General features: G+C 54.1%; 133 protein-coding genes, 2 tRNA genes and 4 pseudogenes. 64 read left to right on the forward strand and 75 right to left on the reverse strand.

Going from position 1 to position 103,605, the window contains the following annotated elements; genetic code table 11:
* Positions 1–240: 240 nt before the first annotated feature.
* Both ACNQ0W_RS09520 and ACNQ0W_RS09525 read left to right on the forward strand, forming a co-directional pair.
* The gene (locus tag ACNQ0W_RS09520) at positions 241–1,461 is read left to right on the forward strand and encodes a diguanylate phosphodiesterase (protein WP_062932579.1); all 1,221 of its coding nucleotides are present in this window, start codon (positions 241–243) and stop codon (positions 1,459–1,461) included.
* 188 nt (positions 1,462–1,649) lie between these two features.
* Positions 1,650–2,378, forward strand: coding sequence for a MerR family transcriptional regulator (locus ACNQ0W_RS09525; RefSeq protein ID WP_047051440.1), 729 nt, complete (start codon positions 1,650–1,652; stop codon positions 2,376–2,378).
* Positions 2,379–2,475: 97 nt separating this feature from the next.
* Here ACNQ0W_RS09525 and ACNQ0W_RS09530 read toward each other — a convergent pair whose 3' ends face one another.
* The 3 genes from ACNQ0W_RS09530 to ACNQ0W_RS09540 form a co-directional block, all read right to left on the reverse strand.
* Positions 2,476–2,946 (reverse strand): DUF3828 domain-containing protein, encoded by a 471-nt coding sequence (locus tag ACNQ0W_RS09530; RefSeq protein WP_062932717.1) that lies wholly within the window; start codon positions 2,944–2,946, stop codon positions 2,476–2,478.
* Positions 2,900–3,307 carry a CHAP domain-containing protein gene (locus tag ACNQ0W_RS09535; RefSeq protein WP_306464259.1) on the reverse strand — a complete coding sequence of 136 codons (408 nt, stop codon included), beginning with the start codon at positions 3,305–3,307 and terminating at the stop codon, positions 2,900–2,902. The genes ACNQ0W_RS09530 and ACNQ0W_RS09535 overlap by 47 nt, the downstream gene beginning before the upstream one ends.
* A gap of 238 nt (positions 3,308–3,545) precedes the next feature.
* On the reverse strand, positions 3,546–3,761 hold the full coding sequence (locus ACNQ0W_RS09540; protein WP_251841676.1) for a hypothetical protein: 216 nt from the start codon (positions 3,759–3,761) through the stop codon (positions 3,546–3,548).
* A gap of 39 nt (positions 3,762–3,800) precedes the next feature.
* Here ACNQ0W_RS09540 and sufA point away from each other — a divergent pair, with 39 nt between their 5' ends.
* The 7 genes from sufA to ldtE all read left to right on the forward strand — a co-directional run bounded on the left by sufA (position 3,801) and on the right by ldtE (position 10,429).
* Positions 3,801–4,169, forward strand: coding sequence for a Fe-S cluster assembly scaffold SufA (sufA, locus tag ACNQ0W_RS09545; RefSeq protein WP_003857741.1), 369 nt, complete (start codon positions 3,801–3,803; stop codon positions 4,167–4,169).
* Between the two features lie 8 nt (positions 4,170–4,177).
* Positions 4,178–5,668: a Fe-S cluster assembly protein SufB gene (gene sufB / locus ACNQ0W_RS09550; RefSeq protein ID WP_003857739.1), complete on the forward strand. Its 1,491-nt coding sequence runs from the start codon at positions 4,178–4,180 to the stop codon at positions 5,666–5,668.
* Positions 5,669–5,677: 9 nt separating this feature from the next.
* Positions 5,678–6,424, forward strand: a complete 747-nt coding sequence (gene sufC, locus ACNQ0W_RS09555) for a Fe-S cluster assembly ATPase SufC (RefSeq protein ID WP_116329892.1) — start codon at positions 5,678–5,680, stop codon at positions 6,422–6,424.
* A complete protein-coding gene (gene sufD, locus ACNQ0W_RS09560) occupies positions 6,399–7,670 on the forward strand; it encodes a Fe-S cluster assembly protein SufD (RefSeq protein ID WP_062932580.1) in 1,272 nt (423 codons plus the stop codon). Before sufC ends, sufD begins: the two co-directional genes overlap by 26 nt.
* Positions 7,667–8,887, forward strand: a complete 1,221-nt coding sequence (sufS, locus tag ACNQ0W_RS09565) for a cysteine desulfurase SufS (RefSeq protein ID WP_062932581.1) — start codon at positions 7,667–7,669, stop codon at positions 8,885–8,887. The genes sufD and sufS overlap by 4 nt, the downstream gene beginning before the upstream one ends.
* A 14-nt stretch (positions 8,888–8,901) precedes the next feature.
* Entirely contained in the window at positions 8,902–9,318 is a 417-nt protein-coding gene (gene sufE, locus ACNQ0W_RS09570; protein WP_032103710.1) for a cysteine desulfuration protein SufE, read from the forward strand.
* Positions 9,319–9,415: 97 nt separating this feature from the next.
* On the forward strand, positions 9,416–10,429 hold the full coding sequence (gene ldtE, locus ACNQ0W_RS09575) for a L,D-transpeptidase LdtE (RefSeq protein ID WP_017693565.1): 1,014 nt from the start codon (positions 9,416–9,418) through the stop codon (positions 10,427–10,429).
* A gap of 60 nt (positions 10,430–10,489) precedes the next feature.
* On the opposite strand, the gene lpp is transcribed toward ldtE, so the two are convergent.
* From lpp to ACNQ0W_RS09595, 4 genes are all read right to left on the reverse strand, one after another.
* Entirely contained in the window at positions 10,490–10,726 is a 237-nt protein-coding gene (gene lpp / locus ACNQ0W_RS09580; protein WP_001082307.1) for a murein lipoprotein Lpp, read from the reverse strand.
* Between the two features lie 312 nt (positions 10,727–11,038).
* The gene (pykF, locus tag ACNQ0W_RS09585) at positions 11,039–12,460 is read right to left on the reverse strand and encodes a pyruvate kinase PykF (protein ID WP_003857687.1); all 1,422 of its coding nucleotides are present in this window, start codon (positions 12,458–12,460) and stop codon (positions 11,039–11,041) included.
* Between the two features lie 377 nt (positions 12,461–12,837).
* Positions 12,838–13,983, reverse strand: a complete 1,146-nt coding sequence (locus ACNQ0W_RS09590; protein WP_062932582.1) for a trans-sulfuration enzyme family protein — start codon at positions 13,981–13,983, stop codon at positions 12,838–12,840.
* A 13-nt stretch (positions 13,984–13,996) separates the two neighbouring features.
* Entirely contained in the window at positions 13,997–15,367 is a 1,371-nt protein-coding gene (locus ACNQ0W_RS09595) for a pyridoxal-phosphate dependent enzyme (RefSeq protein ID WP_062932583.1), read from the reverse strand.
* 399 nt (positions 15,368–15,766) lie between these two features.
* Here ACNQ0W_RS09595 and ACNQ0W_RS09600 point away from each other — a divergent pair, with 399 nt between their 5' ends.
* The 4 genes from ACNQ0W_RS09600 (at position 15,767) to fumD (ending at position 18,616) form a co-directional block, all read left to right on the forward strand.
* Positions 15,767–16,789 carry a methionine ABC transporter ATP-binding protein gene (locus ACNQ0W_RS09600; protein WP_062932584.1) on the forward strand — a complete coding sequence of 341 codons (1,023 nt, stop codon included), beginning with the start codon at positions 15,767–15,769 and terminating at the stop codon, positions 16,787–16,789.
* Positions 16,782–17,450, forward strand: coding sequence for a methionine ABC transporter permease (locus tag ACNQ0W_RS09605; protein WP_045334087.1), 669 nt, complete (start codon positions 16,782–16,784; stop codon positions 17,448–17,450). The genes ACNQ0W_RS09600 and ACNQ0W_RS09605 overlap by 8 nt, the downstream gene beginning before the upstream one ends.
* Positions 17,451–17,485: 35 nt before the next feature.
* A complete protein-coding gene (locus ACNQ0W_RS09610; RefSeq protein WP_148369161.1) occupies positions 17,486–18,298 on the forward strand; it encodes a MetQ/NlpA family ABC transporter substrate-binding protein in 813 nt (270 codons plus the stop codon).
* Between the two features lie 108 nt (positions 18,299–18,406).
* Positions 18,407–18,616 (forward strand): fumarate hydratase FumD, encoded by a 210-nt coding sequence (gene fumD / locus ACNQ0W_RS09615; protein WP_003857676.1) that lies wholly within the window; start codon positions 18,407–18,409, stop codon positions 18,614–18,616.
* On the opposite strand, the gene ACNQ0W_RS09620 is transcribed toward fumD, so the two are convergent.
* The 4 genes from ACNQ0W_RS09620 to ACNQ0W_RS09635 are packed head-to-tail and all read right to left on the reverse strand — an operon-like array spanning position 18,597 to position 21,660.
* Positions 18,597–19,283: an amino acid ABC transporter permease gene (locus ACNQ0W_RS09620; protein WP_062932585.1), complete on the reverse strand. Its 687-nt coding sequence runs from the start codon at positions 19,281–19,283 to the stop codon at positions 18,597–18,599. The two genes, fumD and ACNQ0W_RS09620, sit on opposite strands and share 20 nt — an antisense overlap.
* Entirely contained in the window at positions 19,267–20,013 is a 747-nt protein-coding gene (locus ACNQ0W_RS09625) for an amino acid ABC transporter permease (protein WP_062932586.1), read from the reverse strand. The genes ACNQ0W_RS09620 and ACNQ0W_RS09625 overlap by 17 nt, the downstream gene beginning before the upstream one ends.
* Positions 20,013–20,828, reverse strand: coding sequence for an amino acid ABC transporter ATP-binding protein (locus ACNQ0W_RS09630; protein ID WP_116329891.1), 816 nt, complete (start codon positions 20,826–20,828; stop codon positions 20,013–20,015). Before ACNQ0W_RS09630 ends, ACNQ0W_RS09625 begins: the two co-directional genes overlap by 1 nt.
* Position 20,829: 1 nt before the next feature.
* Entirely contained in the window at positions 20,830–21,660 is an 831-nt protein-coding gene (locus tag ACNQ0W_RS09635; RefSeq protein ID WP_045324865.1) for an ABC transporter substrate-binding protein, read from the reverse strand.
* A gap of 245 nt (positions 21,661–21,905) precedes the next feature.
* On the opposite strand from ACNQ0W_RS09635, the gene ACNQ0W_RS09640 reads away from it, so the two are divergent.
* Together ACNQ0W_RS09640 and ACNQ0W_RS09645 are read left to right on the forward strand one after the other, a co-directional pair.
* Positions 21,906–22,073, forward strand: coding sequence for a hypothetical protein (locus ACNQ0W_RS09640; RefSeq protein WP_062932588.1), 168 nt, complete (start codon positions 21,906–21,908; stop codon positions 22,071–22,073).
* A 144-nt stretch (positions 22,074–22,217) separates the two neighbouring features.
* On the forward strand, positions 22,218–23,624 hold the full coding sequence (locus tag ACNQ0W_RS09645; protein WP_062932589.1) for a DUF1996 domain-containing protein: 1,407 nt from the start codon (positions 22,218–22,220) through the stop codon (positions 23,622–23,624).
* Positions 23,625–23,681: 57 nt separating this feature from the next.
* On the opposite strand, the gene ACNQ0W_RS09650 is transcribed toward ACNQ0W_RS09645, so the two are convergent.
* The gene (locus ACNQ0W_RS09650) at positions 23,682–23,822 is read right to left on the reverse strand and encodes a hypothetical protein (RefSeq protein ID WP_062932590.1); all 141 of its coding nucleotides are present in this window, start codon (positions 23,820–23,822) and stop codon (positions 23,682–23,684) included.
* A 125-nt stretch (positions 23,823–23,947) separates the two neighbouring features.
* On the opposite strand from ACNQ0W_RS09650, the gene ACNQ0W_RS09655 reads away from it, so the two are divergent.
* Together ACNQ0W_RS09655 and ACNQ0W_RS09660 are read left to right on the forward strand one after the other, a co-directional pair.
* Positions 23,948–24,730, forward strand: coding sequence for an MBL fold metallo-hydrolase (locus tag ACNQ0W_RS09655; protein WP_045329727.1), 783 nt, complete (start codon positions 23,948–23,950; stop codon positions 24,728–24,730).
* A 72-nt stretch (positions 24,731–24,802) separates the two neighbouring features.
* Entirely contained in the window at positions 24,803–25,438 is a 636-nt protein-coding gene (locus tag ACNQ0W_RS09660; RefSeq protein ID WP_015570694.1) for a carbonic anhydrase, read from the forward strand.
* A gap of 28 nt (positions 25,439–25,466) precedes the next feature.
* On the opposite strand, the gene ACNQ0W_RS09665 is transcribed toward ACNQ0W_RS09660, so the two are convergent.
* Positions 25,467–27,062, reverse strand: coding sequence for an FAD-NAD(P)-binding protein (locus ACNQ0W_RS09665; protein WP_116329890.1), 1,596 nt, complete (start codon positions 27,060–27,062; stop codon positions 25,467–25,469).
* A gap of 343 nt (positions 27,063–27,405) precedes the next feature.
* Here ACNQ0W_RS09665 and ACNQ0W_RS09670 point away from each other — a divergent pair.
* From ACNQ0W_RS09670 to ACNQ0W_RS09680, 3 genes and pseudogenes are all read left to right on the forward strand, one after another.
* Positions 27,406–27,534, forward strand: a pseudogene (locus ACNQ0W_RS09670) (hypothetical protein); the annotation flags it as partial.
* Between the two features lie 399 nt (positions 27,535–27,933).
* On the forward strand, positions 27,934–28,134 hold the full coding sequence (gene glgS / locus ACNQ0W_RS09675) for a cell surface composition regulator GlgS (RefSeq protein ID WP_049019332.1): 201 nt from the start codon (positions 27,934–27,936) through the stop codon (positions 28,132–28,134).
* A 172-nt stretch (positions 28,135–28,306) separates the two neighbouring features.
* Positions 28,307–28,777: an Hsp20 family protein gene (locus tag ACNQ0W_RS09680; protein WP_026080712.1), complete on the forward strand. Its 471-nt coding sequence runs from the start codon at positions 28,307–28,309 to the stop codon at positions 28,775–28,777.
* Between the two features lie 178 nt (positions 28,778–28,955).
* On the opposite strand, the gene ACNQ0W_RS09685 is transcribed toward ACNQ0W_RS09680, so the two are convergent.
* From ACNQ0W_RS09685 to mdtK, 3 genes are all read right to left on the reverse strand, one after another.
* Positions 28,956–29,032, reverse strand: a tRNA-Val gene (locus ACNQ0W_RS09685).
* 4 nt (positions 29,033–29,036) lie between these two features.
* Positions 29,037–29,113, reverse strand: a tRNA-Val gene (locus ACNQ0W_RS09690).
* Positions 29,114–29,266: 153 nt separating this feature from the next.
* Positions 29,267–30,640, reverse strand: coding sequence for an MdtK family multidrug efflux MATE transporter (gene mdtK / locus ACNQ0W_RS09695; protein WP_017384611.1), 1,374 nt, complete (start codon positions 30,638–30,640; stop codon positions 29,267–29,269).
* 225 nt (positions 30,641–30,865) lie between these two features.
* Between mdtK and ACNQ0W_RS09700 the strand changes: the two genes are divergently transcribed.
* Positions 30,866–31,507 carry a riboflavin synthase gene (locus tag ACNQ0W_RS09700; RefSeq protein WP_017384610.1) on the forward strand — a complete coding sequence of 214 codons (642 nt, stop codon included), beginning with the start codon at positions 30,866–30,868 and terminating at the stop codon, positions 31,505–31,507.
* Positions 31,508–31,537: 30 nt separating this feature from the next.
* Here the strand turns inward: ACNQ0W_RS09700 and cfa are convergent, their stop codons facing one another.
* Both cfa and punC read right to left on the reverse strand, forming a co-directional pair.
* Positions 31,538–32,686, reverse strand: coding sequence for a cyclopropane fatty acyl phospholipid synthase (cfa, locus tag ACNQ0W_RS09705; protein ID WP_047051416.1), 1,149 nt, complete (start codon positions 32,684–32,686; stop codon positions 31,538–31,540).
* 298 nt (positions 32,687–32,984) lie between these two features.
* On the reverse strand, positions 32,985–34,184 hold the full coding sequence (punC, locus tag ACNQ0W_RS09710; RefSeq protein ID WP_017384608.1) for a purine nucleoside transporter PunC: 1,200 nt from the start codon (positions 34,182–34,184) through the stop codon (positions 32,985–32,987).
* Between the two features lie 113 nt (positions 34,185–34,297).
* Between punC and punR the strand changes: the two genes are divergently transcribed.
* The gene (punR, locus tag ACNQ0W_RS09715) at positions 34,298–35,209 is read left to right on the forward strand and encodes a DNA-binding transcriptional activator PunR (protein WP_003857638.1); all 912 of its coding nucleotides are present in this window, start codon (positions 34,298–34,300) and stop codon (positions 35,207–35,209) included.
* Positions 35,210–35,226: 17 nt separating this feature from the next.
* Here the strand turns inward: punR and purR are convergent, their stop codons facing one another.
* Positions 35,227–36,252: an HTH-type transcriptional repressor PurR gene (gene purR / locus ACNQ0W_RS09720; protein WP_003857634.1), complete on the reverse strand. Its 1,026-nt coding sequence runs from the start codon at positions 36,250–36,252 to the stop codon at positions 35,227–35,229.
* A gap of 297 nt (positions 36,253–36,549) precedes the next feature.
* Between purR and ACNQ0W_RS09725 the strand changes: the two genes are divergently transcribed.
* Both ACNQ0W_RS09725 and ACNQ0W_RS09730 read left to right on the forward strand, forming a co-directional pair.
* Positions 36,550–36,639 carry a YnhF family membrane protein gene (locus ACNQ0W_RS09725; protein ID WP_003857632.1) on the forward strand — a complete coding sequence of 30 codons (90 nt, stop codon included), beginning with the start codon at positions 36,550–36,552 and terminating at the stop codon, positions 36,637–36,639.
* 161 nt (positions 36,640–36,800) lie between these two features.
* Positions 36,801–37,967, forward strand: a complete 1,167-nt coding sequence (locus tag ACNQ0W_RS09730) for an MFS transporter (RefSeq protein ID WP_017384607.1) — start codon at positions 36,801–36,803, stop codon at positions 37,965–37,967.
* Between the two features lie 37 nt (positions 37,968–38,004).
* On the opposite strand, the gene sodB is transcribed toward ACNQ0W_RS09730, so the two are convergent.
* Together sodB and ACNQ0W_RS09740 are read right to left on the reverse strand one after the other, a co-directional pair.
* On the reverse strand, positions 38,005–38,586 hold the full coding sequence (gene sodB, locus ACNQ0W_RS09735; RefSeq protein ID WP_017384606.1) for a superoxide dismutase [Fe]: 582 nt from the start codon (positions 38,584–38,586) through the stop codon (positions 38,005–38,007).
* Between the two features lie 122 nt (positions 38,587–38,708).
* Positions 38,709–39,467: a C40 family peptidase gene (locus ACNQ0W_RS09740; protein ID WP_045338780.1), complete on the reverse strand. Its 759-nt coding sequence runs from the start codon at positions 39,465–39,467 to the stop codon at positions 38,709–38,711.
* A 338-nt stretch (positions 39,468–39,805) separates the two neighbouring features.
* Between ACNQ0W_RS09740 and grxD the strand changes: the two genes are divergently transcribed.
* A complete protein-coding gene (grxD, locus tag ACNQ0W_RS09745) occupies positions 39,806–40,153 on the forward strand; it encodes a monothiol glutaredoxin 4 (RefSeq protein ID WP_003832760.1) in 348 nt (115 codons plus the stop codon).
* Between the two features lie 78 nt (positions 40,154–40,231).
* Here grxD and rnt read toward each other — a convergent pair whose 3' ends face one another.
* The 5 genes from rnt to eptA form a co-directional block, all read right to left on the reverse strand.
* Entirely contained in the window at positions 40,232–40,891 is a 660-nt protein-coding gene (rnt, locus tag ACNQ0W_RS09750; protein WP_047051409.1) for a ribonuclease T, read from the reverse strand.
* A 96-nt stretch (positions 40,892–40,987) separates the two neighbouring features.
* Positions 40,988–41,395 (reverse strand): lactoylglutathione lyase, encoded by a 408-nt coding sequence (gene gloA, locus ACNQ0W_RS09755; RefSeq protein ID WP_003857623.1) that lies wholly within the window; start codon positions 41,393–41,395, stop codon positions 40,988–40,990.
* Between the two features lie 99 nt (positions 41,396–41,494).
* Positions 41,495–42,592 carry an alkene reductase gene (locus tag ACNQ0W_RS09760; protein WP_015570682.1) on the reverse strand — a complete coding sequence of 366 codons (1,098 nt, stop codon included), beginning with the start codon at positions 42,590–42,592 and terminating at the stop codon, positions 41,495–41,497.
* A gap of 53 nt (positions 42,593–42,645) precedes the next feature.
* A complete protein-coding gene (locus ACNQ0W_RS09765) occupies positions 42,646–43,245 on the reverse strand; it encodes a TetR/AcrR family transcriptional regulator (RefSeq protein ID WP_003857618.1) in 600 nt (199 codons plus the stop codon).
* A 41-nt stretch (positions 43,246–43,286) separates the two neighbouring features.
* Positions 43,287–44,912 carry a phosphoethanolamine transferase EptA gene (gene eptA, locus ACNQ0W_RS09770; RefSeq protein ID WP_062932718.1) on the reverse strand — a complete coding sequence of 542 codons (1,626 nt, stop codon included), beginning with the start codon at positions 44,910–44,912 and terminating at the stop codon, positions 43,287–43,289.
* Positions 44,913–45,059: 147 nt separating this feature from the next.
* Between eptA and ACNQ0W_RS09775 the strand changes: the two genes are divergently transcribed.
* From ACNQ0W_RS09775 to sodC, 3 genes are all read left to right on the forward strand, one after another.
* A complete protein-coding gene (locus ACNQ0W_RS09775; protein ID WP_003857614.1) occupies positions 45,060–45,299 on the forward strand; it encodes a DUF1289 domain-containing protein in 240 nt (79 codons plus the stop codon).
* Positions 45,300–45,347: 48 nt separating this feature from the next.
* A complete protein-coding gene (locus tag ACNQ0W_RS09780; RefSeq protein WP_015570678.1) occupies positions 45,348–46,244 on the forward strand; it encodes an aldo/keto reductase in 897 nt (298 codons plus the stop codon).
* A gap of 81 nt (positions 46,245–46,325) precedes the next feature.
* Complete coding sequence (sodC, locus tag ACNQ0W_RS09785; RefSeq protein ID WP_015570677.1) at positions 46,326–46,844, forward strand: superoxide dismutase [Cu-Zn] SodC; 519 nt, start codon at positions 46,326–46,328, stop codon at positions 46,842–46,844.
* On the opposite strand, the gene ACNQ0W_RS09790 is transcribed toward sodC, so the two are convergent.
* The 3 genes from ACNQ0W_RS09790 to ACNQ0W_RS09800 are packed head-to-tail and all read right to left on the reverse strand — an operon-like array spanning position 46,823 to position 49,955.
* Entirely contained in the window at positions 46,823–48,856 is a 2,034-nt protein-coding gene (locus tag ACNQ0W_RS09790; RefSeq protein WP_026080711.1) for an FUSC family protein, read from the reverse strand. The two genes, sodC and ACNQ0W_RS09790, sit on opposite strands and share 22 nt — an antisense overlap.
* Entirely contained in the window at positions 48,856–49,716 is an 861-nt protein-coding gene (locus ACNQ0W_RS09795) for an HlyD family secretion protein (protein ID WP_047728633.1), read from the reverse strand. The genes ACNQ0W_RS09790 and ACNQ0W_RS09795 overlap by 1 nt, the downstream gene beginning before the upstream one ends.
* A 2-nt stretch (positions 49,717–49,718) precedes the next feature.
* Positions 49,719–49,955: a DUF1656 domain-containing protein gene (locus tag ACNQ0W_RS09800; RefSeq protein ID WP_003857607.1), complete on the reverse strand. Its 237-nt coding sequence runs from the start codon at positions 49,953–49,955 to the stop codon at positions 49,719–49,721.
* A 187-nt stretch (positions 49,956–50,142) separates the two neighbouring features.
* On the opposite strand from ACNQ0W_RS09800, the gene slyA reads away from it, so the two are divergent.
* The gene (gene slyA, locus ACNQ0W_RS09805; RefSeq protein WP_006808997.1) at positions 50,143–50,583 is read left to right on the forward strand and encodes a transcriptional regulator SlyA; all 441 of its coding nucleotides are present in this window, start codon (positions 50,143–50,145) and stop codon (positions 50,581–50,583) included.
* Positions 50,584–50,618: 35 nt separating this feature from the next.
* Here the strand turns inward: slyA and ACNQ0W_RS09810 are convergent, their stop codons facing one another.
* Entirely contained in the window at positions 50,619–51,983 is a 1,365-nt protein-coding gene (locus ACNQ0W_RS09810) for a GGDEF domain-containing protein (RefSeq protein WP_062932592.1), read from the reverse strand.
* Positions 51,984–52,176: 193 nt separating this feature from the next.
* Positions 52,177–52,644, reverse strand: coding sequence for an outer membrane lipoprotein SlyB (gene slyB / locus ACNQ0W_RS09815; protein WP_003857604.1), 468 nt, complete (start codon positions 52,642–52,644; stop codon positions 52,177–52,179).
* Between the two features lie 255 nt (positions 52,645–52,899).
* Here slyB and anmK point away from each other — a divergent pair, with 255 nt between their 5' ends.
* The 5 genes from anmK (at position 52,900) to pdxY (ending at position 57,482) form a co-directional block, all read left to right on the forward strand.
* A complete protein-coding gene (anmK, locus tag ACNQ0W_RS09820) occupies positions 52,900–54,024 on the forward strand; it encodes an anhydro-N-acetylmuramic acid kinase (protein ID WP_062932593.1) in 1,125 nt (374 codons plus the stop codon).
* A gap of 93 nt (positions 54,025–54,117) precedes the next feature.
* The gene (mliC, locus tag ACNQ0W_RS09825) at positions 54,118–54,441 is read left to right on the forward strand and encodes a C-type lysozyme inhibitor (RefSeq protein ID WP_062932594.1); all 324 of its coding nucleotides are present in this window, start codon (positions 54,118–54,120) and stop codon (positions 54,439–54,441) included.
* A 57-nt stretch (positions 54,442–54,498) separates the two neighbouring features.
* A complete protein-coding gene (pdxH, locus tag ACNQ0W_RS09830; protein WP_116329888.1) occupies positions 54,499–55,155 on the forward strand; it encodes a pyridoxamine 5'-phosphate oxidase in 657 nt (218 codons plus the stop codon).
* Between the two features lie 125 nt (positions 55,156–55,280).
* Positions 55,281–56,555, forward strand: a complete 1,275-nt coding sequence (tyrS, locus tag ACNQ0W_RS09835; RefSeq protein ID WP_017384594.1) for a tyrosine--tRNA ligase — start codon at positions 55,281–55,283, stop codon at positions 56,553–56,555.
* Between the two features lie 66 nt (positions 56,556–56,621).
* Complete coding sequence (gene pdxY, locus ACNQ0W_RS09840) at positions 56,622–57,482, forward strand: pyridoxal kinase PdxY (protein WP_023313972.1); 861 nt, start codon at positions 56,622–56,624, stop codon at positions 57,480–57,482.
* 89 nt (positions 57,483–57,571) lie between these two features.
* On the opposite strand, the gene gstA is transcribed toward pdxY, so the two are convergent.
* The 12 genes from gstA to blr form a co-directional block, all read right to left on the reverse strand.
* Positions 57,572–58,177: a glutathione transferase GstA gene (gene gstA, locus ACNQ0W_RS09845; RefSeq protein WP_003857598.1), complete on the reverse strand. Its 606-nt coding sequence runs from the start codon at positions 58,175–58,177 to the stop codon at positions 57,572–57,574.
* A 105-nt stretch (positions 58,178–58,282) separates the two neighbouring features.
* Positions 58,283–59,791 (reverse strand): dipeptide/tripeptide permease DtpA, encoded by a 1,509-nt coding sequence (gene dtpA / locus ACNQ0W_RS09850; protein ID WP_062932595.1) that lies wholly within the window; start codon positions 59,789–59,791, stop codon positions 58,283–58,285.
* 613 nt (positions 59,792–60,404) lie between these two features.
* Positions 60,405–61,040: an endonuclease III gene (gene nth / locus ACNQ0W_RS09855; protein ID WP_015570668.1), complete on the reverse strand. Its 636-nt coding sequence runs from the start codon at positions 61,038–61,040 to the stop codon at positions 60,405–60,407.
* A complete protein-coding gene (locus tag ACNQ0W_RS09860; RefSeq protein ID WP_062932596.1) occupies positions 61,037–61,723 on the reverse strand; it encodes an electron transport complex subunit E in 687 nt (228 codons plus the stop codon). Before ACNQ0W_RS09860 ends, nth begins: the two co-directional genes overlap by 4 nt.
* Before the next feature lie 2 nt (positions 61,724–61,725).
* Positions 61,726–62,346, reverse strand: a complete 621-nt coding sequence (gene rsxG, locus ACNQ0W_RS09865; protein ID WP_003857590.1) for an electron transport complex subunit RsxG — start codon at positions 62,344–62,346, stop codon at positions 61,726–61,728.
* A 10-nt stretch (positions 62,347–62,356) separates the two neighbouring features.
* Positions 62,357–63,409, reverse strand: a complete 1,053-nt coding sequence (gene rsxD, locus ACNQ0W_RS09870; RefSeq protein ID WP_015570666.1) for an electron transport complex subunit RsxD — start codon at positions 63,407–63,409, stop codon at positions 62,357–62,359.
* Entirely contained in the window at positions 63,410–65,431 is a 2,022-nt protein-coding gene (gene rsxC, locus ACNQ0W_RS09875) for an electron transport complex subunit RsxC (protein ID WP_062932597.1), read from the reverse strand. It abuts the gene before it with no gap.
* Positions 65,424–66,002 carry an electron transport complex subunit RsxB gene (gene rsxB / locus ACNQ0W_RS09880; RefSeq protein WP_047051387.1) on the reverse strand — a complete coding sequence of 193 codons (579 nt, stop codon included), beginning with the start codon at positions 66,000–66,002 and terminating at the stop codon, positions 65,424–65,426. The genes rsxC and rsxB overlap by 8 nt, the downstream gene beginning before the upstream one ends.
* Complete coding sequence (gene rsxA, locus ACNQ0W_RS09885) at positions 66,002–66,583, reverse strand: electron transport complex subunit RsxA (RefSeq protein ID WP_003857582.1); 582 nt, start codon at positions 66,581–66,583, stop codon at positions 66,002–66,004. The genes rsxB and rsxA overlap by 1 nt, the downstream gene beginning before the upstream one ends.
* Before the next feature lie 76 nt (positions 66,584–66,659).
* Entirely contained in the window at positions 66,660–67,100 is a 441-nt protein-coding gene (locus ACNQ0W_RS09890; protein WP_015570663.1) for a DUF2569 domain-containing protein, read from the reverse strand.
* 85 nt (positions 67,101–67,185) lie between these two features.
* A complete protein-coding gene (gene ydgT, locus ACNQ0W_RS09895; protein WP_000217941.1) occupies positions 67,186–67,401 on the reverse strand; it encodes a transcription modulator YdgT in 216 nt (71 codons plus the stop codon).
* Between the two features lie 229 nt (positions 67,402–67,630).
* Positions 67,631–67,756 carry a division septum protein Blr gene (gene blr / locus ACNQ0W_RS09900; protein ID WP_151884424.1) on the reverse strand — a complete coding sequence of 42 codons (126 nt, stop codon included), beginning with the start codon at positions 67,754–67,756 and terminating at the stop codon, positions 67,631–67,633.
* Between the two features lie 238 nt (positions 67,757–67,994).
* Here blr and ACNQ0W_RS09905 point away from each other — a divergent pair, with 238 nt between their 5' ends.
* Positions 67,995–69,035 (forward strand): oxidoreductase, encoded by a 1,041-nt coding sequence (locus ACNQ0W_RS09905; protein WP_062932598.1) that lies wholly within the window; start codon positions 67,995–67,997, stop codon positions 69,033–69,035.
* 56 nt (positions 69,036–69,091) lie between these two features.
* On the opposite strand, the gene add is transcribed toward ACNQ0W_RS09905, so the two are convergent.
* The 25 genes and pseudogenes from add to ACNQ0W_RS10030 form a co-directional block, all read right to left on the reverse strand.
* On the reverse strand, positions 69,092–70,090 hold the full coding sequence (add, locus tag ACNQ0W_RS09910) for an adenosine deaminase (protein ID WP_062932599.1): 999 nt from the start codon (positions 70,088–70,090) through the stop codon (positions 69,092–69,094).
* Between the two features lie 96 nt (positions 70,091–70,186).
* Positions 70,187–71,359: a MalY/PatB family protein gene (locus tag ACNQ0W_RS09915; protein WP_062932600.1), complete on the reverse strand. Its 1,173-nt coding sequence runs from the start codon at positions 71,357–71,359 to the stop codon at positions 70,187–70,189.
* Between the two features lie 50 nt (positions 71,360–71,409).
* Positions 71,410–72,815 (reverse strand): annotated as a pseudogene (gene malX / locus ACNQ0W_RS09920) (maltose/glucose-specific PTS transporter subunit IIBC); the annotation flags it as partial.
* Positions 72,816–72,859: 44 nt separating this feature from the next.
* The gene (locus tag ACNQ0W_RS09925) at positions 72,860–74,140 is read right to left on the reverse strand and encodes a site-specific integrase (protein WP_063613842.1); all 1,281 of its coding nucleotides are present in this window, start codon (positions 74,138–74,140) and stop codon (positions 72,860–72,862) included.
* A 32-nt stretch (positions 74,141–74,172) separates the two neighbouring features.
* The gene (locus tag ACNQ0W_RS09930; RefSeq protein ID WP_054830143.1) at positions 74,173–74,421 is read right to left on the reverse strand and encodes an excisionase family protein; all 249 of its coding nucleotides are present in this window, start codon (positions 74,419–74,421) and stop codon (positions 74,173–74,175) included.
* A 109-nt stretch (positions 74,422–74,530) separates the two neighbouring features.
* A complete protein-coding gene (locus tag ACNQ0W_RS09935; protein ID WP_063613843.1) occupies positions 74,531–75,148 on the reverse strand; it encodes a hypothetical protein in 618 nt (205 codons plus the stop codon).
* Positions 75,149–75,188: 40 nt separating this feature from the next.
* Entirely contained in the window at positions 75,189–75,458 is a 270-nt protein-coding gene (locus ACNQ0W_RS09940; RefSeq protein ID WP_234636313.1) for a DUF7694 domain-containing protein, read from the reverse strand.
* A gap of 70 nt (positions 75,459–75,528) precedes the next feature.
* Positions 75,529–75,762 (reverse strand): annotated as a pseudogene (locus ACNQ0W_RS09945) (DUF4222 domain-containing protein); the annotation flags it as partial.
* Complete coding sequence (locus ACNQ0W_RS09950) at positions 75,725–76,417, reverse strand: AP2 domain-containing protein (RefSeq protein WP_080470089.1); 693 nt, start codon at positions 76,415–76,417, stop codon at positions 75,725–75,727. The gene ACNQ0W_RS09950 and the pseudogene ACNQ0W_RS09945, both read right to left, overlap by 38 nt.
* Position 76,418: 1 nt before the next feature.
* A complete protein-coding gene (locus tag ACNQ0W_RS09955; RefSeq protein ID WP_063613845.1) occupies positions 76,419–76,634 on the reverse strand; it encodes a TraR/DksA family transcriptional regulator in 216 nt (71 codons plus the stop codon).
* 2 nt (positions 76,635–76,636) lie between these two features.
* Positions 76,637–76,909, reverse strand: coding sequence for a hypothetical protein (locus ACNQ0W_RS09960; RefSeq protein WP_063613846.1), 273 nt, complete (start codon positions 76,907–76,909; stop codon positions 76,637–76,639).
* Between the two features lie 91 nt (positions 76,910–77,000).
* Entirely contained in the window at positions 77,001–77,192 is a 192-nt protein-coding gene (locus ACNQ0W_RS09965; RefSeq protein WP_063613847.1) for a DUF1382 family protein, read from the reverse strand.
* Positions 77,189–77,485 (reverse strand): DUF4406 domain-containing protein, encoded by a 297-nt coding sequence (locus tag ACNQ0W_RS09970; RefSeq protein WP_001514150.1) that lies wholly within the window; start codon positions 77,483–77,485, stop codon positions 77,189–77,191. The genes ACNQ0W_RS09965 and ACNQ0W_RS09970 overlap by 4 nt, the downstream gene beginning before the upstream one ends.
* Positions 77,482–77,700 (reverse strand): hypothetical protein, encoded by a 219-nt coding sequence (locus tag ACNQ0W_RS09975; RefSeq protein ID WP_180261540.1) that lies wholly within the window; start codon positions 77,698–77,700, stop codon positions 77,482–77,484. Before ACNQ0W_RS09975 ends, ACNQ0W_RS09970 begins: the two co-directional genes overlap by 4 nt.
* Positions 77,697–78,191, reverse strand: a complete 495-nt coding sequence (locus ACNQ0W_RS09980; RefSeq protein ID WP_047359559.1) for an HNH endonuclease — start codon at positions 78,189–78,191, stop codon at positions 77,697–77,699. The genes ACNQ0W_RS09975 and ACNQ0W_RS09980 overlap by 4 nt, the downstream gene beginning before the upstream one ends.
* Positions 78,188–78,739 (reverse strand): phage N-6-adenine-methyltransferase, encoded by a 552-nt coding sequence (locus ACNQ0W_RS09985; RefSeq protein ID WP_180261539.1) that lies wholly within the window; start codon positions 78,737–78,739, stop codon positions 78,188–78,190. The genes ACNQ0W_RS09980 and ACNQ0W_RS09985 overlap by 4 nt, the downstream gene beginning before the upstream one ends.
* The gene (locus ACNQ0W_RS09990) at positions 78,736–78,903 is read right to left on the reverse strand and encodes a hypothetical protein (protein ID WP_165729879.1); all 168 of its coding nucleotides are present in this window, start codon (positions 78,901–78,903) and stop codon (positions 78,736–78,738) included. Before ACNQ0W_RS09990 ends, ACNQ0W_RS09985 begins: the two co-directional genes overlap by 4 nt.
* Positions 78,900–79,328, reverse strand: coding sequence for a regulator (locus tag ACNQ0W_RS09995; protein ID WP_180261538.1), 429 nt, complete (start codon positions 79,326–79,328; stop codon positions 78,900–78,902). Before ACNQ0W_RS09995 ends, ACNQ0W_RS09990 begins: the two co-directional genes overlap by 4 nt.
* Complete coding sequence (locus ACNQ0W_RS10000) at positions 79,325–80,005, reverse strand: lambda exonuclease family protein (RefSeq protein WP_180261537.1); 681 nt, start codon at positions 80,003–80,005, stop codon at positions 79,325–79,327. The genes ACNQ0W_RS09995 and ACNQ0W_RS10000 overlap by 4 nt, the downstream gene beginning before the upstream one ends.
* The gene (locus ACNQ0W_RS10005; RefSeq protein WP_024189106.1) at positions 80,002–80,208 is read right to left on the reverse strand and encodes a winged helix-turn-helix transcriptional regulator; all 207 of its coding nucleotides are present in this window, start codon (positions 80,206–80,208) and stop codon (positions 80,002–80,004) included. The genes ACNQ0W_RS10000 and ACNQ0W_RS10005 overlap by 4 nt, the downstream gene beginning before the upstream one ends.
* The gene (locus ACNQ0W_RS10010) at positions 80,205–81,122 is read right to left on the reverse strand and encodes a recombinase RecT (RefSeq protein WP_180261536.1); all 918 of its coding nucleotides are present in this window, start codon (positions 81,120–81,122) and stop codon (positions 80,205–80,207) included. The genes ACNQ0W_RS10005 and ACNQ0W_RS10010 overlap by 4 nt, the downstream gene beginning before the upstream one ends.
* Positions 81,123–81,131: 9 nt before the next feature.
* Positions 81,132–81,413: pseudogene (gamL, locus tag ACNQ0W_RS10015) on the reverse strand (host nuclease inhibitor GamL).
* Positions 81,414–81,485: 72 nt separating this feature from the next.
* Complete coding sequence (locus ACNQ0W_RS10020) at positions 81,486–81,695, reverse strand: cell division protein FtsZ (RefSeq protein ID WP_180261535.1); 210 nt, start codon at positions 81,693–81,695, stop codon at positions 81,486–81,488.
* Positions 81,692–81,850: a hypothetical protein gene (locus ACNQ0W_RS10025; RefSeq protein ID WP_045622368.1), complete on the reverse strand. Its 159-nt coding sequence runs from the start codon at positions 81,848–81,850 to the stop codon at positions 81,692–81,694. The genes ACNQ0W_RS10020 and ACNQ0W_RS10025 overlap by 4 nt, the downstream gene beginning before the upstream one ends.
* Positions 81,851–82,005: 155 nt before the next feature.
* Positions 82,006–82,302: a regulator gene (locus ACNQ0W_RS10030; RefSeq protein WP_180261534.1), complete on the reverse strand. Its 297-nt coding sequence runs from the start codon at positions 82,300–82,302 to the stop codon at positions 82,006–82,008.
* 253 nt (positions 82,303–82,555) lie between these two features.
* Here ACNQ0W_RS10030 and ACNQ0W_RS10035 point away from each other — a divergent pair, with 253 nt between their 5' ends.
* Positions 82,556–82,765: a hypothetical protein gene (locus ACNQ0W_RS10035; protein WP_023303584.1), complete on the forward strand. Its 210-nt coding sequence runs from the start codon at positions 82,556–82,558 to the stop codon at positions 82,763–82,765.
* On the opposite strand, the gene ACNQ0W_RS10040 is transcribed toward ACNQ0W_RS10035, so the two are convergent.
* Both ACNQ0W_RS10040 and ACNQ0W_RS10045 read right to left on the reverse strand, forming a co-directional pair.
* Positions 82,752–82,934 carry a hypothetical protein gene (locus tag ACNQ0W_RS10040; RefSeq protein ID WP_063945715.1) on the reverse strand — a complete coding sequence of 61 codons (183 nt, stop codon included), beginning with the start codon at positions 82,932–82,934 and terminating at the stop codon, positions 82,752–82,754. The two genes, ACNQ0W_RS10035 and ACNQ0W_RS10040, sit on opposite strands and share 14 nt — an antisense overlap.
* A gap of 90 nt (positions 82,935–83,024) precedes the next feature.
* Complete coding sequence (locus ACNQ0W_RS10045; RefSeq protein ID WP_200517957.1) at positions 83,025–83,417, reverse strand: hypothetical protein; 393 nt, start codon at positions 83,415–83,417, stop codon at positions 83,025–83,027.
* Between the two features lie 437 nt (positions 83,418–83,854).
* Between ACNQ0W_RS10045 and ACNQ0W_RS10050 the strand changes: the two genes are divergently transcribed.
* Positions 83,855–84,052: a hypothetical protein gene (locus tag ACNQ0W_RS10050; protein ID WP_063840716.1), complete on the forward strand. Its 198-nt coding sequence runs from the start codon at positions 83,855–83,857 to the stop codon at positions 84,050–84,052.
* A gap of 141 nt (positions 84,053–84,193) precedes the next feature.
* On the opposite strand, the gene ACNQ0W_RS10055 is transcribed toward ACNQ0W_RS10050, so the two are convergent.
* From ACNQ0W_RS10055 to ACNQ0W_RS10065, 3 genes are all read right to left on the reverse strand, one after another.
* Positions 84,194–84,568, reverse strand: coding sequence for a hypothetical protein (locus ACNQ0W_RS10055; RefSeq protein ID WP_047345146.1), 375 nt, complete (start codon positions 84,566–84,568; stop codon positions 84,194–84,196).
* Positions 84,565–85,191, reverse strand: a complete 627-nt coding sequence (locus ACNQ0W_RS10060) for a Panacea domain-containing protein (protein ID WP_063851988.1) — start codon at positions 85,189–85,191, stop codon at positions 84,565–84,567. Before ACNQ0W_RS10060 ends, ACNQ0W_RS10055 begins: the two co-directional genes overlap by 4 nt.
* Before the next feature lie 265 nt (positions 85,192–85,456).
* Positions 85,457–86,116 carry a LexA family protein gene (locus ACNQ0W_RS10065; protein WP_047058701.1) on the reverse strand — a complete coding sequence of 220 codons (660 nt, stop codon included), beginning with the start codon at positions 86,114–86,116 and terminating at the stop codon, positions 85,457–85,459.
* A gap of 108 nt (positions 86,117–86,224) precedes the next feature.
* Here ACNQ0W_RS10065 and ACNQ0W_RS10070 point away from each other — a divergent pair, with 108 nt between their 5' ends.
* From ACNQ0W_RS10070 to ACNQ0W_RS10165, 20 genes are all read left to right on the forward strand, one after another.
* Positions 86,225–86,443 carry a helix-turn-helix transcriptional regulator gene (locus ACNQ0W_RS10070; RefSeq protein WP_022650973.1) on the forward strand — a complete coding sequence of 73 codons (219 nt, stop codon included), beginning with the start codon at positions 86,225–86,227 and terminating at the stop codon, positions 86,441–86,443.
* Between the two features lie 30 nt (positions 86,444–86,473).
* A complete protein-coding gene (locus ACNQ0W_RS10075) occupies positions 86,474–87,040 on the forward strand; it encodes a toxin YdaT family protein (protein WP_180261533.1) in 567 nt (188 codons plus the stop codon).
* A gap of 88 nt (positions 87,041–87,128) precedes the next feature.
* On the forward strand, positions 87,129–87,296 hold the full coding sequence (locus ACNQ0W_RS10080; protein WP_013095956.1) for a hypothetical protein: 168 nt from the start codon (positions 87,129–87,131) through the stop codon (positions 87,294–87,296).
* Positions 87,283–88,368, forward strand: a complete 1,086-nt coding sequence (locus tag ACNQ0W_RS10085; RefSeq protein WP_180261532.1) for a replication protein — start codon at positions 87,283–87,285, stop codon at positions 88,366–88,368. Before ACNQ0W_RS10080 ends, ACNQ0W_RS10085 begins: the two co-directional genes overlap by 14 nt.
* Positions 88,365–89,738 (forward strand): replicative DNA helicase, encoded by a 1,374-nt coding sequence (locus ACNQ0W_RS10090; protein ID WP_180261531.1) that lies wholly within the window; start codon positions 88,365–88,367, stop codon positions 89,736–89,738. The genes ACNQ0W_RS10085 and ACNQ0W_RS10090 overlap by 4 nt, the downstream gene beginning before the upstream one ends.
* Positions 89,722–90,072, forward strand: a complete 351-nt coding sequence (locus tag ACNQ0W_RS10095; RefSeq protein ID WP_058663668.1) for a hypothetical protein — start codon at positions 89,722–89,724, stop codon at positions 90,070–90,072. Before ACNQ0W_RS10090 ends, ACNQ0W_RS10095 begins: the two co-directional genes overlap by 17 nt.
* 82 nt (positions 90,073–90,154) lie before the next feature.
* A complete protein-coding gene (locus tag ACNQ0W_RS10100; protein WP_234783200.1) occupies positions 90,155–90,700 on the forward strand; it encodes a hypothetical protein in 546 nt (181 codons plus the stop codon).
* Complete coding sequence (locus tag ACNQ0W_RS10105; protein WP_251841662.1) at positions 90,697–91,425, forward strand: hypothetical protein; 729 nt, start codon at positions 90,697–90,699, stop codon at positions 91,423–91,425. Before ACNQ0W_RS10100 ends, ACNQ0W_RS10105 begins: the two co-directional genes overlap by 4 nt.
* Before the next feature lie 112 nt (positions 91,426–91,537).
* Positions 91,538–92,038 (forward strand): hypothetical protein, encoded by a 501-nt coding sequence (locus tag ACNQ0W_RS10110; RefSeq protein WP_063858769.1) that lies wholly within the window; start codon positions 91,538–91,540, stop codon positions 92,036–92,038.
* A gap of 191 nt (positions 92,039–92,229) precedes the next feature.
* Positions 92,230–92,685 carry a YbcN family protein gene (locus ACNQ0W_RS10115; protein WP_180261530.1) on the forward strand — a complete coding sequence of 152 codons (456 nt, stop codon included), beginning with the start codon at positions 92,230–92,232 and terminating at the stop codon, positions 92,683–92,685.
* A complete protein-coding gene (locus tag ACNQ0W_RS10120) occupies positions 92,685–92,855 on the forward strand; it encodes a NinE family protein (RefSeq protein WP_180261529.1) in 171 nt (56 codons plus the stop codon). Before ACNQ0W_RS10115 ends, ACNQ0W_RS10120 begins: the two co-directional genes overlap by 1 nt.
* The gene (locus ACNQ0W_RS10125) at positions 92,852–93,520 is read left to right on the forward strand and encodes a metallophosphoesterase (RefSeq protein WP_180261528.1); all 669 of its coding nucleotides are present in this window, start codon (positions 92,852–92,854) and stop codon (positions 93,518–93,520) included. The genes ACNQ0W_RS10120 and ACNQ0W_RS10125 overlap by 4 nt, the downstream gene beginning before the upstream one ends.
* Positions 93,513–94,124 (forward strand): recombination protein NinG, encoded by a 612-nt coding sequence (locus ACNQ0W_RS10130; RefSeq protein WP_180261527.1) that lies wholly within the window; start codon positions 93,513–93,515, stop codon positions 94,122–94,124. Before ACNQ0W_RS10125 ends, ACNQ0W_RS10130 begins: the two co-directional genes overlap by 8 nt.
* Positions 94,121–94,321, forward strand: a complete 201-nt coding sequence (locus ACNQ0W_RS10135) for a hypothetical protein (RefSeq protein ID WP_148369395.1) — start codon at positions 94,121–94,123, stop codon at positions 94,319–94,321. The genes ACNQ0W_RS10130 and ACNQ0W_RS10135 overlap by 4 nt, the downstream gene beginning before the upstream one ends.
* Positions 94,308–94,424 (forward strand): hypothetical protein, encoded by a 117-nt coding sequence (locus ACNQ0W_RS10140; protein ID WP_023330677.1) that lies wholly within the window; start codon positions 94,308–94,310, stop codon positions 94,422–94,424. The genes ACNQ0W_RS10135 and ACNQ0W_RS10140 overlap by 14 nt, the downstream gene beginning before the upstream one ends.
* Positions 94,421–95,110 carry a bacteriophage antitermination protein Q gene (locus tag ACNQ0W_RS10145; protein ID WP_148369393.1) on the forward strand — a complete coding sequence of 230 codons (690 nt, stop codon included), beginning with the start codon at positions 94,421–94,423 and terminating at the stop codon, positions 95,108–95,110. Before ACNQ0W_RS10140 ends, ACNQ0W_RS10145 begins: the two co-directional genes overlap by 4 nt.
* A 279-nt stretch (positions 95,111–95,389) precedes the next feature.
* Positions 95,390–95,791 (forward strand): putative holin, encoded by a 402-nt coding sequence (locus ACNQ0W_RS10150; RefSeq protein WP_001514183.1) that lies wholly within the window; start codon positions 95,390–95,392, stop codon positions 95,789–95,791.
* Positions 95,788–96,063: a phage holin family protein gene (locus tag ACNQ0W_RS10155; protein ID WP_001514184.1), complete on the forward strand. Its 276-nt coding sequence runs from the start codon at positions 95,788–95,790 to the stop codon at positions 96,061–96,063. Before ACNQ0W_RS10150 ends, ACNQ0W_RS10155 begins: the two co-directional genes overlap by 4 nt.
* A 2-nt stretch (positions 96,064–96,065) precedes the next feature.
* Complete coding sequence (locus ACNQ0W_RS10160) at positions 96,066–96,542, forward strand: glycoside hydrolase family 104 protein (protein WP_180261525.1); 477 nt, start codon at positions 96,066–96,068, stop codon at positions 96,540–96,542.
* Positions 96,539–97,012 carry a lysis protein gene (locus ACNQ0W_RS10165; protein ID WP_180261524.1) on the forward strand — a complete coding sequence of 158 codons (474 nt, stop codon included), beginning with the start codon at positions 96,539–96,541 and terminating at the stop codon, positions 97,010–97,012. The genes ACNQ0W_RS10160 and ACNQ0W_RS10165 overlap by 4 nt, the downstream gene beginning before the upstream one ends.
* A 27-nt stretch (positions 97,013–97,039) precedes the next feature.
* Here ACNQ0W_RS10165 and ACNQ0W_RS10170 read toward each other — a convergent pair whose 3' ends face one another.
* Positions 97,040–97,222, reverse strand: a complete 183-nt coding sequence (locus ACNQ0W_RS10170; RefSeq protein ID WP_058687458.1) for a hypothetical protein — start codon at positions 97,220–97,222, stop codon at positions 97,040–97,042.
* Between the two features lie 142 nt (positions 97,223–97,364).
* On the opposite strand from ACNQ0W_RS10170, the gene ACNQ0W_RS10175 reads away from it, so the two are divergent.
* Complete coding sequence (locus tag ACNQ0W_RS10175; protein WP_045408413.1) at positions 97,365–97,583, forward strand: hypothetical protein; 219 nt, start codon at positions 97,365–97,367, stop codon at positions 97,581–97,583.
* Positions 97,584–97,650: 67 nt separating this feature from the next.
* On the opposite strand, the gene ACNQ0W_RS10180 is transcribed toward ACNQ0W_RS10175, so the two are convergent.
* Entirely contained in the window at positions 97,651–97,839 is a 189-nt protein-coding gene (locus ACNQ0W_RS10180; RefSeq protein WP_154816748.1) for a hypothetical protein, read from the reverse strand.
* A gap of 30 nt (positions 97,840–97,869) precedes the next feature.
* On the opposite strand from ACNQ0W_RS10180, the gene ACNQ0W_RS10185 reads away from it, so the two are divergent.
* The 6 genes from ACNQ0W_RS10185 to ACNQ0W_RS10210 all read left to right on the forward strand — a co-directional run bounded on the left by ACNQ0W_RS10185 (position 97,870) and on the right by ACNQ0W_RS10210 (position 103,599).
* A complete protein-coding gene (locus ACNQ0W_RS10185; protein WP_059294217.1) occupies positions 97,870–98,442 on the forward strand; it encodes a terminase small subunit in 573 nt (190 codons plus the stop codon).
* Positions 98,439–100,010, forward strand: coding sequence for a terminase (locus ACNQ0W_RS10190; RefSeq protein ID WP_048218138.1), 1,572 nt, complete (start codon positions 98,439–98,441; stop codon positions 100,008–100,010). The genes ACNQ0W_RS10185 and ACNQ0W_RS10190 overlap by 4 nt, the downstream gene beginning before the upstream one ends.
* Positions 100,011–100,014: 4 nt before the next feature.
* Positions 100,015–101,418: a DUF4055 domain-containing protein gene (locus ACNQ0W_RS10195; RefSeq protein ID WP_063613867.1), complete on the forward strand. Its 1,404-nt coding sequence runs from the start codon at positions 100,015–100,017 to the stop codon at positions 101,416–101,418.
* Position 101,419: 1 nt separating this feature from the next.
* A complete protein-coding gene (locus ACNQ0W_RS10200) occupies positions 101,420–102,526 on the forward strand; it encodes a hypothetical protein (protein ID WP_023295195.1) in 1,107 nt (368 codons plus the stop codon).
* Positions 102,527–102,529: 3 nt separating this feature from the next.
* The gene (locus tag ACNQ0W_RS10205) at positions 102,530–102,739 is read left to right on the forward strand and encodes a hypothetical protein (protein WP_022651635.1); all 210 of its coding nucleotides are present in this window, start codon (positions 102,530–102,532) and stop codon (positions 102,737–102,739) included.
* 107 nt (positions 102,740–102,846) lie between these two features.
* On the forward strand, positions 102,847–103,599 hold the full coding sequence (locus ACNQ0W_RS10210) for a DUF6651 domain-containing protein (RefSeq protein ID WP_023295194.1): 753 nt from the start codon (positions 102,847–102,849) through the stop codon (positions 103,597–103,599).
* Positions 103,600–103,605 lie beyond the last annotated feature (6 nt).

The raw sequence follows: 103,605 nt of genomic DNA on the forward strand, positions 1-103,605 counted from the left end.
TAGTCGTCGGCAGCGTCAGATGTGTATAAGAGACAGGTTATATGTATGCAGTTTACTGCGGGATTCACAAGATATATTGTACAATTCGAAATGGCGTCGCAGAGTTGTACATGCCAGGAAAAGGCGCAAAGAAGCCGTGTAAATCGTTGAGTTGTAAATTATTTGTTGGGCAATTAATGTGCTATAACAGAGTTCTCCCCACGTGTTTTCGTGGTCACCCCCTCAATCTTCAGGATTAGCATGCTCACAACCATTATTTACCGCAGTCATATCTGCGAGGACGTTCCAGTGAAAGCGCTGGAAGACATGGTCGCTGCTGCAAATTGTAGAAATCGCCAGTTCGATGTGACGGGGATTTTGCTGTTTAACGGCACACACTTTTTTCAGTTACTTGAAGGGCCCGCTGATAACGTTAAGGAGATCTATGAGCTCATCTGCCGTGACCCTCGGCATCACAACGTGGTCGAGTTGTTAAGCGATCACGGGCCTTCAAGACGTTTTGGCAACGTGGGTATGGAGCTCTTTGACCTTCGTCAGTACGACACCGACGAAGTGCTGCAACAGGTACTCGATAAAGGCACAACCCGCTATCAGCTGACCTATAACGATCGCGCCCTGCAATTTTTCCGCACCTTCGTTGAGGCCACTGAAAAAGCCAACTACTTTGAGCTGCCTCCGGCTGACGCCTGGGAATTTGTCACCGAAAATACGCCGTTATCCTCCCAGCCAACGGTTGTGGCAAAGGGTGCGGACTGTAGTTTCGCATTTCAACCTATCGTCGATCCGTTTATGCAGCAGGTGGTTTCCTGGGAAGCCCTGATCCGCACGCCGTCCGGTGACTCCCCGGAAAGCTACTTTTCCAACCTGTCGCGTGAGGCGCTGTACGAATCGGATCTGAAGAGTAAGCAGGTGGCTTTGTCGATGGCCAGCGCGCTGGGCCTACAGACTCAAACGTTGTCCATTAATCTGCTGCCGATGACGCTGGTCAATGTTCCTGGCGCCGTCGATTTTTTACTGACGGCAATTGAGGCGAACGGTTTTGTGCCGGAGCAAATTGTGGTCGAGTTCACCGAGAGCGAGGCGATCTCGCGCTTTGAAGAGTTCACCAGCGCGGTCAGACAGCTTAAAAGCGCCGGGATCAGCGTGGCTATCGATCACTTTGGCGCGGGATTTGCCGGTCTGCAACTGCTGGCTCAGTTCCAGCCGGACAGAATCAAGATCAACCGTGACTTGATTGCCAACGTGCACAAGAGCGGCCCGCGTCAGGCGATCATTCAGTCAATTATTAAATGCTGCGCCTCCCTGGAAATTCTGTTCTGTGCGGTAGGCGTAGAGCTGGCTGAAGAGTGGATGTGGCTGGAATCTGCCGGGATTTCTCAGTTCCAGGGACACCTTTTCGCCAGCCCGCGTCTGGGGGGCATTCCGGCGATTGCCTGGCCCGAGAAAAAGTACGATTTATAAAAACCTGTACGTAACTCTTCAAAGTGACCTGTACGTACGGCTAAATTTATACAACAATACATTAACGAGTGAGTGGTTCTTTGAGCCATTCACTTGTCTCAGAATGAGGAGTTAGTTATACAAATGATTTGTACAATCTGATAAGGTTGGTTTGGTTAGGTATGGAAGTATTGTGCGTGAGGGAGTTAATGGCCTATTACAGTATCGGCGAAGTGGCCGAACGATGCGGTATCAACCCCGTTACGCTGCGTGCCTGGCAGCGCCGTTATGGATTGTTGAAGCCGCAGCGAAGCGAAGGGGGTCATCGTCAGTTTGACGATGAAGATATCCTGCGTATCGAAGAGATCAAACGCCTGATGAAAACGGGTGTTTCGGTCGGTAAAGTAAAAGCGCTTCTTGAAAATACAGAAGTGATGACTCAGGGGAACTGGGCATCGTTTCAGGAAGAGATGTTAACCGTTCTGCGCTATGCCAATCCGGCAAAACTGCGCGCTAAAATCGGCGAGTTCCGCCGTGACCATGCGATGGATGTTCTGATAGACAACATCATCACCCCTGTGCGGCAGCGAATGAACCAGGACCAGAATACGGTGCGTCACATGGCGAGCCTGCTTGATGGTGTCCTGATTGAGTTTGCCGTTGCAAGCCTGGGTGAGTCGCGAAAAAAAGCAGGTAAAGATGCGCTGCTGGTCGGGTGGGAGTGCGACGACCGTACGCATTTGTGGCTGGAAGCGGCCCGTCTTGCCTACAAGGGCTGGCATATCGACGTGCTGGCTGAGCCGATTGATTCTCCGCGTCCGGAACTCTTTCCCGGGCAAAAAATTTTCGTCTGGACCGGTAAAGCGCCTACGCCTCGTCAACAGGAGCAGCTCGACCACTGGCGTGAACAGGGTTTCGCCGTTTCGTTCCATCACTGATGTTAAGGGGTCCGACGGTAAACCGCCAGCGCGGGATTTTTGCTTTCTGGCGATACGACAGGGGTATTCGCAAAGATGCATTGCATCAGTACCCCTGTCATATCGTCGATCTTTTGTCGCCAGCAACATTTCGCGTGTACTGTGCAGCTGTAACTGATTGCACTTTCCACGCCCCGTTTTCTTTGACCATGCAGTCAACGACAACATGCTCCTGTTTCTTGCCGAACGCGATGTAAACGTTCACGCAAACTGGATCGGAATCTACAGCGATGGCGGCGACATTCGCTGACCAGTCATCACGAATATCCTGGGCCTTTAAAAACAAATCAGCGTCGTAAAATACGTCACTTTCTTCTCCGTATCCTGGATCCTGCGTATGCCGCAGTTTTTTCATCGTTGACGCTGTGACGAATTTATCGATCTCGTTCCCGTCCAATATTGGGTAAATGTCCTTTGCTATCTGACTGACATACCATTTATTGAACTTCACGGCCTGCTCAGCAGGGCCGAGTGGTTTCGCATTAGCTACAGCAGACACCATGCAGAGTAAAAGTAATATTTTCTTCATTACGGATGCCTGTAAATTGTGATTTTTGGCTGAATTTTTCGGTACGTCGGGCAGGGTAGAGTGTTCTTTGTTTGAAATCGGAATACCAGGTTCCGGATCCGTCATAAATGCATGCGTGCCCGTGCTGATTCTCACCGGGTAGCGCATCAATAACAGCAACATCACCTTCCAGAAGGGTTCCGTATGCTTTTTTGAAGCCCGCCTTTTCGAGAGAACGCCAAAAGTCTTTGGCGTCAGCACCTTCAATTTTCAACCCGCCTGCACGTATCGCGGCAGCTACCGCGCGGGCGCAATAACCACTACTTTCATGATGGGCATGGCTGCGAGCATATGAAACAGCCTCATGTTTATTCCATGACATAAATTTCCTTATCAGCTGAATGGTTAACAAGGGAAACATTACGCCGAAAAGTGAAGAGTTTATGTAATTAATCATGATCGGAATTTAACCACTATCAGACTGATAAATAATGGTTAACTCATCCATCAAACGTCTTTATGCGCGCCCAGATAAGGCAAAAAAAGGATGAACAAGAACCTGGCTTAAGGGGAGGCATACGTAAAAAATGTATAGGGTGCCTGGTCGTACTTTGACTATCTTAAAAATAGGTATTTCCAATACAATTTTTATCATTGCCCGCCGCCTTACCGCCTTTCTCATGAAATGCATTATTTATCAATGCATTGAACAAATCTAACCATCCCATCCGCATCCCGTCACAGGGTCTATGCTTAATGAAAGTAGCCAAAAAGGGCGGTTTAGCCCAAAGCCCCTGCTCGCAGGGGGTTGAAGTGATAATCGTTATCACTAACATGGTGTTATGCCCTGGTGGCTTATCAGATGAGGTGGACCTATGGAACTGCATTCAGAAACCTTCAATCCGGCCGACTTTGCCTGGCGTGGCTTAACGCTGACGCCAGCGGCGGCGGCGCATATTCATGAGCTGGTGGCAAAAAATCCCGACATCCTCGGCGTACGCTTAGGCGTTAAGCAGACTGGCTGCGCGGGATTTGGCTACGTGCTGGACACCGTAACCGAACCTGAAAAGGACGATCTGGTCTTTGAAACCGACGGTGCAAAGTTATACGTCGCGCTACAGGCGATGCCGTTTATCGATGGAACCGAAGTCGACTACGTTCGGGAAGGTTTAAACCAGTTATTCAAATTTCATAACCCGAAAGCCCAGAACGAATGTGGCTGCGGCGAAAGCTTTGGGGTATAGGCGGTACTATGTCTCGTAATACTGAAGCAACGAGTGATGTAAACACCTGGAGCGGCGGACACCTCAATTATAAAGAGGGTTTCTTCACGCAGCTGCAAACCGATGAGCTGGCGAAAGGCATCAACGAAGAGGTCGTGCGCGCCATTTCGGCGAAACGTAACGAGCCGGAGTGGATGCTGGAGTTTCGCCTGAGCGCATTCCGCGCGTGGCTGGAGATGGAAGAACCCCACTGGCTGAAAGCGCATTACGATAAGCTGAACTATCAGGATTACAGCTACTATTCCGCGCCCTCCTGCGGCAGCTGTGATGACACCTGTGCCTCGCAACCCGGCGCGGTACAGCAAACCGGTGCCGAGAACAGCTTCCTGAGTAAAGAGGTGGAAGAGGCGTTCAATCAGCTCGGCGTGCCCGTGCGCGAAGGCAAAGAGGTGGCGGTAGACGCCATTTTTGACTCCGTCTCGGTGGCAACCACCTACCGTGAAAAACTGGCGGAGCAGGGGATTATTTTCTGCTCCTTCGGGGAAGCCATTCACGATCACCCGGAGCTGGTGAAAAAGTACATCGGTACCGTGGTGCCGAGTAACGATAACTTCTTCGCGGCACTGAATGCGGCGGTAGCGTCAGACGGGACCTTTATCTACGTGCCGAAAGGCGTGCGCTGCCCGATGGAGCTCTCGACCTATTTCCGCATCAACGCGGAAAAAACCGGTCAGTTTGAACGCACCATCCTGGTGGCCGATGAAGGCAGCTACGTCAGCTATATCGAAGGCTGTTCGGCGCCGGTGCGCGACAGCTACCAGCTGCACGCGGCGGTGGTAGAGGTCATCATCCATAAAGACGCGGAAGTGAAATACTCTACGGTACAGAACTGGTTCCCGGGCGACGGCAACACCGGTGGTATTCTGAACTTCGTCACCAAGCGTGCGCTGTGCGAAGGCGAAAACAGCAAGATGTCCTGGACGCAGTCAGAAACCGGCTCCGCCATTACCTGGAAATACCCGAGCTGTATTCTGCGCGGCGACAACTCCATCGGTGAGTTTTACTCCGTGGCGCTGACCAGCGGTCATCAGCAGGCCGATACCGGCACCAAGATGATCCACATCGGTAAAAACACCAAATCGACCATCATCTCCAAAGGGATCTCTGCCGGTCACAGCCAGAACAGCTATCGCGGACTGGTGAAAATCATGCCGACGGCAACCAACGCGCGTAACTTCACCCAGTGTGACTCCATGCTGATTGGCGCGGACTGCGGGGCGCACACCTTCCCGTATGTCGAATGCCGCAATAACAGCGCCCAGCTTGAGCATGAGGCTACTACTTCACGTATTGGTGAAGATCAGCTTTTCTACTGCCTGCAACGCGGGATCAGTGAAGAAGATGCGATTTCAATGATCGTTAACGGCTTCTGTAAGGACGTGTTCTCTGAACTGCCGCTGGAATTTGCCGTTGAAGCCCAGAAACTCCTCGCCATTAGTCTTGAACACAGCGTCGGTTAAGGAAAGCACATGTTAAGCATTAAAGATTTACAGGTTAGCGTGGAAGAGAAAGAGATCCTGCGTGGCCTCAATTTTGACGTCAAACCGGGTGAAGTTCACGCCATCATGGGGCCAAACGGCTCCGGAAAAAGTACGCTTTCAGCGACGCTGGCAGGACGCGAAGATTATGAAGTCACCAGCGGCTCCGTTGAGTTTAACGGCAAAGATCTGCTGGAGATGTCGCCGGAAGAGCGTGCCGGCGAGGGCATCTTTATGGCCTTCCAGTATCCGGTGGAAATTCCGGGCGTCAGCAACCAGTTCTTCCTGCAAACCGCGCTGAACGCGGTGCGCAAGTATCGCGGCCTTGAGGCGCTGGATCGCTTTGACTTCCAGGATCTGATGGAAGAGAAGATTAAGCTGCTGAAAATGCCGGAAGATCTGCTGACCCGCTCGGTAAACGTGGGTTTCTCCGGCGGTGAGAAGAAACGTAACGATATTCTGCAAATGGTGGTTCTGGAGCCAGCGCTGTGCATTCTCGATGAGACCGATTCAGGGCTGGATATCGACGCCCTGAAGATCGTTGCCGACGGGGTGAACTCCCTGCGTGACGGCAACCGCTCATTTATCATCGTCACTCACTACCAGCGAATTCTGGACTACATCAAACCGGACTATGTCCACGTGCTTTACCAGGGACGCATTGTGAAATCCGGTGACTTTACGCTGGTTAAACAACTGGAGGAGCAGGGTTATGGCTGGCTTACCGAACAGCAGTAATGCACTCCAGCAGTGGCACCGGCTGTTTGAAGCGCAGGGTGGAGCGCGCTCTGAACAGGCCCAGCACCATCTTCAGCAGATGCTGCGTCTCGGTTTACCGACGCGTAAACATGAGAACTGGAAATATACCCCGCTGGATGGCCTGCTGAACGGCGAGTTTGTCACCCGTCTGGCGCAGGTCAGCCCCGATCAGCGCGACAGGCTGGCGCTGAGGGTGGATGCCGTGCGTCTGGTGTTTGTCGACGGTCAGTTCCGTGCGGAGCTGAGCGACAGCGTGCAGGAGAGCGGGTTCGATATCGCCACTAACGATGAGCGCCAGTCGTTGACTGCTCCCGTTCAGCCTGAAGTCTTCCTGCACCTGACAGAGAGCCTGTCGCAGTCTGTCACCCATATTCGCGTTAAGCGTAACCAGCGTCCGGCTAAGCCGCTGCTGCTGATGCATATCACCCAGGGCGTTGAGGGTGATGAGATTAACACCGCCCACTATCGCCACCATTTTGAGCTGGCAGAAGGGGCAGAGGCGACGGTGATCGAGCATTACGTCAGTCTTAACGACACCCGTCATTTCACCGGTTCGCGTCTGACGATGAACGTGGCGGCCAATGCCCAGCTGCACCACATCAAGCTGGCATTTGAAAATCCGCTCAGTCACCACTTCGCCCACAACGATATTCTGCTGGGCCAGGATGCCGCGGCGTACAGCCACAGCTTCCTGCTTGGCGGCGCGGTGCTACGCCACAATACCAGCACCCAGCTGAACGGTGAGAACACTACGCTGCGTATCAACAGCCTGGCGATGCCGGTGAAGTCAGAAGTGTGCGACACGCGCACCTGGCTTGAGCATAACAAAGGCTACTGCAACAGCCGTCAGCTGCACAAAACCATCGTCAGCGACAAAGGTCGTGCAGTGTTTAACGGCCTGATAAACGTGGCGCAGCACGCCATCAAAACTGACGGGCAGATGACCAACAACAACCTCTTGCTGGGACGTCTGGCAGAGGTGGACACCAAACCACAGCTGGAAATCTATGCGGACGATGTGAAATGCAGCCACGGCGCGACGGTCGGGCGTATTGACGATGAGCAGATGTTCTACCTGCGCTCGCGCGGGATAGACCAGCAGGCCGCGCAAAAGATGATTATTTACGCCTTTGCGGCTGAGCTGACGGAAGCGCTGCCCGATGGCGGACTTAAACAGCAGGTGCTGGCCCGTATCGGTCAGCGGCTGCCTGGAGGCGAAGCATGACATTTCCCGTAGAGAAAGTCCGGGCAGATTTTCCGGTACTGACCCGTGAAGTGAACGGTCTGCCGCTGGCCTATCTCGACAGTGCGGCCAGCGCGCAAAAACCAAATCAGGTGGTGGATGCGGAAGCCGAGTTTTACCGCCACGGTTATGCGGCGGTACATCGCGGGATCCACACCCTGAGCGCCGAAGCGACCCAGCGCATGGAAAACGTGCGCACGCAGGTTGCGGCCTTCCTCAACGCGCGTTCGCCGGAAGAGCTGGTATTCGTGCGTGGCACCACCGAAGGGATCAACCTGGTGGCTAACAGCTGGGGCAATGCGCAGGTGCACGCGGGGGATAACATCATCATCACCCAGATGGAGCACCACGCCAACATCGTGCCCTGGCAGATGCTCTGTGAGCGTGTGGGGGCGCAACTGCGGGTGATCCCCCTGAATGAAGACGGCACGCTCCAGCTGGAAAAACTGGACGCTCTGCTGGACGACAAAACGCGGCTGGTGGCGGTGACTCACGTTTCAAACGTACTGGGGACGGAAAATCCGGTGGCGCTGATCGTCGACAAAGCCCATCAGGTTGGTGCGAAAGTGTTGATTGATGGCGCCCAGGCGGTGATGCACCATGCGGTTGACGTTCAGGCCCTGGACTGCGATTTCTACGTCTTCTCCGGGCACAAGCTCTATGGCCCGACGGGCATCGGCGTGTTGTATGTGAAAGAGGACATTCTCCAGGCCATGCCGCCGTGGGAAGGGGGCGGGTCAATGATCGCCACCGTCAGCCTGACGGACGGCACAACCTACGCCCGTGCGCCCTGGCGCTTCGAGGCGGGTACGCCCAACACGGGCGGGATCATCGGGCTGGGCGCGGCCATTAGCTACGTCTCTGAAACGGGGCTGGCGGCGATTCAGGAGTACGAACAGCTGCTGATGCATTATGCCTTGCAGGAGCTTGCCAGCGTCCCGGATCTGACCTTATATGGTCCTGCTGACCGTCTGGGTGTGATAGCCTTCAACCTCGGCAAGCATCACGCCTATGATGTGGGCAGTTTCCTTGATAATTACGGCGTCGCTGTGCGTACCGGGCATCACTGCGCGATGCCGCTGATGGCGTATTATCAGGTACCGGCCATGTGCCGCGCATCGCTGGTGATGTACAACACAACGGAAGAGGTCGACAGACTGGTGGCGGGACTAAAACGTATTCACCAGCTGCTTGGCTAACGGAGAGGCGAGAGATGGCAGATTTGCCGGACAGAGATAAATTGCTGCGCAACTTTGGGCGTTGCGCAAACTGGGAAGAGAAATACCTTTATATCATCGAGCTGGGTCAGCGCCTGCCGCCGCTCAGCGAAGAGGCGCATAACCCGGACAACATCATTCAGGGCTGCCAGAGCCAGGTCTGGATCCTGATGCAGCAGACGGACGAAGGCGTAATCGAATTACAGGGTGACAGCGATGCCGCCATTGTGAAGGGGCTTATTGCCGTCGTATTTATTCTTTATCACCAGATGTCGGCGCAGGATATTGTCGCCTTTGACGTTCGCCCGTGGTTTGAACAAATGGCCTTAACTCAACACCTCACCCCGTCCCGCTCACAGGGGCTGGAAGCGATGATCCGCGCCATCCGCGCCAAAGCCGCAATCCTTAGCTAAACTGACAGAACAGCATTCATTCTGTTTCGCGGGGTGGTTTCCACCTCGCTGGTTTTTCAGCTTTCTGACGTTTGGTCAGTGAATAAGGAATCTCAGCATGAAGCGCGCGTCTCTAATAACTCTATTACTCCTTGGTTCGCTCAGTGCTGTTAATTCAGCCAGGGCGGTTGATTATCCTTTACCGCCCGCAGGCAGCCGCCTGATTGGGCAAAACCAGACATACACCATTCAGGAAGGGGACAATAAACTTCAGTCTATCGCTCGTCGGTTTAATACCGCCGCACAGCTGATCCTTGAAACCAATAATACCATTGCACCGGTGAACCCTGCGCCAGGAACGGTCATTACGATCCCTTCCCAGATGCTACTGCCGGACACCGAGCGCGAGGGCATTGTGGTGAATCTGGCGGAGCTGCGTCTCTACTTCTATCCGCCTGGCGAAAATATCGTGCAGGTCTATCCGCTGGGTATTGGTCAGCTTGGGCTGGAAACACCGGTCAGCACCACCCGTGTGAGTCAGAAAATCCCTAACCCTACATGGACCCCTACAGCGGGCATCAGAGCGCGCTCACTGGCCCAGGGCATTAAACTGCCGCCTGTGGTACCCGCAGGGCCAAATAACCCGCTGGGGCGCTTTGCGCTGCGTCTGGGCATAGGGAATGGGGAATATCTTATTCACGGCACCAGTGCGCCGGACAGCGTAGGGCTGCGGGTCAGCTCGGGCTGTATGCGAATGAACGCGCCGGATATCAAAGCGCTGTTTGAGCAAGTGCGCGTCGGCACGCGGGTGCAGATCATCAATGAGCCGGTGAAGTTCTCCGTCGAGCCGGACGGCAAACGTTATATCGAAGTGCACAGGCCGCTGGCGCAGGCTGAAGGTGAAAACCCACAGACGGTGCCGTTCACGCACTCGGCGGCGTTTACCGCTTTTGCTGCGGAATCAGGTAGCGATAAAACGCTTATCGATAAAGCCCTTGCGCGCAGAGCGGGGATCCCGGTTGCCGTTTCAGCAGGCAATGGTTCGTCAGCCAGCAATTCTGTCCTGTCGGTTCAGAACAGTCGTGTCTCAGCGGCGGTGGCGGAAGGCGAGGGCGAGAAGGCGCTTCAGTAGAGGTTTGACGAAGGCAAAAAAAATGGCGCACAATGTGCGCCATTTTATTAACAGGTACTATTACTTACGGTATTTAGTAGCCTGGTTGTCCAGACGCTGGTTAGCGCGAGCTGCGTCGTCTTTAGCAGCCTGAACGTCGGAACGCATTGCGTTCACGTCGTTGCTCAGCTGGTCAACTTTAGCGTTCAGAGTCTGAACGTCAGAAGACAGCTGATCGATTTTAGCGTTGCTGGAGCAACCTGCCAGCAGAGTAGAACCCAGGATTACCGCGCCCAGTACCAGTTTAGTACGATTCATTATTAATACCCTCTAGATTGAGTTAATCTCCATGTAGCGTTACAAGTATTACACAAAGTTTTTTGGGTTGAGAATATTTTTTTGATGGGATTACGCCTATTTTTGATCGTTCGCTCAAAGAAGCAACGAAATCGGCAATTTTGACGAAAAAGCTATGTTAAAAAAGGCATTTTTCATCGGATTCATCTTAGATAAATCGCGATTAAATAGAAAAACCCGATTTGCTTTTTGAATAGTTCTGGTTAAAGGCGGGAATAAAAAAAGCGCCCCGAAGGACGCTTTTTAACAAAACAATAATTTGTTCGTGAAATATTACAGCACGTGGACAGATGCCGTGTTGGTGGTGCCGCTTGGAACCAGCGCGCCAGAAACCATAACCACCACGTCGCCTTTCTGAGCCAGGCCACAATCAACCAGTTCCAGCGCCACTTCTTTACCCAGACGATAGAAATCATCGGTAGAGGCAATCTCTTTCACCAGGTGTGGGATCACGCCTTTGCTCAGCACCAGCTGACGCGCGGTGGTTTCGTTGGTGGTCAGCGCCAGAATGGTCGCATCCGGGAAGTATTTACGCACGGCACGCGCAGATTTACCGCCCTGGGTCGCCACGACAATCAGTGGGGCTTCCAGTTTTTCGGCGGTTTCTACCGCACCACGGCACACGGCTTCGGTGATGCGCAGTTTACGGCTGTCGTTGTTGTAATCCAGACGGCTTTTCATCACGCGGTCGGTACGCTCACAGATGGTCGCCATGATGCTGACCGCTTCCAGAGGGTATTTCCCTTTTGCAGATTCGCCAGACAGCATAACGGCATCGGTACCGTCGAGGATGGCGTTCGCCACGTCGCCTGCTTCAGCGCGGGTAGGGCGTGGGTTTTTGATCATGGAGTCCAGCATCTGCGTTGCGGTGATAACCACTTTACGCGCGCGAACACATTTCTCGATCATCATCTTCTGCGCGAAGATCACTTCTTCAACCGGGATTTCAACGCCCAGGTCGCCACGCGCAACCATAATACCGTCAGACGCTTCGAGGATTTCGTCGAAGTTGTTCAGGCCTTCCTGGTTTTCGATCTTGGAGATGATCTGGATGTTCTCGCCGCCGTGCGCTTTCAGGTGCTCACGGATCTCAACCACGTCAGAACGTTTACGGATAAAGGAGGCAGCAACGAAGTCCACGCCTTGTTCGCAGCCGAAGATCAGGTCTTGTTTGTCTTTTTCAGCCAGCGCTGGCAGCGCAATGGACACACCCGGCAGGTTAACGCCTTTGTTTTCGCCCAGATCGCCGTTGTTCAGCACTTTACAGATAACCTTGTTGCCTTCGATCGCGGTCACTTCCATGCCGATCAGGCCGTCATCCACCAGCACGGTGTTGCCAACGGACAGGTCGCTGGTGAAGCCTTCATAGGTCACGGCAACGATTTCGTTGTTACCTACAACGGATTTGTCGGTGGTGAAGGTGAAGGTCTGGCCCGCTTTCAGGGAAACGTCGTTACCGCCTTCCAGTTTGATGGTGCGGATTTCAGGACCTTTGGTGTCGAGCAGGATCGCCGCTTTTTTCCCGGTCTTGCTCATCACGTTGCGCAAGTTCTGGATACGCTGACCGTGTTCAGCATAGTCGCCGTGGGAGAAGTTCAGACGCATCACGTTCATGCCGGCATCCAGCATTTTGCTCAGCATCTCTTCGGATTCGGTTTTCGGGCCGATAGTACAAACAATTTTCGTCTTTTTCATGACAGTCTTAGTCTTTAAGTTGGGAAGGATATGGAAATCTCGCTCCGGGGGCGCACCGCCGCGGAGTCAAACCTGTGTTGCGAAAGAGTATATGACACGCACTAAGAATAGGTGACATCAAATGAGCGTGCAGAAGAAAGTGTGCCTGAGTGCCAGCCCAACGAAGGAGAGGAGAAGTTGTACGTTGTTTTTTGTATTCCAAGCGCTGAAACCATTCACCAGGGATTTGGCGCGCATTATACGCTGATTTACAGTAAAAAGGAAAATGGAAACAGCGTTTCAAAAACAATCTGTGCAGATTCACATAAGTTTGTTATCAAGGCGTTAAGGCCTAATGTCATCTTATGACGGCAGGCGCAACGCCCGCCGTTTTTTGCTCACTTTTCCAGCGCCTGTTGAAGGTCGGCGATCAGATCCTTCGCATCCTCAATCCCCACCGACAGGCGGATAAGCTGCGGCACAATGCCGTTTGCAAGACGCTGTGCCAGTGGAATGGAGGCATGGGTCATGCTGTAGGGCTGGCTCACCAGACTCTCCACGCCGCCCAGGCTTTCCGCCAGGGTAAAGAGCGTAAGATGGCGGATCACCTCTGTCGCGCGTTGCGCATCGCCTTTAATCACAACGGAGATCATGCCGCCCGGCAGCGCCATTTGTCTGCGGGCCAGCGCATGCTGGGGATGTGACGCCAGCCCGGGATAGAACACGCTGTCTACCTGCGGATGCTGCTCCAGCCATTGCGCAATCGCCAGCGCGTTGGCGCTGTGCTTCTCAACGCGCAGTGAGAGGGTGCGAATCCCCCGCAGCGTCAGGAAGCTGCTGAACGGATCCAGAACGCCGCCAACCGCGTTTTGCAGATAGCCCAGACGCTCCGCGAGATCCTTATTCGCCCCGACAACAGCCAGCCCGGCAACCACGTCTGAATGACCATTGAGATATTTAGTGGCGGAGTGGACCACTATGTCGAACCCCGCCTCCAGCGGCCGGTGAATGACCGGGGAGGCGAAGGTATTATCCGCCACGCTGATCGCATTATGGCGCCGGGCAATGTCCGCGATGGCCTCCAGGTCGGCCAGTTTCAGCAGCGGGTTCGTCGGCGTTTCCACCCAGATCATGCGGGTGTCCGGGCGAATGGCGGCCTCAAGTCCGGCTACATCGTCCGGCTTAACCCAGCTCACCTGTAACCCGGTGCTGCGTTTGCGCACGTTTTCGATCAGGCGATACGTACCGCCATACACGTCGTCAATGGCGACGATATGGCTGTTTTTATCCAGCAGTTCGAGCACGGTGGAAATGGCCGCCAGCCCTGACGCGAAGGCGTACCCGCGCGTGCCGCCTTCCAGTTCGGTGATGGCGGTCTCCAGCGCGTGGCGGGTGGGGTTGCCGCTCCGGGAGTATTCGTAGCCGGTATGTTCACCCGGTGCCGGTTGCGCAAACGTCGACGTGGCGTAAATCGGCGGCATCACGGCGCCGTGCGGGTCGTGATACTCACCGCTGTGAACGCTGAGGGTGGCCAGGTTTTTCATCTTTTGCTCCTTTTTATTTCGTCAGGCGGTTACGCCAGGCGGTGAGTACGTCACTGCGTGTGATAAGACCCAGAAAGCGATCTGCGTCATAAATAATCGCCACCAGGCCACGGTCAAAGATGGCGTACAGGGCGCTCTCCGGGGCCTGCTTATCCAGATATTCGACCTGACGCGTCATGGCTGCCGTCACGGGGAGTGAGAAGCGATCGGCATCTCCCCCGATGTGTCGCAGCAGGTCCCACTCGTCGATGATGCCGACGACCTTGTCGTTATCGAGCACCGGCAGCTGGGAGATGTCGTACAGGCGCATGCGGGCCAGTACGGTGGAAAGCGTGTCGTCCGGGGCGGCAGTCACCGTCGCGCCTTCATCGTGACGCAGGGCAATATAGTCCGAGAGATCGCCTGCCTGCGGACGCGAAATCAGCCCCTGCTGGCGCATCCAGTCGTCATTGAACATCTTCGAGAGGTATTTATTGCCGCTGTCGCAGGCGAAGGTGACCACACGTTTTGGCGTAGTCTGCGCCTGGCAATATTTCAGCGCCGCCGCCAGCAGCGTGCCGGTGGAGGAGCCTGCCAGGATCCCTTCCGTTTTTAGCAGAGCGCGGGCGGTGGTGAACGCCTCGCGATCGGTAATGCGCCAGGCGCGGTTAACCCCTTCGATGTGCGCCAGCGGAGGGATAAAGTCTTCGCCAATCCCCTCAACCAGCCACGATCCGGCATCATGATGGCGTCCGGTCTCAACCTGGTCCGCCAGCACCGACCCGGCCGGGTCGGCAAGCACAAATTCCGTCTGCGGCGAATGTTCTGCAAACCACGCCTGTAAGCCGCCCAGCGTACCGCCGGACCCCACGCCGACGACGATGGCATCGATCTGGCCGTCAAGCTGTTCAAACAGTTCCGGTGCGGTAGTGGTGCGGTGCGCCAGCGGATTGGCCGCGTTATTGAACTGGTCGATATAAAACGCGCCTGGCAGTTCGTTCGCCAGCCGCCGGGCATAATCCTGATAGTAGGCCGGATGCCCTTTATTCACGTCCGAGCGGGTCAGCACGACCTGCGCCCCTAACGCCCGCAGGTGGAAAATCTTCTCGCGGCTCATTTTGTCCGGCACCACCAGGATCAGCGAGTAGCCCTTCTGCGCCGCAATCAACGCCAGCCCCAGGCCGGTGTTCCCCGCCGTGGCTTCAATAATGGTGCCGCCGGGCCGTAGCTGGCCCGTACGCTCGGCTTCGTTAATCATCGACAGCGCGACGCGGTCTTTAATCGAGCCGCCGGGATTCTGGTTTTCCAGCTTCAGAAACAGCGAGCAGGGGCCGGTGTCCAGCTTGTGCAGTTGGATGAGCGGCGTGCGGCCAATCAGTTCGGTGACGGAGTGGTAAAGCGTCATGGTCATGTCCTGTGAAGAGGTGATGACCGGATGATAGAACCATGAAATTTTCTCAATAAAGAACGTTTCACTGGGTTTTAGAACGGAAATGAATAATCCTTGTGTTTTCAGATGGAAAGACAGCAAGACGTAAAGTTGTCCGGATGTGAGGATGGCTATATCCGCATAAAGTGCTGCAAAATTAGCCGATTTCGTCGGGTGAGTGAGACCTGATATGCAAATGGCAGATAATTATTGCTGATATTCATCTAAATGCTTTTCACCCGCCAGTTCGCTGCTTATTCCGCAGAATTATAAGAAATTCTTTTTTGGTCATTTAAAAGCTGATAACGGCTGTTTACTATCTTTTGGACATCCATACTGCTAAACCGCTATATGCGAAACGGATAACGAATAAGAATGATTGTACTCAGCAATATTTCGAAGGTTTTTGACAACGGGAAACAGGCGCTGACAGCCGTTGATAACGTCAACCTGACGATAGAGCAGGGACAGATTTACGGGATCATCGGTTACAGCGGGGCCGGGAAAAGTACGCTGATCCGTCTGCTGAACGGTCTGGAAAAGCCCAGCGTCGGCAGCGTCACCATTAACGGTCAGGATATCTCCGCCGCGAAAGGAGAAGCGCTGCGTCAGGCACGCCTGAAAATCAGCATGGTGTTCCAGCACTTTAATTTGCTCTGGTCGCGCACGGTGAAGGAAAATATCGCCTTTTCAATGCAAATTGCCGGTGTGCCAAAAGCGCAAATTCAGGCTCGCGTTGCCGAACTGGTGGAGCTGGTCGGCCTGAAGGGGCGCGAGAATGCCTACCCGTCGCAGCTGAGCGGCGGGCAAAAACAGCGTGTGGGCATTGCCCGCGCGCTGGCCAATCATCCGGACGTACTGCTGTGTGACGAAGCCACCTCGGCGCTGGATCCACAAACCACCGATCAGATCCTCGATCTGCTCCTGGACATTAACCGTCGTTTTAACCTGACCATCGTACTCATTACGCATGAGATGCATGTGGTGCGCAAAATCTGCGACCGCGTGGCGGTAATGGAGAACGGCAAGGTAGTGGAAGAGGGGGACGTGCTGAGCGTGTTTACGCATCCGCAGCAGCCGATCACCCGGCAGTTTGTCCGCCAGGTGAGCCAGTACGCGGAGGACGAGACCTTCAATACCGAACTGGCAAACGATCTGGAAGGCACGGTGATCAGGCTGACCTTCACCGGGCACAGCACGCACAGGCCGATCGTCGGTGAACTGACCCTGCGCTACGGCCTGCCGTTTAACATCCTGCACGGCAAAATGACGCAAACCGCCCACGGTGTTTTCGGGCAGCTCTGGGTGCACGTGGTGGCATCGGATGAACAACTGAACAATATCCTCGCCGACCTGAAGCAAAGCGATATTGAAGGCGAGGTAATCAAGCATGGCTGAAGAACTCTTTCCGCACCTGAAGTGGGATCAGCTTTGGGCTGCAACTCAGGAGACGCTTTACATGACCGCGCTTTCCGGCGTGGCGACGTTTGTCCTGGGGATCGCGCTCGGTCTGGCGCTGTTTTTAACTGCCCGCGGCGGGTTATTCCACAACCGCACGGTCTACAGCGTGATGTCGATTGTGGTGAACGTGTTCCGCTCGATTCCGTTCATCATTCTCATCGTCCTGCTGATCCCGTTCACCAAGACCGTTGTGGGGACCATTCTTGGCGCTAACGCTGCGCTGCCCGCCCTGATTGTGGGTGCGGCGCCGTTCTACGCCCGTCTGGTCGAGATTGCCCTGCGAGAAGTGGACAAAGGAGTCATTGAGGCCACGCGTTCGATGGGCGCGCGGCTGAGTACGTTAGTGTTTCGGGTTTTATTGCCGGAATCTTCACCCGCACTGGTTTCAGGTATGACGGTGACGCTGATTGCGCTGGTGAGCTACAGCGCAATGGCAGGGGTGATAGGTGCTGGCGGTTTGGGAAATCTGGCTTATCTGGAAGGTTTCCAGCGCAACCATGGTGACGTCACGCTGGTGGCAACGGTGACCATTCTGATCATCGTGTTCATTATCCAGTTCGTCGGCGATGCCATTACTTCACTGTTAGATAAACGCTAATAAATACACACAGGAACCACATCATGAAAAAGACACTGACACTGACACTGACACTGATCGCCGCCGCAACCCTGAGCGCCCTGAGCTTTGCCTCCTGGGCGGACACGCTCACCGTGGGGGCGTCCAACACCCCGCACGCGGAAATTCTGGAGCAGGCTAAGCCGATTCTGGCGAAACAGGGGATCGACCTGGAGATTAAACCGTTCCAGGACTACATTCTGCCAAACACGGCGCTGGCGGGGCATGACATTGACGCCAACTATTTCCAGCACATCCCTTACCTGAACAGCGTGCTGAAAGATCACGCGGGCGATAAGGATTATGATTTTGTCAGTGCGGGCGCAATCCACATTGAGCCGATCGGGATCTATTCGAAAAAATACAAATCGCTGAAGGATCTGCCGGAAGGCGGCAAAATCATCATGCGTGATGCGGTTTCCGAGGAAGGGCGTATTCTCTCCATCTTCGAAAAAGAGGGCGTGATCAAGCTGAAGCCAGGCATCGATAAAGTGACCGCGCGCATCAGCGATATCGTGGAGAACCCGAAAAAGCTGCAATTTACCCCTAACGTGGAAGCGTCTCTGCTGCCGCAAATGTACAACAACGACGAAGGTGCTGCGGTGGTGATCAACGCCAACTACGCAATTGATGCCGGTCTGGATCCGGTCCACGATCCCATTGCGGTAGAAAGCGGTGAGAATAACCCGTACGCCAACATCATTACCGTTCATCGCGGTGATGAGAAGAAGAAGGATATCGTCGCGCTGGTGAACGTGCTGCACTCCAAAGAGATTCAGGACTGGATCCGCACCAAATACAAAGGCGCAGTCATCCCGGTAAACAACTAATCTCCTGATTTTCCAGACGAAGCCCGGCGAACAACACGCCGGGCTTCTTTTTTGTATCCAGCCGACGAATGATTTAAGCTGACGGTTTAGGGCTACGGAGTGATGGCAATGGGCAATGTGACCAAAGACGAAGCGCTGTACCAGGAGATGTGTCGGGTGGTAGGCAAGGTCGTTCTCGAAATGCGTGATTTAGGGCAGGAGCCGAAACATATTGTCATTGCGGGCGTTCTGCGTACCGCGCTGGCGAACCAGCGCGTTAAGCGCAGTGAGTTGACCACCAAAGCGATGGAAACGGTGGTTAAAGCGCTGGCCGGTTAACGCGCCAGCGCTTCGCGAGCAGCTCAAGCGAGCAGCAGAGCAGGTAATAGATCACACCCGTAAAGATAAAAATGGCCGCCGGGTAAATTTGCACCCGGTTGTTAATCTGTCCCGCCACCGTGGTCAGTTCAGGAACGTTCACGATAAACGCCAGCGACGTATCCTTCAGCAGGCTGATAAAAATCCCCACCAGCGACGGCAGAATATTTCTCAGCGCCTGCGGCAGCAGCACGCGCCACAGCGTTTGCTGCGTACTGAACCCTTGAGAAAGCGCGGCCTCATTCTGGCCCGACGGTAGCGCTCTCAGTCCGGCTAACACCGAATGCATCACCGCAGCCGCGGTAAACCAGGCCAGCGCCAGCGTGACGGTCGTCGCGCCCGGGAGATCTCTGCCGGTTATCAGCGGCAGCAGATACCACATCCAGAATATTACGAAGATCAGGGGGATCCCGCGAATCAACTCTGCCCATGCAAACAGCGCACTGCGCACCACGCCGGGATAGCGCCAGGCGAGGCATGCCAGCACAATCCCGCCGGGCAGGGCAAGCGCGGCGGCGCCCGCGGCCATCAGCAGCGAGAGCAGTACGCCGCCGGGTTCTCCCGCAGCCGCACGTCCCCAAAGCAGATAGTCCAGGTTTTCGACAATAACGTTAAATCCGGGGATCATGGTTTTTCCTCCCTGAATGGGGGCCGAGGCGCACCAGCACGCTTCCCGTCACCATCCCGGTAAGCAAGTAGAGCACCGTACCGACGGTAAAGGCTTCCAGTGCATGGGCGTTGTAACTTTCTATCTGGCGAACCTGGTAGGTCAGTTCGGCGAAGCCAATCCCGCTCGCGAGCGAGGAGAGCTTCATCAGGTTAAGGTACTGGCCAACGACGGGCTGCCAGGCGTTAGCGAGTCCCTGGGGCAGAAGAATGTAGCGAAACAGACGCCATGAGGAAAATCCCTGAGCGAGCGCCGCCTCCCGTTGCCCGGCAGGTACGGAACGCAGTCCCGATTCCACTTCTTCGATTAAAAACGCCGAGGTAAAGACGCCTAACCCCCAGGCGGAGCATAAAAACTCGGGCGTAAACCACCAGACGTCACCGGGTAAAATGGACCAGCTGTGGTCTGCGTTCACCACGTCACGCAGCCCCTGCGGCAACCCGTTCCAGGCGGCGAAATACCAGAACAGCAGCTGTACCAGCAGCGGCGTATTGCGAAACAGCGATACCCAGCCGCTGACGATCAATGTCCCGAAACGTCCCCCGGAAAGCCGAAAAAGCATAAAGAACAAGGTGAGCAGGCTGGCCAGCATGATCCCCGCCAGCGTCACCCACAGAGTGGTGAGAAATCCGGAGAGGAGCCAGTGCAGGGGCTGTCCGGCCAGCACCCCCTGCCAGTCCAGAGCGGGCATTACGGTTGCTCCTGATACAGCGGATCCAGCACTTTTTGCAGGAACTGCCTCGCACGCGGATGCGACGGTTGATTGAAAAATTGCGCCGGGGGCGCGGTTTCCAGAATGTGTCCACCGTCGATAAAAACGATTCGATCGGCAATTTCCCGGGCGAACTGCATCTCATGGGTGACGACAATCATGGTGATCCCGCTGTGGGCAAGGGCTTTCATCACCAACAGCACTTCGCCAATCATCTCCGGGTCGAGTGCCGACGTCGGCTCGTCAAAGAGAATGATTTGTGGCGACGAGGCCAGAGCGCGGGCAATCGCCACGCGCTGCTGCTGTCCGCCGGAAAGTTCAGCAGGATAGCGGTGCGCCTTCTCCAGCATGCCGACCTTCTCCAGCAGCGCCAGCGCGCGCTCCTGGGCGGGCAGGGGTTTCCAGCCGTGAACGTGCTCCAGTGCGAGGGTGATGTTCTGGCTGGCGGTAAGGTGGGCATAGAGATTGAACTGCTGGAACACAAACCCGACGCGGCTGCGTAACTGGCGTAACCTGCTGCCGGAAAGCTGTCCGGTCGGCTTGTGGTCGACCAGGATCTCCCCGCCGCTCAGGCTCTCAAGCTGGTTAATAAGCCTAATCAGGGTCGATTTTCCGGAACCCGAAGGGCCGAGAATGGCAACCACTTCACCCGGCATGATGGTGAGGTTAATGTCGGTTAAAACCGGATGGTCGCCGTAGCGTTTGTCCACATGGCGAAACTCAACGCTGGCCTGTTCCAGACGTGAAAAATCCGCGGCATTGGCCGCGGAGTGTGAAAATAAACCTGAGAGCATATTACCGGGCTTCTATTTTAAAGTTACGAGGCTGTGGAGCAGGGGTGCCTGGACCAAACCAGACGTCATAGATTTTTGCCGCCTGGCCGTTTTTCTCCAGGTTTACCAGCTCATCGTTAACGGCTTTCAGCAGCGCCGTCTCACCCTTTTTCACCCCCACGCCAATCTCTTCTTTACTGAGCAGGTCGGGCAGGATTTTGAAGTCGGCTTTATCCGGCGCCTGCGCCAGCAGACCGGCCAGAATGGTGCTGTCCTGGGTAATGGCCTGCACGTTGCCATTGCGCAGTGCCGTCAGCGCCAGCGGGATATCATCGTAAGAGAGGACGCGGGACTGCGGAAAACGCTGGTGCAGCGCCTGTTCACCCGTCGTACCTTTTACGGCGCCAATGCGTGCCCGGCTATAGTCATCAAGCTTGTCCGGTGATTTTGCCGGAACCAGGAACTGCTGGCCGGTGACAAAGTAAGGCGTCGAGAAATCAATGACCTGTGCGCGTTCCGGGGTGATAGTGATATCCGCCACGATGAGATCCGCTTTTCCGGACTGTAGCAGCGGAATACGGTTAGCCGGATTAGTGGCGACCAGTTCAAGCTTGACGCCGAGCGATTTCGCCAGCGCTTTGGCGAAGTCCACGTCGTAACCCACGATCTCATGCGTTTTGGCATCAATCGAGCCAAAGGGTGGATTGGCATCAAACGTGGCCACTTTCACCACGCCTGCTGCCTTGATATCCGCCAGCCGATCGGCCTGCGCCTGTGCTGAAACCAGGCCCCAGGCTGCCACTAATCCCAGAACCTGCGCCCGTTTTTTAAACCCTTTCATTTTTGCAGCCATAGTCATACGCCATCCCGTTGTTTTTGTTTTACCCCGTTACGCTCCCATAAGGGAAAGCTATCGCCAAATAAGAAATCGTTCTTTGCTATGAGAAAAAAAGCATGAGTGAACAAGGTGTTAAAGAAGAGAGCAGACGGCGGGGCGCTATTTGCAGATCCTGCACATCGACAGTGGATTTTGGTATTTCCCCCGGGCGCAATTTGGGTGTTTAACTGAGGACAGGTTAAGCGAGAAGGGTAATGACGATGAAAAAATGGATAAGCACGTTACGGCGGTTTTTTGCGCCCCGACCAGTGAAAGCGGAGAACAGCGCGCAACGTGTTCTTGAGTCAATACTGCCTGTCGCCAGCCTGTATGGCGTGGACGTAGCCAACATCGACCCGGAGTGGTTCCATGATAAAACGTCACGCTGAACTGCGCCGGACGCGCGAAATGTACTGGAATGAGCTGTGCGTGGTGTCTGTAAAGGGAGGATGAGGGGAAAAATACCCAGGCTAATCCTCGGTAAATGATGGCCGTTTTGTTACCACTATCTCCTTTCACAGATGGAGATGATAATGAAACGGACAGTATTAACCCCCGCGCTTTCTGCCACCGCACTTCTGCTTGCCATGCAGGCGGCACACGCTGGTCCACAGGCGCATGTTGTATGCAGTTATTCCCACACCCTCGGCGATGATGCCATTATGATGTTCGGCATGCCCAACGAGGCTATGCTGCACGATTTTTTTGGTAACGTGCACACGGATGCTTACTCCAGCCGTGAATCGCTGCGTGCCCAGGAAAAGACCACCTGCGATAACAAAGCAGACAGCTCGGCCTACTGGGCTCCGTCGCTAAAATTGCCGGACGGAACGGTGGTCAAACCCGCCTATCAAAAAACCTATTATCAGGCATCGAACGTTGACGCCTGGCCGCTGCACCCGTTCCCGGCGGGGCTGTCGCTGCTGGCGGGCGATCACCACGGCACTGCGCCAAATCCGCATATCACCTTTTTATGCGCCAACGGCAAGGGCTACACCACCAGAACGGGTGAAGTCTGCGGCCTACGCAAGGCGAAGGATGCCGTGCAGTTTAATATCGGCATTCAGTTCCCGAACTGCTGGGACGGGGTCAACCTGAAGCCCGCCCACGGCCTGGCTAACGCCACCTACGATACGAAAGGACAGTGTCCGTCCGCCTTCCCGGTGAAGATCCCGACGGTGAACATGAATATTGCATACGTGCTTCCGACAATTAGCTCTCTGGATACCAGCAAAGTCCAGCTTTCCCTCGACCCCATCATGCATGGCAGTGAGCGTGAAGAGCGGTGGGGGAGCCTGTATACGGCGCATGCTGACTTCATGAACGGCTGGACGGAAGATGCCGCGCGCTTTATGACCGACCTGTGCATGAACCGGGGAATGGATTGCGGCACCACCGTACCGTATGGTTATTCAAAAGCGAAGGCTAACGTCTGGCTCAGCAGCATGGAACCCGCACTTTCACAGCCCGATCCCCAGGTCTTACTGGTGCAGGATAACTGGAAGAACGGTGGACGCACGAAAAACAGCGAAACATTGTCCCTGGTGAAGTTCAACATTCCTCCGCTGCCTGCCGGACAGGATCCTGCCCAGTTTAAATACCGCGTCAGAATTTATGGCGGGAAAGTGGAAACCAACGGCGCGGATCAAATCTTCTTCTATCCGGCGAGTAACGACTGGGATCCGGCCACCGTGAACTGGCATTCACGACCATCCTGCAACTATCGCTCGGATGCGGTGCTTTACCTGAACCACTCCCGCGAATACCGGATGGTGGACGTGGATAAAGCGGTGCGTAAGGCGCTGGCAGAAGGGAAAACCGAAATTTCATGGTATATCGGCGGCGATCGTCAGGGAAATCATTATCAGTTTGAGACGGGGTCATCTCCACAAAGCCTGATCCTGATGCTGACCGGGTTTAGCAAAACGCCGGAGATCTGATAGCCGGTAGCAAAAGGCATTCATAAAAAAAGCACCGGGGAGCCCGGTGCTTATTCTTCAGATCTTGCAGGCATCGCCGCAGTCGTCATCGGCGATAATCGCCTGGGCTTTTTTATCCGCATCGTCGAGACGTTCCGCGTTGCGCTCTTCTGCTTCATCCAGCCCGTTAAAGACTAAGTTATCGAGATTAATTTCCATGTGCCACCTGCGTTATTCAGTTTTTGATACTGGCACAGTATAAGTCAAAAAAAGCGGGCCAGGCACCCCTCAGCACATATGGATAATCCCTGCCATACTCAGTGCTTTATTGCTGAGGAAAGCCGATGATTACACTCTGTAAAACCTGCGGTACCGCTTACGATGAACAGCCCAAAAACTGCCCGATTTGCGACGATGAGCGCCAGTATGTCCCGGTGACGGGCCAGACATGGACGGACTTCGACAGCCTTACGACCACGCACACCAACAAATGGCAACAGCTGGAACCGCAGCTGTTCAGCATCAAAACCGTTCCCGCTTTTGCCATCAACCAGCGGGCGCTTCTGCTGCGTACGCCACAGGGCAATGTTCTGTGGGACTGCATCGCCAATCTTGATCCGGCGACCAGAGCGTTAGTGGACGCGCTCGGGGGCATCAGCGCGATCGCGATTTCGCACCCGCATTACTACACCACCATGCAGGAGTGGGCCGCCGCGTTTAACGCGCCGATCTACCTGCACGCCAGCGATCGGCAGTGGGTGATGCGTGACAGCCCGGCGATACGCTTCTGGGAGGAGGACGCCCTGGAGATTATGCCTTTGGTGACTCTGCTGCGGCTGGGCGGGCATTTTGCAGGCGGCACGGTGCTGCACTGGCAGTCAGGCGACGGCGTGCTGCTGGCCGGTGATATTTTGCAGGTTACACCCGGTAAGGACGCCGTGTCGTTTATGTGGAGTTATCCGAATATGCTGCCGCTGCCTGCCCGCACCGTTGAGTCGGTGATTGGCCGACTGACCGGGAAAACGTACCAGCGCCTGTACGGGGCCTTTGAAGGGCAGAACATCCCGGCGAACGCGGATGAGATCGTGCAGCGGTCGGGCCAGAAATATATTGCTTGTCTCGGCTAGGGCGCGGTGGTTAAATTTTACGAGTGTGATCGCGATCATACCTAAACTAAAACAGATAAAAGAGAAATGGCTATGCAACATATCATTGAAGGTTTTCTCAGCTTTCAAAAAGAGATTTTCCCGCAACGTAAAGAGCTTTTTCGTAGTTTAGCGTCCAGTCAGAATCCCAAAGCGCTGTTCATCTCCTGCTCCGACAGCCGTCTGGTTCCGGAACTGGTTACGCAACAGGAGCCAGGACAGCTCTTTGTCATTCGAAACGCGGGCAACATTGTGCCACCGTTCGGGCCGGAGCCTGGCGGCGTCTCTGCGACCATCGAATATGCTGTTGTTGCCCTGGGCGTGACCGATATCGTTATTTGCGGCCACTCCAACTGCGGCGCGATGAAGGCGATTGCTGACAACGCCGATCTGGAGCCGATGCCAGCCGTTTCCCACTGGCTGCGCTATTCTGATGCGGCAAAAGCGGTGGTTGAGAAGAAAACCTGGGATAAGCCAATCGATAAAGTGAATGCGATGGTGCAGGAGAACGTCTTTGCGCAGCTGAGCAACATTAAGACCCATCCGTCGGTGGCGGTAGGCCTGCGCAACAACGCCATTCGCCTGCACGGCTGGGTATATGACATCGAAAGCGGCAAAATCCTTGCCCTTGACAAGAACACTAAATCGTTCGTGTCGCTGTCGGAAAACCCGGACGTCTTCTTCGAGTAATCCGACACCGCAGGGCAGGGAAGCCCTGTTAAAACTCCGTGTAAGGTAACTTTCTTCGCACGCCCGACGCAGGTTTTCCAGCCGCTTTCGCCATCGCTTTACCAATTTCAGCGCACTCAGACAAACCCTGAACAAACGGATGATCGTGCATCAGCCAGGGGATCGCCCCAAAAGCGATGCGCCCCCGCAGTGATGCAGGCGCCAGCAACGTATAGTCTTCCCCCACGTCCGGGACGTCATCGCCGGTTTCCGCAAGCTGTTTACGCAGGGTGGGGAAGGGAATGTCTTTGTTTCTGAGCGGCTTTTGCCCGCGCGCGTCGATAAACACGTCGAAGCGGTAACTTTTTTCTGCCGTGGTGATGACGGTCTGATCGCTGCCGATATCCAGGTCGTAATCATCACCGAGTGCGACCACGCTAATGATCCCTGCCTCGCGCAGCGCCAGTAAACGGCGGATAGACTGCGGTGGAATGGCGGCATAATTATCAATAAACACACGCTCCAGCCCGGATTTAAACCGCTCTCTGTCATGCTCACTGAGTGAAGGGACGATGGCCTGAACCACTTCATGCAGACGAAGCACGGTATAGCGCCAGGCAACGGTGCGTTTCTCGCGCTTGTTACGCTCCACTTCTTTCAGATTCGCTTCGGCCCAGCTGAAGGGGCCATGCTTTTTACGATCCTCAAACCAGACATCACGAAGCGTGTCGGCACTCAGCGTACCGAGCGATATCTCCTGGCACCAGCGCGGATCGGCCAGCTCAAGCTCTTTCACCATCAGCGCAAAGATGCGGTCAAGCAGCCCGTCCGGGCCTTTGGTGATTTCGCTTGCCACCACAGACTCGGTTAACACCGACAGCGGTTCATAAGGGATAGGGCAGTAAAAGTCGGCCTCCGGCAGAACGCCCGTGCGGGACATCAGCGTGATTGTTAGCCCCTCGCTGCCTTTATTGACAACGAACTGCTCCCCGCTAAACCGGCCATGCTGCATCACAACCGCCATCGCGGCGTCCAGCCCGCTGAGGGAGGTACCCATGATCCCCACCTCACAGGCGCGGATCTCCGCGTCCATCAGCCCCGACCATGGGCTTGGGAAATATGCGCGGGTGGTTTCATCTTCATCAGGCCAGACGTGACCGGTGGCGACTACCGCAAGATCAAACCGCCTTGAGAAAGGGGCATTGTTCACTGAAAGGGCCACGCCGTCTGCATCAGCCTTAATATCTGTGACTTCTGCGTTGGGGTGCACCTCGACATGAAAGCCCGCCTTTTTTGCCTCAGCAACGACGGCAAGAAAGCGGTCGTGAAAATATTCACCCAACAGAATACGCGGCAGGAATTGCCGGTCGTGCAGCTTCTCACTGTCGACGTTATAGCGGGCAAGATGGGCCGCACTCTGCTGTTTGAGCCAGTCGAGGTAGGTAATAAAAATAGGCGGGATTTCGATACTGGCGATGTTCGCCAGCATCAGCCGGGAATTATCCTCGTCGCTGTAGGGCATCCCAACACCGGGTTGGTCTGCTTTTTCGAACACGGTGATCGAAAGCGGCGCTGCGTTGTTAAGAAGTGAGTAAAAGGTGTAAATCCCTGTTGGGCCTGAGCCGATAATGGCGATTTTTTTCATCGAAAGCGTTCCTGCGTTTCTGAACCATAAAACAAGCGTAGCAGGAGAAAGGCTAAGTCATTCAATGAAGGGAGAAATTAAGACGTTTAGAAGAGGGATGTAGCCCCCTTCCTGAACTTATGGGAAAGTCAATTCAATTGACTCTGGCTGATTAGATATAATTCTGCCTGATTTTCTGAAAGGAATAACTGTTTGGTCCCAGGTTTATCGATTATCTGTATGTGATAGGGGTTAAAAAGTACGGTAACTTTGCCGGTGGGTTTGACCTGCACGGCGTCAGTGAGGAGAACCAGCTGATTTTATCATGAGAATTCTCCTTCTTACGGTCAGTGTACTTTTTAACATGCAGGCTGATGCCGCCCGTGGAAGACAGCCCTGCTCTGGCTCAAAAGGTGGCATAGCACACTGTACATCGGATGGTCGTTTTGTCTGCAATGACGGCAGTCTGAGCCAGTCGAAGCGATTCTGTTCAGGTTATGGTGCCTCCGAACCGCCCCGGCAGGTAAAACCCTCCCCCTCCGCCAGTGTAAACGTTCTTTGTCTGTTATTCGCACTGATAAGACGCTTGCAGGTGGAAACCCACCTGAACGCGCTGGGTGATCTGTTACAGCGTCTGGCATTAAAGGACGCCGTTCGACCTTCCGGCTACATGGCGAACTTGCTGCATGGCTGGCGTTTATGCTTTCTGCATGAGTGATAAAAGGAGGGAAAATCATTACCAGGGCTGAAGAGTTTTGTCGTTCCTGAAATGTGAACACTGGCAGATGGATGCGCACGCATCGCTCAAAAAACGATCTTTTTCAGGCGGATACTGAGATCAGAAAAGCATATGACCTTGAACAGTAATCACAATGACTGGAGGGATATGCTAATGAAGCGACAAGATATTAACGCATTAAAGAATTTTGATTTTCTGGCACGCAGTTTTGCCCGTATGTACGCCCTGGGCCAGCCAGTTGATATCGATGCCGTGACCGGCAATATGAGTGATGAACAGCAGGTATGGTTCCGGGAGCGATATGACCACTACCGAAAGCAGGCTGAGCGGGCGAGAGTGATAGAACTGCGATGATGTAACGAACAACGGGCTTAACGGCCCGTTGCGTTTTTTAGGTTCCAGCTACATTTTGCAGGCTCCTGAGGTTGAAATATTGTGCGGTAACCTCATATAGAAAGCGGGTCAGGAATACCTGCCCGTAAGACATGAACTTTTTGAATATTCTTTTTTACTGTTCAGGAGGTACATGATGACTCTCAGAGCTTTTCCCATGTTGAACGATCTCTCCGACTCTCTGTTTGCGGACCGTTTTAACCGTATCGATCGCCTTTTTAGCCAGCTAACCGGCAGTACGCCGTTGCCCTCCACGCCTTCTTACAATATCCGGCGGGTGGGTGATAACCGCTATGAACTGACGCTCAGCGTGCCGGGCTGGAAAGAGAGCGAACTTGAAATTGAAACCGTTGGCGGTCAGCTGAATATCAGCGGTAAACGTGAAGAAGAGAAAACCGAAAACGGGGAAGAAGGGTGGATCCATCGGGGTATCAGCCGCAGCGACTTCCGGGCCAGCTATAGTCTGCCGGAGCATGTGAAAGTAACCGGCGCTTCGCTGGAAAACGGCTTGCTGGCGATTGAATTACACCAGGATATCCCGGAAGAAGAGAAACCGCAGCGCATCGCCATCAACAACAACCCGGCGATTGAACATAAGCCGTAATCATTGACTGACGTTGTTTTCACGCCCGGTAAACGCCGGGCGTTTTGCTAACCTGATGGGGCTTATGCCATTCCGCTTTTCCCGGTACGCGCGGGCTGGAGGTCACTTTCGATGTGCTTAAAAGGTTTGCTGCCTCTGCATGAGGCTGAACGGGAATGAAATGTGCGGAAAAACAGATTGGTGCGTCTGAATGGACTCGAACCATCGACCCCCACCATGTCAAGGTGGTGCTCTAACCAACTGAGCTACAGACGCAGAATGGTGCGTTCAATTGGACTCGAACCAACGACCCCCACCATGTCAAGGTGGTGCTCTAACCAACTGAGCTATGAACGCATTGTGTTGTCGGTGACAACGGGGACGAATATTAGCGGCACAGCCCCAAGGTGGCAAGAGGGAAAATGCATTTTTCTCTCTGATTTCACGCGATTGCTTCATTACCGCGCAAAGTGAAGAGAAAGTAGCCGCCAGCCGGCGGCTACTGTGTCATTAACGTGCAGCGCGCTGCAAAATGACCGCAGACGGCTGACGTTGCAGGAAGCGCATACGCAGCATCATCATAATGGCCGCAGACGTTAAGCCGATGATAAAGCCCATCCAGAATCCGGCTGGCCCCATGCGATCCACCACCAGATCCGTGAGCGCCAGAATGTACCCGCACGGCAGGCCCAGCACCCAGTAAGCGATAAAGGTGATGAAGAAGATGGAACGCGTATCTTTATACCCACGCAGCACGCCGCTGCCAATCACCTGGATGGAGTCAGAGATCTGATAAATGGCCGCCAGCAGCATCAGATGCGAGGCCAGGGTCACTACCTCCGGGTTGTCGTTATAGAGCAGGGCAATTTGCTCACGCAACAGCACGGTAAAGAGCGCGGTACAGACTGCCATGCAGACGCCGACGCCAAGGCCGGTACGGGCTGCCGTTTGCGCGTCCAGCGTCGAGCCTTGCCCCAGACGGAAGCCCACGCGAATCGTCACCGCAGCAGCCAGGGACATCGGCAGGACGAACATCAAAGAGCTGAAGTTCAGGGCGATCTGGTGTCCTGCCACATCAATAATCCCTAACGGCGAGACCAGCAGGGCGACGACGGCAAACAGCGTCACTTCGAAGAACAGCGCCAACGCAATGGGTAACCCCAGCTGAATGAGACGGGTCATGAGCGTCCAGTCAGGTGCGCTGAACGAGGTGTCGTTACGAATGTCACGCATGGATCGCGCATGTTTAATGTAGGTGAGCATACAGCCGAACATCACCCAGTACACCGCAGCCGTCGCCACGCCACAGCCGACGCCGCCGAGTTCCGGCATGCCAAAATGACCGTAAATGAAGATATAGTTCACGGGAATGTTCACCAGCAAGCCGATAAAGCCCATCACCATGCCCGGCTTGGTTTTTGCCAGCCCTTCACACTGGTTACGTGCCACCTGGAAGAACAGATAGCCGGGGGCGCCCCAGAGCAGGGCGCGTAGATAACCGACCGCCTTATCCGCCAGCGCCGGGTCGATATTATGCATGGCGCGAATAATATACCCGGCGTTCCACAGCACGATCATAATCAGGACGGAGACTCCCCCGGCGAGCCAAAAGCCCTGGCGCACCTGATGGGCCACGCGGTCGCGTCGACCGGAGCCGTTAAGCTGCGCGATAACCGGCGTCAGCGCCAGCAGCAGGCCGTGACCAAAAAGAATGGCCGGGAGCCAGATTGAGGTTCCGATCGCCACGGCGGCCATATCGGTGGCGCTGTAACCACCGGCCATTACCGTATCCACAAATCCCATTGCTGTTTGGGCTACCTGCGCGACGATCACCGGTATGGCCAGTGCCAATAACTGACGCGCTTCGATCATATACTTCTGCACGTGAACACCTTTGTATTGTAGTTATTTGAGAGACTAAAAAGGCCGCCGTTACTGGCAGCAAGAAGAAAAAACAGAGGGATGCCAGCTATTGTAGCGGGGTTTAACTAATTATCTAGTGAAAAAATCGCCAGAAATTGCGCATCACTGGCAACCTGTTTTTTCAACTGTTATTGTGGTGGGATTATACGGTGTCATCGCCGTTCGGAATGAACAGGAGCTGTAAGCATGTTTACTGGTATTGTGCAGGGCACTGCCAAAGTGGTGTCCATTGATGAAAAACCGAATTTCCGCACTCACGTGGTTGAGCTGCCTGAATATATGCTCGATGGCATTGAAACCGGGGCGTCGATAGCGCATAACGGCTGCTGCCTGACGGTGACCGAAATTAACGGTAACCAGATTAGCTTTGATTTAATGAAAGAGACGCTGCGCATCACTAACCTGGGTGAGCTGGTGGTGGGAGATATCGTCAACGTTGAACGCGCGGCGAAATTCAGCGATGAGATTGGCGGGCATCTGATGTCGGGTCATATTATGACCACCGCAGAAGTGGCGAAAATCGTGACCTCGGAAAATAACCGTCAAATCTGGTTTAAGGTGCAGGACCCGTCATTAATGAAATACATCCTTTATAAAGGATTTATTGGCATCGATGGGATTAGTCTGACCGTCGGTGAAGTGACGCCAACGCGTTTTTGCGTGCATTTAATTCCTGAAACGCTGCAACGTACTACGCTTGGCGCAAAAAAACTGGGGCAGCGCGTGAATATCGAAATTGATCCCCAGACCCAGGCGGTCGTGGATACCGTTGAGCGCGTGCTGGCGGCGAAAGAGGCGGCGATAATAAAGACCGTGGAAGAAGAATAAAAAATAACCCCGGTTAACCGGGGTTATTTTTTAGCGGGCCACCCGCAAGCCGTGCTCAATCCCACGGCTAAAGACCACCTGCCATAGCTGTATATCCCGCGCGCGGAACGCGCCCGCACAGGCATTCAGATAATAGCTAAACATCCGTTTGAATCGTTCCGAATAGTTGTCGGCGATTTCAGGCCATGCAGCCTGGAAACGTTCATGCCAGGCCATTAGGGTCGTGTCGTAATCTGCGCCGAAGTTATGCCAGTCTTCCACAATAAAATGCGGTTCGCTGGCGTTCGCAATATGGCGAACAGAGGGTAAACAGCCATTCGGGAAGATATATTTGTTGATCCACGGGTCCACATTGTTATCGGTGCGTTTAGAGCCGATGGTGTGCAGCAGGAAAATTCCGTCAGGCTTCAGGTTACGATCGGCGACCTCGAAGTAGGTTTTGTAGTTCTTCGGCCCCACGTGCTCGAACATACCTACGGAAACAATACGATCGAACTGCTCGTTCAGGTCGCGGTAGTCCTGAAGCCGGATATCAACATCCAGTCCCAGACAGCGCTCCTGCGCCATCTTCTGCTGTTCAGCCGAAATCGTGACGCCGACTACGCTGACGCCGTAATTTTTCGCCATAAACCAGGCAAGACCACCCCAGCCACAGCCGATGTCCAGCACACGCATGCCGGGCTGTAACTGCAATTTATCGCAGATCAGTTGCAGCTTGTCCTGCTGCGCCTCTTCCAGGGTCGTCGCTTTTTTCCAGTATCCGCAGGAGTACTGCATTAAAGGATCGAGCATACGGCTGAACAGATCGTTGCCCAGGTCGTAATGCTCTTTACCGACGATCCACGCCCGTTTTTTACTTTGCAGATTGAACAGGCGGGCGGAAGCGATACGTAAAGTATCTTTGAAATGACGAGGGAGCTGTTTTTCAAGACCGGCGCGTAATACGCTGGAGAAGAACATATCCAGCCGCTCACACTCCCACCAGCCGTCCATATAGCTTTCACCCAGCCCTAACGATCCCTCCTGTAACACGCGTTTGAAAAAATCGGGATGCTTAATCTGGGGATCGGAGGGGGATGAGCCATTAATCGTAATGCCCGCACGTCCCAACAGTTCACTGACGATCCGGGACCAGTTATCGTCCGGAACGCTGACTTCTTCTATACACGATGAACTCATAGCTTCTCCATCACCTTGCTGTGATCAGAACCTTAAAACAGCGTAGACGCTTTTTTGGTTTGTGAGAAATCTCACGGTAAATGCCCGCGAGGCTAATATCCGACGTAGAACAGAGGAAGGGAGATAACCCTTGCCGAAATGCCTTCCATGGTAAAACGGGAGCGCTCCGGCTCCCGTTAACACTTAATATTTATCGTATTTAATCGAACCAAATTCAGTATAGGCCGCAAAATTAGGTGATTCAACAGAAAATTGTTAGCAACCTAATCACTGGTTTTTAACATAGTTTCCCACGCAATCAGGCGTGCGACGTTTCTGTCTGCGCGTTTTCACTCTGCTCGCGATGAGCTGAGGACTGCATGCGATAGCCCAATCCCGCCAGCGCAACGGTGACCAGCATCACGCTGGTGGTGGTGAGCAGCGGGGTTGCAATCAACGCAGAGACCACGAGACTTGCCAGGAAGCACAGGCCAAGTTGCAGGGTATTTTGCAGCGCGGCAGCGCGGCCTGTCGCCTGCGGAAATGGACGCAACGCCTGAGCTACAACAATAGGGTAGATGGCCCCGTTAGCGATCGCCATGACGCAGAACGGAATCAAAATTTCTGCAAGCCCGGCGCCCGGAATAAAGCCGACAGCCCAGGTCGCAATCACGCTTAGCGCATACAGCACCAGCAGCCAGGGCAGCATCTGTTGGCCTTCCCATTTTTGCAGCGCGGCGCGACAGCCATAGCCACCCACCAGGAAGGCGATGGTCTGTGGTACATAGCTCAGGCCGATAGCCGCCGGGCTGTAGCCCATGTCATGCAGAATGAACGGCGAACCGGTTAGCCAGGCAAAGAAGCTGGCAGAGCAGGCGGCATAAATCAGCACGTTACCGCGATAGGCTTTCGACCGCAGTAAAGAGGTAAAGGTAATGGGCTTCGCGTCCGGATGCGTCGCTTTTTTATGCGCCGGTTTAAGTCCGAACGCGGGCAGCATCAGGACCAGCGTAATAGCAAAGAGCGTGGCGAAAATGGCCTGCCAGTCGAAATGCGCGAGGATCCAGCTGCCCAGTAATGGGGCGAGTGCTGGCGACAGGCCGACCAGCGGCATAATGGTGGCGAATATCCGGTTAGTGCGCGAGGCGGGGTAGTAATCGGTCACCAGCGCCTGCCAGGTGACCGCAGCGGCACAGACACCGACCGCCTGAATAAAGCGCAGCGCCAGCAGCCAGGCGGCATCGCGGACCCACAGCATGCCCAGACAGCCTACGGCAAAAATCGCCAGACCCAATAACAGGACGGGCTTACGGCCAAAACGATCCGAGAGCGGCCCCCACAGCAATTGCGCAAAAGCAAAACCGGCGAGGAACAAACTCAAACTGGCGCTGATGGCGGCGGCAGGGGTTTGCAAATCTTCCTGCATCGCGGCGAACGCGGGCAGATACATGTCGGTCGCCAAAAAGCCCAGCACGCTTAAGCCGCCGAGCCAGACTAAAAATCCTTTCCTGGGTTGCACTGTTTTTTCTCCTGAGGAGTCAGGTGTACGTTGGCGCAGAGTGTAGGGAGTGCAAAGCGGCTTGTGAAACGCTAATATTTGGCGGGTGCATTCAAAAATTTTGCAGGCTAAAGATGTGGTCAGATTATTCCCTTGAAGTGGTTGATGCCGTGGCGCGTAACGGCAGCTTTACCGGCGCCGCCCAGGAGCTGCATCGCGTTCCCTCGGCTATCAGCTATACGGTGCGCCAGCTGGAAGCGTGGCTGGCGGTCCCGCTGTTTGAGCGGCGCCATCGCGACGTGGAGCTCACGCCTGCCGGCGCGTGGTTTTTGAAGGAAGGGCGATCTGTTATCAAAAAAATGCAGATCACCCGTGAGCAGTGCCAGCAGATCGCCAACGGCTGGCGCGGGCATCTCGCTATTGCGGTGGATAACATCGTTAAGCCGGAGCGGACCCGGCAGATGATCGTCGATTTCTATCGTCATTTTTCCGACGTCGAACTGCGTGTATCGCAGGAAGTGTTCAACGGCGTCTGGGATGCGCTGGCGGACGGCAGGGCGGAGATGGCGATTGGTGCGACCCAGGCGATCCCGGTTGGGGGGCGCTACGCGTTTCGCGACATGGGCATGCTGAGCTGGACCTGCGTGGTCGCGCGCGATCACCCGCTGGCGGCGCTGGAAGGTCCGCTGAGCGATGACACCTTACGCAACTGGCCCTCGCTGGTGCTGGAAGATACCTCCCGCTCGCTGCCCAAGCGCATTACCTGGCTGCTGGATAATCAGCGCCGCGTGGTCGCGCCGGACTGGGAGTCGTCGGCCACCTGTCTGAGCGCGGGGCTGTGCGTTGGCATGGTGCCGGTGCATTTTGCGCGCCCGCGCATCGACGCGGGAGAGTGGGTGGCTCTGACGCTGGAAAACCCCTTCCCGGATGCCGCGTGCTGTCTGACGTGGCAGCAAAACGACGTCTCGCCCGCCATGGCCTGGCTGCTGGATTATCTGGGCGACAGTGAAACGCTGAACCGGGAGTGGTTGCGGGAACCAGCATAGCTGGCCCCGTAATGAGATTAACGACGGTAGTCGCGGAACGGACCGTCCGCAACGGAACGGCGTTCAATCAGGCGCGGGTGGACTTCAATGGACTGGGACTGTTCACGCTTGTTGACGATCCTGTCCAGCAGCATATTGAAGGCCGTTTCACCCAGCGAATCTTTCGGCTGGTGAATGGTGGTCAGCGCCGGGGTAAAGAAGCGAGCGTTGCGCACGTTGTCATAGCCGATCACCGAGATATCCTGCGGGACGCGCAGGCCGAGTTCATCCGCCGCGCAGAGCGCGCCCATCGCCATGATGTCGCCGCCGCAGAACACCGCAGTAGGGCGATGCGGCTGGGAGACGATCTGCTGCATGGCGCGGTAGCCCGACTCCGGCTCGAAGTCGCCCTGAACAATCCAGTTTTCCGGCACGGTGATCAGCGCCTCTTCCATCGCTTTCATGAAACCGGCCAGACGACCAGCCCCGGTGTTACGCTCCAGCGGACCCGGGATCACGCCAATTTCACGATGACCGCGTTCTACCAGATAACGCCCCGCCATGTAGCCGCCTTCAAAGGCGTTATCAATAACGGAGTCGGTAAAGTCTGCGCGCGCTTCGCCCCAGTCCATGACCACCATCGGAATGTGGCGATACTCTTCCAGCATGGAAAGGACCGACTCGGGGTATTCAGAACACATTACCAGCAGGCCGTCGACGCGCTTTTGCGCCATCATTGACAGGTAAGCGCGCTGTTTTTCAATGTTGTTCCACGCGTTGCCCAGAATCAGGGTATAGCCTTTCTGGAAGCAGTTTTTTTCAACGGCTTCGATGATTTCAGCAAAGTAGGCCGCTTCACTGCTGGTGGCCAGCAGACCAATCGATTTGGTGTGATTAACCTTCAGACTGCGGGCGACCGCACTTGGCGAGTAGTGCAGCTCTTTGATTGCCGCCCAGACGGCATTACGCGTCTCTTCAGCGACGAAACGCGTTTTGTTAATAACATGTGATACGGTTGTAGTGGAAACGTTTGCGCGTTTTGCTACGTCTTTAATTGTTGCCATTAAATGTCACTCCAGACCATATCCTAAGCTCCTGAAAAAATTGAAGGTAAACGTTTGCCTTCTCTCACCCTTATTACGCAAACATGAGTTGCGACACGCCGGGAAAACGACACAGGACGTCAGGAGGGGGTCAGTGGCCGGTACGCTAATAAATTTAGCGTGGAATTTTGTCCTATCTTGATGAAAAGGGGAAGAGGTAAAGTGGATATCCGTTTAAATCCTGGAAGATTTTTGACCTGAACTGTGTAAAAATGAGCAAGCTCACTTTTCGTAGGGTGAATAAAAGGAGAAAAATTGATGAGTACCGATCTGAAGTTTTCGCTGTTTACCACCATTGTTGTTCTTGCTCTGATTGTTGCCGGTGGTTTAACCGCTGCGCTGCACTGATTCAGGAGGGGGGAGAACCTTCTCCCTCTCTTGCCGCTATTGTTACCTCTCCGGCAAAAATCTTTTGCCAAAATGTTAACTTCTCATTTTTTGTGATTGATGTCATGCTTTTGACTTCTTAGTTCTGTGCCGGGTTATGGCACGGTATCCGGAGTCTCTTCATGAAAATCAATTTTCCCCTGCTGGCCCTGGCGATTGGCGCCTTCGGGATTGGCACCACTGAATTCTCCCCGATGGGGTTATTGCCTGTTATCGCCCGGGGTGTGGACGTCTCTATCCCTGCGGCCGGTATGTTAATTAGCGCCTACGCGATTGGCGTGATGGTGGGCGCGCCGCTGATGACGCTGCTGCTTTCGCACCGCGCTCGCCGCAATGCGCTGATTTTCCTGATGGCGATTTTCACCCTCGGAAATGTGCTTTCCGCGATTTCGCCCGATTACACCACTCTGATGCTTTCGCGCATTCTGACCAGCCTCAATCATGGCGCCTTCTTCGGACTGGGCTCGGTTGTCGCCGCCAGTGTGGTGCCAAAACATAAGCAGGCCAGCGCGGTAGCCACTATGTTTATGGGTCTCACCATCGCTAATATCGGCGGCGTTCCCGCTGCCACCTGGCTGGGAGAAGCCATCGGCTGGCGTATGTCTTTCCTCGCAACCGCCGGACTGGGCGTGGTCGCGATGGTTGCGCTGTTCTTCTCACTGCCGAAAGGAAGTGCGGGAGAACGTCCGGAAGTACGCAAAGAGCTGGCGGTGCTAATGCGTCCTCAGGTGTTGTCCGCGCTGCTCACCACGGTGCTGGGGGCGGGGGCGATGTTTACGCTCTACACCTATATCTCCCCGGTGTTGCACGACATTACCCACGCAACGCCACTCTTTGTTACCGCGATGCTGGTGCTGATTGGTGTCGGGTTCTCGATTGGCAACTATCTCGGCGGGAAATTTGCCGACCGCTCCGTCAGCGGGACGCTGAAAGGTTTTTTAACGCTGCTGATTGTCATCATGGTGGCGATCCCGTGGCTGGCGCGTAACGAAGTGGGTGCCGCGATTGCCATGGTGGTGTGGGGCGCCGCAACCTTTGCCGTGGTGCCACCGTTGCAGATGCGCGTAATGCGCGTTGCGCACGAAGCGCCGGGGCTCTCTTCGTCCGTGAATATCGGTGCGTTTAACCTGGGCAATGCGCTGGGGGCCGCAGCGGGTGGGGCGGTGATCTCCGGTGGTCTGGGTTACAGCTTTGTGCCGGTGATGGGGGCGATCATTGCCGCACTCGGTCTGCTGCTGGTGATGATGTCTGGTCGTAAACAGCCTGAAGCGGTGTGTACGGCGGAATAAACAAAAACGCAGAAGGGCTTCCCCTTCTGCGTGTCTCTTACGCGGCGAAGTTCTTCGCAACAAATTCCCAGTTAACCAGTGCCCAGAAGTGTTCCAGGTAGTTCGGGCGCGCATTACGGTAATCAATGTAATAGGCGTGTTCCCATACGTCCACGGTCATCAGCGGCGTGGCGCTGGTGGTCAGAGGGGTACCCGCATTAGAGGTGGAAACGATAGCCAGTTTGCCATCAGCCTCTTTGACCAGCCAGGTCCAGCCGGAGCCAAAGTTTTTAACGGCGGCGTCAGTAAACTTCGCTTTAAAATCCGCGAAACTGCCGAACGCGGCGTTAATCGCTGCCGCCAGCTCACCGGCAGGTTCTCCGCCTGCATTGGGGGCCAGGCAGTGCCAGTAGAAGGTGTGGTTCCACACCTGAGCGGCGTTGTTGAATACGCCACCGTCTGAACTGCGCACGATCTCTTCCAGCGTTTTGCCTTCAAAATCGGTGCCCTTGATCAGATTGTTCAGGTTGGTGACATAGGTCTGGTGATGCTTGCCGTAATGGTACTCCAGGGTTTCCGCGGAAATATGCGGGGCCAGGGCGTCTTTTGCATACGGTAGTGCAGGTAATTCGAACGACATTGCTTCTCTCCTTATAGTTTTATACGTTGCCAATAACCCTACAGACAACAAGGACAGAATAGCAAATTGAAAGGGTATGCAAAAGAGGAACTTACCCTGCCACGGAGGCGGCAGGGCAGGGGCTAGCGGATGGTTTTTGGCGTCATCACGCGGCGTGCACCCACATAGTGGCGCACCCAGTAATCTTCGCTGAGGGAGGTGATCTGAATGTCCTGACCGCTGCGCGGTGACTGGATAAATTTACCGTTACCCACATACACCCCAACGTGATCGGCCGTACCGCGTCCCTGGGTGCGGAAGAACACCAGGTCGCCATTTTGCAGTTCGCCACGGTTTACAGGCGCGGCGTCGCGCAGATGGTACATCTCATTGGCGGTGCGCGGAATGCGAAACTTCACCAGATCTTTATAGGCATAATAAACCAGCCCACTACAGTCAAAACCGGTGCGCGGAGAAGTGCCGCCCCAGCGATACGGTTTACCTATTTGCCCCATCAGTTTGTTCATCGCCGTTTTTTGCGCTTTCTGCATACGCGCTTTATGCACGTCAGCCAGCTTCGTCACTTTTGCACATTTCGTTTTATGGCCTTTGCGCACGGTGCATTTTTCATTCACCAGGCTGGCAGTCGTGCGGGTGGTTTTGTGTGTGCCGGAACGGAGAGTTTTGGTTTTACTGGAGGCGGTCTTTTTGGTCTGAGCGGTGGTTTTCTTCTTTACTGTTTTGCTGGTGGTTTTTTTCTTACGTTCTGTGGTTTTTGCCAGATGCGATTTTTGTACAGCAGAATGCCGCGCCTGTTCAGAGGCGTTCGCCGCTGGCGTAAATGAGAGTGTGGTAAACAGTAAAGCACAGAGCGTCATCGAGATTTTAGTTATCCGCGCCACTGGGCAGTCCCCTGATAAATGCAGGCCACAATGCATACCCGCGTGAGATTTACAAAACCTGTCGATTCTAATCCATAAAATCAGAAGAAGTTAATAGCATTTTTCATTCAAAAATTGTGTTTCGTTAGCAAGTGCAAAAAAATTCACCATTCTGTCGTACTCTTGTTCGCTCCTTAAGCAAAACCGCACCCCGTCTGGCGATAAACGACATTAGCAATGCAACTTTATGCGATAAGCGATAAAATAATTAGACGTGACAAAAATGTTATTTTCCGATGTCGGCCTGACCCGCTACAATGTCAGACTGATGCCGTAACAGAAGTTAAAGGAAGCAAGACATGAGCACCACTATTGAAAAAATTCAGCGCCAGATCGCTGAAAACCCGATTCTCCTGTACATGAAAGGTTCTCCGAAGCTGCCAAGCTGCGGCTTCTCCGCGCAAGCGGTCCAGGCGCTGTCCGCCTGTGGTGAGCGTTTTGCTTACGTTGATATCCTGCAAAACCCGGACATTCGCGCTGAACTGCCAAAATACGCCAACTGGCCGACCTTCCCGCAGCTGTGGGTTGATGGTGAACTGGTTGGCGGATGCGACATCCTGATTGAAATGTATCAGCGCGGCGAACTGCAACAGCTGATCAAAGAGACTGCGGCGAAGTATAAAACCGAAGAGCCGGACGCAGAATAAGTTTTCTGCGGATATAAAAAAGCGACCACATTATGTTGGTCGCTTTTTTTTGTCCTGTGGGGCTGTTAATTACCCAACCTACGATTGAGGATCGGCCTCGTCGCCCATCGGCAGCGGCCAGCCGCCGAGACGTTTCCAGCGGTTGACGATCTCACAGAACAGCTCCGCCGTACGCTCGGTGTCGTATAACGCGGAATGTGCCTGGGTGCCGTCAAACGCAATACCCGCCGTGATGCAGGCTTTAGAGAGCACGGTTTGCCCCAGCGCCAGGCCGCTCAGCGCGGCGGTGTCGAAGGTCACAAACGGATGGAATGGATTACGCTTCAGCGAGGCGCGCTCGGCGGCAGCCATGGTGAAGCTGTGATCGAACGTAGCGTTATGGGCCACCATGATGGCGCGGCTACAGTCATTCTCTTTCATGCCTTTGCGCACCATTTTGAAAATGGCGTGCAGCGCCTCGTATTCGCTTACCGCCCCGCGCAGCGGGTTTGTCGGATCGATACCGTTAAAGGCCAGCGCCTCTGGCTGTAAGTTTGCCCCTTCAAAGGGTTCAACGTGGAAATGCAGCGTGGTGTCCGGTACAAGCCAGCCCTGTTCATCCATCTTCAGCGTGATGGCGGCAATCTCAAGCAGCGCATCGGTTTTAGCGTTAAATCCGGCTGTTTCTACATCAATAACAACGGGATAAAAACCACGAAAACGGTCGCACAGACCGGTAAATTGAGCGTTATCGGACATCAGGGTCTCTTACAAGGGGGAAAAAGCAGTGCGCATTATGGCAAATTTTGAGAGGGGATGCAGCAAAACAACGGGCGCATAGTGCGCCCTGCGGGATCAATTGCCCAGACCGCGACCAGCGTCTTTGGCTTCGATCAGTTCGATTTTATAACCGTCCGGATCTTCCACAAACGCAATGACGGTGGTACCGCCTTTAACCGGACCGGCTTCACGGGTGACGTTACCGCCATTGCTGCGGATACGTTCGCAGGCTTCGGCGGCGTTATCCACTTCCAGCGCGATGTGGCCGTAAGCTGTACCCAGCTCGTAGCTGTCCACGCCCCAGTTGTAAGTCAGCTCGATGACCGCTTCATCAGATTCCGGGCCGTAACCAACAAACGCCAGAGAGTATTTATATTCCGGATTTTCGCTGGTGCGCAGCAGCTTCATGCCCAGAACGTTAGTGTAGAAATCGATGGAACGTTGCAGGTCGCCAACGCGCAGCATGGTGTGAAGTAGGCGCATAATTTCCTCATTAAACAGTGGAATGAATTATCTTTTTGAACAGAAACGATGTTTTAGTATAGCGGCGAAAGGTCGCCGCTATCAATGTACAAAGCGGGATTACAGTGAAGGGTAGTCGGTATAACCTTCCGCGCCGCCGCCATAGAAACTTTCAGGGCGCTGTGGGTTCAGTTCGGCTTTCTTCTGCAAACGGGCAACCAGATCCGGGTTAGCAATGTAATCGCGGCCAAAGGCCACGGCGTCGATCAGGCCTTTCCCGATCAGATCCTCGGCTTTCTCTGCCGTATACGCGCCCGCCCCGATAATCACGCCGTGGAAGCGCTCGCGCACTTTCTGGCGGAAGGCTTCACTGTAAGGCTTGCCACCTGCCCAGTCCGGCTCGGACATGTGCAGATAGGCGATACCGCGTTTCGCCAGCTCTTCAATCAGATACAGCGCGTCTGCTTCTTCGTTCGGACCGTTGTCGACGTTCTGGAAAGTACCGATCGGGGAGACACGAATACCAATGCGGTCTGCGCTCCACTCATTACAGACAGCATCGACCACTTCAAGCACCAGGCGCGCGCGGTTTTCAACGCTGCCGCCGTACTGGTCGGTACGCTGGTTGGAAGACGGGGACAGGAACTGATGCAGCAGGTAACCGTGCGCAGAGTGCAGCTCAACCAGGTCGAAGCCCGCTTCACGGGCGTTGGCGACGGCCTGACGGAAATCATTCACGATACCCGGGATCTCGTCCAGCTCCAGCGCGCGTGGCGTGGTGGTGTCAACGCGGATCGCATTACCGTTTTCATCGCGCAGGGAAGTGCGGGTATTGGCGTTCAGGGCAGAGGCCGAAACCGGCGCCTGACCGCCAGGCTGGATGCTGCTGTGTGAGATACGACCGGTGTGCCACAGCTGAACGGCAATACGACCATCTTCAGCATGCACGCCTGCGGTGATTTTTTTCCACGCGGCGATCTGTTCCGGGCTGTGCAGACCCGGCGCACCGGCGTAGCCTTTTGCCTGGGCAGAAATCTGCGTGGCTTCGGAAATAATCAGGCCCGCGCTGGCGCGCTGACGATAATACTCACCCATCAATGGCGTTGGGATATCGCCCGGCTCGATGCTGCGCAGACGGGTGAGTGGGGCCATAAACACGCGGTTTGGGGCAGTAACGGCACCCACTTTCAGTGGGGTAAACAGCTTTTCAGCGGACATAATGGCTCCTGAGTAGACCAGTCGACTAGTAAAAGGGTAAATAAAAACGCCGGCTACACGCCAGGCGCGGTTATACAGTTTTTCACATGCGCCAGCGCGCTTTCGAGCGGCACGGCGCTGCGAGACATTTTTGCTTGCAGGTTGGCGCCTAACCAGAGGGAATAGAGCACCTGTGCCTGCGTGAGCGGATCGCCGGAGAAGGAGAGCGTTTTTTCATTGCGCCCGCTCTCCAGCGCCTGAGCCAACAGGGCAATCACGCCGCTGGCTCCTTTATCCATGGCGGTGCGCATATCTTCGGAGAGATCGCACACTTCGGCAGACAGTTTTACCGTCAGGCAGCCGCTGATGATGCCCTGCTGACAGAACTGCGTCAGCGTTTCCTGATAGTAGTTCAGAACACGATCCCGGTAGTCACCTTCACCGCTGGCGAAGTGGGCTGCCAGGCGCTGATGGTAGCTGGCGTAGTGCCGCTCCAGCATGGCAACGCCAAACGCCTCTTTGGATCGAAAATAGTGATAAAACGATCCCTTAGGTACTTCAGCAGTTTTTAACAACTCGCTCAGCCCCATCCCGGTAAACCCGCGATGCATGCAAAGGCGCTCGCCGGTAGCCAGCAAATGTTCTCGTGTATCGTGTTCAGTGTGTCTGCTCATGCCCTTACTCTAATAGACCGTTCGGTCTAATGCAAGCCCGCTTAGCGACGACACTGCGACAGAATATCCAGCTGCGGCTGATAAACCGCTGATTTCACGTCCATCATGCCCAGAACGGTGGCGAATAAATTGTCCTGTGAAACCGCCTCTTTTGCGGCATGGTCACGCAGGCAATCCGTGTTTACGCCGAAGTTTTTCGCATAATCCGGGGAGAGCCAGAACATAAACGGAATATGCGTTTGCTGCTCCGGGGCCAGCATATACGGCGTACCGTGCAGGTAAATTCCGCTCTCACCCAGCGATTCACCGTGATCGGAGAGGTAAATGAGCGCCGTGTTCATGTTGGCCTGCCGGGCTTTCAGCGCGTCGATGGTTCGGCTGACGACGCTGTCGGTATACAGAATCGTGTTGTCATAGGTATTGATCAGCGACTGATGATCGCAATCCTGTATTTCATTGGTATCGCAGGTTGGGGTGAACTTGCGGAAGTTGTCCGGGTAGCGTTTGTAATAGGCCGGACCGTGGCTGCCCATCAGGTGAATAACCAGAACCGTATCCTGCTTTATTCCATCCAGCACATTGTCCAGGCGGTACAGGTTGACGTCGTCGATACAGGATTTGTCCTTACAGAACTGATCCAGTTTCCACTGGGTCATGTCCGTGTGCGGCACGCGGTCGCAGGCGCCTTTACACCCGCCGTCGTTGTCGCGCCACAGCAGGTTGAACCCGGCATGGTTAAGGACATCGAGCAGACCTTCCTGATGATGGGCGAGGTCCGCGTCATATTTTTTCCGCGTCATACCGGAGAACATGCAGGGGACGGAAACGGCGGTTTCCGTGCCACAGGAGGAGGCCCGCGGGAAGTTGATGACATCCTGCTTTTTCAGCTCTGGGTTGGTTTCACGCGGGTAACCATTTAACGAGTAGTTTGCGGCGCGGGAGGCTTCACCCACCACCACAACCAGCACGGTTTTCTTGCGTTGGCCGGAAATCAGCGCGCCTTTATGAGCATCTTCGCCAATGCGGACCAGCGTCTGGTCGCCGGCAAACCAACGCATTTTGCTGTATTTCACCAGGGCGCTCACGTAATTCGCCGGGGTGACCATTTTGACGATGCTTTTATTATTACGGAACAGCGAAGCATAGTCTTTATAGAACACTGACGCGACCAGGATGATCACCAGCAGCGCACCCAGCATAGCGGCGAAGCGCGTCAGGAGGGCATACCACCATTTTCCTGTGCGAATGCGCGTCAGGGCTAACACAACAGATGGAACCAGACCCGCTACGACCAGCCACAGGATCATCTGCGGCGTCACCAGGGCAGTCGCTTCCTGAGAATTAGTCTCGAACACGTTCACAATCATGTTCTGATCGATAACCGTACCATAGGAATACATAAACCAGGTCGCGGCGGCACATCCCAGGGTCAGGACAATCAGGAGCGGCTTACGAATAAAGGGGATATTTAACAGGCTGAAGACAATCACCCAGCCGCAGAACAGTACCAGCGGCACGCTGGCAGCAAACAGGACATCGTGCAGATGCGCAGGCGCAATGATTGACCAGCTGCGCTGGATAAACAGTGCATTCAGTACGGTGAAGAAAAGTGCACAGCCCAGAGTAAATTTTATATCGTTACAGTGTAACTTTTTAGTGAACCACATGATGAACAGACCATTCGTTATATCAATGCGGCGAGTATAAGAAGGGAAGATTAGCGAAACCTTAATCTCCTGTTTGTGGCGGACATCCTTGCATGCAAGCCATTTAGGGTCCTCACTGTAGGGAATAATGACGTTCTGGAGGTAGGTGTGGCAGAGCAACTGGAATTTTTCCCTGTCCAGAGCCCGTGCCGGGGTATTTGCCAGGTTGATGAACGAGGATACTGCCGTGGCTGCATGCGCACGCGCGATGAACGTTTTAACTGGCAAAATTTCAGCGACGCGCAAAAGCAGGAGGTCTTACGGCTCTGCCGACAGCGTCTGCTGCGCAAAATTCGTGCAAACAAAGCGGTTGAACCCGAAGAACCTCAGCAACCTTCACTGTTTTAGCAGGGTAATTGCGTATACTGGTAACAAGACTTCCTTGAGGAAAATGTTATGGTTCAGCGTATTACCCTTGCCCCGCAGGGCCCGGAATTCTCCCGATTTGTTATGGGCTACTGGCGCCTCATGGACTGGAATATGTCTCCGGTCCAGCTGGCGGACTTTATAGAAGAGCATCTCGATCTCGGGATCACCACCGTCGATCACGCTGATATTTATGGCGGCTATCAGTGCGAGGCCGCCTTTGGCGAAGCGCTGAAGCGAGCGCCAGCGCTGCGTGAACGTATGGAGATTGTGACCAAATGCGGTATTGCCACCACAGCAAAACCGGAGCATGCGCTTGGGCATTACATCACTGACAGCGCGCATATCGTTAAAAGCGCCGAGCAGTCACTGATCAACCTGGCGACCGATCGCATCGACCTGCTGCTTATCCACCGTCCCGATCCGTTGATGGATGCGGATGAGGTCGCGGAAGCCTTCCTGACGCTGCACCAGAGCGGAAAGGTGCGCCATTTTGGCGTGTCTAACTTCACCCCGGCACAGTTTGCGTTATTGCAGTCTCGCCTGCCGTTTACGCTGGCGACGAATCAGGTGGAGATCTCGCCTGTTCATCAGCCGCTGCTGCTGGATGGCACGCTCGACCAACTGCAACAGCTGCGCATCCGTCCAATGGCATGGTCCTGTCTGGGAGGCGGCCGCCTGTTTAACGATGAGGCATTCCAGCCGCTGCGTAACGAGCTTGAAACGGTGGCGCGCGAACTGAATGCGGAGAGTATCGAGCAGGTGGTTTACGCCTGGATCCTGCGCCTGCCGTCTAAACCGCTGCCAATTATTGGCTCCGGCAAAATTGAGCGCGTCCGCGCTGCGCTTGTGGCTGAGGAGCTGGATATGACGCGCCAGCAGTGGTTCCGCATCCGCAAGGCGGCGCTGGGCTACGACGTACCCTGAGCACGCCTGAACCTGACTTTCCGGTGAAATCTGCGCCGCTGGTATAGACTTAAGGTGCAAAAAATAACCCGTGGAGGTCTTATGAAGCGTTTTGCTCTGGCAATGGTTACGCTGGTTGTTTGCGCAGGTGCGCATGCAGCCAGCGAGGACGTTGAAATGAATCTCGTCACTTCTCAGGGGGTAGGCCAGTCCATCGGGACGGTGAAAATCACCGAAACCGATAAAGGGCTGGAATTTGCTCCCGATCTCAAGGCTCTTCCACCCGGCGAACATGGTTTTCACGTTCATGCCAAAGGCAGCTGTCAACCCGCAATGAAAGAGGGGAAACCAACAGCTGCGGAAGCGGCAGGGGGGCATCTCGACCCGCACAACTCCGGTAAGCATGAAGGTCCGGAAGGGATGGGGCACCTCGGCGATCTGCCGGTCCTGGTGGTAAATAACGACGGTAAAGCCACCGATCCGGTTGTGGCGCCACGACTCAAAAAGCTTGACGAGGTCAAAGGCAAGGCGCTGATGGTCCACGTGGGCGGCGATAACATGTCCGATCAGCCTAAACCGCTTGGCGGCGGCGGGGCGCGCTATGCCTGCGGGGTGATCTGATCGCCAATCGTTCCGGGTGGCGGCGCCTGTTCAAGCTGTGACAGGGAGCAGTGCAGCCGCCAGATAATGGACGCCAGATCGCGGGCCGCAGGCTGATGATGGTGCGCCAGCGCGTCGCAAATACGCTGAAGCTCGGCGAGCGTGACGCTCAGGGGGCGCTGCTGCACCCCGCGCTCGCTCATCACATCTCGGAGCATGGAAATACAGTTATCACGGACCTGCGACAGCGGATCGGAACGCGTCTCCCAGGCGCGCAGTTGCCACACCACGTGCGAACAGTTTAACAGCACCACGCCCCAGCGCAGCAGCCAGCGACGGGAGAGTGAATCCTGGCTATTGTTCAGCTGGCTGACATGATGATAAACCAGCGATTCATACTCGCTTTCGCGCAGATGCGGCCTGCGGCTCAGCTGATCGACAAAACCCCTGCGCAACTCCCGAATATGCCTGCGGCTTTTACGCGCGTCCGAGCCCGGGCGTAGCACGGCGAAAGCCAGCCACGCCAGCCCCACGCCGAGGATCTTCGCCAGGTTGTCGTTGAGAAAATCAGCGTAATCGTAAACCGGTGGATTCGTTACAGAGATAAATGAGCCCATAAAAACAATCAACTGACCCCACAGACCGGCCAGTTTAGGCATTTGCAGTTTGAGCAACTGCATGGTGGTTAATAGCGGGAAGAGAAACAGCAGAAATTGCCAGAGGTCGGTTATCTGCACCATCAAACCAAATTTCACCACGAAGCTGAACAGCGACAGCAGTACCAGCGTACGCAGCAGAAGCGTCAGGGAATTAAAGGGGGAAGCGGCGACGGAATAGAGCACGCAGCTGATTGCTGCAAGCGTCAGGGCCGCACTGCCCGCATCCCATTGGGTGGTGATGGCCCATGCGCCCACGGCCGTTAACGCGCAAAACGTACGAAAACCGCTCCACAGCGCCTCCATTGCGTCGGTATGCCGCGCCAGAGCAGGACTACCGGGAACGGAAAATTCGGTGACGGGCGTGGCATTTTCGACGGCTTTTAACCAGCGGCTGCTGCGCAGATACAGGCGGCAGAAATAGTTCAGACGCTGCCAGAAGGCGCGATGCCGGTAGTCATATTCATCCGTTGGAGCGAGCGGCGCGATAATGCGGGCCACGGTATAGATATCGGCATCCGGACGCGCAAGGGCGGCGAGCAGCGCCTCAATAATCTCCCGGGTATGGGCTGGCGGTGCAGGCCAGTTCAGCAACATCCGGCGAAGGCTCGAGATCGCACTCGTCATCCGCAATTGCTGGTGCAGTAAATAGTTCAGAAGCGTATTCTGGCGACGAAAACGGTAGTGGCTCCAGAAAGCCTGGATGCGCAGCAGGTTCATGGTCAGGATCTGGCCGATGACCTTTTCGTGCGCGAGGCGGATGTCATCGCTGCTGTCAGGCTGCCAGAGCAGGCTGGCATGTTCCAGCAAACGTGCGTGCATCGTTTTAAGGGCGGTGATAAGCGTAGTGCCATCTGAGGTACTGGGCAGAATCATCATCATGACGCCCCCGCACAGAATGCCGACCATTACTTCACACACGCGTGCCTGGGCGATATCCCACAGCTCGGTGGTGTCCAGCACGTTGACGACCGGAAAGGCGATAATGGCCGCGGTGTAACCCGCCAGTTGAAACGCATAGGCAACGTTATTGGTAAAATGGGCGCAGGCCCAGGTACACAGCCCCAGCCATGCCGACATGCTTAACAGAAATAGCCAGGGATCGTTCAGGGTATGGCCGGCAAGAAGCAGTGCGGCGGTTGCCCCCAGCAGGCTACCCGCCACGCGCCCGAGGCTTTTACTGATAACGCCCCCGACGGTAGGGAAGCTGACGACCGCCGCAGAGGTCATCGCCCAGTAAGGCTCATCCAGATTCAGATAATAGGCAACCGTAAGCGCAAGGCACATGGCGATGCCGTTGCGCAGCGCGTAACGCCACTGCGGTCGTGTCGCTTTTATCCACGGCGTATTGCGCCAGGAGAAAGCCCCCAGGTTCATCATCGCGATCCGATGGCGACGGTGCAGGTTGTGCCAGAGACCAGGGTAATGTCTTTCGGCAGTTGATCAAACTCGACGCGAACAGGCACCCGCTGAGCCAGACGCACCCACGGTACGTTGGGTTTGATGTCGGGCACCAGGCCAGAATCGGTTTCCACGCTCTGATCGTAAATTGCCCGACCTATGCTGCTAACGTGACCCTGTAACGTTTCTGCGCCGCTGTAAAGCGTGATCCGGGCAGGCGCTCCCTCGCGGATATGGCGCAGCTTGGTCTCTTCAAAATAACCTACAACATAGAAAGAGTGGCTATCGACCAGGGCGAAGACCGGCTGGCCTGTGGTGGCGTAATCCCCCACACGGGTCGACAGGCTCGTGATCCATCCATCCACCGGCGCTTTGACCACGGTCTGGGTCAGTTGCCACTCGGCCTGTTTCAGCGTTGCCTCTGCAACCTTCAGGCTGGCCTGCATGGCTTTTACATTGATATTGGCGGTATCGAGATCTTCCGCAGAGATGTAATTTCTCGACAGATGGCGGCGGCGTTCGGCTTCGTTATTGGCTTTTGCCAGATCGGATTGAGCTTTAGCGAGCTGCGCCTGGGCATTAAGCACCGCAATGTGAAAAGGGGTCTCGTCGATGCGGAATAGCACATCGCCCGCATGAACGTACTGGTTGTCCTTCACCAGCAGCGCGCTGATACTGCCGGATACCTGTGGCGTGATGCTGACCTGTTCCGCGCGGATCTTGCCGTCACGCGTCCAGGGCGACTGCATGTAATAATTCCAGAGCCACCAGCCAGCCATCAGCGCCAGCGCTAAGACAAAAAGAGTGGAAAAATATTTTAACGTTTTCAATGCTATTCTCACCACACGGTTAACACGGCAAGGCCAAGACAGACGGAGAGGGTAAACAGGGAGAGATCCATTAACATCGGGTGCCAGATTTCACCGGAATACATCCAGTCGCGCAGCAGACGATGCGCAATGAGCCAGATCACAAAACCGACCATCACGGCTTTAAACAGTGGCGGAAAGTAGACCGATGCGCCAACAATCAGATCCTGGAGGGGTAACCCTGCGGAGAAGGAAAACAACGTCACAAGCAGCGATCCTTTGCGGTGGAATGAGGGCCACATTGGCAGATTTCAATGCGATGGCGCATTACCATTCAGTGTAAATCATCCTTTAAGGAATGATGAATACCGTGATTGCATTTGTTTTGGCAATACAAATACTGCAAACTATTCTAAAATCACTATAATCACTTAGCAAGCTAATTATAAGGAGATGAAATTGGAATCGCCATTAGGTTCTGATCTGGCAAGGTTGGTACGCATCTGGCGTGCTCTGATTGACCATCGCCTGAAACCTCTGGAACTCACACAGACGCACTGGGTTACGCTGCATAACATCCATCAGCTTCCGCCCGATCAGTCACAGATCCAACTGGCAAAAGCGATTGGTATTGAGCAGCCGTCTCTGGTGCGTACCCTTGACCAGCTGGAAGAGAAGGGACTCATCTCCCGACAAACCTGCGCCAGCGACCGTCGCGCCAAGCGGATCAAATTGACGGAAAAAGCGGCCCCGATTATCACTGAGATGGAAACCGTCATCAGTAAAACGCGAGGGGAGATCCTGGCCGGTATTTCCCCCGCTGAGCTGGAAATGCTGATCGGACTCATCGCCCGTCTTGAGCAAAACATCCACGATTTACAGTCGCGCGACTGACGTTGTTTACAGGCCTTGCTCGTGCAAGGCCTCTGTCATGATTTGAACACCACCACCCGGTTGCGGCCCGTCTCTTTTGCCTCGTACATGGCTTTATCCGCGCTCTCCACGCAGGTTTCAGCGCTGGTTTCCGGCGAGGTGGCGGTGAATACCCCCATACTGATGGTAATCGGTTCCGGAAGCTGCCCACCGCTGCTGGCCTTGTCAAACCCGCTCAACTTGAGGCGAATACGTTCGGCAACCTGATGCGCGACATCAGACGGTGTATTTGTCAGCATGAGCACAAACTCTTCGCCGCCGATCCGCGCCGCGATATCCTGCGGTCGCACCGAATCGGTCAACAGGTTTGAGACAAACTGTAAAACCTTATCCCCCTGCAAATGGCCGTAGCAGTCGTTAATGCGTTTAAAACGGTCAAGATCGCTCACGACCACCGACACCGGATGTGTCACCGTGGCCGTGTTTAGCGCGTGATTTAATGAATCATAGAAATAGCTGCGATTATAAAGACGGGTGAGGGGGTCGCGGATGGAATTTTGATAAGACTGCTGATATTTTACATGCGAGTCACGATACAAATTAAATACATCAGAAAGTAAGATGAAAATAATCATTAACGTAGCGACAGTTTCGAATAACCGTGCCCGGTACCATGAAATATCTTCAGCGTGTCCGCCTAACAATAGCATGAGCAGAGTGACGATATAACAGACACATAAAAAATTGCCGCCGACCCAAAACAAATTCCTCACGCGGGTAATGGCCAACAGGGTGATTAACGTTACTACCCACAGGACGATCAAAATGATATTGATCGCCTGGCTCCACAGAACCATAAACTGCCGGGTTTCATTATCAACCAGGTCCAGTGTGAGCAGGGTTGAATGGCTGGAATAGAACAATGCCAGCCCAAGCATACAGCCCGTAAAGAGCGAGGCGCCGACAACGATACCAACATGGGCGCTTCGTGAGAGCGCAGAATTGCGCAGGCTATACAGTAATGCTGCGACGATCATCAGCACCGCCATTAAAAAGTGGCGGAACATGTAGAAAATCATGGCGTCGTTATAGTTCGCTTCGTTGAACTGATAGAGATCAAGCCAGGCCGGGAAGCTGGCCAGTGTCCCCACCATCAGTAACGCCGAACCGGCAAAGGCCAGGGCAATGGGAACAAGATATAATCGCCTTCTGTCGCACCAGTATTTCATTGCCATAAAACAGGCAATAAACAGATGGAACACCAGAAGAAATATCGTCAGCGTAGGGAAAAACAAAGGTGAAAACGAAGGAACCCATTCAACAAGTTTTATAAAAAAACCTTGTAATACGGCAATGATAACAATGCACCCAAGCGCGAAGGCCACAAAGCGGTTCTTTACAAATCGACAGATCGCAAGCATAGAGAATTTAAAAATTAAAAAAGGAAAAAGAGATTGCGAAGAGTCTAAGCGAGGGAAATAAAAAATACTTTGCGCACGGACAAGAACAGGTGAAATGAATAATTCACCATGTGAATATATTGTGCCAATATATTATTGGAAATGATGATTTTGGTAAATGGATGCGGTCTGAAAGACCACATCCATCAGGATATTAACGCGGGGAGACGGTGACCTGGCTGCCGTTGCTTGCCAGAACAACACGCTGGCCAGCAGAGAAGCGGGTGTTACCCTGTTTCTGCACAACCATAATGGTGCTGCCATCGTCTTTACGGATTTCCAGCTCAACGCCCTGAGTTTTGTTCATCGCACCCTGAACGCCCTGACCCGCTACGCCGCCTGCAACTGCGCCCGCTGCGGTCGCCAGAGAACGTCCGGTGCCGCCGCCAATGGTATTACCCAGGAAACCGCCCAGCACAGCACCGCCGATTGCACCCACCACGTTCGTGTCATCGCCACCCTGAATCTGAACAGGACGGGCATTAACGATAGTACCGTATGTCACGTTCTGTACCTGTTTAGCTTCAGAAGCACTATATACGTCGCCGGAGAGTGAACTGTCATTCACACAACCCGCCAGTGTTAAACCAATCAGCGAAACGCCCAGTACACGTAAAATCATTTGACTCTCCTGTTCACCAAAAAACGCCCGGTTGGGGCATCCGTTATGGCTAAATTATATGGCATTCCTGACCACAGTTCATATCTTTGCATCCCGAATAGATAAATTTTACCTGAACAGGGCTTAACGGGACATAAACAAACATCGCCTGTGCTACAGGTCTGAGATTGTTAAAAATTATTATCACCGCATAGCAAAGCCGCGTTATTTATGATGGAGTGTTTGCACTTAGCCCATGTAACGTAAGGAAAGCGCATGAAATCGGGTCGCTATATCGGTGTGATGTCTGGTACCAGTCTTGACGGTGTGGATGTCGTTCTGGCCGCCATTGATGAAAACATGGTGGCGCAGCAGGCAAGCCTGACCTGGCCAATTCCGGTCTCGTTAAAAGAAGAGATCCTGAACATTTGCCAGGGGCAACAGCTGACGCTTTCCCAACTGGGCCAACTGGATGTGCGTCTGGGGGCGCTGTTTGCTGATGCGGTACTGGCCCTGATGCAGCAGGAAAGACTCCACCCGCAGGATATCGTGGCAATAGGTTGCCATGGGCAGACCGTCTGGCATGAACCTGTCGGGGAGGCGCCGCACACGATGCAAATTGGCGATAACAACCAGATTGTGGCAAAAACCGGCGTGACGGTGGTGGGTGATTTCCGTCGTCGCGATATGGCCCTCGGCGGGCAGGGGGCGCCGCTGGTTCCGGCATTTCATCAGGCGCTGCTGGCGCACCCGGTAGAGCGCAGGATGGTCCTGAACATCGGCGGGATCGCCAACCTGTCAATGCTTATTCCCGGGCAACCCGTGCGGGGGTACGATACCGGACCCGGTAATATGCTGATGGATGCCTGGATCTGGCGTCAGAGCGGTAAAGCCTATGACAAAGACGCGCAGTGGGCCAGCCAGGGGAAAGTGATCCTTCCCTTGCTGCAAACCCTGTTAAGCGATCCTTTCTTTGCTCTGCCTGCGCCGAAAAGCACGGGGCGGGAATATTTCAACTACGGCTGGCTTGAACGTCAGCTGACGCGCTTCCCCGGCCTTGCGCCTCAGGATGTGCAGGCTACGCTGACGGAGCTCACCGCGGTGTCGATTTCTGAACAGGTGTTGCTGAGCGGCGGGTGTGAGCGCTTGCTGGTATGCGGAGGCGGAAGCCGCAACCCGCTGGTGATGGCACGCCTCGCCGCCTTGCTGCCGGGCACCGAAGTCACGACCACTGATGAAGCCGGGATCAGCGGAGACGATATGGAAGCGCTGGCCTTCGCCTGGCTCGCCTGGCGTACGGTTGCCGGTCTGCCGGGGAATTTACCCTCCGTAACCGGTGCGCGGGAGGCGAGCGTCCTCGGGGCCATTTTCCCCGCAAACCCGCGCCATAATCAGAGTTAACTGAAATTCAGCGGGAGGCGTAACCCGTAAAATAGGGAAAAACAGGAGGGCGGTTAGGCCCTCCAGGACCAGGATAGTCTTCGGAATCTGCCCATGAAAAAACTTCTTCTCATTGCTGTATCTTTTCTTATGACCGGATGCAGCGTCTATAACCAGTTCGTTGAGCGTATGCAAACCGATACGCTGGAATATCGTTGTGATGAAAAACCGCTGACGGTGAAGCTGAACAACCCGCGTCAGGAAGCCAGCTTTGTTTATGACAATAAGTTGTTGACGCTGAAGCAGGGAATGTCGGCCTCCGGTGCGCGCTACTCAGACGGGATCTACGTCTTCTGGTCGAAAGGCGACAGCGCCACCGTCTACAAGCGTGACCGCATTGTGCTGAACAATTGTCAGCTTGAAAATCCGAAGCGTTGAGATTTTTGAAGGGGGCGCGCACAATAGCGCCACCCAATCTCACTTTCAGCTAACGCCATGTCAGATAACGACGAACTACAGCAAATTGCGCATCTGCGCCGTGAATACACCAAAGGCGGTTTGCGCCGCCAGGATCTTCCCGCCGAACCGCTGGTGCTTTTTGAACGCTGGCTGAAGCAGGCCTGCGAAGCGAAACTGGCCGACCCGACGGCGATGGTCGTTGCCACGGTTGATGAAAACGGTCAGCCGTATCAACGCATCGTTCTTCTCAAGCATTATGACGAGAAAGGGCTGGTGTTCTACACCAACCTTGGCAGTCGTAAAGCGCATCACCTTGAAAATAATTCGCGTATTAGCCTGCTCTTCCCGTGGCATATGCTGGAGCGCCAGGTGATGGTCACCGGCAAGGCGGAGCGCCTCTCTACGCTCGAAGTGGTAAAATATTTCCACAGCCGCCCGCGCGACAGTCAGATCGGCGCCTGGGTCTCTAAACAGTCCAGCCGAATCTCAGCCCGCGGCGTGCTGGAGAGTAAATTCCTCGAACTCAAACAGAAGTTTCAGCAGGGTGAAGTACCGCTGCCGAGTTTCTGGGGCGGGTTCCGCATCCCCATTGAACAGATAGAGTTCTGGCAGGGCGGTGAACACCGCCTGCACGACCGCTTTTTATACCAGCGCGACAACGGTGGCTGGAAAATCGACAGACTGGCCCCGTAATCCCCAAAATTTGTTGATTTAAGCGCTAGCGCACACCGCGCTGGCGCTTTATTCTATGGTCCTTTCGCATCAGGCGAAAAGTCGTGTACCGGCAAAGGTGCAGTCGTTTATACATGGAGAATTTGATGGCAAGCAGTAACTTGATTAAACAATTGCAAGAGCGGGGCCTCGTGGCCCAGGTGACGGACGAGGAAGCGTTAGCAGAGCGACTGGCGCAAGGCCCGATCGCGCTCTATTGCGGCTTCGATCCCACCGCTGACAGCTTGCATTTGGGGCATCTTGTTCCATTGTTATGCCTGAAACGCTTCCAGATGGCCGGCCATAAGCCTGTCGCACTGGTTGGCGGCGCGACCGGTCTGATTGGCGACCCAAGTTTCAAAGCCGCTGAGCGTAAGCTGAATACCGAAGACACCGTGCAGGAGTGGGTGGATAAGATCCGGAAACAGGTTGCACCGTTCCTGGATTTCGACTGCGGTGATAACTCTGCGATTGCGGCGAACAACTACGACTGGTTTGGTGGCATGAACGTGCTGACGTTCCTGCGTGACATCGGCAAACACTTCTCTGTTAACCAGATGATTAACAAAGAAGCAGTGAAGCAGCGTCTTAACCGTGACGATCAGGGTATCTCTTTCACCGAGTTCTCCTACAACCTGTTGCAGGGGTATGACTTCGCCTGCCTGAACAAGCTGCACGGCGTCTCTCTGCAAATTGGCGGTTCCGACCAGTGGGGTAACATCACCTCCGGTATCGATCTGACCCGTCGCCTTCACCAGAATCAGGTGTTTGGTCTGACCGTGCCGTTGATCACCAAAGCCGACGGTACCAAGTTCGGTAAGACCGAAGGCGGCGCGGTATGGCTGGATCCGAAGAAAACCAGCCCGTACAAGTTCTACCAGTTCTGGATCAACACGGCGGATGCCGACGTTTATCGCTTCCTGAAGTTCTTCACCTTTATGGATATCGAAGAAATCAATGCGCTGGAAGAAGAAGACAAGAACAGCGGTAAAGCACCACGCGCCCAGTACGTGCTGGCGGACGAAGTGACCAAACTGGTTCACGGCGAAGAAGGTCTGGCGGCGGCGAAGCGCATTACGGCGAGCCTGTTCAACGGAACCCTGAGCGATTTAAGCGAAGCGGATTTCGAACAGCTGGCGCAGGATGGCGTGCCGATGGTAGAGATGGAAAAAGGCGCAGATCTGATGCAGGCGCTGGTGGACTCCGAGCTCCAGCCGTCTCGCGGTCAGGCGCGTAAAACCATCGCCTCTAACGCCATCACCATTAATGGCGAAAAACAGGCCGATCCGGAATACACCTTTACCGAGAACGACCGTCTCTATGGTCGCTACACGCTGCTGCGTCGCGGTAAGAAAAATTACTGCCTGGTCTGCTGGAAGTAATTAAAAGTATGCAGGGGCGTGGGAAACCACGCCCCTTTTGTTTTGACAGGGTTTGGTAAGTAAAACATGAAGAACATCCTCGCCATTCAGTCCCACGTTGTGTTTGGACATGCTGGCAACAGCGCTGCGGAATTCCCGATGCGCCGCCTCGGCGTTAACGTCTGGCCCCTCAATACCGTCCAGTTTTCGAATCACACCCAGTACGGTAAATGGACCGGCTGCGTGATGCCGCCGTCGCATCTGACGGAAATCGTTCAGGGGATTGCGGATATCGACCAGCTCAAACGCTGCGATGCCGTACTGAGCGGCTATCTGGGTTCGGCGGAGCAGGGGGAACATATCCTCGGCATTGTGCGCCAGGTGAAAGCGGCAAACCCCGCGGCGAAATATTTCTGCGATCCGGTGATGGGACATCCGGAAAAAGGCTGCATTGTAGCGCCGGGCGTTGCGGAGTTTCATGTCCGCCATGCATTGCCCGCCAGCGATATTATTGCCCCCAACCTGATTGAACTTGAGATCCTGTGCGAGCATCCGGTCAACAGCGTAGAAGAGGCGGTAAGCGCCTCTCGCGAGCTGATCGCACAGGGGCCAGAGATTGTGCTGGTGAAACACCTGGCACGCGCAGGGTTGAGCCAGGACCGTTTTGAGATGCTGCTGGTGACGAAGGATGAAGCCTGGCATATCAGTCGACCGCTGGTGGATTTCGGTACACGTCAGCCTGTCGGGGTCGGGGATGTGACCAGCGGTTTGCTGCTGGTGAAGCTATTGCAGGGTGCGAGCCTGCGCGATGCGCTGGAGCACGTCACCGCAGCCGTTTATGAAATCATGATTGCGACGAAGACGATGCAGGAATATGAGCTCCAGGTCGTCGCGGCGCAGGATCGTATCGCGAAGCCGGAGCACTATTTCAGCGCAACGCAGCTTTAGACACCGCCCGGCGGCGCTGCGCTTGCACGGGCCTACGGAATTGGTAGGCCGGGTAAGCGTCAGCGCCACCCGGCAACCCAGGCCTTCGGTTAATTCAACCCTTCCGCTTTCAGCGCCGCCGCCACCGCAGGACGCTCCGCCACGCGCGTCATATACGACGCGACATGGTCTAACCCTTCCATGTTCAGCTTAACCGCGCGCGCCCAGCGCAGAACGGTAAACAGATAAGCATCGGCGATGGTGAAACGCGAGCCACAGATCCACTGGTCGTCTTTCAGCGCGTCGTTAACGTACTGCAACTTTTTCTCCAGCAGCGCGCGCACGGTAGGTTTGTACTCTTCCGGCGTGTCCGGGCGGAACAGGGGCGTAAATCCTTTGTGCAGTTCGGTGGCAATATAGTTCAGCCACTCCAGCGTCTTATAACGTGCAATGCTGCCGGTGGGGGCAAGGAGCTGACGATCCGGTACGTTGTCCGCCAGGAATTGCATAATCGCCACCCCTTCGGTCAGCAGGGTGCCATCATCCAGCAGCAGGGCCGGAACCTGGCCTTTTGGGTTAATCGCAAAAAAGTCATCCCCGTTTTCCAGGCGCTTTTTCATCAGGTCAACGCCGTCCAGCGTGAAATCTTTACCGCTCTCGCGAAGCGTAATATGGGAAGCAAGAGAGCAGGCGCCCGGTTTATAGAACAGTTTCATCGGTAACTCCTTTTTGCTGAGGTTCCAGCTATGTTAGTGCGCGTTCAGATAAAAAAAAAGCCGCTAATCAATTAGCGGCTTCTGTTCAGTCGTTTCCCGATGACATCACGCGTTCGCGGTTTTGATCGCTTTAGCGGATTTGTCGTCGTCCTGCGTCATACGATTCAGTTTAGGTGCGGTCAGCAGCATCAGCACGGCAATCACGGCGGTCGCGATACCAATTTGCATGAACACGGTGCCGTAGACATTCAGGGAAACCAGCGGGTCGGTAACGTTGTCTGGTACCGCCATCAGGTTCGCAATCTTACCTGCGATGATGGCTGCGCCAGCGGTCGTCAGGAACCAGCTACCCATGATGAAGCCCATCAGACGCTGAGGGACCAGCTGCGCAACCATCGCCAGGCCCAGACCGGAGATCATCAGTTCACCGATGGATTGCAGCGCATAGCTCAGGATCAGCCAGTTAACAGACACGATACCCGCGTCGGTTGCGAATTTCGTCCCCAGCGGCAGCACCAGGAATGCGCCAGAGCACAGCACCATACCGATAGCGAACTTGTGCGGCATAGGCAGACGGTCGCCCATCTTGTTATAGATAGCGGCCAGAATCGGGCTACCAATCATGATCCAGAACGGGTTCAGGGCCTGATACTGCTCCGGCTCGAACGCGATACCGAGGATGGAGTGCTCAACGTTGCGGATAGCGAAGAAGTTCAGAGACGTTGGCATCTGGCTGTACAGAACGAAGAAGATGATCGCTTCCAGCATCAGGATGAACGCCACAATCATCTTACGACGTGCCGCACCCTGCATCGCGAAGGCTTCTTTCGCGAAGATAATCACGATACCCAGCGCAACCACGCCCAGTACGGCACGTGCAACGCCCTGGTTGTGCAGCAGCCAGGTGGCGACAGCGGCCAGGATCACGATGCCGACGATGGTTGACAGCAGTTTGCCCATGTGCACGGGTTCGAAGTCTGGTTTTGAACCGTAGTCTTTAACCCAGCTACGGCAGAACAGGAAGTTCACAACGGTGATCAGCATACCCACGAAGCTCAGCGCAAACGCTACGCTCCAGCCGAATTTTGCGGCCAGCCATGGGGTTGCCAGCATAGAGAAGAAGGAACCGATGTTGATGGACATGTAGTACATGGTAAATGCACCGTCCAGACGTGGGTCATCTTTGCTGTAGCAGGTAGAGAGCAGGGAAGACGGGTTCGCCTTGAAGAGGCCGTTACCTACCGCGATGGTAGCCATACCCATGTAAACCACACCTGCATCGTGCCCGGACCAGGCAACCAGCCCATAGCCAATCGCCAGAACAACGGCGCCCAGCATAATGACACGTTTAGTACCGAGAACTTTATCGCCTAACCAGCCGCCGATAGCTACCAGGCCATACACCAGGGCGCTGAAGGAAGAGAACAGCGTGATGGAATCGGCTTCAGACATACCCAGCTGTTTAACCAGGTAAACCGCCATGATCCCTTGCAGGCCGTAGTAGCCAAAACGTTCCCATAATTCGATAGAGAAAATGAGATAGAACGCTTTAGGCTGTTTGAAAGCGTTAAGACTTACGCTCTCATCTGTTGGTTTATTGTTTGCAGTAGACACATATACCTCTTTTTTTACATCCCATATTAACGGGGGTGTTCATAGCGTGATGACCGTAGTCCATCCGCTTTATAGTTATATTGGGAGGGGAAACGGCGGGTAATGTTCACTATCCAGCCCCATCTGGCAATACGTTTGTAATAATCTGTTACATATAACTCTGGCGGTATAATCATCGGGTCATGCAAATGTTATACAGCGTTAAATCTCATCCGTTCAAAATTGATGGTTTTTTTCACTGTAAACGACCCTGTTCAACGGCTGTATGGCGATATGTTCTGCTATTTTGGGTGATTGGCAGTGATATAGCCCATATTCTGAAAAATGACTGGTCTTATGTGCGGTGTGGAATCGATGAAATCTTGTCTGACAAAGGGGTTGGGCGGGTTTTAACAACAAAAATCCAACATCAGGTTATCAGAGTGATCGCGATCACAGATGTATAGAAATTTTTGGTGATGAAAAAACTATTAACCTGTTTGAGTGTTAAATGACCGAAGAATCGACAAAGCGTAAAGGAGAAAGAGAGGGCAATTTATGGTCAATCGGGAAGATATCAGAGCCCTTGTTAATATTAAGGGCTTGAACAGGTAAGAAGTTAGGTGGTTTACGCTCAGGGATAGACTTTTTCTTTGTATTCGCAGAGATCTTCGATAATGCAGGAACCGCAGCGTGGCTTACGGGCAATACAGGTATACCGTCCGTGCAGGATCAGCCAGTGGTGGCAGTCCACCTTAAATTCCGCCGGGACCACTTTTAACAGTTTCTCTTCCACCTCTTCCACGTTTTTACCCGGCGCGAACCGGGTGCGGTTAGAGACGCGAAAGATATGGGTATCCACGGCGATGGTCGGCCAGCCAAACGCCGTGTTCAGCACCACATTTGCCGTTTTACGCCCGACGCCCGGCAACGCTTCCAGCGCAGCGCGGTCTTCCGGGACTTCACCGCCGTGCTGCTCCAGCAGGATCCGGCAGGTCTTAATGACGTTTTCGGCCTTGCTGTTAAACAGGCCAATGGTCTTGATATAGGATTTCACACCCTCAACGCCCAGCTCCAGCATGGCCTGCGGCGTATTGGCGACAGGGTAGAGCAGGGCCGTGGCTTTGTTGACGCTCACGTCCGTCGCCTGCGCAGAGAGCAGCACCGCGATCAACAGTTCAAACGGCGAGTTAAAGTTCAGCTCAGTCGTAGGATGAGGATTCTCATCGCGCAGGCGCGTCAGGATCGCAATGCGTTTCTCTTTATTCATACTGCTTTCTCGGGGATCCCTTCCTGTATGCTGCGCTCAGCGGCGCGGCGTTTACGTTTTTCATCAATCAGGTATTTTAACGCCAGTATCATCCCAAGGCCAATGAAGGCGCCAGGCGGCAGCATGGCCAGCAGGAACGGCGTGTCCGTATGGAACACCTCAATACGCAGCGACTTCGCCCAGCCGCCAAGCAGCGCGTCCGCACCGTCGAAAAGCGTACCGTTGCCCAAAATTTCACGCAGAGAGCCGAGGACGAACATGGCGGCAGTCGCGCCCATGCCGATGGAAAACCCATCCAGCGCGGAAATAGCCGGATTGTTTTTCACCGCGAAGGCTTCAGCGCGGCCTACGACAATACAGTTAGTCACGATAAGCGGAATGAAGATCCCGAGCGACTGGTACAGGCCAAATGCGTAGGCGTTAATCAGCATTTGCACGACGCTGACCACCGACGCAATGATCATGACATAGATCGGAATACGGATTTCCGACGGCGTCCAGCGGCGCAAAACAGAAATGGAAAAGTTAGTCAGGGTCAGCACCAGCGTGGTCGCCAGCCCCAGCCCGAGCGCGTTGGTGGCGGTAGACGTCACCGCCAGCAGCGGACACAGCCCCAGCAGCTGTACCAGCGCGGAGTTGTTCTTCCAGAGACCCTGGACGATAACCTCTTTAACCTGGCTCATGGTCACTCCTCACAGGTGGAAAGATGATTGATCTGCGCGGGCAGCGTTTCGGCATACAGCCCGGCGCGCTTGACGGCGTTGACCACCGCGCGCGGGGTAATCGTGGCGCCGGTGAACTGGTCAAACTCGCCGCCATCTTTTTTCACCGCGAAAGCAGGATCGTCTTCGCCGTGAATCATCTTCCCGGCGAAGTGTAAGATCCAGTCGCTTAAGCGGGTTTCAATTTTGTCGCCAAGGCCCGGCGTTTCGTGATGTTCCGTCACGCGCGTACCCAGCACGGTGCCGGAAAAATCGCTGCCCACTAGCAACTGAATCGCACCGGAGTAACCGTCCGGCGCGGTGGCTTCCATGACGGCACCCACGGGATTATCGCCCTTGCGGGCAATATAAACGCGATGGGGTCCTTTACCGAGCTGCGGAGCCTGCACGACAAAGCAGCTTTTTTGCAGGTCATTATCGTAGAGGTCGGATGGGATCACCTGATCGAACAGCGCTTTTTGCTGCTTCATTGCCTGCTCTGCAATGGTGGTTTTCGTCAGTTCATTTACCAGCGCGGTCAGCCCGGTGAGGGCGGCGGCGAAGATCGCCAGCGTGACGCCGTGTTTTTGCATTGTCTTTAGCATGGCGTGACCCTTAGCGATGACCGTACACGCGGGGACGCGTGTAGTAGTCGATGAGCGGAACGGTGATGTTAGCCAGCAGCACGGCAAATGCCACGCCGTCCGGATAACCGCCAAAGCTGCGAATAAGCCAGACCAGCAAGCCCGCCAGCGCGCCGAAAATCAGACGACCACGGTTGGTGGTAGACGCGGTGACCGGATCGGTCAGAATAAAGAATGCCCCGAGCATGGTCGCGCCGGAGAGCAGATGGAGCTGCGGGCTGGCCAGCGACTCAGGTGAGATCACCCAGCCGAGCGTCGAGCAGACGGCCAGCGTCACCAGGAAGCTCACCGGAATATGCCAGCGGATTGCCTTCTGTTGCAGCAGGAACGCGCCGCCCAACAGATAGGCCAGATTGACCCACTGCCAGCCAGCACCCGCCAGTACGCCGCTGTAAATAGACGATTTCATCACCTGCTCCACGCTGTGTCCGGCACGCAGGGAGGTTTTGAAGGTATCGAGCGGGGTGGCCTGGCTGATGCCGTCCACGCCCATGCGAAGCGCGTTCATATCCGCGCCCAGCGCGGTGTGGCCGGTAAAGATAACGTGCAGGGCATCCATAAAGCCGGGCACCGTGGCGGCGATTTCATGCGGCGGCAGCCAGCTGGTCATCTGTACCGGGAAGGAGATCAGCAGCACCACGTAGCCAATCATCGCCGGGTTAAACGGGTTATGGCCAAGTCCGCCGTACAGCTGCTTGGCGATGATCACCGCAAACACCGTTCCCAATACCACCATCCACCACGGGGCAAACGGGGGAATGCTGATGGCCAGCAACAGGCCAGTCAACAGGGCGGAGTTATCGCTCAGGATGCGAGTCACTTCCATTTTGCGCAGCTTCAGGATCGCGGCTTCTGCTGCGACGGCACTGGCGCAACCCAGAACTAACTGGAAAAGCGTACCCCAGCCGAAAAACCAACACTGTACGGCAATACCTGGCAGCGCGGCCAGGCACACCAGCATCATAATACGCGATGTCTGGCGCTGGTTATGGGTGTAAGGGGAACTTGCAATTCTGAAAACCATTTAATCCTCGTTAACGGCTTGCTGCGCGGCTTTCTTTGCCTGAACGCGCGCAATCGCGGCGGCGACTGCGGCTTTGCGTGGATCGTCATTAGCGGCCGCAGGCAGTTCGTCCTGCTGTGCCGCTTTTCGTGCTTTGGCACGGGCGATGGCCGCTTCAACGGCGGCTTTACGCGGGTCGACAGGCGTTTCACTCTCTTCGGCAGGCTGAACTTGTGCCGCTTTACGTGCTTTGGCGCGGGCGATAGCGGCTTCAACGGCCGCCTTGCGTGGATCCGTCGCTTCCTGTTCAACCACCACTGTCTGCTGACCGGCTTTACGGGCTTTTGCCCTGGCGATAGCCGCTTCCACCGCCGCTTTACGTGGGTCGATATCGGCTTCCGGTTTGGCGTTTTGCGCTTTCTCCGCCTGACGCGCGCGTGCTTCGGCTTTCCGCGCTTCGCGGGCCGCAATCGCTTCGCTGTTGTCCGGTCTTTCTCCCGGAGCGATCACAACCGTCTGGGCGGCGGTGGCTTTCTTCTCGCGCACGCGGGCCAGGGCTGCGTTAATGGCATCCTGATCTTTCGCCGCAGGCTGCACGGCAGCCTGCTTATGGCGTTCCTGACGGGCTTGTTTCTCGCGCTCCAGTCGCGCCTGGCGCGCTTCAAAACGGGCCTTCGCTTCAGCGGCACGTTTTTCTTCCATGGAGATGGCGTAGATTTCGGCTTTCTCCTGACGGAAATACTGCACCAGCGGAATATTGCTGGGGCAGACCCAGGCGCAGGCACCGCATTCAATACAGTCAGCCAGGTTATGCGCCTGGGCTTTATCGTGCAGCTGGCCTTTGCTGTACCAGTACAACTGCTGCGGCAGTAAATCTGCCGGGCACGCGTCCGCACAGGCGCTACAGCGTATGCAGCCTTTCTCTTCCTGCGTTTCGCCCATCTCCGTTGCGGAAGGGGCGAGCAGGCAGTTGGTAATCTTCACCACCGGCACATCCAGCCACGGCAGGGTAAAGCCCATCAGCGGGCCGCCCATAATGACCAGTTGATCGCTACCCGGGCAGAAGCCAGCCTGTTCCAGCAGATGACGCACTGGCGTACCCAGACGCGCCCAGACGTTGCCGGGACGGGAGACGGACTCGCCGGTCAGCGTGACGACGCGCTCGGTCAATGGCTCGCCATCAATCACCGCACGTTTCACCGCGTAGGCGGTTCCCACGTTTTGCATCAGCACGCCGATGTCGGACGAACGGCCCCCGTGGGGGACCTGTTTGCCGGTCAGGATCTGCGTCAGCTGTTTTGCCCCGCCGGACGGGTATTTGGTCGGGATCACGCGCAGGGCGATATCGTGGCTGTCCGCCAGTACCGCACGCAGCATCGAAATGGCCTGCGGTTTATTGTCCTCAATACCGATCAGCACTTCGCGGGGTTGCAGAATATGCGCAAGAATGCGAATCCCTTCCACCACCTGCGCGGCACAGTCCTGCATCAGACGGTCATCGGCGGTGATGTACGGTTCGCACTCGGCGGCGTTGATAATCAGCGTGTCGATTTTATCGCCGCCGCCGTGAAGCTTAGCGCCGGTCGGGAAGCCTGCGCCCCCCAGACCCGCCACGCCGAACTGATGAATGCGTTCAATCAGCGCTTCACGGCTGTGGGAACGGTAGTCGCTCCAGCCGTCACGCTCGATCCAGCGGTCTTCACCATCGGCTTCTATGATCACGCTCAGCTCAGACAACGCCGACGGATGGGCAACGGTATGGGGGGCAACAGCCACCACCTTACCGGAAGTCGGGGCATGTATCGGCAGCATCCGTCCGCGACCAAAGGTCAGCGGCTGGCCGCGAAGAACGCTATCGCCTTCTTTCACGCACAGTTCGCCTTCCGCGCCGATATGCTGTTTAAGGGGCATAACGTAACGGGTCGCCAGTGGGATCTGGCGCAGCGGTGTGCCGTTAGACTGCGATTTCATCTCAGGCGGATGAATGCCGCCGTCGAAATCCCAGATCTTCTCTTTTCTGAAGGCAGAAAATAACTTAAGCATGTTGTTCCACAGGAATATTGCGAACCGGAATGGCCTGAAGGTCCCATTTCCAGTTTTCGGTAGTCGTTTCAACCGGGCGTAGTTCTATACACTGCGTCGGGCAGGGTGCCACGCAGAGATTACAGCCGGTGCACAGATCCGCCACAACGGTGTGCATCGCGCGCGTTGCGCCCACAATGGCGTCAACAGGACACGCCTGAATACATTTGGTGCAGCCAATGCAGTTGGCTTCGTCGATAACAGCAAGGGCACGAACGGGCTCCTGGGCCTGTTCATCGCCGTCGACAGGCTGGGGATCGACGTTCAGCAGGGCAGCTATTTTAAGCATGACCGCTTCGCCACCCGGTGCGCAGCGGTTGATCTTTTCTCCCTGCACGCCCACCGCCTCAGCGTAAGGGCGGCAGCCTGGGTAGCCGCACTGCCCGCACTGGCTCTGGGGTAAAAGTTCATCAATTTTTTCAACAACCGGATCGTCCTCCACCGCAAACCGGCGGGAGGCATAACCCAGAATGATGCCAAAGACGAGTCCCAGTACGCTGATGGACGCGATGGCAATCCAGATAGCACTCATTACAACTTCACCAGACCACTAAAGCCCATAAAGGCCAGAGACATTAAACCTGCGGTCACCAGAGCGATGGCGTTACCGCGAAACGGCGCGGGAATATCCGCCGCGGCCAGACGCTCGCGAATCGAGGCGAACAGGACCATAACAAAAGAGAAACCGACCGCGGCGGAAAAACCGTACAGCGCCGATTGCAGGAAGTTATGCCCGAGGTTGATATTCAGTAGCGCCACGCCCAGCACCGCACAGTTGGTGGTGATGAGGGGCAGAAAAATACCCAACAGGCGATACAGGGCAGGGCTGGTTTTACGCACCACCATTTCGGTAAATTGCACCACAACCGCAATGACCAGAATAAAGGCCAGGGTGCGCAGGTAGAGCATGTCGAGCGGGATCAGGATCCAGGTATCAATCAGCCATGCGCAAATGGAGGCCATCGTCATCACGAAGGTGGTGGCCAGCCCCATGCCCATTGCCGTCTCCAGCTTTTTGGAGACGCCCATGAACGGGCACAGGCCAAGGAACTTCACCAGTACGAAGTTATTAACCAGCACAGTTCCGACGAAGAGCAGTAAGTAATCGGTCATTATTTAGCCTGAAATAAAATAGCCGCCTATTATCGGATAAACGACAACAGGCCACAACAGGTTAACTGTAAGGTTATTACGGGTTAACAAAGGTCTTCTTAACGCGCGTCGAGCGCTTGAAATAAGGGACCAGAAGCGCCGTCGCCAGTAGCGGGAACAGTAACTGGCGAACCGCCAGCGCGTCAGACACTGGCGAGAAAGCGAATGCTTTGACGGCCAGCAGCACGGAGACCAGCAGCCAGATAATGTAATGTTTCGGCACGCTTTTGCGGCGTTTGAAGAAGGCGATAGTCAGCCACAGCGTGTAGTACCACATCGCGATCGCGAAAACGAACGACACAAACCACGTCGCAATATTAAGCGCACTCTGGGACATCAGTGTCTGGATAGCATGAGGCGTAACCAGTGCGGTGGTGTAAAGCAACAGCGCCAGCGAAGCGCTTAATAATGCCACCAGCAGCCATGCCAGCGGGGCGATTAACCAGCCCCCAATTCTCTCTCCAGGCAATGCGGTCATACGCTCTCCCATAGTCTGCGCGAAATGTTATACAGAAATTTGCAGGGCGGAGAGTATATAACATTTCACGCCGAAGGCTACTTTCTTATACAACGTAACGCCATACTGATTTAGGCACTTCCCCCACATTGAACAGACGACCGCCAGAGACCAGTTCGGCGCGACGATGGTCAGCAGCGCGGTACATATTGATGATGTCCTGATTATCCGACAGCGTGTAGTTCAGATGGTCAAACAGTTTTTCCAGGCTTTCAAGGGAATTGATCTTGCGAAATTTTAATAAATAGTCCTGAACTGTCATATTAATAAGTTTCCATATAAAAGGGTAATACCCATAAAGGTAATGCGTTCGAATAATAAACGGATTAATAAAGACGTAAACTGTCCACTCGGGTAACGCGACGAAATTAGGAGTTTTCTTTGCGAAGAATCAGGCACCAGCAGATGCCTGGAAGAGAAGGGTAACCCCGTTCATTACGGCTGGCAATACGTACCATGACGTAATGTGTCACGCTTTATGACGCTACGGCTTACTTTTGTTGTGCGACAGTAACAGGCTCCGGCGGCTGGTAGTTATCGATATGGCTGGCAATACCGAGCAACACGACTGAAACCCCAAGGACAATCCATCCCGCTAATTCAATGATTCGATTAATTATTAACGACATAATTTGTGTTTGTAATTTATCCATAAATACAGATTACAAATGTTACAGCGCCCTTTTCGCCAGAGCAAGCGCTTTGGGAACGATTCCCCGGCCCCTATACACACTTTAATGCGAGGTAACAAAAAACGCTGTCGTGAGATGCTATTTTAACTCACAGGGCACATTATTAATGTGTGCGTTAAGCACAAGGCCAGTGATAAATAAGCGCACAGCGAGGGGGCACACGATGAGTGAAAACATCCGCGTCGGTCTTATTGGCTACGGGTACGCAAGCAAAACCTTCCATGCACCGCTGGTTGCCGGTACGCCGGGAATGGAACTGGCGGCTATCACAAGCAGCGATGAGACTAAGGTCCGCGCCGACTGGCCAGCCGTGCCGGTGGTAACGGAGCCTAAGCATCTGTTTAACGATCCTAATATTGACCTTATTATCATTCCTACCCCTAACGACACGCATTTCCCCCTGGCGAAAGCGGCGCTGGAGGCAGGGAAACATGTTGTTGTCGATAAGCCCTTCACCGTGACGTTGTCACAGGCGCGCGAGCTGGATGCGCTGGCGCGAAGTCTGGGTCGGTTATTATCGGTCTTTCACAATCGGCGCTGGGACAGCGATTTCCTGACGGTTAAGGCGCTGATAAACGAAGGTACGCTCGGCGAAATTGCCTTTTTTGAGTCGCATTTCGATCGTTATCGTCCGCAGGTGCGAGATCGCTGGCGCGAGCAGGCGGGACCGGGTAGCGGCATCTGGTATGACTTAGCGCCGCATCTTCTCGATCAGGCCGTTCATCTGTTTGGTCTGCCCGTGAGCATGACGGTCGATTTAGCGCAGCTCAGGCCGGGGGCGCAGACCACCGACTATTTCCATGCCATTTTGAGTTATCCGCAGCGGCGCATTGTGCTGCACGGGACAATGCTTGCGGCGGCGGAATCGGCCCGCTATATCATTCACGGGGCGCGCGGCAGCTATGTGAAGTTCGGCCTGGATCCGCAGGAAGAGCGCCTCAAAAATGGCGAACGCTTACCGCAGGAGGACTGGGGCTACGACATGCGGGACGGGGTGGTGACGCGTGCGGAGGGGGAGGCGCTGGTTGAAGAGACGGTGTTGACCCTGCCGGGGAACTATCCGGCGTATTACGCCGCCATTCGTGACGCGCTAAACGGTTCAGGTGAAAATCCGGTTCCCGCAAGCCAGGCAATCCAGATTATGGAGCTCATTGAGCTCGGGATCGAATCTGCCAAACATCGCGCAACGCTCTGTCTGGCATAAGTACCAAACGCTTTCGTAGGCCGGGTAAGCGCAGCGCCACCCGGCAGTAAAGAGGACTACTGAGCAACTTTATTGCGCAGCGCCTGTTTCTCTTCAGGCGTCAGGAAGGCGATCTCCAGCCCGTTGATTTGCGCCTGACGGATCTGCTCGCGGCTCAGCCCGGCCTGCGGTGCGGCGATGTTGTATTCGTGAATAATATCCACGCCCTGAACCGCCGGATCGTCCGTGTTCAGGGAAGCCAGCACCCCGTGTTCAAGGAAGGTTTTCAGCGGGTGTTGCGCCAGCGACGCCACTGTACTGGTCTGAATATTGGAGGTCAGGCAGGATTCGATCCCAATACGTTGCTCGGCGAGGAAATCCATCAGCGCGCGATCTTCAATGGCTTTCACGCCGTGACCAATACGTTCCGCACCCAGCTCACGAATGGCCTGCCAGATGCTTTCCGGCCCAGCGGCTTCCCCCGCATGAACGGTAATATGCCATCCTGCATCACGTGCGCGGTTGAAATGAGACAGGAACAGGCTGCCCGGGAAGCCCAGCTCGTCACCGGCCAGGTCAATGGCGGTGATCTGGTCGCGATGCGCCAGTAATGCTTCCAGCTCCTGAAGACAGGCCGCTTCACCGAAGGTACGGCTCATAATGCCGATCAAACGCGCCTGAACGTCAAAGGTTTTGCAGCCTTCACGCACGCCTTCAATGACCGCTTCAACCACGCCCGCTACGGGGAGATTGTGGGTCATCGCCATATAGCCCGGGGAGAAACGCAGTTCGACATAGTGCAGGCCGTTGCGCGCGGCATCTTCGATGTTTTCAAAGGCGACACGGCGACAGGCATCCACCGAGGCCAGCATCTTCACGCCCCAGTCGAGCTTGCTCAGAAAACTCACCAGATCCGGTTCGTTCGACGTGACCTGAACATGGGGGATCAGGGTTTCAAGCGTTTCGGCAGGGAGGGTTAAATTGAACTGGCGGCCAAGATCGAGAATGGTTTGGGCACGAATGTTTCCGTCGAGGTGGCGGTGAATATCAGTTAAAGGCAGGCGTGTATCAATCATGGTCGCACTCTTTGCTGGTTAAAGTGCGCCATATTATAAAAACAAAACGGGGTAAAAAGCTATTTGCGCAAGGGAATATTCCGTTGCGCAAATAATTTACAGCAGCGTGTTGATGCCAGCGATAAGGCGTTGAACGCCCTGTTCAAGTTTACTAAGCGGACAGCCAGCGTTCAGACGCACATAGCCTTTACCTTCATCCCCATAGGTATATCCCGGCATGATGGCCACTTTTTGCTGTTCAATCAGCACGTTTTGCAGCGTCTTGTCATCTATACCGAGTGGGCTAAGATCGATCCACGCCAGATAGGTGGCCTCGGGCGGTTGCCAGTTGAGTGTCGGAAAAGCACTGTTTAATTCGCGAGCAACAAACCGCAGATTCTCTTCGAGATAGGTCCGCAGCGCGTCCAGCCAGGGTTCGCCCTGCCGGTAAGCAGCAATGTGCGCGGTCAGCGCCAGCACGGAAGGGGAAGAGAGTCCGTCCCGACCTTTTAATGCATTCAGATAGGCGTTACGGCTGGCGTCATCGGCGATAAGCCCCCAGGCGCCCGTCAGCGCCGGAATGTTGAAGCTTTTGGAACCCGAGGTCAGCAGCGCCCATTTACCGCGCGCAACCTCATTCCACGGGGTGTGACGATGCGTGCCCCATACCATGTCCATATGAATTTCGTCGCTGATCACCGCTACGTCATAACGTTCACACAGGGCCGCCATTGTGGTCAGCTCCTCCCGCGTCCAGACTTTGCCGGTCGGGTTTTGCGGGCTACACAGCAGCAACACCTTGTTTTCCGGTTTTGACAGCGCCGCTTCCAGCGCGGCCATATCGCCCTCCCAGCCATGCGCTGTTTTCTGCATCGGCACGGAAACAACGGTACGCTGGTTGCCGTCGATGGCTTTATAAAAAGCATCGTAAGCCGGGGTATGAACCACCACGCCGTCGCCAGGCGAGGACCAGAGGCGGATCAGCTCCGAGACCATATAAATGACCGACGGCCCATACACCACGGTTTCGGTATCAATCTGACTGTTAAAGCGTTGCCGGAACCAGTGCGCCACGGCGGCCAGAAATTCGTCATTTTTCCAGCGACTGTAGCCAAACACCCCGTGGTTTATTCGCTGGTGCAGCGCATCGGTAATGCAGGGGGCGGTGGCGAAATCCATATCAGAGATGGTGAAGGGCAGCAGGTCGGCAGCGCCAAAACGGTCAGCGACATAATCCCACTGGGTACACCAGGTGCCGTGTCGATCCACGACGGTAGAAAAATCAAACATGACGGTGCTCCGTAAAGTAAAACCCCCTCATGACGAGGGGGGGCGAGGCATCAGGCTTCGACGGTTCGCATCAGGGTTGCCAGCTCATCCTTCACTGACTGTACCTGCGGGCCAATGACGACCTGCAAATTGTGTTGATTTAACTGTACTACGCCAATAGCCCGGTTAGCTTTAAGTGCGTTGGTATCCACTTTGGACATGTCCGCCACCGACAAACGCAGGCGGGTGATGCAGTTATCCAGAGAGGTAATGTTATCCGCACCGCCCAGCGCCGCCAGAATAGCAGGCGTGTTATATCCGGATTTCCCAACGGTACCAGCCACCGCCTGTTCAACGCTGGTGGCCGTATCGGTATCGCGGCCAGGCGTTTTCAGGTTAAAGCGGGTGATGGCGAAGCGGAAGATCCCGTAGTAAACCGCGAACCAGATGGCGGCCACAACCGGCACCAGATACCACTTGGTGGACAGACCGTGCAGGATACCGAAGACCACGAAGTCAATCACGTTACCGTCGGTGTTACCGATGGTCACACCGAGCACAGCCATCACGGTAAAGCCCAGGCCCGTCAGTACGGCGTGGATGAGGTACAGTACCGGTGCCACGAACAGGAACAGGAATTCGATAGGTTCTGTCGTACCGCCCACTACGCAGGCAATAACGCCGGAGATCAGCAGGCCTTTAATTTTATGACGATTTTCCGGACGGGCACAGTGGTACATCGCCAGCGCAGCGCCCGGCAGGCCGCCGAGGAAGGCAGGCATTTTACCCTGAGAGAGGAAACGCGTCGCACTTTCAGAGAAGCCGTGAGTGGTCGGGCAGCTCAGCTGGGCCTGGAAGATGGTCAGCGCGCCGCTAACGGAATGACCGCAAACGTCCATGGTGCCGCCGGCTTCCGTAAAGCGGATCAGGGCAACCAGGATGTGCTGTAAACCAAACGGCAGCAACAGACGTTCACCCTACCGAAAATCATCGGGCCGAAATCACCCGCGCCGTTGATAATGCGGCCAATACCGGTGATCCCCATGGCAAAAATCGGCCAAATCAGAGGGATGATCAGACCAAACAGACCCATCACAACCAGCGTAATGATTGGCACAAAGCGGGTCCCGCCGAAGAAGGCCAGCGCATCGGGCAGGCGGATGTTGTGGAATCGCTCGTGCAGCATCCAGATAATCACCCCCGCGATCACGGCTCCAAGGATCCCGGTATCGATGGACTGAATACCAATCACGCTCTGAATGTTATTGGCTTTCAGTACCGCCGCGTCGGTCGTGGGCAGGATCCCTTTGGCGGTCAGCCAGAAGTTAACCGCAAGGTTCATGACCGCATAGCCAACGAAGCCCGCAAACGCCGCCACGCCTTTGTTTTCGCGCGCCAGACCCAGAGGAATGGCGATACAGAACATTACCGGCAGGAAGCTAAAGGCAAACGATCCGACCTTGCTCATCCAGATGAATCATGATTGAAGTCATATTAATATGTTAAATCAGATAGTTAAGGTTATGCGGTTTTTCTATGGGGCATCAGTGGGGCATTTTGAGTAAATGATGCGTTCAAAATGCCCACCTGGTCATGGTTATTCTCGGTCATCCATTTACCGTAAACCGTGAATAGCATTTGCGCTGACGAATGGCCCATCTGGTGCGCAACGAAATTTGGGTTCGCTCCGGCGACCAGTGCCCAGCACGCATATGTGTTCCTGGTTTCATAAGACCGTCTTTGTCGGACGCCTGCACGACGCAGGGCAGTGCGCCAGGCTGAATTAATGGATCCTGGGACGTAGCACATCGTCTTCTTACCGTTCATTGAAGTAATGGACGGCGAGAATATAAAGGTGCATTCATCGGTTCTCTTTTTTTTGTATTCCCGTAGGCTGACGCTTACCTTGTGGGATGCCATCATTCTGGTCAGTGGCATTTGCGCCTTGAGTGCATCAATTGCTGGCTGGGTCAGCTGTATTGTTCGAATCCCGGCGTTGGTTTTTGGCAGGGTGAAGTTTCCCTTCAGGGAATAGTTCCGTGACACTGTAACAGTCCAGTTGACAGTATCCACATCCTCCCAGGATAACGCGCTTAGTTCGCCATGCCTGACGCCTGTATTTACCGCAAAGATAACCATATTCTGAAACTGTAGCGTTGGGCAGGCCGCAACCACTCGCTGATACTCATCAGAAGTAAGAGGATCTGGAACGGGCCTTTCTTTTGCAAGTGGGGTGATGCCTGCCATCAGATCGGTTTTCAGGTAGCCACTTTTGAAAGCAAAGCCCAGCATCCCGCCAAGACATGCCATATAGCTATTAACTGTAGGAACGCTCCTTCCCTTTTTGGGTGGATGATTTAGACCATGTCTGGTCTTCTGCCAGCCGTTCAGTAGCTCCTTCCTGGCACTAAGGATATCTTCAGTGTTCAGGCTGCCGATATACCTGTGCTCACCAATTGTTTCGATAGTGGTTGTGAGGTGGCAATCGTAACGCCTCAACGTCCCGAGGCTAAGCTCCATCTCCTTAAGGCCAAGCCATTTCGATTTCAGTTCAAGTAGTGAGATTTGCTTTCTGACGGTACTGAATTTCTCTGAGTTCGATGAATCCGGGAATTGTGAGGCATAATTGAATGTGCCTGTCTTTATCGCAAAGCAGACCGAAGCCCGAAGCTCACCTGCCATTTTCCTGTTTTTCGGCGTGTCAGGAACGCCGAGATTTTCCCTGACACGCTTCCCCTGATATATGAACCATATGCGTAACGATTCTCCATGAACCTCTACGCCTGTTGGGTATGCTGCCATAATCATTCCTCGTTTGATGTGCCAAAGGACATTTAAGCAGATATTCTCCGGCGTTTCGCTGGGCTTTGGTGCTCGATCCAGTGGTTTATCTCATCGCGGTTATACATGATTGGGCTGTTTTGCTTGGGTGCCATATCAGGGGAAACATGACGATAATGCTTTCCCTCCATCCAGGTTGACCGGCGGGCATGCTGAATCATGTGCTTTGACATGCCGGTTGTCGCAGTTAAAAGTTCCTCTGTGACCCATTTATTCGGTACCAGCTGAATAATGTCGCTCATGGTTTTCTCCAGGCAAAAAAGAACCCGGCACGATGGCCGGGGAAAGGGGGATAACGTGGCAGTGCATTCGCACCCAATAGCCGACTCAGTGAATCAGCTATCAGTTGCGTCATTCATTCGGATGGTTAACGATGTCGTAAAACTGCCCGTAGGTTATTTTCTGGAAGTTTCCCGGTATCTCTACTTCACCGTGGCGCTCTTCTTTGTTGTTCGGGATAGCGAATACCAGGCAGTCATCACGACCCGGGTGCTTACCGCCATACGTGGATAGCATCGCGAAACCGAAGCCACGGCCAGACTGTCCTCCGATACCAGTTCGCATAATGCCGTAGTGGTTAACGATGTAGTCTTTCCACTCAGGCAAAGATTTCAGTTTTTTGTTGGCCTCTTCCATTACCGCATCGAGCTCTTTGTTGAAAGCCCGGCCCTCTTTCGTATTCCCTTTCCCTCTCCCCAGCACTACCCGCTTACCATCAAACATTTCTTCACGCTTAATGGTCATAGGGCAGGGGAATTGATAACCCTTCTCCCACACAAAACCACTCAGCAAACCGCCTCCTCCACCCCATCCGGTGGAGGTTGTCCACGCAATAGCGCCAACCTTGCCAGCCGCTTCAGGCAAAATAGCGTTACGCTGCTCTCTGATTTCGTCATACCCTGCAATGAGCGACTTCACTTCATCTCCCTCAACCACGTAGTAATCATAAAATTTGCTTTGGTCTGACATAATCTCTCCTCATGCCGCACGCTGGGCGCGCAGCGTAAAATTACTTCCGCCAGGCAAAGGCTATTGGCTCCGGCGTAATCCACAGGTGGCGCATGTTCGCCACGTTCACCACATCAGAATCCCGCGGGTAAATCTCCACAGCATCCCGATCCCCATAACCAACGGCTGACTTTATCTCCTGCAATGCATCCCAACTGATGCCATCCTTCCACCGACCTGAGCTGCCAATGCTGGTGGTATTCACCGTCAGGCGGATGACGCCGTCGTCTTCCTGAAACTCCTGAACCAGAAAATAAGAGTTAGCCCACACGTTGCTCCGCTTGGGGTCGTGGCATCGTGCCGGCCACTGCGATTCCGGTACCGGTTTGAGTATTCCGATCACTTCTCATGCTCCTTAATTTTTTAATGTGCTCGCTCGTCTCCAGTTCGGCGCGTATCTGTGCCGCCTCACGGTGATCGAGGTGCTCAAAATCATTGTTAAAACGGTCGATTGAAGCGGTGTTGATCCGGCCCTGTCGCCAGTAGCGGACTATCTGTGATGTGCAGCTGTGGATGATGACAGGCCAACCGTGCTGGTCAGCGTAAATCTGACCCCGTTGAATGAGTGCAAACATCACGCACCTCACCGTTATTGATGGATGAACCTAGTTGAGATTTAGCGCTTTGATAAGCTGCTGAGGCTTCTTCTTCGGTTGCATAGTCACCGAGATATTTAGTCTTCCCATTTTTTGTTATGTGCGCAGTCCACCGACCTGAAGGTCTTTTTGATACCCCAACAAATTTTGATGCACTTCCTCTTCGTTTTCTTTGGTTTGACTGCTGTTCAGACAATGTCGACCATCTGCAATTTTCAGGACAATAACCAGAGGAGTTGTCTATTCGATCGAGAGTTGTTCCTTTTGGTCTCGGTCCCATATCTTCATAAAATGCTGAGAATTCCCTCCACCTATCGCATACGAATATTCCCCGGCCTCCGTAATCCTCATATCTCTTGTTATTTATATTGTTGCACCGCTGCATCATTGAGTCCCAACTGTGGTACTCGCGACTTCCTGTCATTCCATGCTTTCTGCTAATTTTTGAGACGGTTTCTCGATGAAGGCACCCACATGATTTAACTGATCCGTTTTTGAAGCTACATAGGCGGATGGCTTTTTTAGTTCCGCACTCACACTGAAACAAACCCATTTTGTGTTTCCTTTGTGATGGCAATTCCTCTAAAAAAGTCAGACGGTTCTTCTTATCTCCCGGTTTTAATTCTGTAGGCATATTACCCCCTAAATATCTTGGCCTGTCTTTCGGATAACTCTGCACAATCAACACATAACTTGACGCCTGGAATGGCCTTCCTTCTACTATCAGGAATTTTTGATCCGCATTCTTCACAACGTTCAGCTGATACGGCGTTGCGGTTGATCCGGTGAGCGGAAAGGGCAGCGTTACGCTGAAGCTCTTCAATCTCTGCTGCTGTGTCGATGATGTCCATGGCTATTCCTCAGGAATTTCTAAAGGTGAAAACTCAACAATTTCCCACTCCCAGCCTGGTGCAAGCTCGCAGCGACCATATTCGCCATATTGGCCTTTAAACAAGCTGGTTTCGATGGTGTAGGTTCCATCTTTTGGAAGGCGTTCATCGCGGTTTTCAATAATTTCCTTCTCAATTGCTTGCAGGTCTTCAATGGTGCAGGCCCCGCGGACTCCGCAAATAAAAGGGTCGGAGAAATCATCCATTACTAATAAATCGATAACGACCTTGCTCATGGTCAATGCTCCCGGAACTGTCGGTTAATTCGGTTGAAGGTGAATGCCAGCAATAAAAAAGGCCGCCGGAGCGACCTGGTGATTAGTGCTTTCATGCTGCGCCGCCTTCATTCTTTTCGGCTTCGACCGCCATCTGCTCAAGCCGTCGCGATAGCTCGGCGGCCAGAGCCTGGAATTCTTCCTCGGTGGCCACCGGGATCGGCACGAAGCGAATCCCGATGTGTGCGAGGTTGTTGGCAATTTCGAGGCTTTTCCTCAAATCAACGGGGGAGGCTCGGTTCATGCGGCGCGATCCTCTTCCTGGAAGATAATTTCCATTTCAAGCTTCTCGGCCAGCGCATTCTCCGCTCGGGCACCAGCGGAGTGCTCCCAGCCTTCAAGCATGTAGATAGCATCAGCACAGCGAAGCATAGACAGACAGATGTCCATGTACTCGGCCTGGGTTAATCCATCTGGTAGACGGGCGGGATTCAGAACAATATGGCCTTTCGACCAGAGATGAAAATGCGCATGGTTAAAAGCGGCGCGGTTAAAATTAGGTAGGCCGCTCATGGGCCCGGCAATATAAACTTTCACGATTCCACTCCGAAGCGGCGATTAAGCCTGCCTGTGTATACGACGAACTCCAGGAGGCTAACTCCCAGAGCTTCAATTTTCTTGTGATGCTTGTTGATGATGGGAGGCTCCGTTTCGTTCCAGTTTGGCTTTGGCTTCTTGCGCATGGCCTGCTGGATTTCCTCGGTGCAGCGGCGGCAGGCGGATCGGATGGCGTTTTCATTTGCTGGTGTCATGACTTGCCACCATGATTTGCAAATTCTCCATGGACTTGCTCGCGGAGTGCCCTGATTGCCACCTCAGCATCTGCAATTTCCTTGAAGTGTCCGGCAGTGAAATACTTGCCGTTAATAATCACCCTGGCGCGCCACCGCTTACGATGCTTATCCCAATTAACCCCTTTCACACCGCTCGTGTTATTGCTGCGCAGTGGCATATTTAATTGATTAAGTTGGTGGGTGACTTCACGTAGGTTGCCGATGGAGTTGTTGAGCTTGTTATTGTCGATATGGTCAATCTCTGTGGGCCAAACCCCATAACAGAAGAACCAAGCCAGCCGATGGGCGAGATAGCACTTCTTGCCGCAAGCTATTCGCCAGTAACCCTTGTTGTGCATCCTGCCGATCGGGTTTCCACTTTTCCTTCCAAAGAACTGGCCGGTAAATTTGTTGTACGCAAGCCCGGGAAACTCGTCGTTATAAATAAGCTGATCAATACCTTCGGTCATGCAGCCTCCCGCCTAGCTAGTAGCTTTGTACCAAACTCCATCAACACATCTCGCTCAACCGTAGTGAACTCACAATGCGTGCGGGGGTATGGCCGCCAAATAATCAGGATGGATCCTTTGCTATTGCCCGATACCGGCTTACCGGTGACCGGGTTGATAAATGCCAGCCGCCCGGCGGTGATGAAGCGAACCTCGCTGGCGGTCTGGATAGCCTCCTTAAACCAGCCAACCGATGTGTCTGCCGGAACCAGCATGACCGTGCCGATCTGATTTGCGCTTTCGGTAGCGGCCTTCTTAACGAACGGTGTGATGTCGCTGTATGGCTGGTTCATCCAGACGTAGCCAGGTACACTCAGGTAATCAGCCCAGGGAGTCTCCAGTGTATTCTGCTCGGCGGTGATGAACTTCCGGCACAGTGCGTTATGAGACGCCGCGGCGGCATCCAGTTGGAAGCAAAACTCAGCATCAAGGGAAGAGAAAAGGGCTGGGGGAGTGCGCCAGAGGTCGCGCTGATCTGCTGGTGTATTGCTGACGGTGTAATCAGTCATGATTCCTCCCGCTCCGGATCGTTTACATCCCAGCCATTACGCTCATTATTGGTTTGCAGCCGCTTATCTCCGACCTCTTCAATGCTGCGGCCGGTAATCTCTGCGACTTCAGCGTTTGAGTGTCGCCACAGCAGCGCCAGCTCTTCGAGTGACCACGCTTTCATAGCACTGACTCCATTTCGTCGATGTAGAGGCCCTGAGCAATCAGTCGGCTACGGCGGGCGGCGCGAGAAATGCACTCCTGCCGTCGTCCTTCCTGCGACTGCTCTATGGCGCGCCGGGTGAACAGGCGCGATTTACCCTGTGGCGTTACAACCTTCGGCTTCGTGACGAGGTCGAATGTCCGATCGCAGATGCCGTCCTCGTTGACCCATTTTTCCGACTCAACGATCTGAGCTATCTGCCCGGAGCCGCGGGTAATGCCGTTGGCTACACGGTTAAACTCGATGAGCGTTACGCCAAACTTCTCGGCGATTTCGCTGCCGGTTACCGGGCGGCCGCGCGTCTGAATCATCCAGATAACGCGCTCACGGAGGCCAGAGAATTGCCCGGTTCTCCCTGGCCTGCGGTAGAAGGGTGTGCGTTTCATTTCCACTGCTCCCCGAATGTGAAGCCGATCTCCGCCAGGGCCTCGTCCATCTTCTCGATGAACTCCGGCACCATTTCGTTGAAATCGGTCATGTATTGCGGATCCCGCTCAACGACGACGTGGTGAATACCTTCGCGCTTCATGCGCGGGTCGTAGTTTGCAAAGAACCAGGCGTCTTTTCCGGTAACCCACATGCTGTACTGCACCTGGGCCATGTACGCAGACTTGATGGCTTCGAAACCGCCAAGGCGGAATTTCATGAAGTCGCGGGAGGTGAACGGGCATTTCAATTCGAGGCCGAAATCGTTACTGCAAAGGCCGTCAGGGGAGCACGCGGTGCGCATGCTCTCGTCACGGAACAAGATCGGAGACTCCGTGACTTTCACGTCGGTGGTGAACTCGAAGAGGGTGCGGGCGTCTTCTTCATACTGCTTTCCCCAGGCCAGCGCCTTGGCGTTAACCTCTGGCGCCACGCCAGTGCATACCTCGGCGAGTAGAGTGTGGAAGTAGGACATTTTCATGTCTGTCCACTTCTTTCCCGATCTTGGCTTGGCGATGACGTTGTGCACTTCTGAGGCGGTTATAACGCCGAGCCTTAATTTGGCCCATGCTTCATCACCTTGCTCTACGGTGGATACATCAATTCCGGTCCTGGCCAGGATAATTTCTGGTGTCATAGTTTTACCCTGTATACGTTCTGCTTATTTGAACGGGTGCCATCGTGAAACCATATCGCGCACCTGGTGACTTCTATCCATTTACGCCGCTCAAGCTCGGCGATGAACCATGAAACGCGAGACCTTGAAATTCCTAAAATCTTTGCCATGTCGCGAATGCTGTGTTTTCCGCTTCGCAACAATGAAAGCAGGGATGGTGTCATGCTGCCGCCTTCTTCTTGAGGAAGCCTAAGGCCTTAACAGCCTCGGCTTGGGTAAGCTCGGATGAATCGCGAATATCACGACGGAAAATTTGCGAACAGACTGGGAGCAGGTTTTCTTCCCATGTCTTATCCATTGCGATAAGGACGTCGTTAATCTCCTTGATAATTTCGTCCCCTGCTGGGGTTACATCGCGTTCTGGCTGGCGTTCGGCTGAAAAGTTGATACCTTCTTCGCCCTCGGTGTTAACGTGGTCGATGGCGGCATCCAGGCGTTCACGGCGCGGCCAGTATTTTGCTGCCTGCTTCACGACCGTCTTGAGAATCATCTGTTCTTCGTCAGTGACCCACGGACACTTTTTACTGTTGTCAGATTTGTACTTCTTCCATGCTTCTGAGCGGTCACGGATGGAGTAGATGGCATCGATGCGCATCGTATGGGTGAGGTAATCACCATCGTCAGTTTTTACCGTTACATACGCCCCTACGATGTCCCCGCGCTGCTCTTCGGTATCAAAGTCGTTGTAGATATGGATCGGCGGCTTATCTAGCCCCTCGCGGCGGAACTGGTCGTTTCTGCGAACAATTGCCGACTGACACCACTTAATGGCGCCAGACTGTTGTGCAATATGCATCAGGCCCATGTAACTAATGTCGAGGCAAATCGCCCCTTTACGCGGAACCAGGTAAGCCAGCTTCTGAGCTGGGTTTAGCGAAATACCGATAGCCGCAACGTTGATGATTGCGTTCTGCGTGCTGGTCTGGTTCTGGAAAGCGACTTTCGCGAGGTAGTCGTTGTTCTGAAATAGTTGGATGGCAAACTGGCTTTCCTTCGCCCACACCATCCGCTCATCTGTGGCCGCCTTCATGAAAAGCGGCTCCTGTTGTTTGACGAAATCAACAAGGGTTAAGCTCATAGCCCCTCCTTAAAATGGGCAGGTTGGATGAAGGCGATCCCACTCTTCTTCGGCGCGGTCGTAACAGATGCGTGTGACATAGTCGTTATAGGCTTCCTCTGCCTTTTCACCGACTAGTGCCATTTGCGCTTCTTTTGGGAGAAACAGGCTACTCATTTGCAGAGCATATTTCGGGAACATGGCGATCAGTTCTTTCGCCCGGTTGTCGATCCACTTCTCCTTCTCGTCGGTGAGCTGCTACTCAACCCAGCGCCGATCTTCGATTCGGTCGTAAGTGAGGTATGCGTTCATGGCTGAACTCCTGAAATTTGGATGTGCAGATCCCGCCCGCAGAAAGCCAGGCCGATCGGTTGAATAGGGTTGTTAGTGCTGGATAGGGTTGCCGTGACCGTCCAGAAGAACATCAATCACGCAGTCACTGAGGCGGATGATCTCTGCATCGGTGTGCAGGTACACCCATTTGCGCTCCTGGATGACTGCTGAAACGCGATAGGTGCGGCCTTCATGCATTGCCATCATGCCGGGCGTGACGCACTGGCGAATGAGCGGGATGGTGCCATAGTGGGACATCATTTTTTACCCTCCACCTGAGCCAGTAAACCAGCAACGTGCATCTGCCAGCGATTCAGCACCAGTTTTTCCCGCGGTGCCGATACCGACGTCAGCTGCCACTCGTTATCGTTGAGCTTTTTGGCGGTGTACTGCTTGCCGTTGTGGGTGACTGTCATAAATCCTCTTGGCCTTATCGCGGCGAACGGAACGGTTAATACAAGACTTCAACGCATTTATTCAGTGTTTCAATGGGCGGTGGATGGCTGCCGGTTGTCATAACTTGAGCCACTCGTAAATGACTCCAGGTATGAAAAAGCCGCTGATTAGGCGGCTATTGAGGTTCGCGCGGCTTGTGATTGAATCGGTGCCACCCGTCAGTTAATTCAAATGGAGCATAACTTTCCCGGCGTTCAGCGAAACCAAGCTCAACGGACAGAGCGTGCAGCTCATGCCGGCGCTTAATCTGTTCCATCGCAATCCAGTCAGCATCGGCATTGCGCTTTTGAGCTTGCTTCGGCGTCAGGTCTAAACTGTTTATTTCACTTAGTTTCTGCTGGCGCTTGATGTCCTGTTTCATATTGCGAAGCACATTTATCATTGAGTCGATGCGCTTGATGTCGTCGATCATCCTCTTACCCTCTGTCGTTACCCGCTGATGCGGGAGAAATGCTTTGGTGCTGGCTCCCCACAATGAAGCAAGGAAGGCCGTCGTCGCCTTGGTGAGCCATTACCTCACCAACTAGCTGATAACCGTCTGCCAGCCCAAAACATTCCAGTTAGTGCCGGGATATTTATCCGCGCCCGGCTCGCGCTCCCTTGCTTTCCACAGTCAAAGGAATGCCGTAGACTGGATATTCCACAGTCAATAAAAGGATTTCTTTATGTCCATGAATGTATTTGCAGGAAAGAGAACTGAGGAATCAGTGGCATATGATTTAGCGCTGGCGCTTGCAGTAAAAGACCCATCCGCCAACACGCCAGAAGCTTTAATTGAGCGCATTGCTGATTTGCTTCCTGCCTGTCGTGAAGCAGCAAAGGAAAAGTACAAAGCAGAAGCACCTACGCCTTTTGGGATCGCTATAAAACGATAACTGATGCCAGGGCAGTCTCCAGTGCTGCCTTTATCAAATTCTGCCGATACCAGTGGTCATCTGATGCCCCTTTAACCGCTTCTTCAGCAGCAGCATAAGCTGCGTCAGCTGCTAAAATTACGCCATTGTTGCTTTTAAACATCGCTACTTCATCGTTTTTTATATCCATCACCATCGCCTCAAATAAGTGGAGTAGATTTGCCGTCAGCCCCTCGCGGAGAGAGGCTGCTAATAAAAAAGGCCGCCTGAGCGACCTCAGTCAGAAATAGTTATCAAGGTCACGCTTGACCCTTTCCAGGATGATTTTTGCATCATCAAGACTCTCAGCATCGAGAGCATCCCTTATGGCCATCGCCAGTTGCGTAGCGTCTGATTCGTAGTCATCAGCGCGACTCTCCCATTCGGAAGCCTCTTCCTCTGCATAGTAAATCCGATCCTCATACTCGCCTTCGAGTTCTGAGCGCACTTCATCACGAAGCTTCTCCTTGATGATTTCGGAGGCTTCTTCAATCGGCATTGTTTCCAGAATCGTCTCTGGCTGATGAGTGCCGTATTTCAGTGAGATGTCAGTAGCAAACATGCAACCTCCCAAAAAATGCCCGCGCGCTGGCGGGCCAAGAAGACTTTTCCAATCCAACCAGAACAGGATCATCGTCTCCTGTGCGGTTGAGATGGCAGTATTACCATCACCAAGCATCGGCGCCCGGTGCTTGAGGCTGGCTCTGTCGTTACCCGCTGATGCGGGAGAAATGCTTTGTGATTCAGCACAGCCCACTCAGCTTCGAATGGACTGGAATAAATCTTTTTTTCGCTTTGCCATAATTGCCGCTCTTCCTGAGCCCGCCTATGGTCCGACGCATGGTTTACTGTCGCGCCGTTCGACTGACCGAATCTCAACTTCGCCGCTGGCTAACTTCGCTCAGCTGTCGATGTTTCGTTTCGATGGATTGAATATACAAAACGTATTCTTATCATGCAATACGAAATGTATAATTGGTGGGTGGTTTTGTGATAACAAATTGTATTCTAAGGTGATTTATTTTTTTAAATACCAGTGCTACGCTTAAAAAAACAGCAGGAGGGATGTGCATGGTTCTGGATGAAGAGCGTATAAGCATGAAAATTCAGGCGATGGGGCGGGCGGTGATGGAATTGTCACTGGCAGATTTACCTATGACCCAGCAAAACATCATCGACAAGCTGGAGCAGTACCGGAAGGAAACAGGAAACGTGATAGGGAAGGGTGTGAACAGGGATGCAGCTGAGATAGTGCGGAAAGGGCAATAAAAAAGCCCGCACGGGCGGGCAGGTAGTGTTGCGATAGTTATTGTTATCAGCTTCAGGCTGAATAGTTATCGGCAGAATGGCGGATAGCTTTATGGGTGGGCAATAAAAAACCCGGCGCGGTGGCCGGGGTATAGATAACGGCTAGATAAGGTAAGGAGGAGTGGGGGGCCTGAAAGGTGGGTGAGACGAAAAATCAACTATCTTGATCTCGCCTGGAGTAAGCTCATTCATATAGTGAAGAACATACTCAGACGTTCTATCTCCAAATGGCTTAGTCATATCGTAAGCATCAATCCCGATATGGTAATGCCAGAGTTTATACTGTAGCGCCACCTTCACTTTATTTACGAAGTCTCGATCATCTTTGGATACGCTGTCAGAAGATTTGTTTCTTCCTTCAAGGGCATTAAAGCCGTTGGCTTTAAGATGATCTATGAACGCCTTAATTTTTTTCCTGTCATCAGCAGGAAAGTTTAAGACCTCTTTCGCAAATAGAACTCCCACATCCACTTTCAACTTTGTGACACCTTCCTAAGCCAGTCATCAAAATCGTCAAGGGTTTCAAGGCCATCAGGCACAGTCACAAAGTCCCCAGACACCATTTTTTGCATACGATCTAGTTCAAAGTTGAAGGGGAACTCAGCCTGAGACATAAATCGACCCTCTTCAATTACAATGCATTCTTTCAACAGCTTGTTGTCCAAAACAGCCTGTTCATCACCAGCTTTGGCCCAAGCTGAGCCAGGAAGGTGAGTAAGGCGGGATAAATTAGCAGCTGTCATATGACCATATACAGTAATTATATTATCAATAATGCAGCGGAAATCCCCTACCTCATCGACAAACTCTGGTGTAACTGTTTGGAAACCACCATCTTCTGTGAATTCAAGCGTACTTATTAAGGTAGAGATATGGTGATTTTGATAGTCCTTTACAGCATGGTACAGCTGAGGTTGTACAGGACCATAAGTCCACTTAGCAAAAAAATCTTCCACTAAAGGCTTATCTAATATTTTCAAGCTCCACGACTGAGCAAAAAATACCAGTTTTTGAAGCTTCATAGGCGTAAGATCAGTGATCTTAGCCCCTTTAGCTCTTTCAATAAAGGCATTAGCTACTGCAATTGTTGAGTAAGCCATCACATGCCCCCTTTAACAAAATTATAACGACAAAAATCTTCTCCAAAAGTGAAAGCTTTCAGAGATACTGTATGGATAACCAGTTATTAAAATACACTGAGTTAACCATAACGTCTATCTTAAATGTAATATCGGTTTACGTCACTGCAAACTGGATAGCATATCGTGCTAATGATTAAAAAATGATAGCACGATAGATCTGTATGCTACCCAAACGTCTCTTCAGGCCGCTACCAGCTATGCGTCGACCAGAACACCTTTCCGCTCACACCAGCCGCAGCTTCGTCTCTACAGCAACACCGATAATTCGACAGTTACCATTCACCGGAACAAGAGGCCATTGCGGGTTTAGACCCTTCAGGTACTTCTGCCCACCGTCGATCACTAACTTCTTAAATGTTGCCTCGTTCGAATCGGATAGCTTTGCTATTACCAGACTGCCATTTACCGCATCTCTACCGGTGTCGAAAAGTACATAGGTTCCTTCAGGTATGCTCAAGCCAGTAGGGGCTGTCATTGACTCGCCCTCAACGAGCAACCAGAACGCGTCACCCTGAATGTGAGCATTCGACTCAAGCCACAGATCTATATCTTTTAGGGTGTATGGCTCAACCGCTTCGCACCATGAACCAGCCTGGACACTGCTGATTACTGGATACTTGTTACCAGGATTGTAGGGGCCAGCGTACTCCACATCACCCTTAAGCGTGTCGTCAATGATCATACCGCCAGCTCCTACGGAGAAGTTCTTTTTGCCAAGGAACTGCAATATTTTTGCGATCTCGGAAAGGCTTGGCTCACGCCGAGCGTTCAGCCAATGACTTACCGCACCTTTAGTAATACCGAGGTGCTCCGCCAGCTGTTCCTGATTGATGCCCTGACTTTTCATCAGGGTCTTAGCTAAGTCGTACCATTTCATAGTCATACCCGAATGATACAAGTTGTATATATTTGCGCGAGCCACAATTCGTATATTTTACTTGCGAACAAAGAATACAAAACGTATATTTAAGTTGTTTAAAGGAGACCCGACATGAACAATATCCGAAAAATCCGCAGAAACATCGGTTTGACTCAGCGACAGATTGCCGAAGAGCTGAACCTGTCGACAGGTGCGGTTTGCCATTACGAAAAAAATAAACGCAGCTTAAGCCTTGAGCAGTGCCGGGCGATTGTTGCAGCTCTGAATAAGCATGGCGCTTCAGTAAGCGTTGATGACGTTTTTCCACCAATCAGCAACAACGCCGCCTAATTGGCGGCCCTAACCACGAAAGGGAAAGCAATGCATTCACTTACGTATCACGAGAATAACGGATTCACTGCGAGTCCGATGATTTCGGTAAATCAAAGCGTTCCGCGCAATAACAGTAAGCTGACCAGGATCCGCGAAGCTGTTCGCGCCTGGCAGAAGGCAACGCCCGGACAGGCTCAGGTTCACATTTCGCAGCTGGTAGCAAAGGAGTGGCTGACGCGCGGCGGTCGTGGATTGCTGCTGGCCGGTTCTGAGCACAACACCAAGCAGAACTTCTTCCGGATGATTAACGACCCGGGACCTAAGAACGATAAAGGCCTGGTGCTACTGATCCCCGTCATTGTTGATGTGATGGCTCGGGATAACGAGAAAGTGGCGAGAGAGTTCGGTCTTGTCGCAAAGACTGAGGCCGAACTGATAGCCGAGGCCATGAAAGAGTGCACTGAAGCGCATCAGGCGAAGTTACTTGGTCAGCCGATACAACGCCTTGAGAAAGAGGTGAGAGAAGCTGCTGAAGCACTGCTGCGCTTCCTGCCAACTGAATCAATCGCTGCGGTGGTGACAAGTCTGGACGCTATGGCGCCGGGAGTTATGTGATGGGTACTACCAAAAAAGCGAAAGCCCTTGAAGCGGTCACTTCAAAGGCCCTTATCACACTGTGTTACGCCAAGTAACGGGAGTAAGTATGTCAAAAACTCGCAAAAAGTACCAGGAAAAAGAGGAACGTCGCCATCCAGATTCACCAGATGGCCTGGTTGTCGCCGCCTCAAAAAACAGGGCGTTCGCTGAGCGCTTCGTTGGCATGGCAAGACTGGCACTGATTCAGGCAGGGGTGAAGCATGGGCGTCGTTAAGCATTTAGCAGACTACAGGCCGCCGCTGGAGGTCGTGGAGCATCGTGTGGCGCAACTGGAAGATGGGTTCACTCGCGTCGCGAATGAGCTTCTTGATGCCGTTATGGCTTCAGGTTTGAGCGAAACTGAGATGTGCATTGTGCTGGCCGTCTGGCGCAAAACATACGGCTTCAATAAAAAAATGGATTGGGTCAGCAACGAGCAACTTGAGCAGATGGTTGGTAAGCACCACACGCATTGCTCTACTGCCAAAAACCTGCTGATCGGCAAGAAGGTATTCATTCAGGAAGGCCGTAAAGTGGGCATGAATACCAATGTTTCCGAGTGGAAAACGAAGGTTAACGGATTCTGCAAAACATTAGCTAAACCTGCTAAGAAAACCTTAGCAGAAGTTGCTAACAGAACTAAGCAGAAGGTGCTAACCACAAAAGACAATAATCAAAATACAGAAAAACAAGATCCCCCTAAATCCCCCCAGGGGGAAAACTCACTCGCTCAGGAAGTGATGGATTACTTCAACGAGCTAACGGGTAGTCGTTGTGCTGCGCTGGCACCTTTTGAGAAAGCTCTCTCCACGGTGAAGAGCAAAGACCAGTGCTACACCGCTGAAGAGCTGAAGCTGGTTATCCGCTGGGCCCATGTGAACTGGGGTCACAGCTTCAAGCCAGAGAATCTGTGCCGTATGACCCGCTTTGATGGATACCTGTCAGACGCCCTGATATGGGCTGATGGCCAGGGAAGCAATCCGGCAGCCTGTCCGCACGAAGAGATCATCAAGCTCTGGAATGAAAAATTCCCTTCGAAGGCCGTTTCTATGCATGAGTGGAACCGCCGCCGTCCGGCCTATCGTGACCTGGAAGCTGTGTGGAACGGCAAAACCACCCAGGGCAACTGGCGCGAACTGAAGCACATGGGCATGGCCTTCGAGCTAATTAGCAAGTCTTCCCTGTTCGGCACCAGAGGCGATCAGCCATGGCTGACACTCGACTGGATCCTGAATCCGAAGAACTGGGGATCTGTCTACGAGCAGGCCATCAACGAGCACCGTGAGCGCAAGGGAGTCAAAGCATGAGCCGTTTTATTGATTTATACGTTGAGCAGGCCGTCATTGGCGGAATAATGCTCGCAGCGGGCCGCACAGACGGCGTTGACATGGCGACTGACGCGATTGAGGGGCTGACTGAGGATCACTTCACAGCAACGCCTCACAAGGTGGCTCTGCGGTCCTATAAGCGCCTTAACGAATCCGGGGAGAAGATAGACCTGCTGACACTGACCAGCGACCTTGAGCGCCTTGGAGTGCTGGAGAGTGCGGGCGGATTCGCTTACCTGGCTGAATGCAGCAAGAACACACCGTCGTTCGCGAACCTTGCCTCGTACTGCGAAAAGTTGCGGGAAATGCATCTCGGCCGCCGGATGACCCTGGCGCTACAGGTAGGGATCCAGAAGCTGTCCGAACCATCCAGTGAGGGTATCGCTGACATCATCGGCAACATACAGGCCGATATCTCCGGTATTGAGCACAGTGCTGACTATGGCACCGAGCACATCACTACCGGGATCGACATGTCGTTAGATACCATCCAGTCGATTATTAGCGGCGATATCTGGAAGCACAAAACCGAGCTGGGCATGGCGACCATCGACAGCGCATTCGGCGGGTTCAACAACACCGATTTCATCGTTGTCGGCGGGCGCCCTGGCATGGGGAAAACCATGTTCAGCACCACCGTGACCGAGACAGTCGGCCTGAAAAACAAAAAGCCTGTGCTTTTCTTCAGTCTGGAAATGCCAGTTGATCAGATCTCGGAGCGTGTCGCGTTCCACCGGGCCCGGGTGAGCAAAGAGGATTTACTCAGCAAGCAAAGCGGCGTGATGGACGGGGCCTGGGGAAAGGTCGGCCACTGCATGAAGGATTTCATCGACTCTCCGATCTACATCAATGACAAGCCATCCCTAAGCGTTCACCAGGTGCGTGCGGAAGCGCGGCGTATGAGTAAGAAGCTGGGCGGACTGGGCGTGGTAATCGTCGATTATCTCCAGAAGATGCGCATGTCTGACCCTGAGAACATGAACCGCAGCGTAGGGGAGATCGCCACCGGCCTGAAAAACCTGGCGAAAGAGTTGCGTTGCCCGGTCATCGCACTGGCTCAGCTTAACCGTAAGGTCGAAGAACGTGCTAATAAGCGCCCGGTCGCAGCTGACCTCCGCGAGTCCGGTGTTATCGAGCAGGAAGCCGATGTGATTTTCATGATCTACCGGGATGAGAAATACAACCCGAACACCGAACTGAAAGGCATCACCGAAATCATCTGTGTGAAGTCCCGCCATGCGCCGGGGGCAGAAAAGACCTACCACTTCAGCAGCCGCTACTCAGGCCTGGATCCGGTTGCATTCCACCATAGCGAGCAGCAGGAGATTGACCATGATTACGAGTGCTAACGACTCAACCGCAATGCAAATCATCATGAACTCACAATACGCCGAGTTTCCCGAAACCCTCCTGACGCTGGAGTTATGCCGCGCCACTGCCCGGGCTGACGGTCGCAAGATTGGCGAATCACTCCGGGCCTGCGCAAAGGCAAAGGCTCGCCAGGCTAAGAACCGCAATCTCTACAACACGCTGATCGAGATGTCCCGCAGCCAGTTCCCGGAAACGCAGATGACCCGCATCCGTGGCTGCGTAGACCGGATGGAGAAGGCCCTGGGTCGTGAAATGCGCGTTCTGGATATCACAGCAGAAGATGTCATCGAATTTAGCGAGGAGGCGGCATGAGTAAATTCACATGCACACCTAACCCTCTTAACAACCTATTCAATCAGTGCCTGGCTTCTGTCAGGGGCGGGAGAGCATCAGTATGAGCAGCAGAGAAGCGTTTGAAGCATGGGTTGATTCTAACTTCCCATTCAAAAAAGACCGTTTTGACTTGTTTAGAGGGGAATATAAAAGCCAGTTTACTAAACAGCTCTGGCAATCATGGCAGGCGAGCCGTGAAGGTCTGGATGCAAAACTCAAATCCGCAGAAAACAACGATGTTGATGCACGATGCCATGTCGCCGAACTCGAAGCCAAGTGCGCGGCGCTGGCTGCGGAGCTGAGTGCAGTTGAAACAATTCACAACGACGCCGTGTTCATCACAGACGAACACTATGAGCAATGCCCGCCGGAAGTGCAGAAAATGATTCGTTCACTGGCGGTGTTGCAGATTCCTGCGTACCAGGCTTTCCTGGCTGAAGTGCGGGCGCATGACCTCAACGCTTTCATTCGGCATCACAGTGCAGAACTGGATGCGCATATTAAAAACGGTGGTGAGCAGTTCGACGAAAAATCAGTACGCATCAGAGACATCATCGTCTCAGCCCGCTTGTTCAGGGAGCAGATTCGCAAGGAGGCCGCCCAATGAGCAACATCGACAAACATGCCGTCCAAGCAGTTGCCGATTTGAAAGCTGGTTACACCCTCGGTCACGCTGATGTGGCAACCCTGAACGAGCTGGCGCGTATCGCACTGGCATCGCTCGAATCGGAGCCTGTGGCGGTTACCGATGATATGGCTTACGCATTCCATCATGCGCTGTCAGATTCATCGTTAGGCGCTGATGAAGTCGAAGAAATTAAGGCTGGGTTGCGTGCTGCATTCGCTAATGTCACCGCCCAGCCAGCGCCGGTATCTGTGCCCGCTGCGATGGAAATGGATGATGACTTTGACAGCGCGTTTGAACACGGAAAAGCTGTCGGCTGGAACGCCTATCGCGCAGCCATGCTTCATGGTGCCGAACTTGTAAAGGCGGCTAACAAGTTGCCAGATGATTTCGACTTCGACCGCTTTAACGATGTCGTGTGGCTGGAGGCTGTTGCAAGCAATCCGCACATGCATTCACCAACAACATCGACTATCGCTATGGTGGCGCTTGAGCTGAACAGGAAATTAGCTGATGGCAAATCTCCGGTGATTCCGGATGGTTGGGTGATGGTGCCGGTTGAGCCGACAGCGGAAATGATTTCTTCAGGTATTACCGCTCATTTCGAGCGCAACCAAATTCAGATTCATGACAGCCCTGCGCCGGGGCCGATGGAATGTGCGTATGTGGCCATGCTCGCAGCAGCACCGCAGCAGGAGGTGAAGTGATGCAGAACACATTCGACGAGATAATTTAAATTTAGTATTTTTATTTTCATTGTTAGTCAAAAAAAGCTGAGCTCCGCCATAAAAACGTGGATCAGCTTCTGAGCGCACAGATATGATATTCGAATATATAAAACAACATTCAGAGGTAATCATTTCCGGATTTTCAGTCGCCGCGGCCGTCGCCTCTGCCTGGGCTGCTATTGCTAGCAGGCAGACGGCAGCAAAAGCACTAAAAATCCAAAGCAGAATGAGCCTGTATGAGCTTCTAAAATCCATAGCCGAAAAAGCTAACTCGCACTCAAAGGGGAAAAAAGGTGCCGAGTGGAATTTTTATGACGCAGCTAACATAGTGAGATGCCTTAGCATGGCAATGGAGAACATAAAAAATCACACTGAAACTAATGACGGTCTTGATATCAGGGAGTTAAAACAATTCTTCATAAGTCAACTGAACATGGAGCTTTTTGAAGAGTTAAACTATCAAGTTGGGCCAGACGCCCTGTTTGCGACAAGGGAAGTAACCAGTATGACTAACGAACTATATTTATCCTGGATAAAGATTATTTCATTTTTTAACTTCCTCGTTGTTACAAATGAAGATCTTGATAACTAAAACAAGCATTATTGATTTTTCATAATCAACCAGTCATAATTTAACCGCCGTCGGAGTTGAACGCCCGACGGTGACTTCTGCGCATTTAAGGGGACTTAAATGCGACCACAATCTGAACTCCTCACCTTGTCACAGATGCAGAAATGCACCTGCGATTTTCTGCATTCTGCGGTTTCCGTTAGGGAGGCCGTATGACTCTGCCAGTAGACGGTATCAAACTCCATCGCGGTAACTTCGCGGCCATCGGCCAGCAGATTCAGCCATTGCTGGATGCCGGGCAATGTTTCCGCCTTCAGGTTAAGCCATGGCGCGAGAAGCGCAGCCTGTCGCAGAACTCGCTCAGCCACATGTGGTACACGGAAATTAGCGAGTACCTGATCGCCCGTGGCAAGACCTTCGCTACGCCTGAGTGGGTCAAAGACGCTATGAAGCACACCTATCTCGGCTACGAAAGCAAGGACCGTGTAGACGTCGTTTCTGGAGAGATAACCACGGTCCAATCCCTCCGCCATACGTCAGAGCTGGAAACCGGCGAGATGTACATTTTCCTGTGCAAAGTCGAAGCCTGGGCGATGAATATCGGCTGCCACCTGACCATCCCGCAGAGCTGTGAATACCAGCAGCTGCGCGATAAGCAGGAGGCCTGATGTCTACTCCACTTTCCCGCGTCATCACCAATGAAATCTTCCGCGTTCCGGCGCGCCGCCAGCGCAAGGCCGTGGTTAAGCCGTCCGACATCCCGACCTTGAAAGGCTACACCGCCCGCCTGGTAGATCAGAAATGGCTGCGCCTCGCAGCGAGGAGAAAATCCGCATGAGCATGTATCAACGCATTAATGGCGCTGACTGGCGCCATATCTTCGTCGTCGGGGATCTGCATGGGTGCTACACGCTGCTGATGAATGAGCTCGAAAAAGTTTCGTTCGACCCAGCGCATGATTTGCTGATCTCGGTTGGCGACCTTGTTGACCGCGGCGCGGAAAACGTCGAGTGCCTGGATCTGATTACTATGCCGTGGTTCAGGGCTGTGCGCGGTAACCATGAGCAGATGATGGTTGATGGGCTTTCAGAGCATGGAAACGTCAATCACTGGCTGGTAAACGGTGGCGGTTGGTTCTTCAATCTCGACTATGACAAAGAGGTGCTGGCTAAGGCCCTCGTCCACAAAGCGGCTGAGTTGCCACTCGTCATCGAGCTGGTTACCGCTGAACGTAAAATCGTTATCTGCCACGCTGACTACCCGCATAACGAATATGAGTTCGACAAGCCGATACCAAAAGATATGGTCATCTGGAATCGTGAGCGGGTCAGCGACGCTCAGGACGGCATTGTCTCGGCAATAGCCGGTGCAGATCTGTTTATCTTCGGACACACCCCAGCGCGCCAGCCCCTGAAATATGCCAACCAGATGTACATCGACACCGGCGCCGTGTTCTGCGGAAAACTCACGCTGGTACAGGTCCAAGGTAGTGACCATGCGTAAACCATCCCGCCGTAAGTGCAAAGTATGCGGCGAATACTTCGTGCCGAAATTCCACGACATCCGGAGCCGCTGGTGCTGCCCGGAACACGGCGCAATCCTCGCGATGGAAGAGCGCGAAAAGGAGAAGGTGAAAGCCGCGGCTAAGCGCATCAAAGAGCAGAAGGAAGCCGAGAAAGCAGGGCGCCAGCGCCGCGCAGAACGCCGTAATGAGCTGAAGCCAATCCGTCACTGGGTGCAGATGACTCAGCGCGCCTTCAACGACTGGCGTCGAGAAATGCTTCTGGCCGCCGGCCACGGCTGCATCTCCTGCGGAACCAAGACCGCGTTTGCCTGGCATGCCGGGCATTACCGCACCACGGCCGCCGCACCACAGCTTCGCTTTAACCCGGACAATATCTGGCTCCAGTGCTCCGCCTGCAACGTTCATAAGTCCGGGAACATCGAGGCATACCGTGCAGCGCTGGTTGAGCTGATCGGCGAAGAGCGCGTGCTGGCGCTGGAATCCAACAACGAAACCCACCGATACACCCGAGAAGAGCTCGATGGCATCCGCGCCAAGGCCCGAGCAGACCTTCGCGCACTGAAACAGCAGGAGGCAGCATGAAGTCATTCACTCCAGTTGAAGCGAGAAAGTTCGTTGCCAGCACCTGGTATGAAACGACACAGCTTTCGAAAAGAGAAAGGCTGCATGCGAAAGCTCGCGAACTGATAAGCGGCGATCGAGCGGAAATTATCTGTCAGACAGAAAACCCTGAATACAGAAAGTCAGCACGGGAGTGGTGGAATCATGACCAGAGCTGATTTCGAAAAGTACCAGGCAGAAAGCGTTAAGCGCGCCAACCTGCCACCAGTAGCAAAGCACAGCCAGACCAAAACCAACCAGCCACAGAAGGAAGCCGCATGAACAGTCAGCAACTGGAATACGTACGTCAGCAGCTCATTGTGGCGACCGCAGACCTCAGCGGGGCGACGAAAGGGCCGCTGGTAGCTTTCGCCGAAAACGCGCAATTCACCGCGACGGCGCGCAGCCGGGGGCGGAAGAAAATAACCGACCCGGTCACCGGCCGGAAGGTTAACCCCGACGGCCCGGCGATGAGTGGCAGCCAGTCCCGCGCCAAAGGCTCATCCATCGCGCTGGTTGGGCCGGTTGAGTTCGTGACCGCATCGTGGCGCCGCGCTGTCCTGTCACTGGAAGACCACCAGAAAGCATGGCTTCTGTGGAACTACAGCGAGAACATCCGCTTTGAGTACCAGGTGGCGATCACCCAGTGGGCGTGGGCAGAGTTCCGGGAACAGATCGGCGCGAAGAAAGTGGCCGGCAAAACGATGGAGCGCCTGAAGAAGCTGATATGGCTGGCGGCGCAGGACGTTAAGGCAGAGCTGGCGGGGCGTGAGACGTACGAATATCAGGTGCTGGCGAAACTGGTCGGGGTAACTCCAAAGAACTGGTCTGAGACGTTTACGGACCGCTGGGTGGAGATGCGCCGCATCTTCCTGCGACTGGACAGTGGTGCTTTGTTGCAGGTTACGCGATCACGTTCACAACAAAAGGCGACAAATTTAGGCTCAAGTCTTGCAAAACTGGATTGAAAAGCATATATTTCATGTAAATCTGATATCGTCGCCATAGCTTCGATTGTCGACACAAAGAATTCTAGCCCGAGGTTTACACCTTGGGCTTTTTTATTTGCGGTACGCCGCACACAGAACCCACTACCTGGGACCCTTCGGCCAGAGAGCCGACATTGCCTTACCCTCATCTTCCTGGCTTGTCGCCAGGTTTTTTATTCCAGGTCCCGGGAACCATCCTCGACATGCCTTCTTGTTAAATCGTCCCGAGGGCCTGAACCAACTACACGCGGAATAAATATGTCTGAGACCTTCACTATCGTAGGCGTTGGTCTTACATCGTCATCAGTCGGTGTAACCTTTGCCACGCTGTTTCCGGAGGCGACTCCAGCAGTGATGCTCGGATCACTCGCCGGAACTGCGCTATACGTTCTGACCTCAGATCCCCATCAACTCTGGAAGCAGGCTATCTTTGCGCTGATATCGTTTATCAGTGGCGTGTTCTTCTCCGTTCCCATGGCGAAAATCATGGCCGGAATCATCAACACGCCGTTAAGCCTGATGAAGCCACCGGCCAGCATTGAGGTATCGCCAGCTGTCGGTGCAATTGTCACTGCTTCCATTTCCGTGGCAGTCCTGCTGCGTATTCTCCGCAAATCCAAAAGCGGGAAGATGCCGGGGCTGGGGGAGGAAGATAAATGACATGGCAGCTTCTTCTGATGGATGCAAACGCCATAGTTTGCCTGTTAATTATGGTCAGGCTGATGTTTTTCCGGAAAGAGGGAAAGCGTCATCGCCTGAGTGTCGCGGTACTGGCCTATCTGGTCATCCTTGCCGCCGGATTCAACGCCTTCAACATTCTGCTCGGCCACTACGTTCAGGTTAACCTCGGCGATCTGCTGCTTAACTCCGTCATTTGCATGGCGGTGTGGCTGGCGCGCGGGAATCTGGCGAAGGTCGTTATAACGGAGTAGTCATGCAAGCAATCAACGCACAGCGGAAAGCCTTTCTGGATATGCTCGCATGGTCAGAGGGAACCGATAAACCTGGTCAGCCAACTAAGAACCACGGCTATGACGTGATCGTTGGCGGATCCCTCTTTACGAGCTACGCAGATCACCCTCGCAAGCTGGTCACGCTTAACCCCAGACTGAAATCCACGGCGGCTGGAAGATATCAACTTCTATCACGCTACTGGGATACTTATCGTTCACAGCTTGGCCTGAAGGACTTCTCCCCGGACAGCCAGGATGCAGTGGCATTGCAGCAAATTAAAGAGCGCCGCGCACTGCAGCTCATTGACGAAGGCTATATCCTCCAGGCCATTGACCGATGCAGCAACATTTGGGCGTCACTGCCCGGGGCGGGTTATGGACAGCACGAGCACAGGATTGAAAACCTCCTGAAGAAATTCAAAGAGGCCGGCGGTTTTGTGACAGAGCCAAAATCATGATCGTCGCTATTATCAAGAAACTATGGCTGCCCATAGTTGTGATAGTACTGCTGGTTTCCATGGCCTGGGCTATTAACCATTACCGCGACAACGCGATCGCCTACAAAGACCAGCGCGATAAGGCCACCAAAAATCTCAACCTAGCTAACGCAACCATCAAAGATATGCAGGTGCGTCAGCGAGATGTGGCTGCGCTGGATGCCAAATACACGAAGGAATTGTCCGATGCGAAAAAAACCATTAACGATTTGCGTCGGGATGTCGATTCTGGCGCTAAACGGCTGCGCATCGCCGCAACCTGCCCTGGAGTGTCCAAATCCACCTCCGCCACCGGCGTGGATGATGCAGGAACCCCCGAACTTACTCCAGACGCTCGACGGAATTATTTCGATCACCGGGACGGAATCGCAACCGCTGACAAAATGATTCGCGGCATGCAACTCTACATCAGCACGCAGTGCCTGAAATAGTGAAGACACCAATGCCTTAAGCACGTGCTATAAAAAACCGCTTTTCTTCAGTTTTTTAGCCAATAAGTAATTAGTGATTGCTGCAAGAGAAATCCCAACAATCCACGGCAAAGCTGAATCAAGCATTAGCGAGTTGTTCACGTTAATGCTGAAGGTGATGCAGGCAAAGGTATTTGTTAAAACAAACCACGCAAAAAGAATCTGCTTCATTTGGTTATCTCCATGTGTTTCATCCCAGCAATATCCATCCACAAGCCAGCAAAAGCAAGTTGGCGCATAACCGAAAAGGCTACGAAATGAGTGAAGCTAAACCGCAGGACGGCACCACCGTTAAAGGCTAAAGAGGCTCTCAATGTCCGACATCTACCAAATCACGCTAACCACCCAAACAGGCGAAACCTTCACGGGCAAGATGTCACGACGTCAGCCTGAACTGGTTAATGGCTTTGTGCCGCTTGCGACGGAGACGGGGCAGTGGCTGTACTTCGCTCCTGCTGATGTAAAGCGCGTGGAGTTCACGCCGGTGCCGGAAGAGCAGACCGAACAGCCAGCAGAACAAACAACGGAGTAACGAATGAGCAAACCGGACTGGGAGGCCATCGAATGCGGCCTATTATCGCTTCGATGGCAATAATCATTTAGTTCAGATCGGCAACGTAGTTGGTAGCTTCAAGATTGGTGATGCCAAATTCCGAAGCCAAAATTTTAGCCAACTCATCTTTCGAACCGGCAGTACGGTTTTGATTAGACCAAGCGATTAAATAATAACCATTGCTTTTCGCGAGCATGATTTGTATTGCATTAATGGTTATGTAGTAACTGTCCAAGAATAATTACCTCATTGTTAGGAAAGATTAATGGCACTCACCGACAAGCAAGAAATGTTCTGTCGCGAGTACCTCATCGATTTAAACGCCACACAAGCGGCTATTCGGGCGGGGTACAGCGAAAAGACCGCGAACGAACAGGGCGCTCAAAACTTAGCGAAACTTAGTATCCAGTCCAGAATCTCCGAACTCAAAGCGGAGCGCAATGATCGAATCGACATTGATGCTGATTATGTGCTGAGGCGCTTGTTTGAGATTGACCAGATGGATGTGCTCGACATCCTCCGTGACGATGGAACGCTAAAACCCATATCGCTGTGGCCTAAGGTCTGGCGCATCACGCTTCAGGGAATGGATATTTCGACGACGATTCAGGACTTCGACGAGAAGACCACCGAGACTATTCTCAAAAAGATCAAATGGCCGGATAAGGTGAAGAACCTTGAACTACTTGGCAAGCACATAAGCGTGCAGGCGTTCAAAGAGCAGGTGGAGCAGAAGGTCACTGCAACCCACAGCATTATGCCGGTACCGTCCTGCGATAACGTAGACGACTGGGAAGCAGCAGCGCAGAAGCAACAGAGCGAGGTTCTGGGTGGATGAATTACAAAGCCGTCTGGAAACCTCTGCCGGGATCGCAATCGCTCTCCCTGAGCTGCCCGTGTAACGAGATCCTCTACGAGGGCACGCGTGGGCCGGGCAAGACCGCTGCTCAGCTGGCGCGCTTTCGTCGCTTGGTTGGTTTGGGCTACGGCTCGTTCTGGCGCGGTGTCATTTTCGATACCGAGTATAAAAACCTCACCGACATCATCACCCAGTCGAAGCGTATGTATCGCCTATTTAATGACGGTGCGCGCTATCTGGCGTCAGCATCCGAGCTGCGCTGGGTATGGCCGACTGGAGAAGAACTCCTGTTTCGCTTCGGCAAGGAGGAGGGCGATTACTGGGATTATCACGGGCAGGAATTCCCGTTCATCGGTTTCAACGAACTGACCAAGCAGCAGTCATCTGAGTTTTACGAGATGATGTTTTCCTGCCGGCGCTCATCGTTCCGGCCAGAGAATTACCCGCTGGAAGATGGTTCATTACTTAAGCCGATCCCGCTGGAGACTTTCAGCACCACAAACCCGTTCGGCATCGGCCACACCTGGGTAAAAAAACGATTCATTGAGCCGGCGCCGCGCGGCACTATCATTCGCGAAACACAGAAGGTGTTCAACCCGCAGACCGAGCGGGAAGAGGACGTCACGCTTACCCGCGTTGCGATTCACGGCTCGTTCAAAGAGAACCCGTACCTCGATCCGCAGTACATCGCAACGCTGATGGCCATCAAAGACCCGAATCGCCGTAAGGCGTGGGTTGAGGGCTCGTGGGATGTTACCAGCGGCGGACGTTTCGACCATCTGTGGAATGCCTCGCATCATGTCATCAAGCCATTCCGCATACCGGATAGCTGGACGGTCGACCGCTCGCATGACTGGGGCGAATCGAAACCGTTTTCCAACCTCTGGTGGGCACGATCCGACGGAACCGCCGCAGAACTGCCTGATGGCCGCCAGTTCTGCCCGCCTGCTGGGACGCTGATTCTTATTGGCGAGTGGTACGGCTGCCCACCGGACGAGCTGAACAAAGGCCTGAATATGTCATCAACAAACGTCGCTAAGGGCGTTGCCTGGGTAGATAAACGGCTGGTGGGCGATGAACTTGCTGAGCCTGACGAAATCAAGCTTAACGGGGTGACGCAGGGGCAACTGAACATCATGCCTGGCATCTGCAAGAAGGTTACACCGGGCCCGGCTGACAGCGCCATTTACAATACAGGCGATGATGAACTCTCCATTGCGCAGAAGATGGAGTCCCAGGGCGTTAAATGGCTTGAGGCAAACAAAAAGCCGGGATCGCGCGTTAACGGCGCCGCTCTGTTTGCCGATATGCTCGAAGCTGTCAATGAAGGTAAGAAACTGGAATCCGGCATCCCGGAGAAACCTGCATTTTACGTATTCGACTACTGCCGTGGCTGGATCAGCCGTGTGCCGGTACTCGTGCGCGACAGTAAAAACCCCGACGATGTAGATACCCAACAGGAAGATCACGACTGGGATGCTACCCGATATGCCGTTCTGCATTCACCGCCGAAGAGAGTCGGCAAAGTCACCAATCTGAGGCTCTAACTCCATGCCTGACATTTCAACACCCAATCTGGACTATGGGAACATGGTCGAGGCGTGGGATATCAACGATGCCCTGATGGGCGGCACGCTCTATATGCGACAGCTGGGCGAGCAATATCTACCGCGCTGGCCGAAAGAAGACAGGGAGGACTACAAAAAACGTTTGGCCGTGGCCACGCTTCTGCCAGCCTACGAAGAGACCATTAAGCAAAACATCGGGCGTGTATTCGCCGAGCCTATTAAGCTTGCCGAGAATGTGCCGGATCAGCTGCGAGAGTATGCGAAAAACTTCGACCTTGAAGGGACGCGCCTGGACGTATGGGCACAGGCATTCTTCGGTCTGGCGATGCAGTATGGCCTCTCCCACGCGCTGGTGGATTATCCCAGGGTGGACACCGAAAAGGTGAAAACCAAAGCTGAAGAGAAAGCTACCGGCGCGCGCCCCTATGTCACCATGCTCAATCCACGCCAGGTAATTGGCTGGAAGTCGAAAATGGTGGACGGCAAAGTGGTGCTGACTGCGCTGCGTATCAAAGAGGTTGTGGTCGAAGACGGCGACGACTTCGGGCAGACCAAGGTCGAGCAAATACGGTACCTGACACCTGGAAAGGTGGAAATTTACCGCAAGGCTAAAGATGCTGACGGTGCCGCGAACTGGGCGCTATTCGAGGAGTGGCAGACATCCCGCCAGGATATCACTCTGGTTACGCTCTACACCAAACGCACCGGGTTTATGTGTGGTTCACCTCCATTGCTCAATATGGCCCTGCTGAACATTAAGCACTGGCAGAGCCAGAGCGAGCAGGACAACATTCTGCATGTCGCTAGGGTGCCGTTGCTCACGGTGTTCGGGCTGGAAGAGGGGCAAGAACTGGTGATTGGCTCATCCTCTGCCACGTCATTCTCCGATCGGCAAAGGCAGGGCCTGGAATACGTCGAGCATACAGGTTCCTCCATCGGTGCTGGCAAAGAGTCGCTGGCAGAGCTGGTGGAGCAAATGCGACAGGCAGGTGCGAAGCTGCTGCGCACCGAAAATACTTCTACCAAGTCGGTAGACCAGACCTCTGAAGAGAAAATGCAGGAGCAGTCACCGCTCTACACCATGGCGACAAGCCTGGAAGATGCGATCGACAATATCCTGCAAATCATGGCTGAGTACATCGGTGAAGCGGAAGGCGGCAACGTTGACGTGCGCACCGAGCTTGATGTCGAGTCGAAAGAGTTTAATCCACCAGCGGCGATGGCCATTCAGTCGCTGCGTCAGGGCGGTGACCTTCGCCGTATCGATGCAATCAAAGCCCTGCAAAAACTCAACCTGATTGATGCCGACGCGGATCCCGATGTGGTTCTGAGCGAGTTGCTTGCTGAGTCAGCATCTCTGACTGAACCGCCACCGGGCGAGGTGTGATATGGCTCGTTCGGTAAACGACAGGTTGCAGGACGAGACCATAGCTCACGGACTTTACGTGACGCGCTACGGGACGGGCGTAGCCCGACGAATGGTGGCACTGCTTAACAGGATGGATGCTGATCTGGCTGCCCGGCTGCTTGTTCTGCTGGAGGGTAAGCGCGCTGACACCTACAGCGCGCGCCGCCTTGCATCGCTACTGGCTGGTGTGCGGGAGCTAAACCAGCAGGCCTACGAACCGGTCAATGCTGCTCTGATGCGCGAACTGACTCGTTACGCTGATTATGAGACCGGGTATCAGTTTGACCTGTTCAGCAGCCTCATTCCCGGCCAGGTGCTTAAGCACGTCCCGCTGCAAAGCATTGCTCCAGAGCAGGTCTACGCCTCTGCGGTGGCGCAACCTTTTCAGGGGAGATTGCTGAAAGAGTGGGGCAAGAAACTCGAATCGGATCGGCTGGAAAAAATTACCAGTGCCGTGCGCACCGGATTTCTTCAGGGTGAAACCGTCGAGCAGATTGTGAAGCGGGTCGCCGGCACGCCGCAACTCCACCGCCAGGACGGGGTTATAAATGTTTCACGTCGTGACCTTGCAGTAGTAACCCGCACGGCGGTGAACCATGTGGCCGCTACAGCGCGCCAGGAATTTGCACTGGCCAACAGCGATATCGTAAAGGCCAAGCAGTGGTCTTCGACGCTGGACACCCATACCAGCCAGTGGTGCATCATACGAGATCGCAAACTCTATTCGCTCGATGGTAAGCCGCTGGGCCATGCAATCCCATATCTGCGCGGGCCCGGCAAAATTCATTTCTGCTGTCGCTCATGCGAAATTCTGATCACTAAATCGTGGGAGGAATTGCAGATAGCATCTGGCGAACTGAGCAGCGCCACACGCGCTTCGATGGATGGACAGGTGCCATCGCATACCAGCTATGCCGAATGGCTCGTCAGGCAACCGTACGCACGGCAGGAGCAGGTGCTGGGCGTTACTCGCGCGCGGATGCTGCGTGACGGCAAAATCACCGTGCCTGAGATGTTCAATGATGCCGGGGAGTTTCTGAACCTGGACGAACTGCGCCGCGTGGATGCGTCGGCGTTTGAGGAATAGGGTATGCGTAACGAAGATTTTCACTACGTTGGAGATGGTCGTGGAAGGCGAAGGGTGTTCGTTAATGGCAATGAGATAAAGAGCTGTGTATGGGCTGATGTCAAACGTGGTATCGCCTGTATTCATCCACACCCGTTACGGATCCACAAGCGAAAGCGGGGTGAAATTTACTCCCGCAAGCTGCGCGGTTACATAACCATCGAATTTATCTAACAGGCTGCCTCCGGGCAGCTTTTTTTATGCCTGCCGCTGAGCGGATGCGACGCGGTGCCCGGGTCGGATGACCCATTACGTATGGCCGGAAGGCTGGAGCAAAAATAATGAAACTGAAACTTGATGCTAACGGAAATGTGGTCGTTGAAAACGGTATGCCTGTGTACGTCCATGATGACGGCAAAGAGATCCCGTTTGATGCGGTCGCAGCGATGACCAAAATCACCTCCCTGAATGGTGAGGCGAAAACTCACCGTGAAGCGAAGGAAGCGGCGGAAGCCAATCTCGCGAAATTCTCTGGCATCACCGACCCGGCCAAGGCGCTCGAAGCCCTGGAAATGATGACCAAAATCGACCAGAAAAAACTGATCGATGCTGGTGCCGTTGACCAGGTAAAGGCGGAGATCACCAAAGTTTTCCAACAGCAACTCGAAGAGGCGAACAGCAAGACCCAGCAACTGGAAACTCAACTCTACGACGAGATGATCGGCGGCCGCTTCGGTGGCTCCAAATTCATCTCGGAGAAGATGGCGATCCCCAGTGAGTTCGTGCGTTCGTACTTCGGGCAGAACTTCAAAATCGAAGACGGCAAGGTTGTGGCCTACGACGGCCAGGGCAATAAGGTGTTCTCCCGCACCAAGCCCGGCGAGCTGGCCAGCTTCGATGAAGCGCTGGAATCTCTGGTCGAGTCGCACCCGCAGAAAGACTACATCCTCAAATCGTCCGGCAACAGCGGCGGTGGTTCTCACCAGTCGCAGCATCAGGCCGGGCAGAAAACCATGAAACGCGCTGCTTTTGACGCCCTGCCACCAGCTGAACAACAGGCTGCGATTGGCGGCGGCACGAGCATCGTTGATTAATCGAAA

Source organism: Enterobacter cloacae complex sp. 6730903 (genome assembly GCF_048283985.1).
Classification (GTDB): Bacteria; Pseudomonadota; Gammaproteobacteria; order Enterobacterales; family Enterobacteriaceae; genus Enterobacter; species Enterobacter hormaechei_C.

What these genes read in the sequence shown, in the direction of transcription:
- ACNQ0W_RS09520 (WP_062932579.1), top strand. Translation starts at nt 241, where the DNA reads ATGCTCACAACCATTATTTACCGCAGTCATATCTGCGAGGACGTTCCA.
- ACNQ0W_RS09525 (WP_047051440.1), top strand. Translation starts at nt 1,650, where the DNA reads ATGGCCTATTACAGTATCGGCGAAGTGGCCGAACGATGCGGTATCAAC.
- ACNQ0W_RS09530 (WP_062932717.1), bottom strand. Translation starts at nt 2,946, where the DNA reads ATGAAGAAAATATTACTTTTACTCTGCATGGTGTCTGCTGTAGCTAAT.
- ACNQ0W_RS09535 (WP_306464259.1), bottom strand. Translation starts at nt 3,307, where the DNA reads ATGTCATGGAATAAACATGAGGCTGTTTCATATGCTCGCAGCCATGCC.
- ACNQ0W_RS09540 (WP_251841676.1), bottom strand. Translation starts at nt 3,761, where the DNA reads ATGTTAGTGATAACGATTATCACTTCAACCCCCTGCGAGCAGGGGCTT.
- sufA (WP_003857741.1), top strand. Translation starts at nt 3,801, where the DNA reads ATGGAACTGCATTCAGAAACCTTCAATCCGGCCGACTTTGCCTGGCGT.
- sufB (WP_003857739.1), top strand. Translation starts at nt 4,178, where the DNA reads ATGTCTCGTAATACTGAAGCAACGAGTGATGTAAACACCTGGAGCGGC.
- sufC (WP_116329892.1), top strand. Translation starts at nt 5,678, where the DNA reads ATGTTAAGCATTAAAGATTTACAGGTTAGCGTGGAAGAGAAAGAGATC.
- sufD (WP_062932580.1), top strand. Translation starts at nt 6,399, where the DNA reads ATGGCTGGCTTACCGAACAGCAGTAATGCACTCCAGCAGTGGCACCGG.
- sufS (WP_062932581.1), top strand. Translation starts at nt 7,667, where the DNA reads ATGACATTTCCCGTAGAGAAAGTCCGGGCAGATTTTCCGGTACTGACC.
- sufE (WP_032103710.1), top strand. Translation starts at nt 8,902, where the DNA reads ATGGCAGATTTGCCGGACAGAGATAAATTGCTGCGCAACTTTGGGCGT.
- ldtE (WP_017693565.1), top strand. Translation starts at nt 9,416, where the DNA reads ATGAAGCGCGCGTCTCTAATAACTCTATTACTCCTTGGTTCGCTCAGT.
- lpp (WP_001082307.1), bottom strand. Translation starts at nt 10,726, where the DNA reads ATGAATCGTACTAAACTGGTACTGGGCGCGGTAATCCTGGGTTCTACT.
- pykF (WP_003857687.1), bottom strand. Translation starts at nt 12,460, where the DNA reads ATGAAAAAGACGAAAATTGTTTGTACTATCGGCCCGAAAACCGAATCC.
- ACNQ0W_RS09590 (WP_062932582.1), bottom strand. Translation starts at nt 13,983, where the DNA reads ATGAAAAACCTGGCCACCCTCAGCGTTCACAGCGGTGAGTATCACGAC.
- ACNQ0W_RS09595 (WP_062932583.1), bottom strand. Translation starts at nt 15,367, where the DNA reads ATGACGCTTTACCACTCCGTCACCGAACTGATTGGCCGCACGCCGCTC.
- ACNQ0W_RS09600 (WP_062932584.1), top strand. Translation starts at nt 15,767, where the DNA reads ATGATTGTACTCAGCAATATTTCGAAGGTTTTTGACAACGGGAAACAG.
- ACNQ0W_RS09605 (WP_045334087.1), top strand. Translation starts at nt 16,782, where the DNA reads ATGGCTGAAGAACTCTTTCCGCACCTGAAGTGGGATCAGCTTTGGGCT.
- fumD (WP_003857676.1), top strand. Translation starts at nt 18,407, where the DNA reads ATGGGCAATGTGACCAAAGACGAAGCGCTGTACCAGGAGATGTGTCGG.
- ACNQ0W_RS09620 (WP_062932585.1), bottom strand. Translation starts at nt 19,283, where the DNA reads ATGATCCCCGGATTTAACGTTATTGTCGAAAACCTGGACTATCTGCTT.
- ACNQ0W_RS09625 (WP_062932586.1), bottom strand. Translation starts at nt 20,013, where the DNA reads ATGCCCGCTCTGGACTGGCAGGGGGTGCTGGCCGGACAGCCCCTGCAC.
- ACNQ0W_RS09630 (WP_116329891.1), bottom strand. Translation starts at nt 20,828, where the DNA reads ATGCTCTCAGGTTTATTTTCACACTCCGCGGCCAATGCCGCGGATTTT.
- ACNQ0W_RS09635 (WP_045324865.1), bottom strand. Translation starts at nt 21,660, where the DNA reads ATGGCTGCAAAAATGAAAGGGTTTAAAAAACGGGCGCAGGTTCTGGGA.
- ACNQ0W_RS09640 (WP_062932588.1), top strand. Translation starts at nt 21,906, where the DNA reads ATGAAAAAATGGATAAGCACGTTACGGCGGTTTTTTGCGCCCCGACCA.
- ACNQ0W_RS09645 (WP_062932589.1), top strand. Translation starts at nt 22,218, where the DNA reads ATGAAACGGACAGTATTAACCCCCGCGCTTTCTGCCACCGCACTTCTG.
- ACNQ0W_RS09650 (WP_062932590.1), bottom strand. Translation starts at nt 23,822, where the DNA reads ATGGAAATTAATCTCGATAACTTAGTCTTTAACGGGCTGGATGAAGCA.
- ACNQ0W_RS09655 (WP_045329727.1), top strand. Translation starts at nt 23,948, where the DNA reads ATGATTACACTCTGTAAAACCTGCGGTACCGCTTACGATGAACAGCCC.
- ACNQ0W_RS09660 (WP_015570694.1), top strand. Translation starts at nt 24,803, where the DNA reads ATGCAACATATCATTGAAGGTTTTCTCAGCTTTCAAAAAGAGATTTTC.
- ACNQ0W_RS09665 (WP_116329890.1), bottom strand. Translation starts at nt 27,062, where the DNA reads ATGAAAAAAATCGCCATTATCGGCTCAGGCCCAACAGGGATTTACACC.
- glgS (WP_049019332.1), top strand. Translation starts at nt 27,934, where the DNA reads ATGAAGCGACAAGATATTAACGCATTAAAGAATTTTGATTTTCTGGCA.
- ACNQ0W_RS09680 (WP_026080712.1), top strand. Translation starts at nt 28,307, where the DNA reads ATGATGACTCTCAGAGCTTTTCCCATGTTGAACGATCTCTCCGACTCT.
- ACNQ0W_RS09700 (WP_017384610.1), top strand. Translation starts at nt 30,866, where the DNA reads ATGTTTACTGGTATTGTGCAGGGCACTGCCAAAGTGGTGTCCATTGAT.
- cfa (WP_047051416.1), bottom strand. Translation starts at nt 32,686, where the DNA reads ATGAGTTCATCGTGTATAGAAGAAGTCAGCGTTCCGGACGATAACTGG.
- punR (WP_003857638.1), top strand. Translation starts at nt 34,298, where the DNA reads ATGTGGTCAGATTATTCCCTTGAAGTGGTTGATGCCGTGGCGCGTAAC.
- purR (WP_003857634.1), bottom strand. Translation starts at nt 36,252, where the DNA reads ATGGCAACAATTAAAGACGTAGCAAAACGCGCAAACGTTTCCACTACA.
- ACNQ0W_RS09725 (WP_003857632.1), top strand. Translation starts at nt 36,550, where the DNA reads ATGAGTACCGATCTGAAGTTTTCGCTGTTTACCACCATTGTTGTTCTT.
- ACNQ0W_RS09730 (WP_017384607.1), top strand. Translation starts at nt 36,801, where the DNA reads ATGAAAATCAATTTTCCCCTGCTGGCCCTGGCGATTGGCGCCTTCGGG.
- sodB (WP_017384606.1), bottom strand. Translation starts at nt 38,586, where the DNA reads ATGTCGTTCGAATTACCTGCACTACCGTATGCAAAAGACGCCCTGGCC.
- grxD (WP_003832760.1), top strand. Translation starts at nt 39,806, where the DNA reads ATGAGCACCACTATTGAAAAAATTCAGCGCCAGATCGCTGAAAACCCG.
- rnt (WP_047051409.1), bottom strand. Translation starts at nt 40,891, where the DNA reads ATGTCCGATAACGCTCAATTTACCGGTCTGTGCGACCGTTTTCGTGGT.
- gloA (WP_003857623.1), bottom strand. Translation starts at nt 41,395, where the DNA reads ATGCGCCTACTTCACACCATGCTGCGCGTTGGCGACCTGCAACGTTCC.
- ACNQ0W_RS09760 (WP_015570682.1), bottom strand. Translation starts at nt 42,592, where the DNA reads ATGTCCGCTGAAAAGCTGTTTACCCCACTGAAAGTGGGTGCCGTTACT.
- ACNQ0W_RS09765 (WP_003857618.1), bottom strand. Translation starts at nt 43,245, where the DNA reads ATGAGCAGACACACTGAACACGATACACGAGAACATTTGCTGGCTACC.
- eptA (WP_062932718.1), bottom strand. Translation starts at nt 44,912, where the DNA reads ATGTGGTTCACTAAAAAGTTACACTGTAACGATATAAAATTTACTCTG.
- ACNQ0W_RS09780 (WP_015570678.1), top strand. Translation starts at nt 45,348, where the DNA reads ATGGTTCAGCGTATTACCCTTGCCCCGCAGGGCCCGGAATTCTCCCGA.
- sodC (WP_015570677.1), top strand. Translation starts at nt 46,326, where the DNA reads ATGAAGCGTTTTGCTCTGGCAATGGTTACGCTGGTTGTTTGCGCAGGT.
- ACNQ0W_RS09790 (WP_026080711.1), bottom strand. Translation starts at nt 48,856, where the DNA reads ATGAACCTGGGGGCTTTCTCCTGGCGCAATACGCCGTGGATAAAAGCG.
- slyA (WP_006808997.1), top strand. Translation starts at nt 50,143, where the DNA reads ATGAAATTGGAATCGCCATTAGGTTCTGATCTGGCAAGGTTGGTACGC.
- ACNQ0W_RS09810 (WP_062932592.1), bottom strand. Translation starts at nt 51,983, where the DNA reads ATGCTTGCGATCTGTCGATTTGTAAAGAACCGCTTTGTGGCCTTCGCG.
- slyB (WP_003857604.1), bottom strand. Translation starts at nt 52,644, where the DNA reads ATGATTTTACGTGTACTGGGCGTTTCGCTGATTGGTTTAACACTGGCG.
- anmK (WP_062932593.1), top strand. Translation starts at nt 52,900, where the DNA reads ATGAAATCGGGTCGCTATATCGGTGTGATGTCTGGTACCAGTCTTGAC.
- mliC (WP_062932594.1), top strand. Translation starts at nt 54,118, where the DNA reads ATGAAAAAACTTCTTCTCATTGCTGTATCTTTTCTTATGACCGGATGC.
- pdxH (WP_116329888.1), top strand. Translation starts at nt 54,499, where the DNA reads ATGTCAGATAACGACGAACTACAGCAAATTGCGCATCTGCGCCGTGAA.
- tyrS (WP_017384594.1), top strand. Translation starts at nt 55,281, where the DNA reads ATGGCAAGCAGTAACTTGATTAAACAATTGCAAGAGCGGGGCCTCGTG.
- pdxY (WP_023313972.1), top strand. Translation starts at nt 56,622, where the DNA reads ATGAAGAACATCCTCGCCATTCAGTCCCACGTTGTGTTTGGACATGCT.
- gstA (WP_003857598.1), bottom strand. Translation starts at nt 58,177, where the DNA reads ATGAAACTGTTCTATAAACCGGGCGCCTGCTCTCTTGCTTCCCATATT.
- nth (WP_015570668.1), bottom strand. Translation starts at nt 61,040, where the DNA reads ATGAATAAAGAGAAACGCATTGCGATCCTGACGCGCCTGCGCGATGAG.
- ACNQ0W_RS09860 (WP_062932596.1), bottom strand. Translation starts at nt 61,723, where the DNA reads ATGAGCCAGGTTAAAGAGGTTATCGTCCAGGGTCTCTGGAAGAACAAC.
- rsxG (WP_003857590.1), bottom strand. Translation starts at nt 62,346, where the DNA reads ATGCTAAAGACAATGCAAAAACACGGCGTCACGCTGGCGATCTTCGCC.
- rsxD (WP_015570666.1), bottom strand. Translation starts at nt 63,409, where the DNA reads ATGGTTTTCAGAATTGCAAGTTCCCCTTACACCCATAACCAGCGCCAG.
- rsxC (WP_062932597.1), bottom strand. Translation starts at nt 65,431, where the DNA reads ATGCTTAAGTTATTTTCTGCCTTCAGAAAAGAGAAGATCTGGGATTTC.
- rsxB (WP_047051387.1), bottom strand. Translation starts at nt 66,002, where the DNA reads ATGAGTGCTATCTGGATTGCCATCGCGTCCATCAGCGTACTGGGACTC.
- rsxA (WP_003857582.1), bottom strand. Translation starts at nt 66,583, where the DNA reads ATGACCGATTACTTACTGCTCTTCGTCGGAACTGTGCTGGTTAATAAC.
- ACNQ0W_RS09890 (WP_015570663.1), bottom strand. Translation starts at nt 67,100, where the DNA reads ATGACCGCATTGCCTGGAGAGAGAATTGGGGGCTGGTTAATCGCCCCG.
- ydgT (WP_000217941.1), bottom strand. Translation starts at nt 67,401, where the DNA reads ATGACAGTTCAGGACTATTTATTAAAATTTCGCAAGATCAATTCCCTT.
- ACNQ0W_RS09905 (WP_062932598.1), top strand. Translation starts at nt 67,995, where the DNA reads ATGAGTGAAAACATCCGCGTCGGTCTTATTGGCTACGGGTACGCAAGC.
- add (WP_062932599.1), bottom strand. Translation starts at nt 70,090, where the DNA reads ATGATTGATACACGCCTGCCTTTAACTGATATTCACCGCCACCTCGAC.
- ACNQ0W_RS09915 (WP_062932600.1), bottom strand. Translation starts at nt 71,359, where the DNA reads ATGTTTGATTTTTCTACCGTCGTGGATCGACACGGCACCTGGTGTACC.
- ACNQ0W_RS09925 (WP_063613842.1), bottom strand. Translation starts at nt 74,140, where the DNA reads ATGGCAGCATACCCAACAGGCGTAGAGGTTCATGGAGAATCGTTACGC.
- ACNQ0W_RS09930 (WP_054830143.1), bottom strand. Translation starts at nt 74,421, where the DNA reads ATGAGCGACATTATTCAGCTGGTACCGAATAAATGGGTCACAGAGGAA.
- ACNQ0W_RS09935 (WP_063613843.1), bottom strand. Translation starts at nt 75,148, where the DNA reads ATGTCAGACCAAAGCAAATTTTATGATTACTACGTGGTTGAGGGAGAT.
- ACNQ0W_RS09950 (WP_080470089.1), bottom strand. Translation starts at nt 76,417, where the DNA reads ATGCCTACAGAATTAAAACCGGGAGATAAGAAGAACCGTCTGACTTTT.
- ACNQ0W_RS09955 (WP_063613845.1), bottom strand. Translation starts at nt 76,634, where the DNA reads ATGGACATCATCGACACAGCAGCAGAGATTGAAGAGCTTCAGCGTAAC.
- ACNQ0W_RS09960 (WP_063613846.1), bottom strand. Translation starts at nt 76,909, where the DNA reads ATGAGCAAGGTCGTTATCGATTTATTAGTAATGGATGATTTCTCCGAC.
- ACNQ0W_RS09965 (WP_063613847.1), bottom strand. Translation starts at nt 77,192, where the DNA reads ATGAACCGAGCCTCCCCCGTTGATTTGAGGAAAAGCCTCGAAATTGCC.
- ACNQ0W_RS09975 (WP_180261540.1), bottom strand. Translation starts at nt 77,700, where the DNA reads ATGACACCAGCAAATGAAAACGCCATCCGATCCGCCTGCCGCCGCTGC.
- ACNQ0W_RS09980 (WP_047359559.1), bottom strand. Translation starts at nt 78,191, where the DNA reads ATGACCGAAGGTATTGATCAGCTTATTTATAACGACGAGTTTCCCGGG.
- ACNQ0W_RS09985 (WP_180261539.1), bottom strand. Translation starts at nt 78,739, where the DNA reads ATGACTGATTACACCGTCAGCAATACACCAGCAGATCAGCGCGACCTC.
- ACNQ0W_RS09990 (WP_165729879.1), bottom strand. Translation starts at nt 78,903, where the DNA reads ATGAAAGCGTGGTCACTCGAAGAGCTGGCGCTGCTGTGGCGACACTCA.
- ACNQ0W_RS09995 (WP_180261538.1), bottom strand. Translation starts at nt 79,328, where the DNA reads ATGAAACGCACACCCTTCTACCGCAGGCCAGGGAGAACCGGGCAATTC.
- ACNQ0W_RS10000 (WP_180261537.1), bottom strand. Translation starts at nt 80,005, where the DNA reads ATGACACCAGAAATTATCCTGGCCAGGACCGGAATTGATGTATCCACC.
- ACNQ0W_RS10005 (WP_024189106.1), bottom strand. Translation starts at nt 80,208, where the DNA reads ATGACACCATCCCTGCTTTCATTGTTGCGAAGCGGAAAACACAGCATT.
- ACNQ0W_RS10010 (WP_180261536.1), bottom strand. Translation starts at nt 81,122, where the DNA reads ATGAGCTTAACCCTTGTTGATTTCGTCAAACAACAGGAGCCGCTTTTC.
- ACNQ0W_RS10020 (WP_180261535.1), bottom strand. Translation starts at nt 81,695, where the DNA reads ATGATGTCCCACTATGGCACCATCCCGCTCATTCGCCAGTGCGTCACG.
- ACNQ0W_RS10025 (WP_045622368.1), bottom strand. Translation starts at nt 81,850, where the DNA reads ATGACAGTCACCCACAACGGCAAGCAGTACACCGCCAAAAAGCTCAAC.
- ACNQ0W_RS10030 (WP_180261534.1), bottom strand. Translation starts at nt 82,302, where the DNA reads ATGATCGACGACATCAAGCGCATCGACTCAATGATAAATGTGCTTCGC.
- ACNQ0W_RS10035 (WP_023303584.1), top strand. Translation starts at nt 82,556, where the DNA reads ATGTCCATGAATGTATTTGCAGGAAAGAGAACTGAGGAATCAGTGGCA.
- ACNQ0W_RS10040 (WP_063945715.1), bottom strand. Translation starts at nt 82,934, where the DNA reads ATGGATATAAAAAACGATGAAGTAGCGATGTTTAAAAGCAACAATGGC.
- ACNQ0W_RS10045 (WP_200517957.1), bottom strand. Translation starts at nt 83,417, where the DNA reads ATGATCCTGTTCTGGTTGGATTGGAAAAGTCTTCTTGGCCCGCCAGCG.
- ACNQ0W_RS10050 (WP_063840716.1), top strand. Translation starts at nt 83,855, where the DNA reads ATGGTTCTGGATGAAGAGCGTATAAGCATGAAAATTCAGGCGATGGGG.
- ACNQ0W_RS10060 (WP_063851988.1), bottom strand. Translation starts at nt 85,191, where the DNA reads ATGGCTTACTCAACAATTGCAGTAGCTAATGCCTTTATTGAAAGAGCT.
- ACNQ0W_RS10065 (WP_047058701.1), bottom strand. Translation starts at nt 86,116, where the DNA reads ATGACTATGAAATGGTACGACTTAGCTAAGACCCTGATGAAAAGTCAG.
- ACNQ0W_RS10070 (WP_022650973.1), top strand. Translation starts at nt 86,225, where the DNA reads ATGAACAATATCCGAAAAATCCGCAGAAACATCGGTTTGACTCAGCGA.
- ACNQ0W_RS10075 (WP_180261533.1), top strand. Translation starts at nt 86,474, where the DNA reads ATGCATTCACTTACGTATCACGAGAATAACGGATTCACTGCGAGTCCG.
- ACNQ0W_RS10080 (WP_013095956.1), top strand. Translation starts at nt 87,129, where the DNA reads ATGTCAAAAACTCGCAAAAAGTACCAGGAAAAAGAGGAACGTCGCCAT.
- ACNQ0W_RS10085 (WP_180261532.1), top strand. Translation starts at nt 87,283, where the DNA reads ATGGGCGTCGTTAAGCATTTAGCAGACTACAGGCCGCCGCTGGAGGTC.
- ACNQ0W_RS10090 (WP_180261531.1), top strand. Translation starts at nt 88,365, where the DNA reads ATGAGCCGTTTTATTGATTTATACGTTGAGCAGGCCGTCATTGGCGGA.
- ACNQ0W_RS10095 (WP_058663668.1), top strand. Translation starts at nt 89,722, where the DNA reads ATGATTACGAGTGCTAACGACTCAACCGCAATGCAAATCATCATGAAC.
- ACNQ0W_RS10100 (WP_234783200.1), top strand. Translation starts at nt 90,155, where the DNA reads ATGAGCAGCAGAGAAGCGTTTGAAGCATGGGTTGATTCTAACTTCCCA.
- ACNQ0W_RS10105 (WP_251841662.1), top strand. Translation starts at nt 90,697, where the DNA reads ATGAGCAACATCGACAAACATGCCGTCCAAGCAGTTGCCGATTTGAAA.
- ACNQ0W_RS10110 (WP_063858769.1), top strand. Translation starts at nt 91,538, where the DNA reads ATGATATTCGAATATATAAAACAACATTCAGAGGTAATCATTTCCGGA.
- ACNQ0W_RS10115 (WP_180261530.1), top strand. Translation starts at nt 92,230, where the DNA reads ATGACTCTGCCAGTAGACGGTATCAAACTCCATCGCGGTAACTTCGCG.
- ACNQ0W_RS10120 (WP_180261529.1), top strand. Translation starts at nt 92,685, where the DNA reads ATGTCTACTCCACTTTCCCGCGTCATCACCAATGAAATCTTCCGCGTT.
- ACNQ0W_RS10125 (WP_180261528.1), top strand. Translation starts at nt 92,852, where the DNA reads ATGAGCATGTATCAACGCATTAATGGCGCTGACTGGCGCCATATCTTC.
- ACNQ0W_RS10130 (WP_180261527.1), top strand. Translation starts at nt 93,513, where the DNA reads ATGCGTAAACCATCCCGCCGTAAGTGCAAAGTATGCGGCGAATACTTC.
- ACNQ0W_RS10135 (WP_148369395.1), top strand. Translation starts at nt 94,121, where the DNA reads ATGAAGTCATTCACTCCAGTTGAAGCGAGAAAGTTCGTTGCCAGCACC.
- ACNQ0W_RS10140 (WP_023330677.1), top strand. Translation starts at nt 94,308, where the DNA reads ATGACCAGAGCTGATTTCGAAAAGTACCAGGCAGAAAGCGTTAAGCGC.
- ACNQ0W_RS10145 (WP_148369393.1), top strand. Translation starts at nt 94,421, where the DNA reads ATGAACAGTCAGCAACTGGAATACGTACGTCAGCAGCTCATTGTGGCG.
- ACNQ0W_RS10150 (WP_001514183.1), top strand. Translation starts at nt 95,390, where the DNA reads ATGTCTGAGACCTTCACTATCGTAGGCGTTGGTCTTACATCGTCATCA.
- ACNQ0W_RS10155 (WP_001514184.1), top strand. Translation starts at nt 95,788, where the DNA reads ATGACATGGCAGCTTCTTCTGATGGATGCAAACGCCATAGTTTGCCTG.
- ACNQ0W_RS10160 (WP_180261525.1), top strand. Translation starts at nt 96,066, where the DNA reads ATGCAAGCAATCAACGCACAGCGGAAAGCCTTTCTGGATATGCTCGCA.
- ACNQ0W_RS10165 (WP_180261524.1), top strand. Translation starts at nt 96,539, where the DNA reads ATGATCGTCGCTATTATCAAGAAACTATGGCTGCCCATAGTTGTGATA.
- ACNQ0W_RS10170 (WP_058687458.1), bottom strand. Translation starts at nt 97,222, where the DNA reads ATGAAGCAGATTCTTTTTGCGTGGTTTGTTTTAACAAATACCTTTGCC.
- ACNQ0W_RS10175 (WP_045408413.1), top strand. Translation starts at nt 97,365, where the DNA reads ATGTCCGACATCTACCAAATCACGCTAACCACCCAAACAGGCGAAACC.
- ACNQ0W_RS10185 (WP_059294217.1), top strand. Translation starts at nt 97,870, where the DNA reads ATGGCACTCACCGACAAGCAAGAAATGTTCTGTCGCGAGTACCTCATC.
- ACNQ0W_RS10190 (WP_048218138.1), top strand. Translation starts at nt 98,439, where the DNA reads ATGAATTACAAAGCCGTCTGGAAACCTCTGCCGGGATCGCAATCGCTC.
- ACNQ0W_RS10195 (WP_063613867.1), top strand. Translation starts at nt 100,015, where the DNA reads ATGCCTGACATTTCAACACCCAATCTGGACTATGGGAACATGGTCGAG.
- ACNQ0W_RS10200 (WP_023295195.1), top strand. Translation starts at nt 101,420, where the DNA reads ATGGCTCGTTCGGTAAACGACAGGTTGCAGGACGAGACCATAGCTCAC.
- ACNQ0W_RS10205 (WP_022651635.1), top strand. Translation starts at nt 102,530, where the DNA reads ATGCGTAACGAAGATTTTCACTACGTTGGAGATGGTCGTGGAAGGCGA.
- ACNQ0W_RS10210 (WP_023295194.1), top strand. Translation starts at nt 102,847, where the DNA reads ATGAAACTGAAACTTGATGCTAACGGAAATGTGGTCGTTGAAAACGGT.